This window comes from Paenibacillus puldeungensis (assembly GCF_042678945.1).
GTDB lineage: Bacteria > Bacillota > Bacilli > Paenibacillales > Paenibacillaceae > Fontibacillus > Fontibacillus puldeungensis.
The window spans coordinates 1-115,343 of the sequence record NZ_JBHTLM010000003.1; the positions used below are offsets into that span (position 1 = coordinate 1).

Genomic DNA, 115,343 nt, shown 5'->3' on the forward strand with positions numbered 1-115,343 from the left:
CACGGCGCAAGCTCCGGGGGGCATGAGCCCCCGGAGCGCTGGCGCCCCTGCTCCCGCAGCGACCAGGGCGCTGCGGGAGCAGGGCTCTGCTGGCAGCGCCACTTAGGGCGCTGCCGCGCAGCCCCGGGCGACGGGCGTGGCCCCGTCGCCGTATGCGCCGCCCGGCGGGGCCGGCGGCGCTATGCCGCAGCCGCCTGCCGAGCGGCTGCAGGAGATGCCGGAAGCACTGTACGGCTCGCCAGAGGCGGCGCCGGAGCTTCCGGCATTCCCTGAGCTGTCCTTGATCGGACAGCACCATGGCACGTACCTGATCTGTCAAAACGAACAGGGCCTATATTTAATAGATCAGCACGCTGCTCACGAGCGGGTAAATTATGAATATTTTTACGAGAAATTCGGTCACCCGGCCGATGCTTCTCAGGAGCTGCTCATACCGATTACGCTTGAGTTTACGCCTTCGGATAGCGCCAAGCTGCAGGAGCGGCTGCACTGGTTCGAAAGCGTAGGCGTTATTATGGAGCATTTCGGCGGAGGGACCTTCCGGGTCGTCTCTCATCCCTATTGGTTCCCGAATGGGGAGGAAGCGTCTATCATCGAGGAAATGGCAGAGTGGGTACTCAGCGAACGGGCGATTGATTTGTCCAAGCTTCGGGAGAAATCGTCCACTCTAGTCTCCTGTAAAGCTTCCATCAAGGCCAATCAGAAGCTGACGCCTGAAGAAGCAAATACGTTGATTCAGCGTCTTGCCACGTGCAAGCAGCCTTATACTTGTCCCCATGGCAGACCGATCGTCGTCTCGTTCTCCACGTATGATCTGGAGAAATTGTTTAAGCGGGTCATGTAAGAGAGAACGGAGGAACACATCATGTTGATTACAACGGGAGATCACGGAGCTCCCGCAGCCGTACAAAGAGCGACTCAGCTAGCGTCAGTAGCGGGAGTCAAATATGTGCCACGTAGTCGAACCTCTTTGCAAAATATGGCAGAGCGATATGGCGACAGCGATATTCTTGTCGTTTTGGAGCAAGGAGCGAGGTTATTTCGTGCCGGTCAGGAGCCGCTCACATTTCATCCGAGCATGGCCTTCGTTAGAGCAAAGCGCCTGCTTAGAGGCGAAAACGATACTATGCTGGAGGCGGCACGGGCCATGCCGGGCGATATAGTGGTCGACGGTACGGCTGGACTTGGCTCCGATTCAATGATGTTTTCGCTCGCCGTGGGTACGGAAGGCCGAGTACTGGCTCTGGAGGACTCACTTCCACTTTGGGCATTGCTCTATGAAGGACTGCAGCATTATGTTTCTGGCTTGCTAGCTGTTGACGAAGCACTGCGCCGGATCGAACCGAGGCATGTGAATCATTTGGAGGCGCTGCGGGGGATGCCGGATAAAAGCGTAGACGTCGTGTATTTCGATCCGATGTTTCGCGATCCTATCGTGGAGTCGTCCTCCATTTCGCCACTTCGTCCGTTTGCCAATCGGTCCAGCCTGCATCCTGATGCTGTGAAGGAGGCTTGCCGGGTCGCCAGAAAAACGGTTGTTCTGAAGGAAAAGAAAGGGAGCCCCGAGTTTGAACGGTTAGGCTTTACCGTGAGCGAGCGCTCCCATACTAAAATAGCTTACGGAGTGATTTCGCTTGACTAAGATTGAAAATCCGAAATTGCTCGTCCTCGTCGGTCCGACCGCTGTCGGTAAAACGAAGCTGAGCATTGAAATGGCCAAGGCGTTCTCCTGCGAAATTATTTCCGGTGATTCTATGCAGGTATATCGGGGGATGGATATCGGCACCGCAAAAATAACCCCGGAAGAAATGGATGGGGTTCCGCACCATTTAATCGATGTGCTTGATCCGAACGAGCCATTCTCTGTAGCGCAGTTTCAAGAATGGTGCAGGCAGCTCATTCCTGAAATTCACAGCCGGGGCCATCTGCCATTTATCGTCGGGGGTACCGGTCTATATATCGAATCCGTCTGCTATGAATTCCAATTTACAGAAAGTGGTGCTGACGAGGAATTTCGTGCCCAGCAGCAGGCGTTTGTAGATACAAACGGGCCAGAGGCACTTCATGCCAAATTAGCCGAAATTGACCCGAAATCAGCTGCCAAACTGCATCCGAACGATGTTCGCCGGGTCGTGCGGGCACTGGAAATTTTTCACCTGACCGGAAGGACGTTATCGTCGCAATTGGAGCAGCAAATAAAGCAATCTCCATACGACTTGTGCTTGATCGGTTTGACAATGGACCGTCAAATGCTTTATAACCGTATTGAACAACGTATTGATGAGATGCTGCAGCTTGGTCTGGTTGAAGAAGTCGAAGGACTTATTCGTCAAGGCTATACGCGTGACCTTATTTCTATGCAGGGGCTTGGCTACAAGGAAATTGTCGAACACCTGGTGGACGGAGTACCGCTTGCGGACGCCGTAGAGAAATTGAAGAGGGATACGCGCCGTTTTGCCAAAAGGCAGCTCTCCTGGTTCCGGCATATGAAGGATATATCATGGATCGATGTGGGCGGCGAAGAAAATTTTTCCGGGATTTTGGAAGCAGCCCATGCTATAATAGCAGGAAAGTTTCCCACTGATCTTGAATATAATTCAAAACACTAATTGATTCCTATTGGGGGTACGGCTATGAACAAGACCATTAATATCCAGGATACATTTCTTAATCAATTGCGTAAGGAGAGCATTCCCGTCACCGTCTTTTTGACGAATGGTTTTCAGATCAGAGGGACGATCAAAGCGTTTGACAACTACATCATCGTTATCGATAGCGACGGACGCCAGCAAATGGTGTACAAGCACGCGATTTCTACATTCCAGCCGCAGCGGAACATTTCGCTCATGCAGGAACCGCCATCTGAGGATTAATCCGGTAACTGAAACTTTTTAGAATTCAATACGTTAAAAGTATAGGAAAGAAACGGAGCAACCTGAGCAAGGTTGTTCTTTTCTTTCCGGCCATGTTTTTGGCAAGTCTATTCAATTAGACCGATATATGGATAGACCCATGGTCCAAATCACTTTTTAAGCTGTCTTTTAGGAGACTGGTAAGAAGGGAGTCAGAGAAACCATGTCTAGCAATAATTCATCAAGATTGCAGAGAAGCAGTAAACCTGAAAAAAAAGGAGACCATCCGAAAAAGCATAAAAAGAAAAAGCTAACAGCAAAACGATTGCTTTGGACTTCGTTTTTTACGATTGCTTTGGCGGTTTTTTGCGCGATCGCGGGCTACATGTACATTACGGTCAGCGGTGAAAAGATTCTGCGGGAGAACGAGGATAAGCTGACGGTATACGAAACAACCAAAGTGTACGATCGAACCGGCGTTCAAATGGGTGAATTGTCCATTGATAAGAGTGAACCCGTCAAATCCGAGGAAATTCCTAAGCTGCTGAAGGAGGCTTTTGTCGCGACGGAAGACAGACGTTTCTTTGAGCACAACGGGGTTGATTTATGGTCGATCGGCCGCGCGGCAGCCAAAGATATCGTGGCCCGCTCTTTAGTCGAAGGCGGCAGTACGATAACGCAACAGTTAGCTAAAAATATTTTCCTGAGCGCGGACAAAACCTTTTTCCGTAAAGCTACGGAAATGTCGATCGCCATGGCATTGGAACGTCATAAGACGAAAGATGAAATTTTGACGCTTTATTTAAACCGGATCTTCTTTGGACAAAGAGCTTACGGTATCAAAGCGGCGTCGCAGCGCTACTTCGGTCAAAGCGATTTGAATAATCTGAAGCTGTGGCAAATGGCCACGTTGGCGGCAATCCCTAAGGGACCGTCCCGGTATAATCCGATCTCTAACCCGGATTTTTCCAAGGAACGGCGTGGTGTGGTTCTTGATCTGATGTTTGAAGAAGGTTACATTAACGCCCAGCAGCGTGATGAGGCGAAAGCGGTCGACTATAATTATGATCCTCCAACTAAAAATGAGAGCTACCTGGCCTTCAAGGATTACGTCGTTGATGAAGCCGAGGAGAAATTTGGGTTGACCGAGGACCAGCTTAACCGCGGCGGCTACAAAATTTACACGACGATGGACGCTCAAGCGCAGAAAGCTCTGGAGAAAGCGTTCGCCAATGACGATTACTTTGAAAAAAGTAAGGACGACCAGCAGGTGCAGGCATCCATGGTTATCATGAATCATGAAAATGGAGGTCTGGTAGCCTTGCTCGGCGGTCGTGATTATGAACGAAAGGGCTTTAGCCGTCTGACGAGCCGCAGACAGCCTGGTTCTTCATTTAAGCCGATCGTATCGTATGCACCTGCACTTGAATCCGGGAAGTTTACGCCGGACTCGCAAATCAGCAATGAGAAGCAAAGCTTCGGTAACTATTCTCCGCGAAATTTGCACGGCTACTCCAAAACGATCAATCTAACGGAGGCGCTGACGAAATCGGAAAATATCCCGGCTGTCTGGTTGCTTAACGAAGTTGGTATTGATACTGGTGTTAGGTATGCCAAAGAGATGGGTATTACGATGGATAAAGATGACCGCAATTTAGCGATCGCTCTTGGTGGTTTGACGCATGGTACGAACACGCTGGAGATGGCTGGAGCCTTTAGTGTATTTGCTAATGGGGGGGAATACAATCCGCCGTATTCCATCAAGTCGATTGTGGATCATGATGGGGTAGAGAGATATAAATACAATCCACCGAAACCAAAACGTGTTCTCAGTGAACAAACTGCTTATTATATGACTAAGATGCTGGAAAACGTCGTTAATGACGGGACAGGGAAAAGAGCAAGAATCGACCGTCCGGTAGCCGGTAAAACCGGGACGACGCAGCACGGAATTAAGGGGCTTAGAAGCAGCAAAAACCGTGACGTCTGGTTCGTAGGTTACACGCCGGAGTGGACGGGGGCCGTCTGGATGGGCTACGACAAACCGGATAAGAACCACCTGCTGAACGGTAGTAGTGGTCAGACGGCAGCGTTGTTCGCCGCAGTTATGAAGGATGCGCTGTCTGGGGTTCCGGTTAAAAACTTCCCTGTACCTAAAGAACTAAAGAAGGTTGTGCCGCCGGAAACGAAGGCGGACGCCCCAACAGGTCTAAGCGCTTCTTACAATACTGGGACCGGTACGGTTTCGTTAAGCTGGACTGGGGTCAACCAGAAAGACACGGTTTACCATATTTACCGGCGTGAAGCTTCCGAAAAGAACTTTAACCATTATATGGATTCCGTCAATCCGGCAGCGGAGGACATTAGCGTTGTGGCAGGTACAGGTTACGTTTATTATGTAACAGCGTACGACCCTGTTAACAATGTTGAAAGTAAGCAATCTAACACAGCGCAGGTATTAATTGAGGCTTCCGAGACGCCGCCGGAAGGAACAGAGCCGGGTTCCGGTAACGGAGGGCAAATTGATACCGGCACTCCGGACAATGGCCAAGGGGGCGGGGGCGACAACACCCAGGGAACACCACCTGAACACAGCAACGGTCATCAAGGTGCAGGAAACGGCAATGGCAATGGTAACGGTAATGGATCAGGCGTAAATAATGGGAATGGATCCGGAACCGGCAACAATGGCTGGGTACCTGGCGATTCTGGAGGCAACAATTCCGGTACGGTTAATCCACCAGCTGGAGATACAGGGAGTCAGACCGATACTGGCGGCCAAAATACAGCACCAACAACCGGTGCGGGCGAAGTTCCGCCGAATACGGGAGGATAAGCAAACAGCTTGCTGCTTTTATCATTTGAAGGACCTCAAACCATGGTTTCATGGGTAGAGGTTCTTCTTTTTTACAAAAGTTTGGAGCCAACTGCTGAAAATGACTTTTGTGACTCTCTTTCAAATATGGTAAGCTGATAGTACATTGTGTTGAAAGGGTAAAGTACTATGAAGCGAAAATTCGGAGACCGCGCGAATTGGCGCCGCATCACCCAGCGTCATTTCAAATCCAAGTATGTGGAGAGCGACATTTTTACGGGTTATGTTACGCTGTACAGCATTTTCGCCTTGCGCGATCCCCTGTGGAAAACCTACGGTGGACACACATTCCGGATCGCTGATAAAGGTTATACCTGGCTGCAATATTACCCCAAAGGGGCTCACTTTGTCGTGACAGCCATGTTTGACGATCAAGGAAGCATTGTTGAATGGTACATCGATGTTTGTAAAACGCAAGGGGTTACGGACCAAGGGGTTCCTTGGTTTGATGATCTATATCTGGATATCGTCGTTCTGAAGAACGGGGAGATTTTTCTTCTCGATGAGGACGAGCTGGATGAGGCACTACATAAAGGTTTGATCACCGTCAAAGATTATGATATGGCGACGGAGACCGCACAGCATTTGCTTCATGCCATTAATCAACATCATTTTCCTTACTTCCAATTATCTTTAGAGCATTACCGCAACGGGTTTATGACTTCTGAGACAAAACATCCCGGAGGTTAATCCATGTTCTCTATGAAGAGAAAAGTAAAATATCGGTCATTATTCGGTGTGAGCAATAAGCAGCGAAGAAGAGGCTGGTACAGGCTGATCCGATGGGGAATTGTAATTTGCGTGCTCGGTGTGCTCTGGGCACTATATGTACTGGCGCGAATCGGGAGTATTGATCAGAACCCGGCAGCGGCAGCAAATCAAGCACAAGCTGAAGTTGGGATCGTTTTAGGGGCTTCCCTATGGGGGGATGTGCCAAGTCCAGGTTTGGAGGAACGGCTACAGCTTGGCTTGAAGGATTATCAGGCCGGAAAGTTTGAGATGTTTATTTTGACAGGTGGTCGCGATACCCGCCATTCCACTTACACGGAAGCGGAGGGAATGGCAAATTATCTGGAGAAACACGGGGTTCCACGCAGTAAAATGCTGCTTGAGAATCAAGCTACCAGCACCTATGAGAATTTAAAGTTTAGCCAGCGAATGATGAAGGAGCGAGGGTACACTTCGGCGCTAATCATAACGCATACATTTCATGGAAACCGTGCACTGGAAATCGCCGAGGCCCTTCACTATTCATCCCCTAGGCTGTCCTTAACGAAATCGCAGGTGCTTAAGCCTATTCCTAATACGTTTCGGGAAATCCTTGCTTATACGAAATGGAAGCTGGATCAGATAGGATTGGCTCTTCGTCAGGACTAACAGCAAAACTTCTAATAACGGACAGGGAGAGAGAATACATTTAGGAGTGTACTCTAAATGCTATTTTTTTAGCCCTAACCTATGAAGAGGTGATTGCCAATGTCCGGGCGTGTTGTAGCTAGAAGCGGCTCACATGAAGAAAGACCATCTCGGCAAATCAACGTTATCCTGAGAAGCTCTGAGCCTCCGGTTGTATCACAGAGCGTTCCTGATAGTGAACCGCAGCCTTCGGTCAAAGCTATGCCGCAGCAAGGTTTGTTTGCTGAGATTCAGAAAGAATTGGATCAGCTTGTTGGACTTAATCATATTAAGGAATTGATGTACGAAATATACGCCCTTTTACAAATTACGTCGATGCGCTCCGATGTGGGGTTGTTGTCGGGTTCTCAAGTATATCACATGGTATTCAAGGGCAATCCGGGTACTGGCAAAACGACAGTGGCTCGAATTGTTGCGAAGATGTTCCAAAGGATGGGTGTGCTTAGTAAAGGACACCTTATCGAGGTGGAGCGGGCGGATTTGGTTGGCGAATATATCGGTCATACGGCGCAAAAAACGAGGGATCTCGTCAAGAAGGCACTGGGTGGTATTTTGTTTATTGACGAAGCTTATAGTTTAGCACGCGGCGGAGATAAGGACTTCGGTAAAGAAGCAATCGATACGCTCGTTAAAGCGATGGAGGATCACAAAAATCAATTTATTTTAATTCTCGCTGGCTATTCGGAGGAAATGGACTTTTTCTTGTCCACAAATCCGGGATTACCGTCCCGTTTTCCCATTCAGATGGATTTTCCGGATTATTCGATCGATCAATTAATTCAAATTGCGGAAGGCATGGCAAAGGAACGCGACTATATCTTGATGCCGCAGGCGATACTCAAATTAAAGCAGCATTTGCTGCGTGAGAAATGCGAAAGCGAGCATCTGTTCAGCAATGCTCGGTATGTTCGAAATATGATCGAGCGTTCCGTCAGACATCAGGCGGTGCGTCTACTTAATCAGTATGGCGGCGGATCTCCGGGTAAACTGGAATTGATGACGATACGAACTGAGGATTTAAAGATATAACAAACTTTCAGGAGCCTATTGAAGGAGCAGTGGACATGTCGAGTTCACCCCATGAGACGAACACATCCGTTCCCGACAAAGCGATATTAATTAGCTTGATCACACCCGAAATGAAGCAAAAAGGAATCGATCCGGCCTATTCGCTGAGTGAACTTGTGCAGCTTGCGGATACGGCCGGGGTGATTGTCGCGGAGAGCGTAGTACAAAACCGAGATAAACCGGATCCAAGATGGTATATCGGTAAAGGAAAGGTAATGGAGTTAAGGGATAGTATCCTTGAGTTTGGTGCTAACACGGCTATTTTTGATCAGGAACTGTCAGGGGCTCAGGTACGCAATCTTGAGGAAATCCTAGATGTAAAAATTATTGACCGAACTCAGCTTATTCTGGACATATTCGCGCAGCGGGCCAAAACTCGGGAGGGCATCATTCAGGTAGAGCTGGCCCAGCTTACCTATTTGCTCCCGCGTCTAGCGGGGCACGGAAAAAATTTATCCCGCTTAGGTGGTGGCATAGGAACGCGGGGACCAGGGGAGACCAAGCTGGAGACTGACAGGCGGCATATCCGGCGGCGGATCGGCGAACTTAAAAGACAGCTGGAGGAGATTACTAGGCATAGAAAGCTGCACCGTGCCCGGCGGAAAGAGAACGGTGTAGTTCAGGTCGCTCTGGTAGGCTATACGAATGCCGGCAAATCGACGCTTCTTAGATCACTAACGGCGGCCGATGTTTATGTTGAGAATAAGCTGTTTGCGACGTTGGATCCGACAACGCGTATTTTGATGCTCCCTAGCGGCAAAGAGGTAGTACTGACGGATACGGTCGGATTTATACAAAATCTGCCGCATGATTTAGTGGCAGCATTTCGCGCTACGTTGGAGGAAGCGAATGAAGCTGACCTTATTTTACATGTCGTGGATGCTTCTTCTGAGATGCGTCAGGAGCAGATGAACGTTGTTCAGCAAATTTTAGATGAATTAGGGGCTGGAGGTAAGCCTCAAATCATCCTTTTTAACAAAATCGATGTATGTACGCCTGAAGGGCTGCAAATGCTGCCAGCGGGTGAAGGATACTTAAAGATCAGCGCCTTTTCTGAAAAGGATTTGGAGGCGATTCGCCAAGCTGTACAAAGCAAGCTGTCCGGCGGAGTGCGTTCTTTTCGGATTCCGGCTAAGCGCGGTGATCTGACCCCTGTACTTTATCGCGTTGGGGATGTAGTGGACAAGCAGATGGATGAGGAAGATATGATTTACGAAGTAAACGTAAACCAGGTCGATTTTGCTAAATATGGCTATCGGCTGGCTCCTTTTGCGATTCAGAAGCGCGATGACAGCGGGGAATTTTAAGCACATGAATCATGATGAGGAGAGGTATAGTAAGCTATGGCAGTATTCTCAGAAGAAATTGTAGAGTGGTTGGAACAATCGGAGCAGCAGGTTGAAGGTCGTTTTCGTGAAATTGATCGGATTGTAGATATCAACCAATGGAAAGTGATTGAGGCGTTTCAACGGCATCAGGTAAGTGACTTTCATTTTGCAGGTTCCACGGGTTATGCCTATAATGACCGGGGACGCGAGGTGCTGGACCTGGTTTATGCTGATGTTTTCGGCGCAGAGGCAGCGTTGGTACGCCCTCATTTTGCTTCCGGGACACACACGATTGCTACAGCTTTATTTGGGGTACTCCGTCCTGGTGATGAGCTGATGTATATTACAGGCCGGCCTTATGACACCCTACATAAAGTGATCGGCAAGCCAGGTGACGGTTCCGGTTCGCTGCAAGATTACGGTATTACATACAGCGAATCGGCCCTGCTGGAAGATGGAACGGTGGACTGGGAAACGGTAAAATCCAAGATTAACGATAAGACGAAAGTGATCGGTATCCAACGTTCTCGCGGTTACGACTGGCGGGATTCCTATACCGTGGATCAAATCGGGGAAATGGTGCAAAAGGTCAAAGCTTTGAAACCGGACATCATCGTATTCGTCGACAACTGTTATGGGGAATTTACAGAGGAGCATGAGCCCACAGAGGTTGGAGCCGATCTGATCGCCGGCTCGCTGATCAAGAACCCCGGCGGTGGTTTAGCCGAAACCGGCGGGTATATTTGCGGGAAGGCAGATTTAGTGACGCTGGCTTCTTATCGGCTGACAGCGCCCGGTATTGGTGGAGAGGTGGGCGCCATGCTGGGAACGACGCGAGGTATTTATCAGGGCCTGTTTATGGCGCCGACCATCGTAGGGCAAGCGGTGCGAGGAAGCGTTCTGGCTGCTGCGCTATTTGAACGCGCCGGATTCCAAAGCCGGCCGGGCTGGAAGGCAAAGCGGACGGACCTTATTCAGGCAATCCAATTTAGCGGTCCAGAGCAATTGATTGCATTTGTCCAAGGGATGCAGCGGGCAGCCGCTGTAGATGGGCATGTAGTACCGGAGCCTTGGGATATGCCAGGCTACGAGCATCCGGTTATTATGGCCGCGGGAACCTTCATCCAGGGAGGCAGCCTAGAGCTGTCTGCGGACGCACCAATCCGTGCTCCGTATATCGCTTATATGCAAGGTGGACTTACTTACTCTCACGTTAAGTTTGGTCTATTAACCGCCTTGCAGACGATGAAGGACCGTAACTTGTTGTAAGTTATCCTTACACATCTATTGACATGTTAGGATAGTTCACATATGATAAGGTCATGATAAAATAACTGGAAGGTTGATAGCGATGAGTGACGAAATTCGCAGAAACATGGCCTTATTTCCAATCGGTATTGTCATGAAGCTGACTGATTTAACAGCACGGCAAATTAGATACTATGAACAGCATCAGCTCATTGTGCCTGCACGTACCTCAGGGAATCAACGCCTTTTTTCTTTTAACGACGTAGAACGGTTGCTTGAGATTAAAGGGCTTATTGATAAAGGTGTAAATATTGCGGGAATTAAGCAGGTAATGAACCCAATGTCCCGTGAATCACAAGATGCGACGGTAATTACGAAGGATACAGAAGAAAAACGCAAGGAAATGACGGATTCCCAGCTTTTTAGAATGTTGAAGCAGCAATTAGTTACGGGGAACAAAACGGGACAGGTATCCCTGATACAAGGTGAGTTGTCTCGATTTTTCAAAATATAAAATTTATAGTTAGGAGAGGTTAATGTGAGTTACAAGAAAGAAGACATTTTGCGCATTGCCAAAGAAGAAAATGTGCGTTTTATCCGTTTGCAATTTACCGATCTCCTTGGCACGATTAAAAACGTAGAAATTCCTGTTAGTCAGCTGGAAAAAGCGCTGGATAACAAAATGATGTTTGACGGCTCTTCCATTGAAGGTTATGTTCGTATCGAGGAATCTGACATGTATCTGTATCCGGACCTTAGTACTTGGGTTATTTTCCCATGGGTCACGGAAGATCGTGTAGCTCGTTTGATTTGCGACGTGTATATGCCTGATGGCACACCATTCTCCGGTGATCCGCGTGCCATTTTGAAGCGTGTTCTGAAAGAGGCCGAGGAAATGGGCTATACTTCGATGAATGTTGGTCCTGAACCGGAATTCTTCTTGTTCAAAACCGATGATAAAGGGAACCCAACCACCGAACTGAATGACCAAGGTGGATATTTCGACTTGGCGCCTACCGACCTTGGTGAGAACTGCCGCCGCGAAATCGTGTTAACCCTGGAAGAAATGGGCTTTGAAATTGAAGCATCTCACCACGAAGTGGCTCCTGGCCAACATGAGATCGACTTTAAATATGCAAATGCTGTTAAAGCAGCGGATCAAATTCAAACATTTAAGCTTGTTGTTAAAACGATCGCTCGTCAACACGGCCTTCATGCTACATTTATGCCTAAGCCGCTGTTCGGTGTGAACGGTTCTGGCATGCACTGCCACCAATCGCTGTTCAAAGGCGATACGAACGCATTCTTTGATAATAACGATACGCTTGGTCTTAGTCAGGTCAGGAAGCTCGTTATTATATGGCCGGCATTTTGAAACATGCCCGTTCCTTTGCGGCGATTACCAACCCGACGGTCAATTCCTACAAACGTCTCGTTCCGGGCTATGAAGCTCCATGCTACGTTGCTTGGTCCTCCAGCAACCGCAGCCCAATGATCCGGATTCCGGCTTCCCGCGGACTTAGCACTCGGATCGAAGTTCGTAACCCGGACCCTGCAGCTAACCCATACCTTGCTTTGGCAGTAATGCTCAAAGCCGGTCTTGACGGAATCAAAAATGAGCTGCCTCTGGTTGATCCGGTTGACCGCAACATCTATATAATGTCGGAAGAAGAACGTGTAGAAGAAGGCATTCCAAGCTTGCCATCCGATCTGAAGGAAGCTCTCGGAGAACTGCTTCGCAGCGAAATTATTTCCGAAGCACTCGGCGATCATGCTCTGACTCACTTCTATGAGCTAAAAGAAATCGAATGGGATATCTTCCGCACGCAAGTGCATCCATGGGAACGCGATCAATATATGACGTTGTATTAAGATAGAGAAATCCTCTGGGGCTAAGGCTTCAGAGGTTTTTTTACTTATATTCAAGTCGGGACAGATTGTCCCGACTATTTTTATTTTGAAGAACGGATGTTCGTGCTTCAACCGGGTCATCTAAGCCGGATTGTTTCGACGTCCACCTGCGCATTCTCTTTAATGCCTAACTGAAATTTTTATGGGTATGCGTAATAATCCGTCAATTGGATACCTTATGCGTATAAGGAGGTTGATGGAAATGGTAACCGAATTGAAAAGATATCAGCGCAGACGTTATCGGTTAAAGCATTGGTGGGTTACGGAACGCTTAGGTGTTGGAAGGGCAGAACGCGGAAAGCGTAAGAGGTACGGATTCAATACGTTGAACTACCTTGATATCAAATGGGAATAGATATAAAAAATAGGACAAAGCAGGGAGTTAACTCAGCTTTCGTCCTATTTTTATTGCTTTGCTTAAAGCTTTAAGTCAACGACGTTAGTGAAAGTCTCTGAACAGACCTACCACTTTGCCAAGAATGGTTACATTTTTCAGCCGAATCGGTTGCATCGTTGAATTTTCCGGCTGTAAGCGAATGTGGTCTTTTTCTTTGTAAAAAGTTTTAACCGTTGCTTCGTCTTCTTCTGTCATGGCTACAACGATATCTCCGTTGTCAGCTGTCTGCTGCTGCCGCACAATGACGTAATCCCCACTATGTATCCCGGCTTCGATCATGCTATCTCCGATAACCGATAGCATAAATATTTCGCCATCACCAGCATAATGCTCAGGAAGAGGGAAATAGTCATCAATATTCTCCGTTGCTGTAATCGGCATACCTGCAGTGACTTTACCGACTACAGGAACACGTTTCACACTATGTGCGAACAGGCTCAAATTCTCTGATTCTTCCTGCCCCAAAAGCTCGATTGCACGAGGCTTGGTTGGATCCCGGCGAATAAGTCCTTTCTTCTCCAGTCGGTCCAAATGGCCATGAACGGTAGAACTGGAAGCTAGTCCGACGGCTTCACCGATCTCCCGGACAGAAGGAGGATATCCTTTCGCCCGAACTTCGCTGCGTATAAATTCAAGAATGGCCTGCTGTCGGCTGGATACCTTAGACATACATGCATCAACCCCATTAGTAACGTTTGGAAAAATTATAACACAGAACTGCCGTTCGTACAAACATTAGTTCTAAATGAACCGGGAGGTTCTAAAAAAATAAGGGAACGAATGTTCTGAAAAGGTATTGAAACAAACAAATGTTCGTGTTATATTAAATTTATCAATAAGAACATTTGTTTGGAGTGATGAGCGATGTTGAAATATAGCACTTACCAAAGTATTTATGACAAACCTTCTCGCCAGGTGCGAAATGAAGGAATACATACTTTTTTATTTCATAAAGGGCTTGCTAAACTGGCAGTAGTACTGGTTGTTTTATGTATCACCTGTACAGGCATGGTAACGGCTTTCGCTTCTTCTTCGGAAGATGGAAATCGTACCCTACAGAAGAGTATCGTCGTCATGCCTGGGGATACACTTTGGAAAATAGCATCTGAACATAAACCTCAGGGCAAAGACACCAGAATATATATTGAGAAGATCATGAAGATGAACAACTTGTCATCCAGTGCAATTAAGGCAGGAGATACACTTAATCTCCCATGGAAATAGCGTGCCAACCAGCTTCACCTTTATATGTATATTTTAGACGCTTCTATAAATAATAGGGCTTGTTTAGTGCGATCGATCGTTGTTATGATGTCGCCTTGACAAGCTCTTTTTCTCATGTCAAAGTAAGAATTAATGTCTTACCCAACCTTACCGCCTAACAACCACCTAGTTGGAGACGGTATGATGGGGAATAGAAGATTGATGAACCAGGAGGATACTATGGATATTGATGCTTTAGTTAAGCGGATTAATGAATTGGCTCACAAGCATAAAACAGAAGGATTAACGCAGGACGAGATGCTGGAGAGAGCCCATCTTCGGGAAACCTATTTGCAAAACGTCCGCAGAAACTTTCGTCAGCAGCTCGAATCCATCGAGATTGTAGATAAATAGGGGAGGAACTTGCATGGCTTCGTTTGACCGTAAAGTAGAGCGGAATCAGCTCAGAATGAACAAGAAAGGAAAAGGCCCGACTTTAAACAATGGACAGGGCAGCAAAAACCCGAGAGCTACACAGGGAGCCAATGGAGACGGTGATGTGTTTAAGGGACGCAACATTATTTTGCCGTCTCTTCTTGTTCTCGTCGCTCTCTTGTATGCGGCTGTGGGTCTTATAGGAAACGCAGCAGAAGTAAACTCAGCGATGTACTGGATCACCATTGGACTGTACATGATCCTTGCTTTGGCGTTATTTTTACGAAAGCCTTATCTTCGTATTAATAAAAGCTGGCTGTATACGACAAAGTTTAACCGTGACCGGATGATCGATGCAGGAAACATCAGCAAAATCCAAGTCATGCGCAACAAAATCGTCATTGTGCCTAAAGGCAAAGATGCAAGCTGGGTATTTTACCGTACGCGCAATCGGTTTGATACCGAGGCAATGGCTACTCGGCTTGAGTTGTATGCCAAAACGCATCACGTTACACTAGTTAAGGAATAAAACATTAGAAACAGTGGATCATCGCAGGTGACGGATCGATCTGCCTATATAAAGGGATAACATGGAGAGAGGTTTGAGACAATGACAATCAGAGCGGTTTGTTTTGATCTGGATGACACGCTGCTATGGGACGATCGCAGTGTAAAAGAGGCTTTTGAGGAGACCTGCCGCGAAGCACAGAAAGTGCACGGCGTTGACCCGGGTAAACTCGAGGAGGCTGTTCGTAGGGAAGCCAGAGAGCTTTATCAGTCCTATGAAACGTATCCATTTACTAAGATGATTGGGATTAACCCGTTTGAAGGGTTGTGGGCTAATTTCTCAGCCGGAGAACAGCCGGAATTCCGTCAATTGGAGCAGCTCGCTCCGATATACCGTAAAGAGTCTTGGAGACGTGGGTTGATTGCTCTAAGTGTTGATGATGAGGAATTGGCCGAGAAGCTCGCTGACCGGTTTGTCAATGAACGTCGTAACCGTCCTCATGTGTATGAGGAAACCTTTAATGTATTAAATGAATTGCAAGGGAAGGTTAAGCTTCTGCTGCTCACCAATGGTTGTCCTGCACTCCAACAAGAGAAACTGGATGGGGTACCGGAGCTTGCTCCGTACTTCGACGAAGTTATTATTTCAGGGGACTTTGGAAAAGGTAAACCAGATCCGTCTATTTTTCACCATGCGCTTGAACGCCTAGGCATTCAACCAAACGAAGGAATTATGGTTGGCGATAAACTAACGACAGACATCAAGGGAGCACTTAGTGTCGGTATGACCGCTGTTTGGGTGAATCGCGTAGGTAAAACACACAGCGATGAAATTGTTCCAGACTTTGAAATTAAGCATCTTTCCGAGCTGCATGATATTATAAGACAATTGTCTTAATCCTGCGCATAGGCTCTGTAAGCGATAGTGCTGGTGCACCGTTTAGAAGGAGGAAAATTCATATTGAAGGGAAAAGGCTGGCTTATTTGGACCTTATCACTTTTGATTATCTTACTCAGCGGTTGTGGACGCGCGGAAACGACGGCTATAGAAGATATGCAACTGGAGCCGATCCAGGTTGAGCTTCAGGTGACTCCAGACGGCGCAAAAACTGAAGATAAAGTAACTTTTACAGCGAAAGTCACACAAAGTGGTGAAGACGTGAATGATGCTGCAGAAGTCATGTTTGAGTTTTGGAAAACCGGAGACGATGAGGCCGAGCACAGCAAAGTAACGGTTAAAGGAACGGGTAAAGGCACCTATGTGCTGGAACATACGTTTAACGAGCCGGGAACCTACAAGGTGATTTCCCATGTCACTGCACGGGATCAGCATTCTATGCCATCCAAGCAATTTACAGTGAAATAGTACCGATTTGTGAAATATCTAAAGCTGCTTGCATTCGATAAGATATGCAGGCAGCTTTTTTTACATCTTTCATTTCCGAACTTTATTCTGCAATAATGTATAATTTATTCGTGTTTTAATTCTGATTTATATCATAGGATTACATACAATATAAAAAGCCGGATTATCACGGTTACAGGAGCCTTGTCATCTGAAAAATACTTTTTATAGCGCTGCTGATCCTTAGTCAATCAAGGCTTTTTATTTTAACTGAAAAATGTAAGTGGTCTTTTCATAAGTGCATCATTCTGTTAAACTAAAACTTAACGTTTTACGGGAGGGACATGATCATGAGTAAACCGAGCCTGGATGCAAGAATGAAAGAACGAATATTGATTCTCGATGGAGCGATGGGAACCATGATCCAGCAAGAGGATTTATCTCCTGCTGATTTTGGTGGAGAAGAGCTCGAAGGCTGCAACGAAATGCTCGTACTCACCCGTCCGGATGTGATTCAAGGGATACATGAGAAATATTTAGCGGCTGGAGCCGACTTAATTGAAACGAATACATTTGGTGCGACCTCCGTCGTACTGGCTGAATACGATATTCCGCATAAAGCGCGGGAAATAAACCTGGCGGCTGCAAAGCTGGCCATAGCGGCGGCCATGAAATACAGCACCCCGGATCATCCTCGTTATGTTATCGGGGCGCTCGGACCAACAACCAAGACTTTATCCGTTACCGGTGGTGTCACCTTCGATGTGCTCACGGATAGCTATGAGGAGCAGGCTGTTGCCCTGGTTGAAGCCGGAGTTGATGCTTTGCTGCTGGAAACTTCGCAGGATACTCTTAATGTGAAAGCCGGAAGCATTGGGATAACTCGTGCTTTTGAGAAAACGGGGAAGAAGCTCCCACTTATGATTTCTGGAACGATTGAACCCATGGGCACGACATTGGCTGGGCAAAACATAGAGGCTTTCTATATTTCGCTGGAGCACTTAAAGCCAATCTCAATAGGTTTGAACTGTGCGACGGGTCCGGAGTTTATGCGCGACCACATTCGTACCTTGGCTGGAATCGCCAAATCAGCTGTCAGTTGTTACCCTAATGCCGGGCTGCCGGATGAAAATGGCAACTACCATGAGTCGCCGGACTCACTCGCTATGAAATTGTCCGCCTTTGCCGAGCAGGGCTGGCTCAACATCGCTGGTGGCTGCTGCGGTACAACACCGGCGCATATCGCTGCCCTCGCATCTAAATTGAGCGGGTATTCTCCACGCCCGGTAGCCGGTGAGCATGCTCCCGCATTGTCGGGCATCGAGCCGGTATATATTGAGTCTGCTAACCGTCCGTATTTAGTCGGAGAGAGAACGAATGTTCTGGGATCCCGTAAATTTAAACGACTTATAGTAGAAGGCAAATATGAAGAAGCTTCGGAAATTGCCCGGGCACAGGTGAAAAATGGGGCCCAGGTGATCGACGTGTGCGTGCAGGATCCGGACCGCGATGAGTCGGAAGACATCGAGCAATTTCTTGAGCTTGTCGTTAAGAAAGTAAAGGTTCCGCTCATGATTGATACGACCGATGCCAAGGTGCTCGATTTGGCCCTTAAATACTGCCAAGGCAAATCGATAATTAACTCCATTAACCTTGAAGACGGGGAAGAGAAGTTTGAACGGGTCACCCCTCTGATTCATAAATATGGTGCGGCGGTCGTGGTTGGCACGATCGACGAACGGGGTCAAGCAATTAAGCGCGAGGACAAACTGGAGGTTGCCAAACGCTCCCATGATCTGCTTGTGAATAAGTATGGCTTAAGTCCTGAAGACCTTATTTTTGATCCGCTCGTATTTCCGGTTGGTACGGGGGACGAACAGTATATCGGTTCCGCTAAGGAGACTATAGAAGGAATTCGGCTAATCAAAGAGGCCATGCCTTTTTGTCATACCGTTCTTGGTATCAGCAACGTATCCTTTGGACTTCCTGAAGCTGGCCGAGAAGTGCTGAATTCGGTTTTCCTATATGAATGTACTAAAGCTGGGCTTGACTATGCTATCGTCAATACGGAGAAGTTGGAGCGTTATGCTTCGATCTCGGAGGAGGAGCGTAAGCTAGCCGAGGACCTGATTTATCGTACCAATGATGAGACACTAGCAGCGTTTGTGGCTGCATTTCGGAATAAAAAGATTGAGAAACAAGAAAAATCTATTAATTTGTCCCTGGAAGAACGGCTGGCTTCTTATGTTGTGGAAGGAACAAAAGAAGGGCTAATTCCTGACTTGGACCAAGCTCTTGGACGGTATACCGCGCTTGAGATCATCAACGGTCCGCTGATGGCTGGGATGGAAGAGGTTGGCCGGCTATTCAACAATAACGAGTTGATTGTCGCCGAGGTGCTGCAAAGTGCGGAGGTCATGAAAGCCTCGGTTGCGTATCTTGAGCCGTTTATGGAGAAGAATGAAACAAGCGTTAAAGGTAAAATATTACTTGCGACCGTTAAAGGGGACGTCCATGATATCGGAAAGAACCTAGTGGAGATCATTCTATCCAATAACGGTTACCAAATCGTCAATTTGGGCATAAAAGTACCACCGGAACGCATTATAGAAGCCTATCGTGAAGAAAAAGTTGACATTATCGGTTTATCCGGTCTTTTGGTGAAATCGGCTCAGCAAATGGTAACGACGGCCCAGGATTTGCGAAATGCGGGTATCGATGTTCCGATTATGGTAGGCGGTGCTGCCCTCACGCGGAAATTTACGAAGACACGGATTCGTCCGGAGTATGACGGCATGGTTGTATATGCAAAGGATGCGATGGATGGGCTCGATTTAGCCAATAAACTGATGGATTCCACCAGCCGTGAACAGATACGTTTAGAGATGGAGGCGGAAAAAGAGGCCGATTCCTCTTCTACCACTCTCGAGAAACTGCCGGAGTTAACTCGTGTGCAGCGTTCCAAAATCTCTACGGACGTGCCGATATTTATTCCGCCAGATCTGGAGCGGCACATTTTGCGTGATTACCCGATCAGTCATATCGTTCCTTATATGAATATGCAAATGCTGCTTGGCCATCACCTTGGGCTAAGAGGATCTGTGGAGCAGCTGTTGGCTGCTGGAGATGCTAAAGCCTTGCAACTAAAAGAAACGGTTGATCATATTCTTCATGAGGCTGTAACGGAGGGAATCGTTCGGACACAGGCGATGTATCGCTTCTTCCCGGCCCAGTCTTCGGGCAATGATATCTTGATTTACGACCCGGCCGACCATTCTCGCGTACTTAAGCGGTTCAGCTTTCCTAGACAACAGGTGGAGCCGTATTTGTGCCTAGCTGACTTCCTGAAGTCGGTGGATAGCGGTGAAATGGATTACGTTGGATTTTTAGTTGTTACTGCAGGACAAGGGATACGTCAGTTGTCCGAAGCATGGAAGGAGAAGGGGGATTACCTTCGCTCTCATGCGCTGCAGTCTGTTGCTTTAGAGATGGCTGAAGCGTTGGCTGAGCGGGTTCATCATATGATGCGCGACACTTGGGGCTTCCCGGATCCGCAAGAAATGACGATGAAACAGCGTCACGGCGCGCGGTATCAAGGTATTCGCGTATCGTTCGGATACCCGGCTTGCCCAAACTTGGAGGATCAACAGCTGTTGTTTGAGTTAATGAAGCCGGAAGATATCGGTATTCAGCTTACAGAGGGCTTTATGATGGAGCCGGAGGCATCTGTATCAGCGCTTGTATTTGCGCACCCGGGGGCCCAGTATTTTAATGTTGATAAAGCATAAAATAACATCCATGAACCCTCCGAGATTCGGAGGGTTTTGATGGTCTATATAAAATAGCAATCTATACAACGGAAGGATGATGAGCATGGAACTTTATTTTTTGGGAACGAACGCCGGCGTTCCGTCACTTGAGCGAAACGTAACCTCCGTCGCTTTGCGCCTCTTGGAGGAGAGACGTTCTGTGTGGCTGTTCGACTGCGGCGAAGGGACCCAACATCAAATCCTCCGTTCACCTCTGAAGCTAAGTAAGCTGGAATATATATTTATCACTCATTTGCATGGGGACCATCTTTTTGGACTTCCCGGACTCATCTCCAGCCGTGCCTACCAAGGAGGGGACACCCCTCTTGTCATATTCGGGCCAAGGGGGCTAAAGAGATTTGTTGAGACCTCGCTCGAACTTAGTGAATCACGAATCCAATACAAGCTTGAAATCGTAGAACATGATGGGGGCATTGTGCTGGAGGACGATTTTTTTCGCGTGGAGTCCGCTCTTCTCGAACACCGAATTCCGAGCTACGGATACCGAGTGATTGAAAAAGACTTGCCGGGTAAGCTCGATGCCGAGATACTGGAACGTTACGGCATTCGTCCGGGTCCGCTGTACGGTAAACTGAAGAAGGGTGAAAGTGTCATGACACCAGGCGGTGAAATGCTGCACGCTTCTGAGGTGTTGGGGAAACCCAAGGCAGGGCGCATCGTAACGATTTTAGGGGATACGAGATCTTGCCAGGCGGCAGAGGTGCTTGCTAAAGACGCTGACGTGTTAGTGCACGAGGCCACATTCCTGCATGAACTCGCTGACACCGCGCATGAATATCATCATAGTACTGCGCGGCAGGCGGCAGAAACCGCCAAAACGGCTGGCGTAAACGAGTTGTTTTTGACGCACTTTAGTTCCCGCTATAAATCGGAGGAGCAGCTCGAGCGACTGCAGCAAGAGGCGGAAGCTGTCTTTGTGAATTCGCAGCTTGCCAGGGAGCATGTATTGTATCCCATTCAGCGACGTGGAAAAGACATAAGTTGAAAACTTATTTAGAACAGGCTAGGAAATAATTATTTTCCGGGAAAGCGCAGGAAATGACAGCCCATTTCAAAGTTTGCCATTCCCTCATCGCAGTTCACCTTACATTTCGATGCCGTTCGACGCAGTTGTGGGGGGGAGCTGCATTTTTCAACCAAACGATAAGAAAATTTGCCTGACCCTTGTTTTAATATGTAAAATAATATAGGCACGATAAGAAAGGGTGAACGTATTGTCAGTCTCTTGGAAAGCCTACCTAATCGACTTAGACGGAACCTTATATCATGGCACTCGGATCATCCCGGGAGCGGACCAATTGATCAACGGTTTACTTGAAAAGCATATCCCTTTTCTGTTCGTAACGAATAATTCATCGAGAACACCGGCTGCTGTCGCGGCTCATTTACAGGGTATGGGTATTCCGGCCAAGGAAGATGAGGTATGTACCTCTGCCGTAGCTGCGGCCGAATACATCGCGACAAGAATGCCTGACTCAAGGATTGCGCCTATTGGGGAGGCTGGATTGATTGAGGCCCTTCAGGAGGCCGGGCTTACCATGGATTTTGAACAGCCGGATGTTGTTGTACAGGGCATCGACCGGAACTTTACATACGAGACATTAACGCGGGCTGCCCGCTGGATTGGTGCGGGATCAAGATACGTGCTAACCAATCCCGATTTGCTGCTTCCTTCACAGGAAGGGCTAATGCCGGGAGCCGGAACATTGTCCGCGGCGATCCAAGCTGCTACGGGGGTTAAGCCAGTGGTAATCGGGAAACCATCTGAGCACCTAATGAACTATGCGATCGCAAGGCTTGGTCTAAAGCATGAAGAAGTGGCCGTTATTGGGGACAATATGCAAACAGATATCGCTGCGGGAGTTAATGCTGGGTGCGGGACGATTTTAGCGCTGACTGGGGTTACGACGCAGGACAATTTACCTGATTTTGTTAGAACGTCGGGGGTTAAGCCGGATATCGTATGCAGCAGCCTTCAGGAAGTTCAAAATGTGATTTGCGGCCATAAATAAACTAAAGAGGGACGGATTTACCTCGAATTTCTTTGAAGTAAAATATGAAGGGAAGATGACCCATGCCGGAACTACCGGAGATGGAAAATTATCGAATACAATTATCGCGTCATATATTGGATCTTCCGATGAGCGAAATCGTCGTACACCGGGAGAAATCCATCAATGTAGAGCCAGATCAGTTTGCCAAGGAGCTTAGCGGCCGACAAGTCATTTTTGTGGAACGCCGGGGGAAGCACCTTTTGTTTCATTTAGACAATGGGAAGCGGCTCCTTCTTCACTTAATGCTCGGCGGCTTACTGTATCTTGGTACAAAGGAAGAACGTCCAGAACGGAGCACACAAGTGGAAATTTCGTTTGGCCCTGACCTTGTGCTGTATTTTATCGGCTTGCGCCTTGGGTATTTGCATTTGCATAGCGCCAAAGAAGCAGAGGATCTCCTATCTCATTTAGGCCCGGAACTGCTAGACCGCCGTATGAATGAGGAACGCTTTATCCGCCTGCTAAGTAAACGGCGCGGAAGTTTGAAGTCTGCGCTCGTTAATCAGGATGTTGTAGCCGGAATAGGCAATTGCTATGCGGATGAAATTGCTTTTGCAGCCGAGCTATTGCCATCGGTAAAGCTGCAAAACATGAGCGAAGAGGACTTTTCCCGCCTTTACAAAGCAACGAGAGAGGTTTTGCTTGAGGCGACGGAAGCCGGAGGCTACATGGAAATGCCGTTGACAAAAGACGATACGCTAACCGGCGGCTCTAACGATCTTTGCCGGGTGTATGACCGGGAGGGTGAGGTGTGTCCTCGCTGTGGGGACATCATCGTGAAAACGGAACTGAATGGACGAAAAGTCTTTTACAGCCCGGGATGTCAGCATGACCGCTGATGTAAAAGTTGGCGGACATTTTAGCATTCGGGGCGGGTATTATGGCGCAGCCAAAGCGGCTTACCAGCTCGAAGCAGGGGCTTTTCAGTATTTTCCCAAAAACCCGCGCAGTCTTACGGTGAAGTCGTTTGACGCCAAGGACGCGGCGAGTTGCTGCAGCTTTTGTAAACAGCACGGTTTGGTCTCCATTGCCCATACGCCGTATCCAAGCAACCTCGCGGTCAGTCAGAAAACCAATCTCAATGCTTATCAGAAGGTCGTCGATTCGCTTCGTAACGACCTCTCGATTGCTGAAGCTTGTGGCTCCTTGGGAATTGTGGTTCATTTTGGCACAATTAAGTCAGGAAACCCCTTACAAGGTTATCAAAATATTATACAATGTATAAATGACGTGTTATCCGACTGGCAGGGGGAAGCCAAACTGCTGATCGAGAATTTGGCTGGAGACCATGGAGATATGGGCATGACGATGGAAGAACTTGTACAAATCCGTCGATTAAGCCGGTATCCGGAACGAATTGGTTTTTGTCTAGATACATGTCACGCCTTTGCTGCAGGAATGTGGCGAGGTGAAGTGGATGAAGATTTTGACAAGAAAGCAGAACAGCTTGGATACTTTGAAGGTCTTGCTGCAGTTCATCTTAACGATTCGAAATATCCGTATATTTCGCACAAAGACCGTCATGCTCGTATCGGGCAAGGATATATAGGAGAATCCGGTTTTCGCTGGCTGCTTCAGATTGAAGCGATACGTAAAGTACCGCTTATCTTTGAGAGTGAAACTGGAGAAGATGGGACCTACAGAGATGATTTGGAGCGAGTGAGGCGGTGGCTGGAAGCCTAACGCTGTAATACTGCGGGAAAGGAAGAACAACATTGATTCATGTATATATGGACGATTTTCGTAGGTGTCCGCAGGGGTTCACTTTAGCGCGTACCGTCGACGAATGTCTGGAGTTGCTCAGGCTAACGGAGGTAGACATTTTATCGCTGGATTACGACATGGGTCCTGACGAGAAGACGGGCACGGATATGGCGGCCGCAATGGTACGAGAAGGATTATACCCACGGGAGATTTATTTGCATTCCTCAAGCATTAGCGGAAAAAGAAGCATGTACGAGATTTTGTATCCAAGCAAACCGGAGCATGTCTTGTTGCACAATTGTCCCATTCCGTTTGAACGGCTTGATGACATCGCCAAACATTCGTCGGAGCCGCCGCATTCCAAATGGGTTTGCACCGCGAATCATGGGTTTGCTCCTTATGCACAGGAAGAACTGCGGCGTGAGTTCGGCAGCGTAAAAAGCACTATGTTGATTCCTGGAGAAGTCTTCGTCGCTACGCTGCAGGTCACGGCTGAAGATGTACTGCACCAAATCGAGGCCAAGCCGCCTATCTTTATGCGGCACATGTTTCTTGCCGATTGGGAATGGAGCACTGAGGAGCATGGTGGCGGCGGTAACGAAGGGTGGGAAGAAGCCCTAAGCAAAATGCTGCTAGCTGATTTCAGACTGCCCGGCGCCCGGGTCGCCATCCAGACGCGAAAATCGGAAGACTCGCTTTGGAGTGGTACGGCGGCTGAAATGAAGGATAAGCTGCAGGAAGGCATCTCGAAGCTGGAGGGTACAGAGTTTGTAGTAAGGGATGCAGAATGGATCATATCGGTTTTTGCCGGTAAAGGCAGCGTCTTTGCAGGGGTAGCCCGGCCACAGGATAACCTGTCCGATTGGAACGGTGGAGCAATTCGGTTTCAAAAGGAAGAAGGACAGATTTCACGGGCGAAATTTAAGCTGCTGGAAGCGGAGGCGAACTTTGGCATCCCGTTTGCTTCGTTTCATGAAGCGCTTGATATCGGTGCAGCTCCAGGGGGATGGACTTCCTTTTTGCTGGAAAGAGGTTTAAAAGTAACGGCAATCGATACGGCAAAGCTGCATCCGTCTCTGTTGTCTTCTCCAAAGCTAACTTTCTTACAAAGAAATGCCGATAGCGTCAAATTCAAGGAAAACCAGTTTGACCTGCTCGTATGCGATATGAGTTGGAGTCCTAAACTGACGGCTAGGCTTGTAAGCCAACTGCTATATGCTCTGGTTCCAGGGGGTACGGCAATTGTTACCGTGAAACTGCTCACGAAGAAACCGATGGCTTTGATACACGAGGTTATTGATATCTTTGAAGATGCTAGAATGCAGGTACAACGGGCTAAACAGCTGTTCCATAATCGGGATGAAATAACATTATACATGATTAAATATTAATATCATTAATTAAATTTCAAAAAAAGTGCTTTACTTTTTGTGTGATTTTGCCATATACTAATTCCAAAATTATACAATGACTGCTGAGGGAAAGTATCCCATTCACAGACTTCGGTTTCACAACCGAGGAGGAATGGGGGACTTTCCTTTTTTTTGCTGTCAGGAAAGGAGGACATATTGCCATTCATAGGAAAACTGGCACCGGGAGACATATTAGCAAAACGCTACTATATTGAGCGCGTTATTGGACAAGGCGGAATGAGTAGAGTGTATCTCGGGGCCGACTTAAAGCTTCCGGGCAAGCTTTGGGCGATCAAAGAGAGTATTTCCCCTCGGGGGGAGCAGCAGCAAATGGCAAAGGAAGCTGAGCTGTTGATCTCACTAAATCATCATCGTTTGCCGAGAATTGTTGACTTTGTAGGGTGCGATCAGGACGGATATTTCTATATTGTCATGGACTGCATTGAAGGCGTGCATTTGGATCGCTATGTCAAAGAGCTTGGCGACAGTCTGGATACAGAGGATCTCCTCCATTTCGCTCTGCAAATTACAGAGGGATTGCATTATCTGCACACCCATGATCCTGCGATTATTCATCGGGATTTGAAGCCTTCAAATCTACTGGTCGATCATAAGGGGGAAATTCGGTTTATCGATTTTGGAATCGCCCGTATGTATTCGGCAAATAAGCCCGAGGACACCGTCCTTTTAGGTACTGTCGGCTTTGCCGCACCGGAGCAGTATGGGGGACGGCAAACGGATGGACGCACAGATTTGTATTCACTTGGAGCCGTAATATTGTACCTCGGAACCAGATTGCATTTTAGTGTATGGTCCACAGAAGCAGAGGTCAGCTTTCGAAATCAAGGACATGCCGCACTGGTTCCGATCGTTAGAAGGCTGCTGCAGACGGATCCTTTGGCTCGCTTTGCCTCAGCGGAAGAGACAAGCGCTGCTTTGCGTGACTTAATGTTGCAAAAATCGGCACCCTCTCATAGCAGGGTGAGGCACCCTTCAGATAATAAAACACGTAGAGGTCGCGCCACAGTCATTGCTGTTATGGGGGTGGGGGCAGGGGTGGGGACGACTCACACCGCGATTGCGTTGGCCCATGTGTTGTCCCATAGCTTTAGGAAGGTGGTGATTGCTGAAATGGAGGCCAAATCGACGGCATTCCAGAGACTGGCTCGGATTGTTGAAGGAACAAGAGCCTCAGCTGGGGCACCCGGCTGTACTTTTCGCATTGACCGTGTGCAATATGTAAGGACGCCTTCAAGGTCCGACATGATTGATTTATTGACGGGTAAATACGAAATTATCATTTGTGATCTTGGGACCGGCCGGAGCAAAGAACTGCAGGAGGAATTCAAACGAGCTGATATTTCTATTGCGGTTGGGGCGGCTGCGGAATGGAAAATAGAGGAGCTTGAACGTTTCAAAGCTACTACTATAGCAGATGAACGTTTATCCGCTAGCTTAAAATATTGTGTTCCGCTTGCCTCGACGTCCATATTGCGGCGACTTGGCAAAACGCTTCGGACCCGCAGCATATTTACCGTTCCGGCTGAGCCTGTCCCGTTTGACCCGAGTGAGGAAACTACCACTGCATTACATGCAGTAGTCAGTGACATACTTCCCTCGCCAGTGCGTTCAGTCAGAAGCTTTCGAACATGGCAAAGACCGAAGGAAAGGAAGTGAAAAGGATGCCTAGGCTCAGGCAGAAAACGAAGCAATTACTATTTGCCGGTTTAGCAGGTGTGTTGGTTACAGGATTGATTTTCATGGGATTCGTCATTTATTACGGCAAGCACCAAAGAGAAATGCGGCTCACACAAAAACAAAGCTATGAAACACAAATTGCTCAGCTGCGAGAAGCAGCAGTGAATAAAATAGTACAAGGTTGGGTGCCTGCAAAGGATATTCCAGCGGGGCATCGTATCGGGGCGGATGAACTAATGGAAGTTGAGCTTCCGGCTGATAGCGTTCCAGATGATGTATTCAAGTCCAAGGAGGATATCGCCGGTAAAATTGCAAAAATATCGCTACGCTCGTCTACTTTGTTGACAGAAACGCTGCTATATGACGAGGAGCCGACGCCGAATGATTTAAGGTGGCGAGAAATGAGCTTCGTACAGCTCCCAAGTATGCTGAAAAAGAATCATGTTGTAGACATTCGTATTCAGTTTCCAACGGGTCAGGATTACATCCTCCTTTCTAAGAAAAAAGTAGAGGATTTAGTTTCAGGTACAGTAACGATGACTTTAAATGAGTCGGAAATTTTGTCACTGTCGAGCGCTATCGTTGACGCTTACTTGCATAAAGCTTCAATTTACGCACTTACCTATGTAGAGCCATATTTGCAAAGTAAGGCAATACCTACATACCCAGCCAGCGATGCTGTACTGCAGCTGATCCGGAAGGATCCGAACATCATAAAGCAAGCCGAAATTGCGCTAAACGACGCTGCACGAAAGAGATTGGAAAGCGATTTGCTTACGATGAACCCACAGCAGGTTGCGGAGTTTACCAGTAGCCATACTGCCGAGGTTCCGGTTCAACCTCCGCTTGTAAAGGCGCCAGCAGATCAAGACAGCTTTGAAATGAGCGGGCAAGATGAAGGGAGGAAGTAAGGTGAAGCGGTGGTTGTTTGTCGGAAAAAGTGATAAGCGCGACTTACTGTTATATTTATGCAGCGCGCTAGCTGCCTCAGGTCTGAGGGTTCTGCTGGTAGATGCGACGGAGGATAATAAATACCGTTATTCTGTTAGAGGGATGGAACCACTTCTCCCGGTTACTGAGTTTTGTGGATTCGATGTAGCCCTAGGGCTCTCTGCTACTACACAGGGAGAACCCGGCTGCGCCTCATATGAAAAATACGACTACGAACTATATGATCTGCAGTCACTTCGGTATTTTTCATACGAATCTTTTTCCTCTGCCGATGAAGTGTTATGGGTCACGACCTTTGACCGATATGAGGTGGAGTCTAGTGCCGCTTGGTTTCGAAGCTTGCTGCACACCTGGCCCGAGCTTAAGGGCTTGCGAGTGCGAAGTGTGTACATCAGAACAGTAGACAGTTTTTTAAATACGGAATATATCATGGGTTTTATGGATGGTTTACCGATTGATTGGCACCCCCAAGAAATAAGTATTCCTTGGAATGAACTGAATTTGGCCGTGCAAATCGAGAATGACCACGCCAATCAGCTGCGAATTAAACGGATATCGAGATCATATAAGCGAGCGCTGCGAAGCCTGCTTGAAGAACTTACGGGCTGGGAAGCCGCATCTGCCAAAAAAGCGCTTCGTCGGGCAGAAAGGAGGCAGGCATGACCAGAATCATGTTTTGGGACCCGGGACATGGCGGTGCTGCTCACTTAGCCGTCGGCTGTGCTGTGACGCTTGCACTTCACCACACTGAACGTATGCTGTTGTTTAACGTTGGCAGAGCCTCATACGGTGTGGAGGAAGGTTTGAGAACGGAGATGCGCGATACCGATGGACTTGGTCAGGCTTTACATTTCTCTGAGCATGGACTGGATGCGCTGCTTAGAGTATCAGAGAGCGGGCGATTGACTAAAGCTAACTTTTCCGACTATACCTTGCCGCTGGTAGGAGGAAGGCTTGATCTAGCATGCGGCTGTAGGTCCGAGAGCCTAGATGCCACCGGGACAACGATCAGGGATACGAAGATCAACGATTTGCTCATGGTTGCAGACCAAAGCTATGACCTATTGATGCTCCACATCCATGATAAACGACCAATTGTTGATACTTTCGCTGCACAAAATTGCGATGTGACCTTAGTTGTATTGGAGCAAAAACGTGTTCAACTGGATGCCTTTTTTTCGGAATTATCTCAAATGCCTGAACCGGAGAGACGCAAGCTGAACATTGCAATATATCCTTACGATCCGCAATCAAGCTGGAGTCTTGCCAATATAAAACGCCGATATAGCGTCTCCCTGTCACTCTTCAGTATTCCGTATAATACCGAATTTGCAGATGCATGGAATTCGAGAGAAGCTTTGAGCTTCTTCAGAAAATATAAGCTGGTTCTCAGTAAGGGAGGAGCACGTGAAGCCCTGCTTGGCAGTTATCGGAAACTAAGCCAGTGCTTACTGGATAGGGCGAGCAACATTTCCATCCATTCTACAAGTGGAAAGGGGGCTTAGCGTTGAACCCGTATGGAAATGTGTTGGCAATAGGCTTAATTATACTGCTCGTATTCACTTTTTTGTGGGCTAAGGCTCGCTCGTCTATGAATCGTTTGCCTAAGCAATCTTTTTCCGAGGCTCGTTTCGCTCTTTCGTCCTTGATCGAATACGTAAAGCAGAGCCTGCACGAGCTAAGCCGAGCTCATCCTAATGACTGGGGAGTGGGAGAAGAATCCTGGAACCGAAGAGTCAAAGCCAGAACCGAGCTGCGTCAAGCGCTGCGGGGATGTACTTATGGGGATTTGCAGGATAAACGTTATGTAAAATCGTTTATTCGAGACATTTTGCAATCCGGGTACGGGGTTAGCGAGGAAAACATTGACCGTATTATTCCTTTTCATGACAGGGACAGGCTAACCGCTCAGGAGCGCTTTGACATTGTGCTGTACTTGTACAAGCTGCAATACGATTTGGATGGCTTCACCAGGCTTATTGAAGAGTATGGTTTGGATGAGCAGAAACCTTCTATATCGGAGGATGGGACGTTTACCTATGAGATTAACGAAGATGATATGGATCACTGTTTTTACATGGAATATCGGGTGCTTACGTTTCAGGAAAAGCTGGATATCGTCGTCCAAAGAGTCTACCAGGCTTATAAAGGCTTCTCTGTTGTAGATGAGCTTAGGGAGCAGCGGATCGACGGGGTAAGCGGTGGCGTGAGCGGCATCCCTGACTCTCGGTGGGGAGAGGAGAACATGAGGCAACAAGAGGGCGATACACGATTGTCCCCATTGGATGAGGATGGTCATGCCATATCTCGCTCTTGCGATAGTGTCTGGGTGTTTTATCAGGGGAAAAGTATCCGTCTCTCCTTTCTTTCGTTTGGGAGTGAAGCCGAATTGAAACGGGTTTGTCAAAACATTTATAAGTATAACCTGCCAGGGCAGCTGTCTGAAGCAAATGGTTATAAGGTCAATGAAATGAAGGACGGTTCACGAATCGTTGTCGTCAGGCCACCGTTTGCAGAATCATGGGCGTTCTTTATGCGAAAATTTGATGTTAAAACCGCGGTGCTTGAACAATTAATTCAAGGGGAGAATGCAGAGCTTCCTATTCAGCTTCTCAAATTTTTGATGAAGGGCAGCCGAATAACCTCGATTACCGGTTCGCAAGGTTCAGGGAAGACCACGTTGCTGATGGCATTGGTCAAACATATTTACGCTTCTTATACGCTACGGGTGCAGGAAATGTCATTCGAACTTAACCTGCGTAGTATGTACAGCAGCCGAAATATTATGAGCTTTAAGGAAACGGATTACGTTAGTGGTCAAGCGGGATTGGACCTGCAGAAAAAGACTGATGGTACTGTCAACATTTTAGGTGAAGTAGCGACTGATGAGGTGGCGTCCTGGATGGTGCAGATGGCTCAGGTCGCCAGTTTATTTACATTATTTACGCATCATGCGAAAACATTCCGAGATTTGGTAGAGTCGCTGCGGAACTCACTTCTCAAAACCGGCATGTTTCGCGATGAGCATGCAGCCGAATTGCAGGTAGCGGGCGTCATTGATTTCGATGTTCACCTAAAACGGGATATCACAGGCAAGCGATATATTGAACGCATTACAGAATGCTGCCGTATAGATGATTTGGTTGGCGTATCGGATGAAAATATGCAAAAAACTATGGCAGGCAATTTGCTAGGACGCAGTTATCAAGAACGAGTGATTGTTGAGTATCGGGATGGGGCATATGTCGCCGTTCACCCGATCTCAGAGCGATGCAGGGAGGCGATGAGCTCGCAGATGATTGCTCAGGATGCAGCAGCATTTCATCAATTTATGGGTGCATGTTGGGGTGAAGCGATTGGAGCTTAAATCTGTTCTTCTACTCGTCATCGGCGTTTCTTTATTCTTTTGCATCGTATTAATAGCAGCAGGAAGACTGGTGAGTAAACGCGGGAGGGAAATGCACGGTTATCAGGAGACCCCTAATATAAAAAGAACTGGGACGATCATTGCCGATGTGCGCCGCATCTTATCTATGTTTGCTTTGAAGTCATATGCGATTTGGATGAAGATCCCGCCTCTTCGGTACTATGTTCTAAAAATACGAAGCCGACTTGCATTAATTCACCAATTCCATGAGTTTGAGCTGCGACGGCAAACGATGAAGTTTGCGTATCTGACCGTGGTCACCTTGTTCTTCACGATCATGATATTGATGCTGCTGAATCCTAGCTGGTTTTTCTTCCTAACCCTATTGATCGCTTGTGCAGTGATACAGGGAGTGCTGCTCGATGGATATGTGAATCGTCAGGAGAAGAAGCTTCTTGAGCAGATGCTGGATTTTTTCGCCGCTGTGAGGCATGCGTATCATCGGCACGGAATGGTGGCTGATGCGATCGATGAAGCTGGAGAACAAATAGGCCGTGAGGTAGGCGTACACGCAAACCTTATTTTTGAGGCCATAACTCATGTACAGCCAGATGAAGCGCTTGAGAAATATTATGAGACTGCTCCTAGCCGCTTTCTGAAAGCATTCGCCGGGATATCTCGATTGGTAATGGAATATGGTGACCGAAAACGGGCACAAGGATCGTTATACCTGCGCGGCATCTCTAGTTTGACCGGTGAGATCCAGCTTGAATTGATTCGCAAAAACAAACTGGACTATTTTCTGAAAGGACTACACTTAATCGCCTTAACTCCTGTTTTTTTTACAAAACCGATTGAGTTGTGGGCGAGAAGCAATTTTCCGCTGATGGATCAGTTTTATCTGAGCAAGGCGGGTATGGTCATAAAAATTAGCATCTTTCTTATCATTCTGATCGCTTATTTGTTGCTGCAAAAGCTGAGGAGTGAGGAGGAGACGATGTATAGGGCTGGAAAAACCCGATCACCGTGGGAAGCTTATGTGTATGATCATAAGTTTGCTGGAGCTGCTTGCAAATGGTTTGTCCCCGCTCCTTCCTCTGAAGAACACTACCGGATTTCCCGACTACTCAAAGAGACGAATCATCCTTTGCGCCTTGAATGGTTCCAGGTTAGGAGGATCAGCGTATTCTTGATAGGTTTGCTTTTTACTATAGGTACATGCGTGACGATGCATTATGTAACTCAGCAAAGGATATTGGAGGAACCTCCATCGCAATCTATCTTCTTCGGTAAGCTCCCGGATGATGAAGCGAAAGCTGCACGCCAAGGAGCGATGTCCGATGCAAAGGTGATGCGCCATTTTCACCTCTCATCCGGTGTTAGCTACGATGATATCGTAGAATCGCTCACTTCGGTTTTGTCTGAGGATGGGAAATCCCCTTCAAGCGAGGAAATTAACATGACCGCACACCGTATAGTAGACAAGCTTAATCGCTGGAATAACGAATATTTGAAGTGGTGGGAGGTGCTGCTTGCCTTGAGCATCGGCGGGATAGGATACTATGTTCCGCTTTGGACACTAATGTTTCAAAGGAAAATGCGACTGATGGATATGCGGCATGAGGTATATCAGTTTCTGACAATGATTTCTATACTTAGGGAATTGGAACGGATTTCCGTCGAGGAAATCTTGGACTGGCTCACTACCTATGCTGTCATTTTCAAAATTCCACTTCAGAAGTGTCTCCTTGATTTTGACCATAGCGCTGAAGCTGCATTGCAGCAGCTAAAACAGGAGGCTCCTTTGGACGAATTTCAGAGGATGGCGGACAAGCTGCTCCTGGCGGCGGAGAAGATCTCGATTGCCGATGCTTTTGATGATTTGGATGGCGAGATGTCCTACCATTTTGAAAGACGTCGTCTTGATTACGAGAAATCGATCGATACAAAAGCAGGCTTAGGTCGTTTGATTGGTTTTACACCGATGTATTCGCTTATCTTTGCTTATTTGGTTATTCCACTCATTTGGATGAGCTTTCAGCAAATGGGCTTCTATTTTGAACAAATTCAAAAATTGTAAAAATCGAGGGAGGCATTATCGATGAACAACGCATCATCCGCATTAAAGGTTGCGGCAGGTATTTTCTTAACGATCGCCCTGATTACGATTGTAGTGATTTTATTTGTTTCGGCGCAGGAAGCTACTAAGACGGCACAAAACAATTTCTCTGATATCCAGACGGAACTATCACAAGCCTCGTTTACGGTTTATGATGATACGACGATCAGTGGTTCACAGGTTACTAACGCCTTGCGAAAATTTAAAGACCGGGAGCAGTTTGGGATCCTTGTAAGAACGGGTAAAAACAAATCCGGTGAATGGTATGGGAACATACTGAGCATTAGCGGTCAGGAGTCATCGGAGCAATTCGGCTCAGTTAATGGGACGAGCCAAGCGGATATAAGCAATTCCTGGAATGAAGTTTATGATCAATACGTAAATCCAAGCGGAAAATTTAAGGCTCGCGTAGTTAAGGATAATTCCAACGTGGTACGCGGATTGATTTTTACGCAGACAACCGTACCCCGCTAAATCAAATGATTAATCATGTGAAAAGTATGCTTTGGCTGCTCTGTTCAGTATCGTTTTGCTTAACGGCAGTCATCATTACGCTAGATTCCAATACTAAGCAGGAACGCGCGTTGACAAGTCTAGCATCGTTCGTACAAGTTCAGCAAAAAAGTGTACATACAAACGTTAGCAGTCAGATAGAAAAACAAGGGACTACAGGTGAGTTAAGTCGGGAAAATGAAACGTACAGAGGTGTGGAAATATTGTATAGCCTGACTGAATTCATGAAGCTTGGGGTAATTGTTACAGTAGAAGGTGAAGTTGTTATGGAAGCGTCGAACAGCCTTGATGAGGAGATGGTCGAGATCAAGCGTAATCTGGCATTGTCATTACTTGACCTAAACGGGCTGTATCAGGCAAGCCGAGCTTATGACGCGGTTGGTAACTTATCCGCCATCTCTTTTATCAAGCAGTAGGGGGCATGCCATGAGCAATCCATTATCAAAGGTTACGGCTGCGCTGCTGGCGGTTGTCCTGTTATTTCTTGTTCCTGCGGTTCAGTCAGCGCAGCGAGAAGAAGATATTAGATATCTGTCAGCATATCACTTGATGGTGCAATTTGCCGACGCAGTGAGGAACAAGGGGTATGTGTCCGATACGATGTATGAGGATTTTACTAGAGAATTGGAGACCAAAGGGAGCTTATATGACATAGAGTTTGAGCATCGTCATAAGAAATATCATCCCGAATATGGAGACCCGGCCGACTCTGGAACTTTCCAGGGGAGATTTAGTGTCATTTACGATGCTTATTACACCCAGGATGTAATGAATGTCCTGTTCCCTGATTCTCCGACAACTGCCGATGAAGACGAGCGGAAATATTTGCTGCACGAAGGCGATTTTTTTACCGTCACAGTATTAGACCGTTCAAGAAGTCCACTCAAGATGTTATCGGGATGGTTATATGGAGATGTGGCGCGGGCAGGCGGATCCCTTTTCACCTATGGAGGAATGGTGCTGAATGAAGATTACTGACTGGGCCATCATTTTTGTTTTGATCGTCTCTCCGTTTCTGTGGCTCAGCAGCATTCATGCGGAGGACGTGCGCGAAATTAACCAGCTCGAAATGAAGTATTCGACGGCCTTGAAAACAGCAGCCCAGGACGGTGGAACAGCTATGAACGTCAATGAGCGCCAGCAGTACGAAAGCGGCTATGGTTCGGACAAATTCATGCGCGTGGATAAAGAGCAAGCTCTTGATGCTCTGCTGCATAGCTTGTACTTAAACTTTGGCATCACGGATGATTTCCTGGCCCAGCAGACTTTGCTAGTCTATATCCCGGCCATCGTTGTGATGGATTACGACGGGTATTATGTGTATTCAGTTGATGAGTATAAAGGAGAAGACGGAAATGAACAAGTCTCTCACCGCTGGCGTCCCAAAAAGCCATACGTATACCTGGATCAGCAGGGAAACAGCATCTCGTTTACATTGGATCAATACGTAACAGCCTACGACCAGAGCCGGAACCATTGGCTCAGCGGTCTTAAGAACGAAATCAAATCGGACGCTTCCATCCCTTTGCTGCAAAACGATCAGTTGTTTGAGGAGATACGCCGCTCCGTTATCGTACGAAGCATCGAGGAGGACTTAGCCCAAATCATAAGCCGTCATAATGAAGTAGCTCCGAGACTGGGAGTCAACTATACCTTCACTCTACCGATGATTCCACAGGAAGCCTGGACCAATACAATAAATGATGTTGGAATTCTTCTGTTTCTTCAGGGCATTCCAATAGGGGATCAATATTATAACAATTATGCCTTTGGCGGCGGGCGCCTTGTGAAGAGCAAGCCAGTGTTCGGTGGGGTGGATGTGGCCAGAGGGCGTAAATTATATTACCGCAGCCCCTGTCAGATTGCTGAATCCTCGTCATTTCAAGTTGAAGAGGTATTTGCGAATGAAAAGGAGGCTGCGGCACAAGGTTATTTCCCTTTGAAATGTAACTAGTCTAAAACAAAAAAGCAGCCGCTCTCCGCGAGATAAAGCAGAGAGTAGCTGCCTCTTAAAACAAATGAAATGAATTATTTGAATGATGCATATCCTTCGTCAGCCATAACGACACTACCATTAATTGCACTTGCTTCATCCAGCGTCAGCAGGTAAACAGTATCGGCTACTTGTGATGGTAAAGTAAGCTTGTTGCCCATAACTTTCGATTTCATCGAATCAACAAGCCCCTTATCTTTATAACCTTGAATAATTGGAGTATCAACGGCACCTGGAGCGACAGCAACGACACGGATTCCGTACGGTGCCAATTCTAGTGCGGCCGATTTTGTCATCATAATAACCGCGCCCTTAGATGCATGGTAAGCAAATGTACCAGGAGATGCCAAGAAACCGAATACGGAAGCGGTATTAATGATTACGCCCTTAATGCCAAGCTCTCTCATTTTTTTGCCGGCAGCGATAATGCCGTGAACAACCCCGTGTTGGTTTACATTGATAACACTGTGGTAGTCGGACAGTTTTTGGTCCAGAACAGGAGTAAGACGTCCAATCCCGGCGTTGTTGAACATCACGTCGATGCGGCCATAGGTTTCAACAGCTTTCTCAACCAGAGCTTCTACATCTTCAAATTTGGAAACGTCGGTTTTTACGAAGATAGCTTCGTGACCGTCAGCTTTGATTTTTGCAACAACTTCTTGTCCAGCTGTTTCATTGAAATCGGCTACGACAACGCGATCTCCTTTAGCCGCAAATTTGTAAGCGGTTTCCTTTCCGATACCACTTGCTCCCCCTGTAATAATAGCAACTCTGTTTTGTAACATATTTTATCCAACCCTTCTTTGATATTAGTATGTTTCTGTACTATGATTGTAACAAATGTCATTGTTAAATAAAATTTATATATAATTATTATCACATTAGAATTACTTAATAATTATCTAAAATCGCTTAAGGAGGGGGATTATTGTGAATTTGGAGCAGCTTGAGTACATTGTAGACGTAGCAAGAACGCGATCTCTAACGAAGACTTCGCAAAATGCTCATGTCACCCTGTCCGCCGTAAGTCAATCCATTTCACTTCTTGAGTCTGAATTAGGCCTTATTCTTTTTACTCGTTCTCGTGGAGTAGGTGCTATTCCGACCCCGGAAGGGCAAATCATCATTAGTCGAGCGGCCGAAATATTGACGAAAATCAATGAACTTCGCGTTGAAGCAAAATCGTATAGTGACATCTTGACTGGAGAACTCCTGATTGCCACTATCCCGGGACCTATGCATTTATTAATGGAGATCATCGCGAGTTTCAAGAAGGAGTTTCCCGGAGTAAAAATACGCATGTTTGAGCATGGCCCTAAGGAAATTTTGGACGAGCTCCATAACCACAGCATCGATATCGGCTTTGTGGCCATGTCCGAAAAACTGGCGGATCAAAATAAAGGCTTGCACTTTGAGAAGGTGTTCAAAGGAAAGATGGTTGTCGGCGTGCCGAGAAATTCTGTTTTGGCGCTGGAAAAAACGATTAGGCCTGAACAGCTATCTGGCTATTCACTAGTTCTATACGATGATGAGCATATCCGTGAATATATCAAAAACGGGCTCTCCAAATTCGGAGAACCGGATATTTTGTTTATTTCCAATAACGTCCAGGCCATTCAAAATGCAGTAAAGGAAGGTTTAGCTTTAACGGTCGGTCTGGATTATTCTTTTGAGATCGGTGAACATGCGGATATTGTGCCGATCGAACTAGAGCTGCCCGAATATCAGCCTGTCTATTACGGATGGGTCAGCCCCAAAGGAAAGCTTGCTTCACCCATCACTAAACGATTTATTCACCGGCTGCAGTTTGATCTATGAAGCCACTATTACCAAACCCTTTAAATTAATGATAAAATCGCATGGTAACCATCGGTTTTTGTAAAAATATAAGAAGGCGGTGAGTGCTTGAATAATCATAAGGATGAGCATTTCACTACAGTAACTGGCGCAAAAGAGGAAAATCAGGTTCTAGGTGAAGACCGTTACTCACGGCAAAAGCTGTTTAGACCGATCGGTGAAGAAGGGCAGGCTCTGCTTGGAAAAGCGAAGGTCCTTATTGTTGGCGCTGGCGCTCTCGGAACGAGTATCGCCGAATCTCTTGTGAGAGCCGGGATAGGTCACTTGGTTATCGCAGATCGTGATTATATCGAGTGGAGCAATCTGCAGCGTCAGCAGCTTTATACTGAAGCTGATGCCAAAGCTAGGCTTCCTAAAGCGATCGCTGCTCGGGAGCGGCTGATTGGGATCAATAGCTCCGTTCAAATAGACGCGCATGTGATGGACGTGGATTCGGAGGAGCTGGAGCTGCTCATTTCGGAAGTGAGTTTGATTATGGACGCCACTGACAATTTTGATACCCGTCTTATAATCAACGATATTTCACAAAAACATGGTATTCCGTGGATATATGGCGGGTGTGTCGGCAGTTACGGGTTAACTTATACGATATTGCCGGGGGTAACCCCTTGCCTAAATTGTTTGCTTGGAACGGTTCCGTTGGGTGGAGATACCTGTGATACGGTTGGGGTAATTTCTCCGGCGGTTCAAATAGTCACTGCGTATCAGACTACAGAAGCGTTGAAGTTATTGACAGGGAACCCCGAGGCGCTCCGTGGCACGCTTATTACGTTCGATGTGTGGCGTAACGAGCAGGCCTCTATCCGCGTAGACTCGGCTAAACGAAGCGATTGTTTGTCTTGCGGTTCCAACGCGGCATATCCTTATCTATCTGTTGCGGGACAACGTAAGACGGAAGTGCTGTGTGGCAGAGATACCGTGCAAATTAGGCCGGCAAACAAGCGCAAGCTGAACTTGGATGAGATTGCTGCAGCGCTTCGTCGTCTTCCCGAAGGAAGGGTTGACCTAAACGCGTTTCTGTTGTCTTTTACGATTGGATCCAATCGTATGGTGCTGTTTGAGGATGGGCGAGCACTGATTCATGGCACCCATGATCCAGTGGAAGCCAAAACGATTTACGACCGCTATCTAGGTTAGACAGAAGTTGGCCTTCCGGTATGATTTTAAGCATAATGACCATCTTAATAGATAGCTTAAGCATTTGTACGTAAGGTGGTTTGGGCAATAATGGAAAATAAAGTGATGTTACTTATGAAGGATGAAGATGTCGGTTATCGCATAAAATCAGGCGTTGAGCAATCGGGCTATGCTGTTACGTGGCATCAGGGGGCTGATGCGGCGATGCAAGACCTTAACGTGAGCCCCGTCCACCTGGTTTTGCTAGGGACTGATTTACCGGATGTTGCTTCAACGGAATGGCTGCAGCGCCTCGAAAAACCTGCCTCCTTTCCGGTGATCGTAATGCTTCGTGAATGGAATACCGATGAGGTGGTGGCTGCTTTTACAGCAGGAGCTAATGATGTTGTCAGGATCTCGGTTCCGCTAGCCGAGCTGGTAGCTAGGACGACTCATTTGATCTCTCTGTTTCATCGCATTGAAGACGGAGGTTTGACGGAAGTATCCTATGAGGATTTACGAATTGAATTGAAAAGTCGTAAAGTGTTTCGCGAAGGCGAAACGGTGAAGCTAACGCCGAAAGAGTATGATCTGCTGCTGTTTTTAGCCAAAAGAGCGGGAAAGGTATGTGGCAGAGATATGATTTTGCAGCAGGTATGGGGGTATGACTTCGCAACGGGAACAAATGTAGTGGATGTATATATACGGCATCTGCGCAAAAAAATTGACCGCGGAAGAGCGCATAAGCTTTTGCATACGGTTCGTGGCACTGGCTATATGCTTCAATAAATGTGAATGAACATGCAAAAACCCGGATAGAGAGGCTACCGGGTTAAATGCATTAGGCAATATCGAATGGATGAAGTTAAAATGATCTCTTGATATCTTAAATTAGAGGACACGGCGAGCTTTCAGGTAAGTTCTCTTCCAATTACCGGAATTAAGATCGGAAATTGTAACGCCAGGTCTGCCGTAAGTGTGCAAAATTTTCCCGTTCCCAGCATACACGGCGACATGAGTTACATTTCTGCCGTTAGCGCGGCTGCCGCTGGAGAAGAACACCAGGTCCCCAACCATCAAGTTGGATTTGGAAACGGCATAACCGACATTAGATTGAGCGACAGAAGTTCTTGGCAGTGTTACGCCATATCTTTTAAAGATATATTTCGTAAAGGATGAGCAGTCAAATACGCTAGTTGTCGAAGTCGATGCACCGAATTTATAAGGGGTTCCCAAAAATTGTTTACCAAAGCTTACGATTTGCGAGCCTTTCGAAACCGCTACACTGGTTGCGGACTGGGCTTGTACCGTTTCTGCGCCTCCGGCTAGCAGAGAGCTGAAACCGATGGTGGATACAAGGCCGACCGTCAATACTTTTTGGATTATGTTTTGTATTTTCATGTTGTAGTACCTCCAATGTTTTTGTTTTGTTTACCGGCTCGTATAGAATCATAACAGATTTGTAACCTCCTAATTAGTGGTAAAAATGGGCTAACTCCTTGTCCGACAACGGTTTAGAAGTCTTTATTAAAAAACCATTAAAGTTTACAGAAATTTAAGAAAAAGAAAATAATACTAAAAAATGAAATGAAAAAAACCCTTGAAATATCAAGGGTTTTTCATATATATTAACGACTCCGCCCCAACAACAAAAGGTTACAAAAATGTTTTATTTAATCTTTGCTTTGGATAATTAGCAGTACGCCGCTTCCAATTCGAATCGTGCCGGTAGGGCCAGTTAGTTTATTGCTGATCCCTAAGGATTGCCCCATTTTCAGTGTGGCGTTATCCAAAGGGTACATAAAGCCTTCCAGTGTGATCCCTGTAACCTCTGGTGTGAGGGGGAGCAAAGAGACATATGTATAGCCGCGCTCTTTAATCTGGCATGTCGAATTAGTTAGCGTAACATAATTGTGGTGGTCCCAAATAGCCGTCTTGACTTGACCCTGCATTCCGCGCAGCATCATCTGAACGTTAGCCAGCGTATGGTCAAGCCGTGTACCGATAACTCCGATCATCATAATTTCCGCAGCCTGCTTCTGAAGAGCAAGATCAAACGCGAGCTCCGCATCCGTTAAGTCTTTGTTTACTGGATCACAGGACATCAGTTCAATACTAGCCTGCCTGATTCTATCAAATTCCTCTGGACTCACTGAGTCGAAATCACCGACTGAAAGATGGGGCTTGATGCCATGCTCCACCAAATAGAGGGCTCCGCGATCTGCGCCAATAAGATAGTCATCTTGTCGAATTTCCTTCAATACATCCGGATCAATGTACCCGCCCGCAAAAATAAGAACGCGATTCGCTGTCATTTTTATTCTTCCTTTCTCGCTTAGATCCCCTGTTCATGTAGTATAATTCAGTTTTGAGGGTTGCACAATTTCAGCATAGCGTCCTAAAATGATTAAGGCAGGAATGTATGGGAAAGTGAGGGTAGCTAAAACGAAGAATGCACATATTTGACATTTTTAGCATCATAGGTACGGTTGCTTTTGCGATGTCTGGCGCTTTTGTGGCGATGGAAGAGGAGTACGATATCTTGGGCGTGCTGGTGCTTGGACTGGTAACGGCTTTTGGCGGAGGGATCATCCGTAATGTGTTGATAGGTGTACCGGTGACTACCCTATGGGCTCAGGGCGATTTGATAATGCTGGCGATTCTGTCCGTTATTATAGCTTTCGTGTTGCCTTTACCCTGGATCCATCATTGGAAAAAGACCGAGACGCTGTTCGATGCGATCGGGTTGTCCGCTTTTGCTATACAGGGTGCAATTTATGCCACGGACATGAGACACCCGATGAGCGCCGTTGTAGTTGCCGCAGTATTAACCGGTATCGGCGGGGGGATAATTCGCGATTTGCTGGCCGGTCGCAAGCCGCTCGTGCTTCGTGACGAAATTTATGCTGTATGGGCGATGGTGGCGGGTCTTGCTGTAGGTCTCGGTTTCGCGAAATCAACGTTGGAATTAATTCTTTTATTTGTATTCGTAGTGTTCTTCCGCATGCTTTCCGTTCATTACAATTGGAGACTCCCACGACGTTCCTTGAATACAGGGAGTATCGGCTCGGATATAGAAACCAAAGCGAAAGCAAAAGGGGATAGAGTAATACTGCAAGATCAGGGACGATAGTCGAATTTAAGAAACAAAAATAGAGGCTGCCTTCATAGTAGATAATTCTACTGCTGCAAGGCGGCCTCTTTTTTACGCCATGTACTATTTAAGAAAGTAGACAAGCGCATCAGGTAGTTCGTTTTGCCAAAACCCCCATAGATGCTTCCCATCTTTTTCGAAATACGCGATTTTCGCTCCTCGCTCTTCAAGCAAAGCCTTGGCCTTCCGGTTAAGCTCCACAAAATTGTAGACTCCAGTGTCCGTCGTATAATGGTCCTCCTGCAATCCAACAATCATATAGAGGGAAAGATAGGATAAATCGGCTTGCGAGGCAATGATATCCAGAGAAAGTCCATAGTAGGCGCCGGATAAGCTGATGATTTTGGAAAACAGTTCCGGTTTTTTCATAGCAATGTGGAGGGAGACGCATCCTCCTAAAGAATCTCCCGCCAGAATTCGATTTTCCGTATTCCGACGAACCGGATATTTGCCCTCGATAAAGGGAATAATTTCATCCGTGAAACAGCTCGTATACGCCTCAAAACGGTTTCCGAACGGAGCATATTCCTCAGTCCGCACTGAAGTATTCACCTCAACGCCGACGATGATAAACGGATCGATGTCTTCATCCATAATCAATCGATTGGCGTGTGTTGCGATGCGCCCGAAATTGAAAAACTCCTCTCCGTCCTGACAGTATACGACAGGATAGCTTAATAGCTCATTATACCCGGGAGGTAGATAAATACGTAAAAAGCGCTTTTCCCCTAAGTATTTGCTTTCAATTTCCTCTTTAATGATGGTTCGTTTCAAATAGTGAAAATCTGTCATAGTTCTACACGCTCCCTAGTTCTATGATACTTTGCATTTGTATCTCTGTTAAGCTAAGATTGCCTTGCATGGATCATTTCCATGGTCTACCACAATTGAATATCCTGTTATATAAATAATGATTATCTGTTACATAAACAAAGATAAAATTATTACACAATTTTCTTGAATTCCTTTGACTTTATGGATATAACAGATATATAATAATCATATAACAGAGGAACAAGATAATCAAATTTCTAGTCGAGGTGAAAAAAATGAGCAAGATTCCTTATGAAGTATACACGGAGGAAGTCGAAGCTTTGTCCGTGCTATCGCCGGACGGTGAAATCGTTAACAAAGATAAGGTTCCGGCCCTTTCTGATGATCAATTAAAAGAATTGATGTACCGCATGGTATTTACACGTACTTGGGATGAACGGGCGATCAATCTTGGCCGTCAAGGACGTCTCGGATTTTACGCACCGGTTTCTGGTCAAGAAGCAACAATGGTTGGTAGTGAATTCGCACTGGACAAGAACGACTTTGTTTGCCCGGGCTATCGTGATATGCCGCAGCTCGTATGGCACGGCCTTCCTTTGTACCAAGCTTTCCTATACTCCCGTGGCCATCAACATGGCGGTCAAATTCCTGAAGGCGTGAATGTACTGATGCCGCAAATTATTATCGGCGCACAAGTGCTGCATGCTATGGGGATTGCTATGGGTTATAAATTGAAGAAACAAAAACAAGTCGCAATCACTTACACAGGTGACGGGGGTTCTTCCGAAGGCGACTTCTATGAAGCACTGAACTATGCTGGGGTATTCAAACTGCCGGTTATTTTCTTTGTTCAAAACAATGGGTATGCCATCACGACTCCTTTCGCTAAGCAAACCGCAGCTCTATCCATCGCTCACAAAGCTGTAGCTGCCGGCATCCGCGGCGTGAAGATCGACGGAATGGACGTATTCGCCGTCATCAGCGCAGTGCAGGAAGCTGCAGAACGCGCACGTAATGGGGAAGGGGCTACCTTGATCGAAGCCGTGACTTACCGGTTCCGTCCACATTCCCTCTCCGATGATACGACCAAATATCGGACCAAAGAAGAAGAAGGACAATGGAACGAAAAAGATCCAATTGCCCGTCTGGCCAAATACTTGGAAAAGAAAGGTCTTTGGACCGACGAAGACACAGCTCGCGTAAAAGATGAAGCAAAAGCGAAAGTCAACGAACAAATCAAGAAAGCGGAACAAACTGAAAAAATGACTATCCCAGGCTTGATCGACAGTATGTTCGAACATACGCCGAAGCATTTGGAAGAACAAAAAGCCGATTTTAAATAAAAAGTGTGATAGTTCTAAAGAGGAGGATACGAAGCAATGGCACAAATGAACATGAAAGAAGCAATCCGCGATGCAATCCGCGTGGAATTGAAACGCGACCCGAATGTCATCGTGTTCGGTGAAGACGTAGGTCATGTCGGCGGGGTGTTTCGGGTAACGGAAGGTTTGCAAAAAGAGTTCGGGGAAGAACGTGTACTGGACACGCCGCTGGCTGAATCCGCGATCGGCGGTATGGCAGTAGGGCTTGGAATTCAAGGATTCCGCCCAGTTGCAGAAATCCAATTTGTTGGTTTTATTTTTGAAGCATTGGATCAAATTTTGGTTCAATCGGCACGGTTGCGTTATCGTTCCGGCGGACGCTACCATGCACCAGTAGTATTCCGTACACCTTTCGGTGGCGGCGTTAAAGCAGCTGAGCTGCATACCGACTCCCTGGAAGGTTTGATTGCCCAAACTCCTGGTATTAAATTGGTTATCCCATCGAATCCTTACGATGCAAAAGGCTTGTTGATCTCGGCGATCCGCGACAATGATCCTGTATTCTTTATGGAACATTTGAATCTGTACCATGCTTTCCGTGACGAAGTACCGGAAGACGATTATACGGTTGAGCTTGGTAAAGCGAAAGTCGTTCGTGAAGGTTCCGATGTTACGGTTCTTGCCTACGGCCTAATGGTTCATACGGCAGTGAAAGCAGCTGAAGAACTGGAAAAAACAAAAGGCATTAAAGCCGAAGTCATCGACTTGCGCACGCTTGTGCCACTCGATATCGATACAATTGTTAACTCTATCAAGAAAACCAACCGTGCTATCGTTGTTCAAGAGGCACAAAAATCGGCCGGCATTGCGGCTGAAGTGATTGCGCAAATCAATGAAAAAGCATTGCTACATTTGGAAGCTCCGGTACTTCGCGTTGCTCCACCGGATACGATTTATCCGTTTGCACAAATCGAAGATCAATGGCTGCCATCTCCAGCTAAAGTCATTGAAGGCGTTAATAAAGTTCTTGAATTTTAATATAGTCATACCTTGAGGAGGTCTTTTCATTGGCTAAGTTTGAATATCGGTTCCCTGAACTGGGCGAAGGGCTGCATGAAGGTGAAATCATCAAAATGCACATTAAGCCAGGGGACAAAGTAACAGATGAAGATATCATTATGGAAGTGCAAAACGACAAGGCTGTTGTCGAAGTGCCATGTCCTGTGAACGGGGTTGTACAAGAAGTATTCGGGAAAGACGGCGCTGTATTCCGTGTTGGCGATGTCGTTGCCGTGATCGACGCCGAAGGCGATCTTCCTGAGCAAGCTGGAGCTCCAGCTGAAGAAGCTAGTGCGCCAGCCGCTCCAGCAGCCGCACCTGCTCCACAAGCAGCCGCTTCTTCCACGAAGTTCCAATACCTGTTCCCTGAACTGGGTGAAGGCTTGCATGAAGGCGAAATCATCAAAATGCACATCAAGCCAGGGGACAAGGTAACCGACGAAGACATCATTATGGAAGTACAAAACGACAAAGCTGTCGTGGAAGTTCCTTGCCCGGTTAACGGTACCGTTCTTGAAGTGTTCGGTAAAGACGGCGCAGTATTCCGCGTAGGTGACGTAGTTGCTGTCATCGATGCTGAAGGCGAGGTTCCTGAGCAAGAAGGAGCTCCAGCACCAGCAGAAAGCGCTGCTCAAGGCGCTGCAAGTGTACCGGCGGCTTCTGCAGCACCGGCCGCTCCAAATAAAGAAGTTTTGGCTACGCCTAGCGTACGTAAATATGCCCGTGAACAAGGTGTAGATTTGTCGCTCGTACCAGGGACAGGCAAAGCCGGCAAAATTACTAGAGAAGATGTAGATGCGTTTAAGAAAGGCGGAGCAGCCGCACCGGCATCGACTCCAGCCGCAGCACCAGCTCAAGCAGCTGCGCCAGCCGCCGCTGCCAAAGCACCTGCTGCAGCACCTACAGCTATTCATACTGACGGTGAGGAAGAACGCGTTCCGTTCAAAGGAATCCGCAAAGCGATTTCCAATGCTATGGTTAAGTCGGCATACACTGCTCCACACGTTACCATCATGGATGAAGTGGATGTTACCGAATTGGTTGCCTTCCGCACTCGGATGAAACCAGTCGCTGAGAAGAAAGGCATCAAAGTTACTTATCTTCCATTCATCGTCAAAGCGCTTGTAGCCGCTTCTCGTCAATTCCCTGCGCTTAACGCTTCGATCGATGAAGTCAACAATGAAATCGTCTATAAAAAATTCTATAACATCGGTATTGCTACGGATACAGACAATGGATTGATCGTACCGGTTATCAAAGATGCAGATCGGAAGAGCATCTGGATGATTGCTGAAGCGATTAAAGACCTTGCAGGCCGTGGCCGTGAAGGCAAACTGGCTCCTAATGAAATGAAAGGCAGCACGATTTCAATTACGAACATCGGTTCTGCCGGCGGTATGTTCTTTACTCCAATCATTAACTACCCTGAAGTAGCTATCTTAGGTACCGGCCGCATCAGCCAAAAACCGGTAGTAAGAGACGGCGAAATCGTTGTAGCTCCGGTAATGGCTCTTTCGCTCAGCTTTGACCATCGTCTGATCGACGGTGCAACAGCTCAAAACTTTATGAACTATATCAAACAGTTGCTCGCTAACCCTGAGCTGCTGGTTATGGAGGTGTAATGCAATGGTAGTAGGAGACGCTTCTCTTGACATTGATACATTAGTAGTAGGTGCCGGTCCTGGCGGATATGTGGCGGCCATTCGTGCCGCCCAGCTGGGCCAAAAAGTGGTTATCGTCGACAAATCCGAGCTCGGCGGCGTTTGCTTGAACCGTGGATGTATTCCATCCAAGGCGCTCATTTCCGCAGCTCATCAATATGAATCGGCTTTGCACGGCGATGCTTTTGGGATTACGGCAGAAAACGTCAAAGTGGACTTCAAGAAAACTCAAGAGTTCAAAAGCGGCGTTGTTAAAAAGATGACCCAAGGCGTTACGGGCCTGCTCAAAGGCAACAAAGTTGAAGTGTTCAGCGGTGAAGTGATGTTCATCAACGAAACCGAAGCACGTGCCTTTAACGAACATGAATCACCACGTTACCGTTTCAAACATTGCATTTTGGCAACTGGCTCCCGTCCGATCGAATTGAAACCTTTCCCATTCGGTGGACGTATCCTGTCCTCGACCGAAGCTCTGGAGCTGCAAGAAATTCCTAGCAGCCTGGTCGTTATCGGTGGCGGCTACATCGGTGCCGAGCTTGGGCAAATGTTCTCCAAATTCGGTACAAAAGTGACGATCATCGAAGGTATGGATACCGTGCTTCCTGGCTTTGATAAAGATATGACTCGTCTTGTTGCCAAGAGCATGGAAAAAACCGGTGTCGAGATCGTTACGAACGCTAAAGCGGAAAGCGCAGAACAAACGGATAAAAACGTAACTGTTAAATATTCAGTAAACGGCGAAAGCAAAGAAGTAACTGCAGATTACTTGCTGGTAACTGTTGGCCGTCGTCCAAATACGGATGGTGATCTCGGCCTGGATCTGGCTGGTGTTGAATTGACCGACCGTGGCTTGGTTAAAGTAGACCATCAAGGACGTACGAGCAACCCGAAAATCTTTGCAATTGGCGATATCGTCGCTGGCCTGGCATTAGCCCATAAAGCTTCCTACGAAGGTAAGGTTGCCGCTGAAGTCATTTCCGGTCTTCCTTCCGTCGTAGATTACAAAGCAATCCCAGCCGTGGTATTTACCGATCCTGAATGCTCCAGCGTAGGTTACACGGAAAAAGAAGCGAAGGAAAAAGGCTTTAAAGTAAAAGCCGGCAAATTCCCGTTTGCAGGTAACGGCCGTGCCACTTCCTTGAACCATCCTGACGGCTTCATCAAGCTCGTTGCCAACGAAGAGAACAACGTCGTACTTGGCGCTCAAATCGTTGGTATCGAAGCTTCCAACCTGATCGCTGAACTCGGTCTGGCTATTGAAATGGGTGCAACCCTTGAAGACATTTCCCTGACGATCCATGCGCATCCAACGCTTGGTGAAATCGTAATGGAAACCGCTGAACTGGTTGAAGGTCATCCAATTCACGTCATCTCTCGTTAATTCTTAATTGTTATCTCCCACTCCTCCTAAGGGTGGACAATCTCCTAATTATTGGGGCAAGGCCGTTTGTTAGGTCTTGCCCCTTTTTCTTTTCCCTTCTCATCGTCCTCGTTGTATTATGTAATAGTAAGGATATAAATAACAATATGGTATCATTTTAACAAGTAAGATAAATTGAGGTGATTATCCATGATTGAAGGTCTGTTTGAAACTCATATTAACGTATCCGATTTAGAAAGGGCTTCTGAGTTCTATGAGAATACTTTAGGACTAACATTGGCGTATGAGGACTCAAGGCGGTGTCGTTTCTATTGGCTTGGTGAACGTGGAAAGGCGATGTTAGGGCTGTGGGAAAAAGAACCTGCCCAAATCATTCGTCAACACTATGCTTTTGAAACATCTAATGAAAAAATGAAATGCATTGTTCCCTGGCTCAAAGAGAGAGGTCTTCAAGTCCGTAATTTTTTGGACGATGGTACTGAAGATCCGTTTGTATTCGGTTGGATGCCTGCCGTTTCCATCTATTTTTCTGATCCAGACGGACACTCATTAGAGTTTATTTCCGTATTACCTGATGAACCTCAACCTGAGCTGGGTGTAGTTGCTTGGGAAGAATGGGAGAAGAATCACGGAAGGAGTCTTAAATTACAGAAGTGACAGGTCCCTAATCTGGACGTGTTAATGCAAAAAATGAATCTACATGAGATTATCCAAGGTGTTTAAAGTAATGGAGTAGGAGGGGGCGCTAGCCCCCTCCTACTCCATTAATCTTTTGGTAACAAAGTGGAAACTTGTATATCTCTAGGTATTGATACAATAGATAAAATAGGGTGAAAGGGAGTACATGAATATATATGCGGAAAATGAAGATCGTAAGAGCGGCAGCTATATGTCTTATTTTAATGGTGGGGGGAGGAATAGTCTGGGGCAGTTCTGCCAACGCGGAATATCCGAAGCCCCAAAAGATGAGTTCAAAGGCTAAGTTATCACTGCAGCAAGTGACCAAATTAATCGAAACCCAAGGACGAAAGTCTGAATATTACTTAAAGGAGCTCACCTTTAAGGAGGTTCAGCTGGACACAGACAAAGAGCTTGAAGTAATCGCTTCCAGTACTGGAGGATCGCATTTGGGAAGCTTTTTCATCTTTGATCGGAATGGAAACAATCTGAAAATGATCGCCGAAAAGGAATGGAAGGTGGATTCCCTGGAAATGCGATTACCTGTAACAGTAGGAGGCAAAATGATGTTTGAGACCGTAGAGAATACCGGCGGTAGCGGTCTGGATGTCAAAATCGCACATTTGTGGTACCTGCAGAAGGGGAAGTGGGTTGAGGCCTGGAATGGTAGGCTGCAGGAAATGAATGCCATGGTCTCTGGAGCTTATTCCAAAGTAGCAGGCGGGTACCAGCTGCTTGACTCGGATAATATCCTGTATGCCTGGGAAACGGTAATAAAGCTGGCGGACGATGGTACTACAGAAATCGGGAAACCAGAAACTACACTAACGATGTACTCTTTTGATGGAAGCAAGTTTGTAAAAAAGAAGCAATAATCTAAAAGGCAGGACCGAGAGTTGATCGGCCCTGCCTACATTTTGATTCATACTAGATAAACAAATTAATGCCCGATTGGTCGGCTTTGCCGAGATAATAACCGACACCGCCGATTTTAACGCCATCGATCAGCTCTTCTTTCTTGATGCCCATCACGTCCATGGACATTTGGCAAGCGACGATTTCCACGCCTTGACGAATGGCGGTTTCCATCAATTCCTCAAGCGAGGAGACGTTGTTGCTGCGCATGACACTGCGGATCATTTTAGTACCCATTCCCATCATGTTCATTCTGGAGAGGGACAGCTTGCGGCTGCCACGCGGCATCATCGTCCCGAACATCTTACCTATAAAGCTCTTGGACACCTGAACCTTTTCTGATTTCCGGAGGATATTCAGCCCCCAGAAGGTAAAGAAAAGGGTTACCTTTTTACCGCTTGCTGCTGCTCCATTTGCGATGATAAAGGAAGCAATTGCCTTATCCAAGTCGCCGCTGAACACGACCATCGTTGTTCCCTCCGGCGAAGTCGCTGTTTGCGAAGAAGAATCGGCGGCCGGTACTGCGCCTTCCTTGCACATGTATGCTTCGATCAGACCATTTGCATTTTTGCTCACCTGAATCATGCGGTTTTTGGACATGGTGGCCCAAGCCTGTACGTCTTCATAGAATCCTGGATCAGATGCGGTCACATGTAAAACTTGACCTTCCTTGAGTTGATCCATCTTTTGCTTGACTTGCACCAGTGGACCAGGGCAGCAGAGACCGCAGGCGTCAAGCTCCGCATCCACATGAATCGGCTTACTGGGATCTACCGATACCGCAGAAGCCGCGGCGATTTCCGCCTGAGCTTGTTGAGGTGTCGGTGGGGTAAGGGAATTCATTTTTCCTGGCACATAGGTGGCCATTTGATAGGTTTTGTAACCGCCTGTTAAGTTGCGCACTTTATAGCCTTTTTGCTGCAAAATTCTCGAAGCGGTGTACCCCCGTAAACCAACTTGGCAATAGACCCAAATTTCTTTCGCCGGATCCAATTCGTCAAGACGACTGCGCAGCTCATCGACTGGAATCAGTAAGGACCCTGGAATATGGCCGTTTGCATGCTCCATTTCAGAACGAACGTCTACTAGAATTGTCGTTTGCTCATCTCTATTATCCAATTCCTTCGGTCCAAAAACAGTTGTCCGACCAGTCAAAATATTTTCTGCTGTGTATCCGGCAAAGTTCACAGGATCTTTCGCCGAGGAATAAGGAGGAGCGTAAGCCAGCTCAAGCTCCGTCAAATCCGTTACCGTTCCGCGGAAACGAATGACCGTAGCGATATCGTCGATCCGCTTATCAACGCCATCAAAACCGACGGCTTGAGCCCCGAGAATAACTCCGTCGTCCTGGAACAGCAGTTTGAGCGTAATCGGTGTGGCACCCGGATAGTAGGAAGCGTGTGAATTCGGGTGCACATAAGTTACATGATACGGGAGCCCTAAGCGCTGCAGCGTTTTCTCGTTATTACCGGTGGAAGACCCCGTCAAGCCAAATACTTTAATAATAGAAGTCCCTTGTGAGCCTTTATACGTTGTTCCTAGCCCGCAAACATTATCGGCAGCAATTCTGCCTTGCTTATTTGCCGGACCGGCCAGCGGAATCGCTGTCTTGTTCCCATTGACGAAATCCGTCACTTCCACAGCATCGCCCACCGCGAAAACTTGATCCAGATTCGTTTCCATTTTGTTGTTTACGATGATGTGACCCCGCGGTCCAAACTCCAAACCGGAATCCTTCAGGAAAGCCGTGTCCGGGGCAACGCCAATCGCCAAAATAACCATGTCACTCACAAGTGTGATTCCGGCAGCGGTTTGTACCTCGATTTGCGCGCCTACTTCCCTAAATCCAGTAACTTGTTGAGAGAATAGCAGCTTAACTCCGTGCTCCTCCAGCTCTTTTGCCAGCAGATTAGACATCTCCGGATCAAAAGGAGCAAGAATTTGCGGGCCGCCTTCAATCAATGTCACATCAATTCCGACTTCCTTAAGGTTTTCGGCCATTTCAACACCGATAAAACCGCCGCCAATGACGACCGCGGATGCGATTCTGTCTTCCGCTACACGCTTCTTGATGCGGTCTGTATCCGGAATGTTCCGTACGGTGTGAATCCGCTCACTTTGAATTCCTGGCAAATTCGGACGAATCGGCTTGGCACCTGGCGACAAAATTATCGCATCGTAGCTTTCTTCATAATCGCCGCGCGCTTTGCTGCGAACACGCACCGTTTTTGCTCCCGGATTGATTCCAATAACTTCGCTTTCTGTTCGAACGTCGATATTAAACCGCTGGTGCATCGCTTCAGGGGTTTGTACCAGCAATTTAGAGCGATCCTTGATGGAATCGCCGATATAGTAGGGGAGACCGCAGTTTGCAAAAGAAATATAAGGGTCTCGCTCAAACATAACGATATGCGCGTCTTCATCCAATCGGCGTAGTCTTGCGGCTGCTGAAGCGCCACCTGCAACACCGCCGACAATAAGTACTTTTTTACTCACGAGTTTATTCCTCCTCAAATAGCGTGTTTATAAGCCTTAAAACTCTTTCGTTGGCAATTTTATAATTGACTTCTAGTCCTGTGCGTTCGGCCTCGACAATGCCTAAACTGCGCAGCTTCTGCAAGTGCTGCGAGACTGTCGATTGCGGCAGATCAAGACATTCCTGCATATAGGTGACGTTACATTCTTTCTTTTCGAGCAGCCCTCGTACGATACAGAGCCGGACAGGATGAGCCAGCGCTTTTAAGATATCGGCGGCTTCCTGATAAGCTTTAAAGTTGTTATCCACTCGATCTTCACCTCGCTTCTTGTAATATCATTATATCGTAATATTACAATATAGCAATACAGAAAAAGTGAAGCCAATCTGATTGACTAAAATTTATATAGTCAAGTATGTCGTTTTTGTTGATTTAATGGTTGGCGTTGGGTTTTAATAGCTGGTGTTATTTCACCACTTCTAGCATTTTATATTGGAAAGCACAAAAATTACAGGTGGGAGATCCCACCTGTAATTTTTTAGCTATACTTCAGCCACTAACTAATTCCTATGCCGGAATTTTCGTTGAGGCAGCGGTGATGAGCCGACTGATCTCCTTCTCCCAGTTAAAAATCTTGGTTTGCAAGGCATGAATTTGACCCGTCAAATCATAGACGAGCTTTAAATGAATCATGGCTGAAACGGCATTTCCATCTTTTACGCTTGATCTATATGCTTTATCTGAAGCGGTGAGGGCTTTTCGTACCTGAGCGATTTTTTTGTTTTCGGCGGCGATTTGCTTTTTTACGTTTTGGACCGGAACAAGTGCATCCTTGACAACTTTTATCTTGGCAGAAGCTTGATTCTTGGCTGAGGAATAGGCCGTTTTCTTCGTCTTTATTTCTGAACGGGCTGCAGTAGCTGATACCTTGAGTTGGTTGCGTTTCAAATCCAGTAGATCAGCTGATGTTTTGTTTTTACTCTTCTTTGCGGCCGCTGCCTGTTTACTAATCGATGTATATTGATCCAGGAGTGGGGCGTGTTTCTTCTCCGCACTTTTTGCCTCGGTTTGCAATCGGTTCAGGAGCGCCTGATCGATTGTTTTCACTTTGGTATTCACTGTTTTCAGCGCTTCATTGTTGCGCTTTCGTAGCTCTTTAATAGCGTTGCTTTCTTGTTCAAGGGTCATCTTCAGCAGTGATACTTGATCATGTAAGGCGTTTAATCCTTCCCAGGCAATGTCCCATTGAGTTGTGGCGGCTATGGTCTGAGTAGCACTTGCTAGAAAGATAGAGGCTGCGGTAAGGATAGTCACCATCCATTTAACATTCTTTCCTCGGGTTTGAACCTTCTTAATTGCAGTGAACGTAAACTTCATCTTCTGGTTTTTCACTTTTTTTCAACTCCCATTTAATATTGGTAATGCATCCTAATCTGTTGCAAAAATGGCTTGAATGATGTGCAATATAAGCACTAAAGAACACAAAAAAGCACCCCCAAGAAAGGCATAACAGCCATTCTTGCGAGGTGCTTCGCTCGCACATCCTAACAACAGATTTGGATTTTTTTATACTATACCCTTAAATATGGAAAATGTCAATAATAACAAGAACGAATGTTCTCGGTTATTGGCATTGCCTGCCGTGAATTAACATTGGAATTGATATGGGCGGAATTGGCATACTAATCACGATCTAGGCTCGGTAGTCTTTTCAAAGCGTCAGGCTATCTACATTCTCTTAAAGGTTGGTGAATTATGTTGATGAAGCTTACAGGAACTAAAAGGTTATTACTCATGATATGTCTCTGCCTAGCAATAACCGGTTGTCAGAGCCACAAAAGCGCGCCCAAGGAGCAGGATTTGGTCCGCATCAAGTCTAATGGAGTGCAGAAAATACATAAGAAGGTCATTTATGTGCTGGTGGATTCGTTAATGGCTCAGGCGATCGACCGTGGGCTTAAACAAAACAAACTTCCGGCTTTTCGATTTTTGATCGAGCATGGCCAGTATTACAATAACATGGTCAGCTCTTTTCCTACCATGTCCGTTTCGATTGATAGCTCGCTCCTAACCGGAACTTTCCCTGACGAACACCATCTTCCCGGACTAAGCTGGTATTCTCCAAAAGAGAAAAAAGTGATCAGCTATGGCTCAGGACCTTTGGAGGTGATGAAGCATGGAGTTGTAACGGTTCTTTCACATGCACTTATCGATTTGAACCAAAAACATTTGAATCCTGCGATTCCTACACTTCATGAGGAGTTGCATCGTATGGGTCTAACCTCGGGCTCTATTAACGGTTTGATCTACCGGGGAGCTGCAAATCACCGATTAACTTTACCGTCTCCAATTGGTGAAATCACTACTCTGCCTAAGGAAATATCCGTTAAGGGGCCGGACTTTTTCACCCTAGGGGTCTTGTCGAATCCACTGGTTGGAATTAAGGATTTGCCGGTGGGACCCACTGAGGATTTGGGGATGAATAATAAATATGCTGTTGAGACGGTAAAATATTTGGTTAAGGCAAAAAAATTACCGGATTTCCTATTTGTGTATTTGCCTGATCTCGATGGTACCATTCATAAAAACGGTCCCTCCGAGCTCGAAGGGGTTATCAAAGCAGACCAGAGTATTTATTCCCTCTTACAGTCGTTTGGCTCACCGGAAAAGGCGATCAAGGAAACGATCTTTATTGTAGCAGGTGATAGTGGCATGTCTCAGGTGCTACCGGCCGGAAAAGACGCTGTAGTTCATTTGCCGTCCCTTTTGCGGGATTATAACGTTTTGCAGCCTGGTGAAGACGTATCGGATGCTACGGAAATCGTACTTGGTGTCAATGACACCATGTCCTACGTTTATAATCTGAAGAAGAGCATTCCCTTGCGCAAAATCACTGAGACATTAAGAGCGGACAAACGAATTGATACAATCTCATGGGTGGAGAAGGATTGGATCTATAGCATGCAGGGTGGTTCGACCAAGGAACTCAAGTTTAAAAAGGGTGGAGCATGGGTGGATACCTACAATCAGCGGTGGACTGTTGAGCAGGATATAGATGTACTGGACCTTCATTTGAAGACGGGCAAACATAAATTGTCCTATGGCAAGTATCCCGATGCTTTGCAAAGAATTTACAGCTCACTACATTCTCACGCAGACAATTTGTTGGTAATTACGGCGAAACCGGGATATGAATTGGCCGAGACCAGTTCTCCGACCCACCGGAGTGGGGGGGCTCATGGAGGATTGGATGAATCCGCCTCATTTGTTCCTTTAATCATCAATGGGACGGATCAAAAACCAGAACATTTACGTATCGTAGATTTAAAACGATTTCTGATTAAGCTGTTAAGCGAACAAAAGAAATAAGTTAATTACGATTCGTTAATCTACTGTGCTGTAAATCATATTAAATCCTGAAACGAAAATGAACTGGCCGTTCAATCCATAGAAGCAGTCTGTTATAATAGATTAGATTACACAAATGTGACGGGGTGTTAATAGATGAGAAACTATTTGGATTTATTGCAGGACGTCCTGGAGAACGGTACAGCCAAGGATGATAGAACCGGCGTAGGAACGCGTTCGGTATTCGGCAGACAGCTTCGCTTTGATTTAAGCCAGGGCTTTCCACTCATGACTACTAAACGTATTCATATTAAATCCGTCGTTCATGAGCTGCTCTGGTTCTTGAAGGGCGAAACGAATATTGCGTATTTAAAAGAAAACGGTGTTAGAATTTGGGATGAGTGGGCTGACGAGAACGGCGACCTTGGACCGGTGTATGGCTCGCAGTGGCGTTCTTGGGAAGCCCCGGACGGTCGCAAAATTGATCAAATCGCCGCTGTTGTAGAGTCCATTAAAAATAATCCGGATTCACGCCGTCATTTAGTAAGCGCCTGGAATGTAGCAGAAGTTGATAATATGAAGCTCCCTCCGTGTCACTTTGTGTTCCAATTTTATGTGGCGGATGGCAAGCTATCGTGCATGCTTACCATGCGCTCTGTAGATACGTTCCTCGGACTTCCGTTTAATATTGCAAGCTACTCTCTCTTAACGCATATGGTCGCTCAACAGTGCGATCTGGAGGTGGGGGAGTTTATCTGGTCCGGGGGCGATGTTCACATCTACAACAACCATGTAGAGCAAGTCAAAACCCAACTTGAAAGAGAGCCTTATCCGCTTCCGAAGCTCGTCATCAAACGTAAGCCGGAATCGATTTTTGACTATGTATATGAGGACTTCGAATTCGTAGATTATCAATATCACCCTACGATTAAGGCCACGGTGGCTGTCTAGTAAAAATATAATGTAAATAGGAAAAGGGACGGTGACATTGTGGGAATTACGCTCATTTGGGCGATGGCCCAAAACGGGACCATCGGACGGAATAACCAACTGCCTTGGAGGCTTCCGGCAGATTTGAAGTTCTTTAAGGAACAGACAACCGGAAAGTCGATCCTCATGGGCCGAAAAACTTGGGAGTCCATGGGGAGCAAGCCGCTTCCTAATCGTCATAGTGTTGTATTGACAGGGGATGCCGGTTATGAAGTAAAAGGAGCCGATGTTGTGCATTCCGTCGAGGAAGCTTTAAAATACGCCGAGAACGGTGAACTTATGGTCATCGGGGGTGCGGGAGTGTTCCAGCATTTCCTGCCGCTGGCTGATCGGCTTCTTATGACCCGCATCGATGAAAATATCGAAGGGGACGTATTTTTCCCGCATTTTGATCTGGAGCAATTTGAATTAGTCCATGAGCAAAAAGGAATCCGTGATGAGAAAAACCCATATGACTATCGCTTTTTGACATACAACCGATGTAAATAAAGTGATGAATAGTGCAAATTATCATATCAATAATCCATTAATAACGTTATGCCCGGGTGCTAACATCAATATAAACTGATTGCGGATTAGAGATACATGTCCGTTAATCGATTTGGACGAGAAACTCATATTATTTTTTTATTAGAAGCTTACGGATGGGGGTACTTATAGATGTCAACACCAACTGGTTTTATGGAGTTCAAGCGAGAGCTCCCGGGTGACCGGAGCCCGTCCGAACGGGTACATGATTGGGAAGAATTTCATAAACATATGGCTGAGGAAGAGCTGCGAACACAAGGTGCCCGCTGTATGGACTGCGGAACCCCGTACTGCCACACAGGCATCGATATGACGGGTGGTACCTCCGGCTGTCCAGTGCACAACCTGATCCCGGAATGGAATAACCTCGTTTATAGAGGCTTGTGGAAGGATGCGCTCGAGCGCCTTCATAAAACGAACAATTTCCCAGAATTCACCGGACGGGTCTGCCCAGCGCCTTGCGAAGGATCTTGTACAGTCGGTTTAATCGGACAGCCTGTTACGATCAAAACGATCGAGCAGGCCATTATCGATAAAGGATTTGAAGAAGGCTGGGTCGTGCCCGAGCCTCCGGAGAAGCGGACAGGCCGCAGAGTAGCTATCGTCGGCTCCGGTCCTGCCGGACTCGCTTGCGCGGCTCAGCTTAATAAAGCGGGCCATGAAGTGACCGTTTATGAGCGCTCCGATCGGATCGGCGGCTTGCTCATGTACGGGATTCCGACGATGAAGCTGGATAAGCATGTCGTCCAGCGCCGCGTAGACCTGCTCGCGGCCGAAGGCGTCAAGTTCGTGACGAATACGGAAATCGGTAAGGATATTAAAGCTCAGCAGCTCGTTGACGAATTCGACGCCGTAGTATTGTGCGGCGGAGCGACGAAGCCGCGTGAATTTAACATTGAAGGCAGCGATTTGAACGGTGTTCGATACGCGATGCCTTTCTTAAACGGAACGATTAAGAGCTACCTTGAGACCGGGCTGCAGGACGGTGAGTTTTTGTCTGCGAAAGATAAAGATGTTATCGTGATCGGCGGCGGCGATACGGGCTCCGACTGTGTAGCAACAGCGCTGCGCCATGGCTGCCGCAGCATTACGCAATTCGGCACGCATGCTAAGGCGCCGCTTGAACGCGATCCCATTCATAACCCTTGGCCGCAGTTTCCAAACATATATACGCTGGATTATGCTCAGGAGGAGGCCAAGGCGTTGTTCGGCCACGATCCGCAAGAATTCTCCATCATGACGACGCGGTTCGTCGGGGACGAGAATGGGAACTTGAAGGAGCTGCACACGATCGAAATTCAGCGGATTGTCGATGAAACCGGGCGTAAAATTTATAAACCGATTCCGGGTACTGAGCGTGTTTTCCCTGCTCAGCTGGCACTCATTGCCATCGGCTTTGACGGACCGGAATCGCTTATTTCCGATGAGCTTGGACTTGCGAAAGACCGCCGTACGAACGTAAAAGCTAAATACGGACAATTCAAGACGAATGTAGATAAGGTGTTTGCCGCCGGGGACATGCGTCGGGGACAAAGCCTTGTTGTTTGGGCGATTAACGAGGGCCGGGAAGCTGCGCGTGAAGTCGATAAGTTTTTAATGGGCTCGACCGTGCTTGCCTAACATTTTTTCATGAATATCATTTCTATGAATTTATGAATTGACGACGATAATTTACGATATGGTATAATAGAGTATAGCTTACAGGGCTGCGCGGAGCGCGGCTCTTTTTTTCGGGGAAAACGAAATACTTGTACTAGAGAGAAAGAAAGTGGGACGCCTAAGTATGAAAACGCTCGTGATTGCCGAAAAACCGGATATGGGAAGGACGATTGCTGCGGTCATTGAACCTAAAGCGAAGAACAACCGATCCTTTATCGAGGGGGAACGATACATCATTACGTGGGCGATCGGTCATTTATTGGGATTGGCTGAACCGGACGCTTACGATGATAGATATAAACGATGGAACTTTGGTGATCTGCCAATCATGCCTGACGTTTTCCGAATCGTTCCGAACCCAAACACGAAGGATCAGTTGAAGACGATTGGGGAACTATCGAGACGCTGCGATGCAATTATCAATGCCTGTGACGCCGCGCGGGAAGGCCAGTATATTTTCGCCTTGATTCAGCAGCAGTTGAATCTGACCCAGCCAGTCAAACGGCTGTGGATTTCGGATTTGACCAGCGAGAGTATTGCAAAAGGATTTGCGGAATTGTACGAAGCGTCAGAGTTCGAGAATTTGACCCTGGCTGCCAGAGCTCGCAGTGAGGCGGATTGGCTCATCGGGATGAATGCGACCCGGGCGTTCACGACAAAACACCGTACGCTGCTGTCGGTAGGACGAGTGCAAACTCCGGTGTTGGCGCTTATTTATGATCGTCAGAAGGAAATCGAGAATTTCGATTCGTTGACCTACTATGAGATCAAAGCCGAGTTTGATCAAGAGGGTCGCAAATATGCCGGAACGTGGCAGGGCGATCGTTTGACGGATGGGGAGAAAGCAGTAGGTATTGCGGATAAAGTCCGGGGACAGTCCGGAAGGATCACCGAGTACGAGGTTAAAGAAACGAAGGAGTATCCTTACAAGCTCTATGACCTGACCTTATTGCAGCGGGAAGCTAATGCCAAGTACGGGTATTCTGCCAAAAAAACACTGGATCTGGCACAGGCGCTGTATGAACGTCACAAGGTCATATCCTACCCGCGGACAAGCTCTAACTATGTGACGGAGCAAAACATCGACGGCATGCACAAGGTGCTGCACATGCTGAAATCGACGCCTTATCAGGCACTTGCCGAAGGAGGGAACCCGAGGCTTGTTCATGTGGGGAATAAATCAGTCTGTAATCCCACTAAGGTAGAGGATCACCATGCGATTCTGCCTACGCTCAAGAGAGCGGGGGGATTAAGTAAAGAAGAGCAGAATATATATGACCTCGTCATCCGCAGATTTCTGTCGCATTTTTATCCGCCTGCCGAATACAAGCAGCATACGGTGCTGACCGAAGTGGAAGGGGAAACGTTTAAAACGAATGTAAAGGAACTCCTCTCCCTGGGCTGGAAAGTATGCCTGCCTGGTGATGAAGGAAGTAAATCATCGGGGCGCGGCAAGAAGAAAGAGGATGAAGAGGATACCGAGGAGCTCGTTAGCGAGCCGTTTCAAATAGACCGTGATAAGCCTGTAAAATGTGTGGACGCTCAGGCGAAAGAGAAAGCAACCCAGCCGCCGAAGCACTATACGGAAGGCACGCTGCTGAAGGCGATGGAGAGCGCGGGCAAGCATTTAGAGAATGAGGAGCTGCGCGATGCGATGAAGGATGCCGGGCTCGGGACACCAGCCACTCGGGCAGCAACGATTGAACGGCTCAAAAATGTCGGATACATTACGATGCAGGGTAAAAAAATAACCGTTACCCAAAAAGGAAAAACAGCGATCGAGCTGATCCGCCGCGCCGGCGTCGAGCTGCTGACCTCGCCGGAGATGACCGGACAATGGGAGCGAAGACTGTACCAAATTTCCAAGGGCGAAGCCGCCCGGGAAAAGTTTATGGACAATGTTCGCCGGTTTACCGTTTCGATCATCGACAAGGTCCGTTCGCAGCAAAAGGTGGACGCCTCCTTGTTTGGTACCGAGGACAATGATAAACCAAAAGGGAAGAGCAGCGGTAGAGCCAGCTCTGCCGGGTCAGGGCAGCGGGCGAAAACGGCGAATTCGTCAAGCGCAGCGGTGAAAGATAAAGCCGGAGCCTCCGCTAAAACAGCCCCATCAGGCGGACTGCAGCCGCTTGCGGCCTGTCCCCGTGAAGGCTGCGGCGGTCAGATCATCGAGGGCCGCAAAGGGTTTGGCTGCACGCACTACAAGCAAGGCTGCGGGTTTGTCATCTGGAAAGAGTTCGCCGGTAAGAAGATCTCGCCCACGATGCTGAACGCCCTGCTTGACAAGGGTCAAACCCAGGTTTTAACCTTCAAACAAGCGGACGGTGACGTGAAAGGACGTATTTTGCTGACCGACCGAAACACCGGAAAGCTTGAACTTCAGCCAACCGAATAACAAGAAAAGTGCGAGCTTACTGGAGATATTTCTCTCTAGCAGCTCGCACTTTTTAGTTCAAAACGAGTTTTTCTCATGGGGACTAACTGGCATTTTGTACATTTACAATTGTATCTTTCCGCTTGGCCTTCCAGTTGGCTTACAAGCTTCCCATTTGTCGATTGACTAGCGCGGCTTTGTCATAGATAACTCGCGGCACCTCTTCCAGGGAGGAGACCGTATGGGTTAACGTTTCTTTGCCATGCTTCATGTCGACCAAATTGTAAGACCATTCATTCGGTCGTTTAATGTAAATGGAATGGATTCCTGCAGAGATGGCCGGCATAATGTCGGTCCGGAGGCTGTTTCCGATCATCCAGGTCCGAGAGCGGTCAAACCATCTGGATTGCAGAATTTCTTCCAGCGCTTCGGTATTTTTATGCTGACGAATGTAAATGCGATCGTGAAAATAGTTAGCGAGCTTCATCTGTTCGATTTTACGCTGCTGAATAACCGTTTCTCCGCCGGTATATAAACAAAGCTCATGACCTTGACTTTGCAGCAGGTTGAGCGTCTCCACCATCCCGGGGTACGGCTCAATAGGCAGCTCATACACACTAAGACCTAGCTTCATTAGAAGCTCTTCCTCCTGGTTAATTGGCTTGCGGTCTAACGTGCGGGAGAAGTAGAGGTACGTATCAATCAAGGATTGGGGAAAGTGGGTACTGGTAAATCCGATTTGATGGACTCCAGCTACGTCAATTTCAATTTGCTTCTCGCGAATTTCCGAGATGGATATTCGGTCCGCGCCGAACCAATCGACCAATTGATCGGCAAACTGCGCCAAAATAAGATCGAAATACTTGTTGCAATGCACTAACGTATCATCAAGGTCAAATATGATTTGCTGCCGAAGTTTCGTGCTCATAACGGGTCACTCCTTTATCCAAGAAACGCTTGTTTATCTTTTATAATCCTAACACATGCAGAAGCGTCTCGCCAAAAGCAACATACCCAAGCTCATTTAGGTTCTACAATCGAATATATGACTCGAGGAACATTTGCAGCTCGGCGGCCCCGTCAGGACGAATACTGAACTTCTCTGTATCCGTGTCAATTAAATGAATACGCAGCAAGCCAGCAACTCTTAATCGCATTAAATCGTGCATGAGCTGCTCCCTGGTTTCGGGAAGATGCGCCATCATATCCTGCAGCGATTTCGGCTCATTTGCAACGTACCGAAGCAACTGCAGACGCCCAGGTTTGGCGAGCGCCCGTGTCAATCTCTTCAAGCAAACCGGGGGCTCATTTTCATCGGTTTCCGGTAAATCCAAGGGATACTGAATAAATAAAACGTCGTGATAGAAGCAATAAGTATTGATCGGCCGAAAATGGATCGACGGCGTCAAAACAACTCTCGTGATCGGCAACTGGGGACCAAGCACCAAACCGCCGGAAGCAAACTCGATAAGGGCATCCGGACCCATTTTTTGGAGTAGGGTGTTTTTTTCGTAGGCATCCTCCTCGATTAAAGGTAGGACCTGAGACAGTGCTTCCTCAAAGTAAAGGTTGTTCCAAGTTTTAAGGAGGGGGATGTAATTGTCGCGAATGCGTTTCATATTATCACTACTCGCACCGGGAATGTAGGATTTAGTTCTATGCAGAAGTGACTCTTCCGTAGTTGATTCCAATTCGTCCAGGAACTGTATGATGTTCGCCTCCGGCTGGCGTTCCATAGCCCATGCATACAGCACGTCATAATCCGCAAAAGGAAAGCCGCTTGCTACCGAAAACTGCTGCGTGATTGCCGGAGTGATGCGGCTCTCTATATCCTCAATCCATTCCGGTCCGATGTCGAGACTGTTTACCCATTTTCGCGTGGTATATATCATAAAACTGCCTAGTAATTCGTACACTGGTGAATAATCAACCTTCACACCGTAGGACATGGCAAGAAACCTCCTAAATAACATTGCATACAACTCATTATGGCTTGTTTGGCGGGGGATTGTCTACTATAATGTTTAGGGATTGAATTACAAATTTACGTTTATCGATGTTAAGTCGTCAAAGCCTGTTTGACGATTTTCTTTGTTTTACTGGAGGAGCTATTTTGAATATGATGTCGTCAACACCAAAGCGCTTTTTAACACCAACGTTCATTCTGATTTCCGTTATTATCATTTCCGGTCTTAGTCAGGGACTGCTGCTGCCGGTATTATCTATCTTTATGGAGGAACGGGGGATTTCCTCATCGGTAAATGGCTTGCATGCGGCTGCTTTATATGTCGGATCGTTTGCCATGTCACTTGTGGCAGAAAGGCTGCTGAATCGCGCAGGCTTTAAAAAGCTGATGCTTAGCGGCGTAATACTTGTGCTGTTGGCACTTCCGATTTTCCCTCTCGTCGCAGATTTGCGGCTTTGGTTTGTTCTACGCTTATTGGTCGGAATAGGAGATAGCGCGATTCACTTCACGTCGCAGTTATGGATCATTCTTCTTTCCCCACCGGAGAAACGGGGAAGAAATATTTCGCTGTATGGTATGTCTTATGGAATTGGTTTTAGTATTGGCCCGCTAGGGATACAGCTTCTTCCTTACGGAAAGGTTGTTCCATTTCTGATTTTGGCTGTTTTGTTCCTGATTGTTGCGATTATAGTGATGGTTGAGCTGCCAGACATGAAGCCGGAGAAGACGAAATCCGCAGAAGAGGAAGCCCAGGCTCCTCGAAAAATGCCGCATATTTACCGCTTGGCCTGGTTTGCTCTGCTGCCCTCACTCCTTTACGGGTATATGGAATCTTCCATGAACAGCAATTTTCCAATTTACGGGCTTCGCACCGGCTTAAGCGCGGCCGATATTTCGGCGCTGCTGCCGTTCTTCGGCATTGGTGGTTTGATATTACAGCTTCCGCTTGGTACGCTTAGTGACCGCTTCGGACGTAAAAAGGTGCTGATGGCTGCCGGTCTAGGCGGAGGACTATTCTTCCTTGCGATCCCGCTTGCAGGAAATCATTTCTATCCTTTGGTCTTGCTGTTTATGGGTGCGGGTGGTTTGGTCGGCTCCTTCTTTTCGCTGGGGCTTGCTTATGCGGCCGATTTGCTGCCGCGGCATTTACTGCCTGTTGCCAACGTCATCGCCTCGTTTCATTTTAATTTTGGAAGCATTGTCGGGCCGAATCTTGGCGGTGCAGCCATGCAACTGGGAGCAGCACCTTTGTTATTTGTCTTCCTTGGGTCATCCTATCTTCTATTTACGGCTTCAGGATTGGCGTTCCGTTCCGGTGTTTCTAAAAAAACTTCAAATATTAAGACGCTGTAATGGATTTTCATCGTTATTTCCAATACACTAAAAGATAGGAAAAGCTTAAAGGGAGAAGCACAAAAGGAGAATCGGACATGATTAGAGTAAACCACTTGCAAAAAACGGTGGATGGAAATAAGAAAAAGGTCATTCGTGACATCAGCGTTCAATTTAGCGCCGGTGAAATGATCGGTGTTGTGGGAGCGAGCGGCAGTGGGAAGAGCATCTTACTTCGCTGTCTTGCGTTACGGGAGCGTTGGACCCGTGGCGATTATACTTGGAACGGAGAGAACGTCATTCAAGGCGGTGGAAGCGGCTCGCAAAAGTACCGTTTCAAGTGCGCTTACCTGGAGCAAAATCCTTCTCTCTATCCCGATAAAACGGCTCTTAAAAACGTTTTGATCGGACAAGCAGGCCAAACCCCTCTGTTGCGGCGGTTAACAGGTATGGTCCGTTCAGACGATTACATGGGAGCGATGGATGAGTTGGAAAAGTACGGCCTGCTCGATAAGGCGCATGTCAAAGCCGGAAATCTTAGCGGTGGTGAACGTCAGCGTGTGGCCATTTGCCGGGCGCTTGTTCACGGGGCAAGTTTTTTAGCAGTGGACGAGCCTGTCGTTGGCCTCGATCCCAAATCCGCAGAGCGAGTGTTGGATACCCTGAAAGGGCTATGTAAAGAGCAGAATAAAATCGTCATTGCCGCACTGCCGCTGGAGCTGGCTGAGCGGTTCTGTACCCGCATTTGGGGAATTCATGAAGGGCAGCTCAAAATCGACATATCTGCAAGAAGACTGACGGCTGAAGAAAGACGATTAATCGATATGGCATGAAAAGAGTGATGTTATGTTCAAAAACCGCTGGGTTTCCGCGATAGCCGGAGGCTTCTTGCTGCTCCTGCTTAGCGGTTGCAGCTTTCTTAGCGATCCGAAATCGCTGATGCAAACGCCTCAGCTGTCGTCGGACAAGGAGTCGTTGATTAGCGTTATCAAAACGGAGCTGAAGGGGGGGCAAATTATTGCCCCTCGAGATGTTGACAATACCAGCTCTATCCGTACACCTGATTTGAACAACGATGGCGTGAAGGAAGCCGTTGTTTTCTATGAGACACCTGAGGAAGCCGTTCGGATTCATGGCATGATCCTGGAACGAAAGGGAGACACTTGGGCGCTTAAGGCTCGCTTCGACGGAGAGGGGCAGGTATTGGAGACCTTCAGCATCCAAGATATGACGGGCGATGGCAACCTGGATATTGTAGCAGGCTTTTCGAGCGGGGATGTAGAACTCCAGAAGGGCTTAACTGTGTATACCTATAACGGCAGCTCTGTCGAAAAGGTTCTTTCCCTGCCGTATAACCACTTTATGATCGATGATCTGAATCAAGATGGGAAACCGGACATTACGGTAGTCAACCTGAAGAGAGATCAGTTCGCGACGGTCACAACGTATCAGTACGACAAGTCCTCCTTCAAAGAGCTAAGCCATTTACAGCTGGATGATCCGGTCAGCGAGTACTACAATGCGGTTAGCGGAAACATTACCCCCAATTTAAAAGGGGTCATTCTAGATGCTTCCGTCGGTACTCATTCCGCCTTTTCATCCATCATTGTGATGAAGGACGGCAAGCTCGTAAACCTACTTCCATCGCAGGATATGACGCTCAAAGACTATCCAATCATGAGCGGCGACGTTGACAATGATGGGATTTTGGAAGTTGGTATGCTGGAGAAGCCTAAGGGTTGGGAGTATATCACTTTCGAGGATATACCTTGGTTGTTCTCCTATTATCAGTGGGATGAAAATAAAGGCCTAAAATTCGTGATGCAGCAGTATATGGATATGGCGGGGCGTTTTTACTTTAATTTCCCGAAGGAATGGCGGGGTAATGTTACCATCGATACAAAGTCGGATAAAAATGAACACCTTTGGTTCGTAAAGATGGATACGAATGAGGTTGTTGCGGAAATCAAATTTTTCTCATTATCCGATTGGGAGCACAACAAAGACGACTGGCAGCTTCTGGCCAGGGATAACGATAAGATCATTGGCTTCCTAAGCCATACGGATTTGAAAGTGAATAAAGGTGAGACGGAGATCAAGCGTTAACCCGCTTTTTTGTGAATGAGGGAGGTTTATAGAGTTGAGTAAAGTGCTGATTTTGGAGGATGAAGAATCAATACGCAGTTTTATCGTCATTAACTTAAAACGGAATGGTTTCGAGGTTCTGGAGGCAGCTGATGGAAATGAAGCGCTCAATACGCTGCTGAGCGTTCCGGATATCGATATCGCCCTGCTGGATGTTATGGTTCCTGGAATAGATGGTTTCGAAGTGTGCCGCCGCATCCGGGAGCGTAACGAACGGATTGGAATTATCTTTTTGACCGCGAAGGTTCAAGAGCAGGATAAGGTTTATGCTTTGTCCGTAGGAGCGGATGACCATGTGAGCAAGCCGTTTAGTCCGACCGAGCTGATCGCCCGGATTCAGTCCTTGCTGCGCCGCGTGAATGTATATCGGGAAAGCAGTGCGAAGGTGACGTTTACCTCCGGTCCTTTCACCTTGGATCTGATCTCTAAGCAGTTTAAGAAAAACGGTCATCTTATCGAGCTGACGCCGACGGAATTCTCGCTTGTTCAATACTTCCTTGAGAAGGAAAATACCCCGCTAAGCCGCGATTCGCTGCTTGACCATGTTTGGGGCAAGGAATATATGGGCGACCCGAAAATTGTCGATGTCAACATCCGTAGATTGCGTCAAAAAATTGAAGACAATCCGTCTGAACCGGCTTTCCTGCAGACCGTGTGGGGGCACGGTTATAAGTGGAAAGGCGAGGGACAATGATCAAGAAAGGGATTGGACGTCAGATCGTTCTGCACTATTTCATCGTCGTATTCGTAACTTTATTCATGGTGGAGATCATCTTTACTCTAGCGATCCGCATGTATTATTACGATACGATCTATAATCATATGTCGAATCACTCGATCTGGGCGTCGGACTATTTTCAGAAGTTCGTCCGGCTTAACGCTGAACGTGATCCTGACTACTTCACTGAAATGCTTCGCACCTTTGAGCTGGATAATACCGAGCTCATGATTTTGGATCGTAAAGGAGAGGTCAAGGCCAGCAGCAATGCATTTCAGGCGGATAAAGCGATTCAGACGAGCGATGTTCCGCAGGCGATTGCTGGTAATGTCGGCAAATGGATCGGCCGGCAGCCCTCGACGGGCGAGCCGGTCATGGCGGTATCCAGGCCGCTGCAAATCCAAGGGGAGACAAGGTACATCGTTCGTTATGTCACATCCTTAGAGTCGATTAACGCTAAACTGCTCAATTTAACGTTCCTTTCCATAGCGGTCTCTGGTGCTGTTCTAGCGCTGGTAACCCTGTTCAGCATCGGGCTTGCAAATTCGATCGTGAAGCCGATAAACAATATTCGAGATGTGTCCGCACAGATGGCACGCGGCAAATTTGATGCGAGAATTAAAGGAAACTACAAATATGAGCTGGGCGAGCTGGCGGCTACACTGAACTACATGGCTCAGGAAATTGTTCGGAGCAATCAGATCAAGGATGACTTTATTTCCTCCATATCTCATGAACTTAGAACTCCGCTCACCGGCATTAAAGGCTGGAGCGAAACGCTGACCATAGGCGGCTTTGACCCGGAAGAGACGAAGATCGGCATGGGAATTATCGCTAAGGAAACGGATCGTCTTATCGGCCTGGTTGAAGAAATTCTTGACTTTTCCAAGCTGCAGCAAAATGAAATGAAGTTGGTTATCGGGCCTGTTAATATGAAAGAGCTGCTACAGGAGACCATGCTTAACGTCTGGGCGAAAGCCGAGCAGAAGCATATTCAGTTGAAGCTGGACGACAACACGGAAGAACCAGTGATTGTTAGCGGGGATGCCAACCGTTTGAAGCAAGTATTTCTGAACGTAGTGGACAATGCCATAAAGTTTTCCCATGAGCAAAGCTGGATCCGTATCGTAATCAGCCGGAAGAATCAGTATCAGGCTATTGTACAGGTTGCGGATACAGGAATTGGCATCAGCGAAGAATCTTTAAGCAAGGTGAAGGACCGTTTTTACCAGGTAAATCATCAAGGCGGAGGTACCGGACTTGGTCTTGCAATCACGCAGCAATTGGTTGAACTGCATCACGGGGAAATAGATATAGCGAGTGAACTGGGTGTTGGTACCACAGTTTCAGTGACGCTACCGATCATGGAGCCGGAGGAGTTGGAACAATCGGAAGGTGAAACCGGGAAGCTGTAACAGGAATAAGAGGGGGGAGAAGTCATGAGTGATGTATTAGATACGCTAGAAACGTCCACAGGACAGTTCAGCATCTCTCTTGCGAGGCAGGAGGACCTGGAGCAGGTCCGTAACATGCTGGTGGAAGCAGCTATGTGGATGCAAACGAACGGTGTAAAACAATGGAATCCAGCCCAGTTCACACCGGAGCTCATTCAGTCTTATTTCGATGAAAGAGACATTTATTTGCTTAACACAAAATGTGAGCTTACAGCTATGTTTACACTCCAAGACTCGGACCCTGATTACTGGGGACCGCTAAATGCCCCAGGTTACAGCTATTTGCACCGTCTTACAGTGCGTGTTCCATTCCGACGAGCCGGACTTGGAGGCGACATTATCCGCTGGGCTGCGAAACGGTCGAGAGTTCTACAGCGAAGCGGCATTCGTCTGGATTGCTGGAACCAAAACCTAAAGCTGAACAAAATGTATCAAGAGCTTGGCTTTCAGAAGCAAGGCGTCGGTCAAAAGGATGGTCGCGAATATAATTTGTATGAGTTGGAGCGAAATTTGTTTCTGCAGGCTTGAGCTCGTCAAAAAATGGGGGTGCCACAAAAGATTCAACGGAATCTTAAGGTGGCAGCCCCTTTTTAGCTAGCCGATAGACGTGTTTAGGAAATGATATGATGTGCACATTTATCGGCTAATACGGAAGGATTGCAGAAACTAAAGCCCAATAGCTGCACTTTAAGACAGCAGACCTTCGGCCCGCAGCCCGGCGGTGCTGTCGTAAACCTCTTGAAGTAAGCGTGACGGCTGCTGGCGAGCGGGTCGTTTTGCTACTACGGTCTCATATGGTCCAATCACAGTAATTTCTCCAGGTATTCCTTTGACAACAGCCCCGTCCTTGATCACCGCACCTTCGCCAATGATAGCCCGTTCAATTAAAACATTTCTGCCAATTTTAGCATCAGGCATGATCACGCTCTCCTTGATTCTGGCAAATCGGCCTATTTCAGTTCCTCCAAATATCACCGATCGCTCCGCATACCCTTCAATCGAGCAGCAGTCATGAACGAGAGAGCAATTCAATTGTACTCCGCGCTCCATAACTAAGCCGAAGCTGCTTGATTTGTGCTCCCGGGTATACATTGGCCAATCCTCTTTAAGGAGTCTCCAACCGGATTCTGTTTCCAGTAAATCCATATGGGCTTCCCATAGACTGTGAACTGTACCTACATCCCGCCAGTACCCCTTGAATTCAAAGGCGTGCAGCGGCTCAGAACCGGCAAGCATTTTCGGGATGACATCTTTGCCAAAATCATGGCTGGAGCTCGTATCCTCAGCGTCTTCAAGCAAGTGTCGTTTTAAAAATTCCCAGTTAAACAAGTAAATTCCCATCGATGCGAGATTACTTCTTGGCTGCTGCGGCTTTTCGGCAAACTCGGTAACTCGGCAGCGATCATCCGTTGACATCACGCCAAACCGGTGAGCCTCTTCCCAAGGCACCGGCATCACGGAAATCGTTGCGTTCGCTTCGTGGCGTAGATGAAAATCGAGCATCTCCCTGTAGTCCATGTGGTAAATATGGTCCCCAGACAGAATTAGCACGTGTTTAGGCGCATGGCTGTCGATGTAATGCATGTTTTTATAAATCGCATCCGCTGTTCCTACGTATCCTTCAGTCCCTACATGAGATGAGGGAAGCAGCGAAATTCCTCCTCTCTCCGTCCTTGGAAGCATCCAAGGTTCGCCTTCTCCGATATGCTCATGGAGCGAGGCAGCCTCATACTGAGTTAGCACGCCGATCGTGTCGATACCGGAATTAACGCAGTTGCTGAGAGGAAAATCGATAATCCGGTATTGTCCGCCATATGGAACTGCAGGTTTTGCCAGTCTGGATGTCAGGGGAGATAATCTTCGTCCTTCTCCACCTGCCAATAGCATAGCAATACAGTCCTTTTTCCTCATTTTTGTTTCCCTCCCGTATGTTTTTGTCTGAGTAGTACATACATTTAAAGAGATATAATCTAGATGAACTAAAATTATGGAAAAGAAAAGAAAATATTACTGTAATTTTTTGAAATCAATCATAATTTTTCTTTATCAGAAGCTTAACGCCTTATTTTTGTTATGAAAATTGCTTAAGGTGGTGAAATAATGTCCGAACCATCGTGGTTTAGCAAGGTGTCAGAAACCGATATTTATTTGTTCCATGAAGGAACACTGTATCAAAGCTACCGCACTTTTGGCGCTCATCTGACGGAGGAAGACGGACAAAAAGGCGTTCGTTTTACAGTCTGGGCTCCGCATGCACGTCAAGTTTCCATCGCCGCCGATTGGAACGGATGGAAAGGAGACAACGATATACTATTTAACATTCCCGATTCGGGAATTTGGACTCGTTTTTTCCCAGACGTACGAGATGGAACATTTTACAAATATGTCATTACGGGTCCAGACGGCAGCGTTAGATTAAAAGCTGATCCCTATGCGTTCCATGCCGAGATGAGACCTAAAACAGCCTCCGTCGTTACTTCGCTTTTGAAATATAAATGGGGAGACAGCGAATGGATTCATAGAAGAAAGGCCCATTACAGCGACCCAATTAGCATTTATGAGCTTCATTTTGGTACTTGGCGACAGCCGGGTAATGGACTTTTTTATACATACCGAGAAATGGCGGACCTCGTCATTCCCTATATCCTTGAAATGGGCTACACCCATATAGAGATTATGCCGCTTGCGGAGCATCCATACGATTTATCGTGGGGATATCAAGCTACAGGATATTTTGCACCGTCCAGCCGGTATGGGACACCACAGGATTTGATGTATTTCGTTGATCGCTGCCACCAGGCAGGAATCGGGGTGCTGCTTGACTGGGTACCGGGTCATTTTACGAAAGATGATCATGGACTACGGCAATTCGATGGCCTCCCGCTCTATGAATACGCTGATCCGGCAAAGGCGGAGAAACCGGGGTGGGGAACACTTAGCTTCGATTTCGGTAGGCCTGAGGTCAGGGCATTTCTCATCTCAAATGCGTTATATTGGCTTGAAATATTTCATTTTGACGGGCTTCGCATTGATGCGGTAACGAGCATGATACGTCTTGATTTTGAAAAGCCGGAGGGGGAGTATGCACGAAATGAACACGGTGGTATTGAAAATCTGGAGGCTATTTCCTTTTTACGGCAGTTAAATACGGCGGTATTTCATCATTTTCCTCACGCCTTAATGATGGCGGAGGAATCAAGCGCATGGCCACTTGTGAGTGCACCGGTCGATCAGGGTGGGCTCGGCTTCAACTACAAATGGAATATGGGCTGGATGAACGATACTCTGGATTACATGGAGACCTTCTTCGAAGGGCGTCCGGAGCATCACCATCTGCTGACTTTTCCGATCTGGTATGCCTATTCCGAAAATTTCGTATTGCCCTTATCGCATGATGAGGTGGTTCACGGGAAAAAATCGCTGCTGGATAAAATGCCGGGCACCTATGAACAGAAGTTTGCTGGACTTAGGCTGCTGCTCGGGTATCAGTTCACTTTTCCAGGGAAAAAACTGATATTTATGGGCGGTGAATTTGGCCAATTTATTGAATGGCGCGACCAGCATGAACTGGATTGGTGCTTGCTCGATTACGACCTTCATCGCAAAATGCAAGGGTATAGCGCGGCACTGAACCGTTTTTATTTACGGGAGCCGGCACTTTGGGAACTCGATCATGATCCGAAGGGGTATGAATGGATTAACCCGCATGATGGGGCTCAGAGTGTTATTTGCTATTTGCGAAAAGGCAAGCTAAAGCGGGATACACTGCTGATCGTAATCAATTTTCAACCCGTGGAAAGAAGATCCTATCGCGTAGGAGCACCTCTGCCAGGATGGTATGAAAAAGTATTCGACAGTGACGACCCGGCATATGGTGGATCAGGACATTCTTCACAAACCGAAGCATTCAGCGTAAGGAAGCCCTGGCATGATCGGCCATGGAGTGTTGAACTGACGCTTTCGCCGCTTAGCATAACGATTTGGAAACGCAAATATTCAAGAAGGAGGGGAAACGATGAAAATATGGTTTGTCGCTGCGGAAGTAGCTCCCTTTATTAAGACAGGCGGTTTGGCCGATGTGATCGGAGCGTTGCCGAAGGCGCTTCTTCATAACGGTCATGACGTTCGGGTATTACTGCCGAAGTACCGAGACATTCCAGCTACATACAAGGATCAGATGGAGTATTTAGGCTCTGTTGAGGTTCCGGTAGGATGGAGGAAACAGTATTGCGGCGTGGAGTTTCTCAAATGGGATGGGGTTCCGGTTTATTTTATCGATAACGAGTACTATTTCGGCCGGGAAGGGGTATACGGTCACTGGGATGACGGCGAGCGATTTGCATTTCTGAATCGGGCAGCACTGGAGGTGCTACCGCTAATCGATTTCTCACCGGATATTATCCATTGTCATGACTGGCATACGGCGATGATTCCGCTGCTGCTGCGGGAACACTACCGCCATGAAGCTTTCTATAACAGAACGCGCACTGTTTTCACGATTCACAATCTCCTGTATCAAGGGATATTCCCCGCTGAGGTGTTAGGCGATTTGCTCGGGTTGCCGTATTCTTATTTCACGCCTGAAGGCGTTGAATACCACGGAAATGTTAGTTTTATGAAGGCGGGGCTGGTGTTTGCGGATCATGTTACTACCGTCAGTCCCACCTATGCGGAGGAAATCAAGACAGAGTATTATGGCTATGGGCTGGATCCCTTGCTTCGTTCCTTGGGCCAACGGTTAACCGGTATAGTGAATGGTGTTGATACACAGTTATATGATCCCGAAACCGACCAGGAAATCGCAAGCCGTTACCGAGCCGATTTGCAGGCCAAGCGAGCGAACAAACCACTTCTGCAAAAAGAGCTCGGCCTTCCCGAGGCACCGGATGTACCGCTCATCTCTATGGTAACTCGTCTTGTTGAGCCAAAGGGTCTTGACCTCGTAACGCGAGTTTTGGACGAATGGCTGCATTTTGATGAGGTTCAGTTTGTCCTATTAGGCACTGGGGATTATGCCTATGAGGATTGGTTCCGGCAAGCCGCGGAACGTCATCCTGATAAGCTGGCGGTGGAGATTAGATTCAGCGATGCTTTGTCCCGCCGCATCTATGCGGGAAGCGATATCTTTCTTATGCCGTCGCATTTCGAGCCCTGCGGAATTAGCCAGCTGCTCGCTTTGCGATACGGAACGATCCCCGTCGTCAGAGAGACCGGCGGATTAAATGACACCGTGCGGGCCTATAACGAATTCATCGGGGAGGGGAACGGATTTACGTTCCACAATTTTAATGCGCACGACATGCTATTTACCCTGCGAAGAGCGTTAGATTTCTACAAAAAACCGGAGCACTGGGAGAAGATTGTGAACAATGCTTGGAACGGGGATTATAGCTGGAATACTTCAGCCAGGCAATACGCCGATATTTACCGGCAGCTAAGCACTTAACTCGTTGACGAAGTTCTTGGTTAAGTAACGACCGGCATCAGGGTCGGCCGTTACTTGACCTCCATGAGACGGTACAAAATGCGAAAACCGTATGCGTCTAACGATATATTCATCACCCCGTTCGAGGGCATTACCCTTTCATCAGTCAAGGCGTCCCGCCAATCGTTCGTTTGCATCGGGTGGGATAGCGTTTGCGGCTTAAGTGTATTGTTCATCCATACCGTAAAATGCATCCGGCCATCCATGCGCTCATAAATGATACAGGGGTCCCCAGGCTCTGCATGCAGAAACCGGAAATGGCCCTGCTTGAGTGCGTCATGTTTTTTTCGCAGACCGATCATTAGCTTGTAAAAGTCGTATAGTTCATGGTCCTGCTTCTGTTTATCCCACTCCATACATTTTCGGCAATCCGGATCGCCATCACCGACTAGACCTATTTCGTCGCCGTAAAATACGCAGGGCGTACCTATGTACGTGAATAAAAACACAACACATAACTTGAGCTTCCGTTTATCGTTGCCAACACGTGTTAACAGACGAGGCGTATCGTGGCTGCACAGCATATTGAATATCACTTCATTGATCTGCTGCGGGTAGCGCATAATCAGAGCGCCCATCTCATCCGCAAAAATGCTTCCCTCATAGCCCTCATTAAAAAACTTCAATACCTTATCCGCAAATGGGTAATTCATGACCGAATCGAACTGATCCCCGAGCAGCCAGCTCAGAGAATCGCTCCATACCTCTCCAATGATGTAAGCCTCCGGATTTGCGCTTTTTACAATCTGCCGGAACTCCCGCCAAAAATGGTGATCAATTTCATTTGCAACATCAAGCCGCCAGCCATCGAGCTTAATTTCCTTAATCCAATATTCCGCAACGCCAAGCAAATATTTCTTTAGCTCAGGGTTGGCCGTATTGAATTTAGGCATATTGGAAAAGAAACCGAACGTATCATAAGTCGGAATGCCATTTTTTACACTGACCGGATATTCGTTGATATGGAACCAGTCTGCATAAGGGGACGCTGCCCCATTTTTGACCACATCCTGAAAAGGGGGGAACGCTTCGCCGCAATGATTAAATACAGCGTCTAAAATTACACGAATACCGCGCTCATGGCACTTCTCAACGACCTGTTTCAGCAGCTCGTTATCTCCAAAATGAGGATCGACGTTTTTATAATCCAAGGTGTCATATTTGTGATTGGATGGGGCCGTAAAAATCGGCGTAAAATAGATCGCCGTAATACCCAAATCGGAAAGATCATCCAAGTGATCCAAAACTCCTTTTAGATCGCCACCAAAGAAATTTTGGCGTGTCGGTTTGCCGCCCCAGTTCTCCGTAGGTTTTGGATCGTTCGAGGGATCGCCGTTTGCAAACCGTTCGGGCATGATTTGATAAAATACGGCCTGTTTGGCCCATTCCGGAACTTTGATTACATCGATCTCATGAATATAAGAAAATTCAAACAATTCACCGGGAGGAGATGGCTCCTCGGATTGGATACCCGTATCGAGGAGGTATATCGTTTCTGTACCCGAGGTCAGCTTGAATGCATACGATAACCGCTTGAACTTCGGCCTAACTGAAACCTCCCAGTAGTCAAACATTCGGTCACGCGCCGCTTTTTCCATCGGTAATTCCAGATAGGTTCCTTTCCAATCGTATTTGTCTCCGGTCATCGCGAAGACATGCTCAACATCATCTCGTTTGGTACGGACACGGAGATGGATGGTAGACGAATCATAAGCGTAGGCCCATTTATCTCTTGGCACATGATACACCGCTTCCAGCAGCACGGATGTTCACTCCTCTTCGCAGGAAATAGCTGAAAACCAAATCATGCTACTGTTATTCCCACTTAACGCACGTGCCATCAAAAAAATAATACACATAATTATGCATATTATTGACCACAGTAATATAAAAGATGGCAAACCCTCCAATAACTTTGATAGAAAGTATGAAAATATAATGAATGCTATGAAAAACCTTTGCATATATATGCAATCTGATTTATAATTAGCCCAGTAATGATGATACCAATGCATAATTGAAACAAGAACAGGAGAGAGAATAATGAAAAAATGGGGCATATTACTAGTAGCAATGATGATGGTAACGATGGTGCTTGCCGCATGCGGACAAGAAAAAAATGGCAGCGGTAACCAGGCTAACGATAAAACGACCAGTCAAGCGGGAAGTCAAAATAAGGCTGACGAGTCTGGAAATAAAACGGAAGGCGGCAAAAAGCTGATTGTTGGGATGAGCGCTGACTTCCCTCCTTATGAGTTCCACATCAAGGACGCAAACGGAGAAGATCAAATTGTCGGTTTTGACGTAGAGATCGCCAAAGAAATTGCCAAGGATTTAGGTGCTGAGCTCGAAGTCAAAGATATGCAGTTCGATTCCTTGTTAAACGAGCTGGCGAGCAGCCGTGTAGATCTGGTTATCTCTGGACTCAGCCCGAAGCCGGAGCGTAAAAAACAAATCGACATGTCGAAAATTTATTACAAAGCAGAGCAGGCGATCGTAACCCGCTCTGAGGATAAAGCAAAGTATGCAACGATGGACTCGTTGAAAGGTGCTAAGATCGGCGTACAAAAAAGCTCCATCCAAGAGGATATGGCCAAACAAGTTCCGGAAGCTAAGCTGACTTCGCTCGCAAAAATTAACGACATTATTATGCAACTGAAATCAGGTCGTGTAGATGTAGCCATTATTGAAGGACCAGTTGCTAAGTCTTTTGTTAAAAACGTAGAGGGCATCGACATTACCGACGCAAAACCGGTAACGGAAGATGAAGGTTATGTGATCGGCGTTAAGAAAGGCAATCAAGAAATGCTGGATCAAGTCAACAAGACGCTGGATCGCCTGATTTCAAGCGGAAGCATCGATAAATTTGTGGCCGATGCGAGCGCACTTGCCGAAAAATAAGTAACGGATCGATCTGCAGAAAATAGCGGAGCTCATTCGCTATTTTCTATTTTTTTGTTTTAGGTTTTTAGGTAAAATAGGAGGAATGATCGCTTTATGAATCTCATTGATATGTTTATCGAATATCGGAGCTATTTTCTAACCGGTTTGCAATATACCCTTTTGCTCGCAGCCATCGGGGTATTTTGTGGCTTTATTCTAGGGATGATTGTTGCGTTGATCCGTATGTCTTCCTGGGGGATTGTCCGTTTTATAGGTCACGCGTGGGTAGAATTTCTGCGTGGTACTCCAATGCTTGTGCAGTTATTTATTATTCACTACGGTTTTCCTACAATCGGAATTAGTTTTTCCCCGATTGAATCCGGTGCGATTACGTTATCGATTAACAGTTCCGCTTATTTGGCAGAAATTTTCAGGGCAGGAATTCAAGGCGTTGACCGCGGACAAGGAGAGGCGGCGCGTTCTTTGGGGATGACGCGTGGAATGGCTTTACGGTTTATAATTATTCCACAAGCGGTTAAGACAGTGCTTCCAGCGATCGGCAATGAGTTCGTAACGATTATCAAGGAATCGTCTATCGTTTCGATCATCGGGATCACCGAGCTCATTTTCCAATCCGGTGCGATTGTCGGTATTACGTATAACGGGATGACACCATACTTAATCGTAGCGGTTATGTACTTTATCCTGACATTTACCTTATCCCGTATATTAGGTATATTCGAAAGGAAGTTGAAGACCAGTGATCATCGTTAATGATTTGCATAAAAAATTCGGTTCGCTGCATATTTTGAAGGGCATTGACTTGGAAATCTCTAAAGGGGAAGTCGTCGTAGTCATTGGCCCTAGTGGTTCGGGGAAAAGTACTTTTCTGCGCTGCTTGAACCTGCTAGAAGAGCCGACCCAAGGTGAAATTAAGTTTGAGGGCGAGTCCATTACAGGAAAGGGGCACAACATTAATAAGACCCGTGAAAAGATGGGGATGGTGTTCCAGCAATTTAATTTGTTCCCGCACAAAACGGTAATCGATAACATCACCTTAGCGCCGATTCGCGTGAAGAAGATGGATAAGAGCAAAGCGGAAGCAATAGCTATGGATTTGCTGCGCACAGTCGGTCTTGAAGACAAGCGGGACGCATATCCATCCCAGCTGTCCGGCGGTCAGAAGCAGCGGATTGCCATTGCCCGGGCGTTAGCCATGGAACCGCATGTGATGCTGTTTGATGAACCTACGTCTGCACTTGACCCCGAGATGGTCGGTGAGGTGCTTGACGTTATGAAAAAGCTGGCTGAGCGCGGTATGACGATGGTAATCGTAACCCATGAGATGGGCTTTGCCCGCGAGGTAGGAGATCGAATCTTGTTCATGGACCAAGGCGTTATCGTCGAGCAAGGAACACCACAGCAAGTATTTGGTTCGCCACAGCATCAGCGGACACAGGATTTTTTAGGAAAAGTGCTATAATATCTCGCTATTTAAGGACCGTCCGGTTGATCTGGGCGGTTTTTAATTTTGATGACAGGATCAACTAAATAGATAACAATATGTTTACTTCTAGGCTTGAGAAAGGCGCGTTGCGTCGGCCTTATTTTTAGTTGGGAATATTTTCACGTTCAATTGGTAACAAAATTGTGATATATTCAAAAGGCCGAAACCTGCTCCAAGCAGGTGCGGGGGACGATTTATGAAGACAGATGGCTATTGATGGCTATCGATGTTTTCTTGGGGTGAAGCGCTTACTTAAGCGCCGGGGACAATCCTTTTTCCCGAATCCGACAACTAACTCCGCAGGCGATCGCAAAGGAGGGCATCATGTTGAAACAACGTATTTGGTCTAAGGTTTTAAAATCAGCGGTCGCAGCCGCAAGTATTGCAATGGTTCTTCAGACGGCACCCGTATATGCGGACACAGTACATAAGGCTAAGGAGGGAGACACCTTCTACGAATTGGCCCAGAAGTACGGAGTGAATCTTGTGCAGTTGATGAATGCGAATAAGGATGTTAATCCAACGAATATTTACGAAGGGATGGACATCACTATCCCTGGGAAGGAACTTCGTGCCTTATCCACAGCCGGGCCTGCTAAGATTGAAACCATAGAGGCTGCAAAAGCAGCTGTATCGCCACTTAGCGTAATATCTGCCGAAAATATGGTTGAGGCGTGGGGCAAGACGTTTAATTACAGTAGCACACTGCAGGTAAAAGCGAGCGCTTATTCCGCAGCCGAAAGTGAGAACGGAAAATGGGGAGCTGTCGACTATTTCGGTAAGCCTCTAAAGCTGGGTACGATCGCGGTCGATCCGAAAGTGATTCCTATGGGCACCAAGGTGCTCGTTACTGGTCACAGCCATTCAGGACTTCCGAAGCAGGCATTTGTGGCGACAGCTAGCGACCAGGGCGGAGCAATAAAAGGCCGGCGTATCGATATTTTTATCCCCGGTAGCCAAAAAGCGGTAGCTCATTTCGGCTATCAGGACGTAACACTTTATATTTTAAACTAGTTTAAAAATAAAAGGGCTTTCCTTAAAGGGAGAGCCCTTTATTTTTATAGTTATCGGTATTTGACGGTATGCAGTAGCTCGGTCAAATCGACAAAGCTGTAGCCGCTGGCTTTGAGAAAACGGATAATTTCCGGCAATGCCTTGACCGTTCCTGTCAAGTCAGAGCCTACCCCTCCGCCGCCATGGTGGAGAACGATGGAGCCGGGGCCAACGGAAGATAAGACATTTCGCTTAACCTTTTCTTTGCTAAGACCTTTCCAATCCAAAGAATCCACGTCCCAATTGACGATCATATATCCGTTTTTCTTAAGCCATTTGACCTGTTCTTCCTTTATCTCACCGTAAGGTGGACGGATCAGCTTTGGCCTATAGCCAACGGTGCGCTGTATAACTTTTTCCGTGCGCAAGATTTCATTTTGAAACTGTTTCAACGAACGTTTCTTGAAAGCAGGGTGGCTAAAGGAGTGATTCCCTATAAGATGTCCTTCGGAGTGGATTCGTTTTACAAGTGTGGGAAACTTCTTAGCTCGACTACCAACGATGAAAAAGGTCGCCTTCACCCCTTCCTTTCGCAGAGCTTCTAAAATTTGAGGTGTGAATCTGGGATCAGGCACATCGTCAAAAGTTAGGGCCACCTGCTTAATCTCAGAATCCCCTCGGAATTTAAACGTTTCAGAGTACTTCTTCCGCAGTTCTGCCAAGTTTTTCGGCTTGCTAAGGGAAAGCATGGTTTCAGCCGGAGCGACGGTTTGTACCGAAATAATTTCGGGAGAATTGTAAGTCGGCTGGGGAAAGCTCATCTCAGGCGCTTTATTGGTTAATGATATCGCTATAGCCACAGCGAAGGTTGCGAGCAGGCTGTTACGGACGTAAGGCATTTAGGTTACCTCCTCGTTTTTCGGTACGCGAGATATATTAACTGGTATACCCTTATGCGCAGGAAATTATAAGAAACCTAGAAATAAAGCCGACTTTGCTAGGGTTCAATTGTGATGTGTGACAAACGTCACAGAAATCTTTTCAGAAAAATTGCATCTTTGATGAAGCAGATAAAGGGAAGAGGTGGATTCATGGCAGAAGTAGTAGCTAATCAGCAAGTAGCGCAAGGAGTATATAAACTTACAGTGGCTGGTCACTTTTTAGGGAAAATGGGTCAGTTCTACATGCTTCGCGCCGGGGATCGCTATCCTTTGTTATCAAGACCGATTAGCATATTTGATCTCACAGAGGACCGGATTGAATTCCTGTATTTAGTCGTCGGGGAAGGGACAAAAATCTTTTCCGGCTTAAAACCGGGGGATACGATCCATTTGGATGGGCCGTTTGGTAACGGATTCTTCAAACCGGAGGGAAAAACGGCTTTTGTTGGAGGCGGTATCGGTATCGCTCCGTTCTTTTATGCGCTGCGAGAAGTGCCTGATGCTGATGTGTATTTGGGCTTCAGCCGGGAGGCTTATATGGAGGAGGCATTCCGGAAGGCAGCCAAGGGGAACGTGATAGTGGATGTAGGCGGGGTCATTCTAGATCAGGTTGATTTTAATGCCTACGATACGATCATTGCCTGCGGTCCTCACCCGATGCTGCATGCAGTTCAGCGCAAGCAGCTCAGCTCGGGAACTCGCGCTAAAGTGTATGTTTCGCTAGAGAACCGCATGGCGTGCGGAATTGGGGCGTGTCTGGTCTGCAGCGTCAAGTACCGGGACGGTCGGAAAAAAGCATGTGCGGACGGCCCTGTATTTCCGGCAGAGGAGGTCATATTCGAATGATCGACTTAACTTGCAACGTAGCAGGGGTGCATTTTAAAAACCCTATCGTCATGGCCTCCGGGACGTTTGGCTTCGGCAAAGAATACGGAGCTTTGTATGATATTAACCGGCTGGGAGGCATCTCCGGCAAAGGACTGACGCTGCACCCTAAAGCGGGGAACGATGGCGTACGGGTTGCGGAAACTGCATCAGGAATGCTAAACAGCGTCGGCTTGGAGAACCCGGGTGTAGAGGCGTTTCTCCGCGAGGAATGCACGCGTTGGGAAAAGCTCGACCTGGCAAGAATCGTCAACTTGGGCGGTAACACGATCCAGGAGTATGTCGAGGGCGCCCGTTTGATCGATGAGGATGCAGCGCGCCGTAATCGAGCAGGCAGCAAGGCCGTTGATATGATCGAGCTGAACATTTCCTGCCCGAATGTGAAAGCCGGGGGAATGGCCTACGGGATTAAGACGGAGGTTGCTCGCGACGTCGTGCGTCAAGTGAGAGAAGCTACTACATTGCCGCTCGTTGTGAAGTTATCCCCGAATGCGGAGGATATTACCGGCATGGCAGTCATGTGCCAGGAAGAGGGAGCGGACGGTGTCTCATTGATCAATACGTTCTCTGCCATGAAAATTGATATTCACAAGCGCCGGAGTGTATTTAACAATCTTTATGCCGGGTTGTCAGGCCCTGCAATCAAGCCAATTGCTCTGCGAATGGTTCATCAGGTATGCAAAGCCGTGACAATCCCGGTAATGGGTATGGGTGGAATTAGCAGTGCCGAGGACATCATTGAATTTATTATGGCCGGGGCATCGGTTGTTCAGGTAGGGACATACAATTTTGTGAATTTACGCGCTGGCGAACAGCTCGTAGCTGATCTAGAAGACTTTATGCGTAAGGAAAGCATTGCTTCTTTGGACGAAATTCGCGGCATCCTATAAAATAAGAGCATATCTTATGAAGGAGGCTGCGGCATTCTCATGTTTGATGATATTAAACTCGAAGCAATTCCCATGGGCCGTGATCTGCTGCTCACGATTACCGGCGGAGAAGCCCATATCGGTTCGGCGTCTACAGCTTATCCGGTATCTGGGGGCTTTGATGTACAGACTACGGCTGTTCCGGGACACAAGGAGCATACGCTGAGCGCGGATTTTGCCCGCCGAGCCGCTGCCGCGTTGAACAGAACGGTAACCGTGGTCATGGGAATTCATTATGATAACCTCACCAAAGAAGAGATTATGGCCATCTCGCAGCATACGTCAGACCTGTTAGAGAAGTATTTGCTTTCGGAAACGAATACCTTATAATATTGCGAAACTCAACACAAACAAGCAGAGAGCCTGTCTCTTTGCTTGTTTTGTTTGCATTTCATGTTTGTTCAGCAGCCTGAAATAAGTTATAAATGTATAGAAAGATCAAAAACTGACGATTCCTATTTTCGTTCTCAAATGATGGAGGTTCATGATGATGGATAAGCATTCCCCTAAAGATAAATTTCGGCGTAAAGCGATCTCAGTAGCTGAGGCGCAAGCAAAAATACTGCCACTAGTGGGACGGACCGAAGCGGAGTATGTTCCCTTATACGAAGCACAAGGACGGATTCTTGCCGAGCAAATCACGGCACCGCACCCTTATCCGCATTTTCGCCGCTCCGGCATGGACGGGTTTGCGATACTTAGTAGCGATACGGCGGACTGTTCGGCGGACCATCCGGTTTTGCTAGAGGTCGTAGATGAAATTGCATGTGGCGCATTACCTCGGGTTCCGCTTGCTCCCGGCAAAGTTGCACGAATCATGACTGGGGCCAAAGTGCCGGATGAAGCCGATGCTGTGGTTATGTTTGAAATGACCGAAACCGTTACCCAGCACGGGAAGGTATTTATTCGGCTAATCAGAGAGATTGAAAAAGGGAAAAATATAACGAATGTCGGACTGGAACTGGCAGCAGGAGATCCGATCCTTGCGCCAGGTCGAAACATAGGACCTGGTGAAATATCGGTGCTTGCGACGTTTGGCGTACATAGAGTTCCGGTTATGAAGCGGCCGCGTATCGCAATCTTCTCGACAGGCTCAGAGCTGCTTAGCATTGAGGAGCCGCTGCAGGATGGGAGAATCCGTAACAGCAACACTTACATGTTGGCAAGTCAAATCAAGGAGGCTGGGGGAGAGCCGTATATCCTTGAGGCGATTAAAGACGACCTGGTAACCGCGCAGCGGCGGGTGCAGGAGGCTTTTGACGAGTATGATATGCTGGTTACAACGGGTGGGGTATCTGTCGGGGATTTCGACATTATGGCCGACCTGGTGTCCGATGGAGATTTGGAGATGCTTTTTAACAAAGTGATGATGCGTCCCGGGAGTGTGACGACGGCAGCGGTTATGGATGGAAAACTCTTATTTGCCCTTTCAGGCAATCCGGGAGCATGTTTTGTCGGCTTTGAGCTGTTTGTACGTCCGGCGATTGGCGGTATGCTGGGAGTACCACAGCCCTTTCTGACGGAAATAACTGCTGAGCTTGGTCGACCTTACCGTAAAATCAACAGCTTTACCCGTTATGTTCGTGGACGGCTTGAGGTAAGGGAAGGTAAGCTATTTGCCTATCCCGCTGAGCTGGATGAATCTAACGTTATGATTACGATCAAGGACAGCGATGGATTAATCGTCATTCCACCATCAACCGAAGGTCGGGAGCCCGGTGAACTGGTTACGGTCCTGCGGCTGCCGGGCTGTTTGCTATGATGCTCATCAATAGAAGGAAGCTTGTTATTGGAGGTGTATGTGGTGCCGCCCGTTGTCCAAATCGTTGGGTTCAAAAATAGTGGAAAAACAACGCTAATTACCCGACTTTTGCACTTATTTAATGGCATGAACTTAAAGGTGGCTGTTATTAAGCACGATGTTCACGGCTTTGAAGTGGATCGTGAGGGGACGGATACGTATCTTTTTCGTGAGACAGGAGCGGCTGCAGCCGCTATTGTATCCCCTTGGAGAACGGCCATAGTGGAAGAGCAGGAGACACCGTTAAGCGAATTAATCGAGCATTTTGCAGCATATGACCTAATCCTCGTCGAAGGGTTTAAACAGGCGCATTATCCAAAGCTGGTGCTGCTCCGAGGGCCAGAGGATGTTGCCCTTCTGGAGCAGTCAAACCATATTTGCGCCATAGTCCAATCGGAGTTGGCCGAGAAGAGACTGTCGGATGAACAAGCATACTTCAATCTGCCTTGCTTCCAGCGTAATGAAATGGAGCGAATAGCTCAGTTCATTACTCAAACGCTTCTGTAAGGCACAACAAAAAAACGCCGTCAGGCGTTTTCTTGTTTTTGGTCCCACCATATTAGGTCCTTTTCTCGCTCATCATACACAACTAAATGTATTTAGTGCAGCTATTTCCAGGCCAATTCTGAATTTTTGGATTTTAACTGCAATATGTACATCAAAAATTGGGCAATTTGGACTGACAGGCTATTTTGCTCCCTTTAATTGCACTTTTTACTTTTAAATGCTCGGGGTTTCCAGTAAGACGATGTTTAACTGTATAGAATACAACTAGTGAGTCCTACGGCCGTCGGATACTGTTAGAAAAAACGTCGATCGACGTTTTCCGCCGACTTAACATCACGAACCCGTCTCGATCCGACGCTCGATCGCCTCGGACATCGTTTTGTCGGTAAGATGGGCATATACCTCGGTTGTTTCTGTTGAAGCGTGACCAAGCTGCTCTTTGGTTTTATAAATATCGTTCTGCAAATAATAATCCGTTGCGAAGGAATGGCGAAGCTTGTGGACGGTCAAATACGGTTTGCCAAAGCGTTTGGCATATTTGATAATCATCGCTTGAATCGCCCGCTTCGTCATACGTTTGCCTTCCTTTTGCCCGTTGGGCACAGCGACGAATAGTGCTTTTTCACGTTTAGGCGTCCGGTATCGGGTTTGCCGCAAGGATAAATAGTGGATCAGATCGTCCTTGGATTGTTCGCGAAAATAGACCGGCGTTTTAAACGTCTCGTCATTATGACCTTTGCGGAAGACGTATACCAGCTTGTTATTCAGGTCCAAATCATTCACATTCAGATTGACGACCTCGGACACCCGTAGGCCTGAGTTGAGAATAAGACTGACGATGCAGGCGTCTCGCTCTTTATTATGCTCATAGGCGTACAAAGCCTGCTTATTATCCGCAATATCATGTCCATACCCTTCAGCAATGTATCCTATAAACTCGATCAGCTCGTCTTCCTCCAGTATTTTTCCCTTAAGTTTAGCTGCAGTGTCCTTTGGCTTATGTATCCGCTTAATCTCCACTTTCGCCATAATGTTGCGCTTAAGCAGCGGATAGAAATTTTCGTCTTCGGCAATTTGGCTTAAATAATGGAATAAGGAGCGGAGGGAGGACATTTTTCGCGAAACCGTAACCTTGGAATTGGTTCCTTCCGTGCGCGTGGTCAGATACAATCGGTAACCGACGATGCTCTCCATATGAAGAATCTCAAGATCGTTTAGCGTAATTTGAGCGTCTGTCTCCGCAGCTGATAGTCCTTCCGCCCGTAACCAACCAAAAAATTGCTCATAGTCCCGAACGTATTCGAGCAGGGTGGAAGGGGAAAGGTCCGGCAGCTTGTAATCGATAAATTGTTGTACGAACCAAGGCATAAGCACAACCTTTTCATCGAGTTTTTTACGGTCGATGCTTTTCTGAATATTCATCTAGTTAACAGTACCTCCTTCCGAAAAACTGTAATTTAAACACGCACCAGGAAAATAAAATCCGGATCACCATGGGCTTGCGGAATTTCCTGAATTTCCACGTTTCCAAAGTGGGTCTTCAGCAAACCAGCAAAGTCAGGTGAAGGCGTCGCACTCCAGAATGTAATGCAGCCGTTTGGATTAAGCCGGGACTTCAGGACATGAAGTCCTTTGTCATCATACAGAGAGGCATTGCCGTCGTATACCTTCCAGTCTGGGCCGTTATCAATATCAAGACAGATCAAGTCAAAAGACTGCTTCGTTTCCCGAATCCAAGCCACAAGGTCAGCCTGAACCAGCTTTGTTCTGGGATTTGCCAAGGCATAATCGGAAACGGAAGCTAGAACAGTACGATTCCACTCGACTACCTTCGGTTCGATTTCAACAACAGTCACTTCTTTTACTCGTGGGTCTCGCAGCGCTTCCTGCAGCGAAAACCCAACGCCGAGACCGCCTACTAGCACCTGGCTTGGTTTATCAACATGCTGAAGCGCGCTTCGCACCAAAAGACGCTCCGATTCACCGTTATAAGTAGCCATTAGAAACGTACCGTTGCTAATGATTTCGTAGTACTGACCGCGTTGCTGAAGCTGAATTTCACCCCGTGGAGATTGTGCCCGTTCGATGACTTCAACTGGGGATTGTGAATCATTCAAAATAGACCCTCCTATAAAGTTAACATAATATTTATTATGTAAATAAGCGGTGGATATTCAAATTTCATATTTTGTATTAGATAAAAGACTGATTGAATTTTTGCAGAAGCTGCCCAAACTGCTGAGATTCGTCTTCCGACCAATTTTCTAACAGTTGTCGAATATGTGCTAGCCTCGCTTGCCTGTAATTAAGATACTCTTCTTCGCCGAGTTTTGTCAGTCGCAAAAAATAGGCTCTGCCATCTGCAGGATCAGGCTGACGGGTAACATATCCTTTATGCTCAAGAGCAGCGGTCTGCCGGCTCACCGTGGAAACATCCAGTTGGATTTCCTCAGCCAACGCTTTAACACCGATGGAACCACTTAGTCTGATATGATGCAGCAACAAATATGCGGAGCGCTCAAGCTTTCCGGCCTTCGCCGAAGTGGTCATCGAGGTAATCCGGCGGTATAGAATGGCGATTTCAAGTTCTATCGTTTCAAGTAATTGTTCATCCATCACATTAGTACCTCACACCAATTTAATATATTTATCGTACCATATGGACTAGGGATTTCAAATGAAGCGGGTTTACGTGTATGCAGTTTATAAATCCGTGGAACCCAGCCATGAGATTGACAATTTTGTAACTAGTTGTACAATACAATTATATAGGGATTAGGGGGATTAACATGCAGGCTCATGAAATCATGATCAAGCAAGTCTATAAAGTCAAGGAAACCGATACCGTCCGTTCAGTCATCGAGAAATTTATCGAGAATCGGATCAGCGGACTTCCTGTTGTCAATGAACGGAATGAAATCGTATCCTACATCAGTGATGGGGATATTATGCGGTATATTGGGAAACACCGCGATGTGGTCGTTGACTCGATCTACTATATTGCCGTATTCCAAGGCGATCAGGAAGCTTATGAGGAACGTGCGAAACGGCTGCTTAATTTGAATGTTAAGGATATCGGTAAGAAGAAAGTGTTTAAAGTTTCCTGGGATACCGACATTGAAGATGTAGCCGCCATTCTAGGTAAAAAGCAAATCAAGAAACTGCCTGTAGAACGAAATGGGGTCCTGGTCGGCATCATCAGTCGCGGAGATGTGATCAGACACTCTTTTAAAACTCTATTATAACCAGCAATCACCCGGGCATTTAAGGCTTGGGTGATTTTTATCAAGAACCTAGCGATGAAATTTCGCTAGGTTTTGCTATTTTTACTGCTTATTCGACTCGCCGCCCCCATGTTATAATAGATTGTTATGTTTTCCTCAATGCTTATCTATCGAAGGAGCTACAATGAATGAAATTTACGGTAAAGTACTTATCCTTTTTTGTAATTCAGGTCGAGGGGAAGGACGGGCAGACCAACAAAAGCTATAAACACTACCAAACATTGGATGGTTACGAGTATTTGGATAGTGAAATCAAGGTGTTTTTGGATGGGGAATTTACCCGGGTCGCCAAGCGGAAAGTGGACAAAAACCCGGCCGTAGAGCAGGCCCCTACTAAAATCGGGCGGTTCATAGTGGAGCCCGGCTACGAGTTGGACAGCAATCCGAACTTTAATATGTTTGCCCGTCTAAGGGCGGCTGACGACAAGGAAGACTATAAAAATGCATGCGATGATCTTGTTCGCGGGTATCTGGACACAAGCTCTGTCCGCGGTGGTGCGTTGATCGTCGTTCAAGCGGAACTTGATAAATATTCGGAAGATCCGTTCATATTCGTACTAAAATGCGACTTTGAGCCAAAGATTGCCCGAATCTCTGACGAACGCAGCCTAATCCGTCAAGTTGACATGGCGATTAGTGCGCGAAATATGAAGTCCATTCAATATCCTTACATGCTGGAAGAAGGTATGGTTGATGAATGGGAGCTCAAGATCCATCAATCGTCGCACGCAAAGTATTTTGAGGACTTTTTGCGATTTGTCACCTATGAGCAGTCGATTCCAGAAATCGTTAACGAACACGTCATGGAATACGTTCAAACGTATGTAGAAACCAAGTGGCCTGATGAGAACGAGGAGGAGCGCCAGCAGGTTGAAAAGGAGCTGGAGCTGTGGGCGGCTAGCGAGAAGAGAGATATTCAGGATAAATGGGAGCCGGAGCAGGTTTTTGAAGCTGCTGAAAAAATCGTTGAAATTAAACCGGAGATTGAGCTTAAGTTTCGGATAGGGGACACCTTGGTGAAGGGAAGGCTTGCCGACTTCGGCGACCACATTCACATTGCTAAATTAGACGGTCGCTATGCGGTCATCCTAGAAGGGGATTCCTTTACGTTCGACAAGGCGTTCTCTCCGGTAGAGCTTCTGCAGCCGGAGCCTTTTGCCGTTGTAGCCCAGCGCATTTTGGAGAAAAAGGTAGAAGAAGAGGACGACGATGTCCCTTTTTAATTGATAATTAATGAGATGAAATATAATAATTAATGCGTTTAATAAATCGACACTTTTCAACAAAAAAAGCGCCCAGCTGCATTTGCACATCTGCTGAGCGCTTTTTTGTATTTATTTTTTTAAAACCGCGAATATTACAAATCCAGCTTCGCAATTTCCGATTTTAGTTTGTTAGCTGACTCATGAAATTTCTTCAATTCCTCATCGTCAAGCTGCAGGTCGAGAATTTCGCGTACACCGGTACGGTCTACTACGCAAGGTACGCCGAGATATACATCCGAAACCCCGTTAAAATTATTGAGTAGAGTAGAGACATTCAGCACGGAAGCTTCATTTTGCAAAATCGATACGATAATCCGGTCTAGGGCCAGAGCAATTGCGTAAGATGTAGCTCCCTTGGCGTTGATGATCTCATAAGCTGCGTTCTTGGTGCTGTTGTAAATTTCCTCACGGTCTTCATCAGAGAACTCCAGGCCAATCCCTGCGACATTAGCCAAACTCCAAAGTGGCAGCTCCGAATCACCATGTTCGCCGATAATATGGGCATGGATACTGCGGGGGTTAATTTTCTTGTTTTGACCGATCAAATAACGGAAGCGGGCGCTGTCGAGCAGGGTACCTGAGCCGATAACGCGGTTTGATGGAAATCCGCTTTTCTTAAACGAAACGTAGGAAAGGATGTCTACAGGGTTGGTAGCTACCAAAATAATCGCATGATCGTTGTATTTTACGATGTTTTGAATAATGCTGTCGAAAATGACGGCATTTCTTTTTAGTAGGTCGATTCTGGTCTCACCAGGTTTTTGAGAAGCTCCTGCAGCGATGACGACGACATCTGCATCGGCACAATCACTGTAATCGCCAGCCCAAATCTTCACACCTCCGGTAAAAGGAAGGCCGTGGTTCATATCAAGCGCTTCTCCCAGCGCCTTCTCTTTATTGGCATCAATGAGAACAAGCTCCGAAACCCGCTCTCTCAGCATTAAAGTGTAGGCAGTTGTAGATCCCACTGCACCGGTTCCAATAATTACAACACGGCTGGAACGCAATTGAGTTTTCATTAATTCATCTCCTTGGTCAATTGTTTCTAACTTTAGATTACGCTAAAGAAAAGGTTCTTAACCCAAATACCCGCAATCTAAGGAAAGGAAACGTAAAGTTATGTTAGTTTGGTAAAGCCTGGACAATACCTTATTCATTTTTACACGAAATCATCAAAATTTAAAGTAAAATGTAGGAATTTTAGTTTTAATATTTAGTGAAAGAGAAGAAAGGCGTCAATTTTCTAGTTAACATAATAATAATTATGTTATTATATTAAAAATAAAATAAGTTTGTAACCACTAGTGTAACCATTCTGTAAGGACGAATCTCTCAATTTGTATTATTCTAGTAATATGAAATGAGAGAGGAAACCGGTGATAGCAAACTATGTCGTATATTAGTAGAAGTGAAAAGCGAAACTCCCCTCGAGTTAAAAGCGCTCGAGCCCATCGTAAGATGAGATATCTCATCCTTACAGCAGTATTTCTATCGGCTGTTTCATTAGTATTAACGGTGATAGTTGTTGGCGATTTTTTAGGTGGGCGCACTCACACCTATACTTCCGGAGAGGTTATCTCATCAAAATTATCTAGCATGAACAAACAATCCTCACCCGTAAAGAAAGTAGTTAAGGGAGATGGATCAACGCCTCAAACGGAAGATAATGCGTCGAAGGATACTGCTGACTCTACAACGGCCGAACCGAAGACAGAGGAGACTCAAGTTCAGCAAGAACAGTCGTCGGCGAACAAACCGTTACATAATACGGGTGAGGAGAGTAAGAAGATTCCGGCTAAATCTACTCAAATACCGGTCGTTGCCCCAAATCAGCCTAAGAAAGAGCAAGGGCAAAAAATTGTGTATTTAACGTTTGATGACGGGCCGGGAAAACATACAGAAAAAATTTTAGAGATATTGAACCGGTATCAAGTCCATGCCACCTTTTTCATGGTTGGTCGTCAGCTCTCTGGCTATGAGCAGGCTGTGAGGGACAGTCACGAAGCCGGAAATTACGTAGGTCTGCACAGCATGAGCCACAGTAAGAAGAAACTGTATGACGGCGATGGCTCCGGTGCTTTTATAAAAGAATTCACTCAGGAGCAAAAGTTGATGAAGCAGATCCTTGGCTATTCTCCTACGCTCATCCGGGCGCCGTACGGTAGTAAGCCGGAGATCGGCTATAATTTTCGTGGTGATATTGCGAAAGCTGGCTTTAAAATGTGGGATTGGACCGTGGATTCGAAGGACTGGAAATACCCGAATAGTCCAGATCGTATCGTGAAGGAGGTAAAGCGGCAAACCCACCGGGATGTCGAGGTCATTCTCATGCATGAGAAAGCTCAAACCATTAAGGTACTTCCGCAAATTATCGAATATTTGCAAAAGAAAGGGTATACATTTGCCGTCTATAAGCCTGATCAGCATTTTTCGGTAAATTTCGGCAAAGATCCACGTTTGTAATAGCGATTGAGAGGTTTGATATTCTTTACGCAACTATACTTTGAAAGCGAGGTTAACGCGTTTTGAGATTGTCGCGCAAGGTCACAGGAATCGTTCTTGCCATCAGCTTGCTGCTGACAGCCTGCTCGTCCGCACCGCCTCCGGCTGCGCCTTCAAAGGTGGCGAAGGAACCGCCTGAGGGAGGCCAGACCATCACGGTGATTAACCAGGGAGAGTCTTCCGAGAATAAGCACGAAGCACCTGCCTCTGCTGCACAAAACGGAAGCAACAAGTACCAAATTCAAACGAGACTCACCGATTTTCAGCTGCTTAGTGCAACGACGGGGCTAGCATGGGGATGCACTCGGAGTGAACTCCGGCTGTATATTACGCAAGATAACGGCAAAACGTGGACAAATATTTCACCTGCAGCGTCTGTGCAGTTTCCTAGAACCCCAGAGTATGGCAAAGATATTTTCTTTATTGATCCTTATAATGGCTGGATCGTTCGCAACGCTGCTGGATCCGGAGATGCCATTGTGCTGCGCACGTCGGATGGGGGAACGACCTGGAAGATCGCATCTTTTCCAGGGACGGATCAGGTAACGGCAATGTATTTTTCCGATGCTGAGAACGGGTGGATTCTTTCTGAAGATAACAGCGATTCGGGTCATTCGGTGAGAACGTTATTCAAGACTGAAGATGGTGGCGCTACGTGGGGGCCGGCAATAACCAGTAATACGGCTTCATCGAATAGAGTAGCTTCTCCTAAAAGCAGCATGCTTCCCGATAATGGAGTAGCTGTGTCTCTTTCGTTCATCAATAAGAATGAGGGATTCTTTAATGTCGTTAAAGATGGACAGCCAGCGCTGTATGTAACTAAAGACGGTGGAGCGGATTGGCAGCGAAAAGATAATTTTTTTCAACCTAGCAAATATAAGAAATGTACTTTGTTTGACGTGAAAAATGTTACTTTTTTCCAAGGTAATCATCAAGAAGGCTGGATTCCTGTGGGCTGTAGTAGAGGAAATGCATCTAAATTCAACGGTTATTTTACGAAGGACTCTGGGAACAATTGGCAATTTGCTGCTTTTCAATTATCTTGGCAAACCGGAATCAATGAGGGACTAGCTCCTACCTTTTTGAACAGCCAGGAGGGGTGGACGATTCTGGATTCCATCGTATATCACACTGTTGATCAAGGAAAGACTTGGGGGCCTCTGCCAGAGAGCAGCAAACTGAAGGGTACATTGCGCAATTATCCCGAAATCGTGAAGCTACAGTTTTTTACCTCGCAAGTTGGCTGGTTGCTGGTTGCCAAGGAAGATCAGAAGCGCTCTCTCTTGCTGCAAACTAAGGACGGCGGAGTGACTTGGCAAGTTCTTTAATAATTGTGGCTTTCTTGTTTAGGTGATTAACTTAGAAAATGCGGCGGTCTAAGACATGAAACATGCCTCAGACTGCCGTTTCTGCTTCGAGGTTATGATTGGGGGTACTCCGAAGCATGCTATTTGGTGAGATCATAATTTGATAAAATTTTAGTAATGTTCATAAGTTTGTGAAATTTATCACGTGCGCTCATCAGACTTTGTGATATATTTAACTTGTAAGGAACAACAGCAACAAACACAGTACAGTAGATTTCAAAACCAATGATGAGATCGGAGTGGATGAAAGATGAAAACAACAACTCAAGAAACGGTAACCCGTAACTATTTGCAATTTTGCTACACTTGTGAAGACGCTCATCTTTGTACGACAGAAGAAATGTGCAAGGCTTGCTGGGCTGAAAAAGGATTAGACGAAATGGAAGCAGACGGCGCAGATGAAACTCGTCAAATGCTCCTTGAGTATTATGCCTAGCTCAAATTATACAACTACAGCGTCTACGTAACCTCCGGTCCGCATCCACGGGCTGGAGGTTTTTATTTGTCCACTACCTTTGTATTATTCAATATTTTGGGACAAGAGTGACATATTTTATCGATATAGTGAATATCAAGTTTCCTTTTGGACGGCATATACTTAATTGCAAAGGCAGGAGAGTGGCAGCAATTACCACCTCTTTGAAGGAGGGATACATATGCAGTCCTGGTTGGAAATGTTCGGAGTTATGAATACGGCCTTACCGATTCTTTTCGTCGTCTTGTTAGGGATTGTTCTTATATCGGCAGGGAAGGGGATCGTGCGGAGCATGATCAACAACAAGCAACCTGTTCTTACCGTCTCCTCGATCATTGTTGCCAAGCGAACAGAAGTATCTCACCGGCATGACATTGATACATCGGTCAATCGATCAGATACCAAATATTATGTTACCTTTGAGGTGGAAAGCGGAGACCGCCTGGAATTTATGGTAAGCGGTCAGGAGTATGGACAATGCGCAGAGGGGGACGAGGGAAAACTAACGTTCCAAGGGCAACGCTATCATAGCTTCGATCGAATCCGAAGAACCTATAGAACCGAGATGGAAGAGTACCGGGAGTTTTCAGGTTCGCTGTAACCCTAGCTGCTGCTCATACAAAGAAGCGCCGGAGAGGTCGATAACTTCATCCTCTCGGCGCTTCTGTTCATATAGGGGGTTGGAGTTACGTCAACCTACGAATGAGCTTTCACGTTAACCTTCTTCGCCAAAATCGATTGTGCAACAGTTCGGGCGCTTGAAAAGGCACGTTCGGCCAATTCGCCCTTTCCTACACAGCCATCGCCGCAGAAATAAAACGGTACGCCCTGTAAATGGGTTGGCAGCAGTTTATTTCCATGGATGTTTTTAACGCTGGAGACCATGGCTTTTTTGGATACGCGTTTCACTTCAACATGATCTCGCCATCCCGGATAATAGGTGTCGAACAGTGCTTCCATGCGCTGCGTCTTCTGCTCCAAATATTGTTTTTTCTGTTCCTCGTCTGAAAAATCATCGTTCAAGTAGGCGATTCCCTGCAGGAGTTGACCATGCACCGGGGCTACTGTATAATCCGTCGCTGATACATCACTGATAAACATTTTATTATCCATATCACTGATGTAGTGGAATGGACGAGCTACGACTTTAGAGAAACCAATGTCATACACAAGCACCTCGGTAGACGTACTCTCCTTATAGGGTTCTAATGAAGTCATCCAAGGCGTGGATTCAAGCATTTTTACGGCTTGCTGAACCGGCATGGCAAAAATGACTTGATCATAAACGAGCTGCTGTCGAGCCTTTGTGTTAAGTATAAATTTACCGTCCTCCATCGTAATGGATTCCACCGGCTCTTTCAGAGCAATTTCCCAATGTTCGTTCTCGTTAATCTTCTCGATGAGTTGATCGGTTATCGTGGCCCAACTGCCCAGAATATAATTGACTGGCTTCTGAGAAAGAAACAGGTTGTGATAGTAGTCAGCGATCACCGCACCGGACACTTTACGCGCGTCCTCCGGCGCTATGAAGAAATTGGAGCAAACGAGATGCGCCCAAAGCTCCTTGATGTCCGCTGAGGCGTGAGAGTGGTCCAGATAATCGCCTAATGTCTGGTGATGCTTTAGTTGATGTATGTTCCCGATGATTTTAGCAATTTCCCCGACGAATTTCATTTTCTCTGTAGCCGTCAGTACGTCCGTTTTTACAATGTTAACGAAATCCAGCGGAGCTGGCGTTAACTGCCCGTGCTTGGCGTACATCACTTTGCGCTTATCTACTTGCTTACTTTGAAATTTCAGATTTAACTCTTGTTCCATGTGCAAAAGCGTATGCCTATCTATTCCATACACGGCATGGGCGCCATAGTTCAAAGTAAAACCCGACTTCTCATAAGTGAAAGCCCGACCGCCTAGCTGTGGGCTTCGTTCGAACACCGTTCCTTCGGTGTCACTTTCGCTGGACAGGTAAGCAGCAGCCGTCAACCCGGCAAGGCCACCGCCGATGATTGCGATTTTCATGTGGGGAACCTCCTAAAAGGGTTTTAAATCAGAAGCGCTTTTATTAGGTTGAATCTCAATTGCTATAAAAAAATTTGATTCATTTACAGTATATGCTATTCGTGTAAGCGCGTCCATAGAAATAGTCACTAAATGTTCAATATTGTAATCGGATTCACAAAGCTTGAGTTAAAAAGTTATTGACACTGAATTTTTACCAAGAAATAGACACTAGGATAGGCTATCGCACATATATTGTAGCGTTAAGTTGGGAGGGAGGAGGAACGCAGATTGGCTGTCATCAAGACGAACTCTGAGGATGTAAAATTGCTTGCACGTCTCATGCGCGCTGAAGCGGAAGGAGAAGGGGTTCAAGGCATGCTGATGGTAGGCAACGTTGGAGTCAACCGAATTCTCGGCAATTGCCTCGATTTCAGGGATATTCGGGATATGAAGCGAATGGTGTTTCAGTCTCCGGGTGGATTTGAGGCGACTCAAAAAGGTTACTTTTACCAGAGAGCACGCGAATCGGAAATCCGGTTAGCACGCCGTGTTATCAACGGAGAGCGAGTACGCCCCGCGACCAATGCACTGTGGTTTTTCGAGCCAACAGGCGGTTGTCCTGGCACTTGGTACAATCAAACCAATACCGGTCGTTTTAAATCTCATTGCTTTTTTGCTCCTACCCCTGCAGATTGCCCATCCGTTTATTAGTCCTAGGCAAATTAAAGAAATCAGAGATCACGAACAAGGAGGAATTTCTTTATGTTTAACCAGCCTTACCGGACGGTTTCTTATCCACCCGGACAAAGTACTTATCCAGTTCAAATCGGAGGAACGGCAGCTACGCCGCCGCTGGTTCCTAGCGGGAGTCCGATGACACCGGGCGGAATGGTCGTGCCTACAGCAATTCCAACATACGAGCAGTCCTATATTGAGAACATATTGCGTCTTAACTTAGGAAAAGTCGGGACGTTTTATATGACCTATGAAAACAATCGGGAATGGAATGCCAAGGTTTTTAGAGGTGTACTTGAGGCCGCCGGTCGAGACCATATTATTATTAGCGATCCGACTACCGGACAACGCACCATTCTGCTAATGGTCAATCTTGATTACGCAACCTTCAACGAACCGCTTGCTTATCAATATCCTGGAACGATTGGTTCACCACCCACTCCCAGATAATATACAGAAGCTGCCCCCTTTGTTAACTCAAAGGGGTTTATTATTTTTAAGCTTGGTATGCTAGTACGCCAGTCATACCGAAGCGTTTGACTGTGTAGTGTATAATAATATAATTAATAGTATCATGAAGATTCTTATTATAAAGGAAAAGGAGATGGATCCATTGGGGAGTTGACGCTGCATTATATCGAGACAGTTCAGGAATACCTTTATAATTTCAAACCACGAAGGAGGTGTACCTATTCTCGGCATGTTCAGCGAGGATAGGAACAAGATTGAGTGACCCTTTACCGAGTCTTTTTCAAGTAGGACTAATGGTGATTTTGGTTTTAATGAATGGTTTATTTGTATCCGCAGAATTTGCGATCGTTAAGGTGAAAAGCGGACGAATCGATGCTATGGCTGAAGAAGGGCGTAAGAGCGCCGTTATTGTCAAAAATATGCTTAACCATTTGGAGGGCTATTTATCGGCCTGCCAGCTGGGAATTACACTCAGTTCGCTTGCACTTGGTTGGCTTGGCGAACCCATCGTTGCTCGGCTGCTCCATCCCTTGTTTGCATGGATTGGATTTGGAGAGAAGGCCGTATATTTTACTTCATTAACTGTTGCATTCATATTGATTGCAATTATGCATATTGTGCTAGGGGAGTTAGCTCCAAAAACCGTTGCCGTTCGTAAGGCGGAGAAGATTACGTTATGGCTGGCCTGGCCGATGAAAGTATTTTATCGTCTTATGTATCCGTTTATTTGGGTACTGAATGGTCTGTCATCCGCTTTACTTCGTCTGTTTGGCATTTCTCGGGTTTCCGAGCAGGATTCGGTTCACACTGAGGAAGAAATACGGGTGATGATGAAGGAAAGCAGTGAGAACGGTCTGATTGACAGCACTGAAATGTCGCTGGTGGACAATATTTTTGAATTCGGCGATACGACCGCCAGGGAAATCATGATTCCCCGTACTGAAATGATTTGTCTATATACCCAGCACTCACTGGATGAGAACCTGGAAATCGCCTTAGAAGGCACACGTACGCGTTATCCTGTTTGTAATCAGGATAAGGACCATATTATCGGATTTATTCATATTAAAGATTTAATTCGCTCAAATACTCGAAATTTACGTGATTTGCTTCGTCCGATAATGGCCGTCCCCGAATCGATTCAGATCAGTGAACTGATGAAGCGTATGCAAAGGGGAAAGACGCAGATTGCCATACTGATCGACGAGTATGGTGGAACGTCCGGCATGGTAACGCTGGAGGATATTGTCGAGGAGATCGTTGGCGAGATCCAGGATGAATTTGACGAGGAGCGTCCAGGCATAGAACAGGTAGACCCTGATGAATACTCGATCGATGGATTAATGCTGATCGAATCGATTAACGACAGGTTTGACCTGGAGCTGGATTCCGATGATTACGATACGATCGGAGGATGGCTGTACTCCCGTATCGATGTGATGCCACCCTATGTAGGGCAAACTGTTGAATATGATGGTTGCACTTATGTGGTGGAAGAAACCGACAACAAGCGGATTTCTCGCGTCAAATTAATCATACAGCAGCTTATACCGCTCGAGGAAGCAGGCGCATAATATATAGCAGTGGAAATGTGATCACATAATGGCGGGGGGCCGGTAACGGCTCCCCGCCATTATTAATTTCTAACTAGTAAGGAGATAACTAAGGAGTGTTTTGCAACCATTCTCGTTTCAGCATTTGGCGAAGCCCCTGCCTTGTTCGAAAGAGCCGCTGCCTTACGACGTTTTCACAAATATTTAGCCTTTGTCCTATCTCCTTATAGCTTAATCCTTGCTTCCAGCGGTATTCGAGCAGCATACGATCTTGTGGTTTTACATTTTTAAGATAAGCATTAATGGACTCTTCAATGATTTTCTGTTCAACGGCGTCTTCAACAGAGCCATCTCTCCAAGCTATTATGGAAATGTCTTCTGTGAGGCTATATGGGTCAAGATGTGAGCGGTGTCGTTGATTTTTACGTATATAGTTAATGGCTTCATTTCGGGAGACCGTTCTTAGCCAGGCTCGCATACTGCTCTCCACTTCAAAAACAGGCTTTTTCCATACTACTTGAAGGAAGGCATCTTGAATGATATCTTCGGTTGCTTGATGATCCTTAACGATCATGTAAATGGTTCCGTAGACTAATTCATAATAAGCGTAATAAACTTCTTCTTGAATATGATTAGCGAGTTCTAAATAATTGGCGTTAAGCAGCCAGTTTATCGGCTTTGGCATATTGATTCCCTCTCGTTAACTTCAGCAGCTTCATTCTATCAAACGATATGATACTACTAATTTTACTACAAAATTGAGATTTAAGGAACAAATTACCAGTATATAACGATAAAATTTTCCAGAACCCGCCAATATACAATAAAAAAAGCCAAACCGATGGAAGACGCTGTTCAGCAATCATTCCATCGGTTTGGCTTGTATATAATATAGCGGATTAAAACGCCCAGTTGCCTTTAGCGAAGATCGGTTCTTCTTTTCCATCTGCAGTAACGCCAAATATGTCCATTTCAGCAGAACCTACCATGAAATCCTCGTGGGTCAAGCTGGAATTGAGACCATGCTCGCTGAGCTCTTCTTTTGTCATCGATTTTCCGCCTTCCAGATTGAATGCGTAGGCGTTGCCAATAGCCAGGTGGTTGGACGCATTTTCATCAAACAAAGTATTGTAGAACAGAATTCCGGACTGGGAAATAGGAGAGTTATGCGGCACCAGAGCGACTTCACCCAAGTAATGAGCACCTTCATCGAGCTCAATCAATTGCTTGAGTACGTCGGCTCCGACTTCAGCCTTATAATCAACGATTCGGCCGTTCTCAAATGTGAGAGAGAAATGGTCAATAATCGTACCGCGGTAACTTAGCGGCTTCGTACTGGACACTGTGCCGTTTACGCCAGTCTTATGCGGTGCGGTAAACACTTCTTCGGTTGGAAGGTTCGCCAGGAATGTATTTCCTTGAGCGTTGTGGCTTTCGGCTGCTACCCAAAGATGACCTTCCGGCAATTCAATGGTAAGGTCCGTACCAGGAGCTTTGTAGTGAAGCTTTTTATATTTTTTGTCGTTTAAGTATTCTGATTTTTGGGTTAAATTAACGATATGCTCTCTCCATGCTGCGATTGGATCAGGTTGATCTAAACGAACGGTGCGGAAGATGGCTTCCCAAAGTGCATCAACTTGCTTATCCTCTGGAAGATCAGGGAATACTTTAGCTGCCCACGTTTTGGAAGGAACAGCAACGATCGACCAACTGAATTTATCGGACATTTGCATATCCCGGTATTTACTCATCGCTTTACCGTACGTCTTTTGATGATTAGTTAACCGCTGTGTCGACACGCCCTTCAGAAGGTCGGGATCAGAGGAAATGACGTGCAGGACGGCTGCTCCGTTCTCTACATATTCAGTCATTTCACCGGCATACCATTTTGGCTCGTCAAGGAAAGATTCTTCCGCGGCCATATCGTAACGAAGACGTGTTACAGTATCGTCGCTCCAGTTAACCTTGACAAAACGGGCTCCCGCTTCGTAAGCCTGTTTCACAATCAGTCGTACCAGCTCAGCGGTATCAATTGTTGCGTTGATGATGAGGGTCTGGCCTTTTTGCACATTGACGCCAATTTTGACGGCCAGTTCAGCGTATTTCTCCAGTTTCGTTTGAAAATCGGACATTTCTTAATCCTCCACCTATTCTGAAATGGTTTATTTTTCTATCATACAACATTATGAAATGTTTTTGTAATACCTTCACTTCGTTCTTGATATTAGGATAAAACATGTTACGATATTGCAGTAAGGTTGGGATACACTAAGAAGTAGTCTGCAAATTAGGTAAAGGAGTCAGATGAACATGAAAGAACTTAGTATTGTTGAGGCCGAAATGCACAAACAGGAGGATGGCTCCTATATCGGAAAAACCGTCTTTCAAGTAGAATCACATAAGGCGGGTTACGAAATTACGTTTTACAGCAAGAAAGGGCATGACTGGGATTACAGTCTGCATTACGCTGGGGAATCCGGGATGGAGGAACAGTTTATCGCGGTCGATGCGCGGCTTGAGGAAGATGACGAATGGTTTGATGCACTGCTTAACGCTGCTCTCGGCACGCTCCCAGAGGAATAAGCTATTAACTTATATAACTACATAATTGCTGAATGAAAGGAGGGGAGAGACGAGTGCTGCGTCATCCTTTCTACCGGACATCGCTCGGCATCATCATGCTGCTGACCATCATTTACTTGTTAAACAAGGTGCATTTTATTTTCAACCCCTTGGTTACACTTGTACAGATTCTGATTGTTCCGCTGACGATTTCCGGTTTTCTTTATTACTTATTAAGACCAATTGTGCACTTTTTGGAAGAGAAAAGATTGAACCGGATGTTATCTATTCTGCTCATCTATCTCCTGTTCGCCGGGGTGATTGCGGTATTCTTAATCATCGTATGGCCGCCGCTGCAGAAGCAGATATTCGAGTTCATCAACAACGTGCCGAAGTTGGTCAACAGCCTTCAGGCTCAAATGAACGATATTCGCAGTAATCGATATTTCTCTATGATTTCCAGCAAGGGTAGCCCCGAACTGATGGACAAATTGACGCAATATATGAATTCCGCCATTGAGACATTTACGGGGTACTTGTCGCATGTCTTCACTTTTATTAACGGGTTCGTAATCGTAGTAGGAACAGTTCCGATTCTCCTCTACTATATGCTGAAAGAAGACGACCGGGTAACTCCATCGCTGGTTCGTATGGTTCCAGCTCGATACCGCCACGATGGAGAGCAAGTTATTCATGATATCGACAGTATGCTAAAAGGATTTATCGCTGGCCGGATGATAAGTGCGATGATGTTGGCGGTGATGTGCTTTATCGGATTTTGGCTAATCGGGCTTCCTTACCCGCTAATGTTAGCCATCGTGGGCGCTTTGTTTAATTTCATACCTTACTTCGGGTCGTTTTTAGGTGCGATCCCTTGCGTCATTGTTGCATTCACGGTTTCACCGTCAATGGTGTTCTGGGTTATTGTCATTGTTGTGATCGCTCAACAAATTGAAGGCAACCTGATTTCTCCGTACATATACGGAAAGACGATAAGCATTCATCCGTTGACGACGATCATTCTACTACTCATTGCAGGCGATTTCGGCGGCATTTTAGGCATGATTCTCGCTATTCCGGTCTACATGTCGTTAAAAATTATTGTCATAAAACTTTATAAGCTGTTTTTTGCTGATAAAGTGGAAGAATTGCCGCAATAGCCAATTTCAATTTTATTCCATTTTCCGTGAAAGCGTGATTAAAATCATATCTCCAGCCCCTCTCCATGCGCGATGATAAATCTAATAAATAAGATAATCATTAGCTCGGGGGATGATAAACATGGCAGTCAATGCCAAAGGCGGGAAGTATTTTTATGCTTGGAGTAAAATACTTCCTGATGGATCGTTTTACCTGCCGGAGCAAGCCCTGCAGGAGTACCATATCAGCCCTGATTCCAACATAATTTTGATGACGGGACGCAATACGAACCGTGGATTTAGCGTTGTATGCAAAGAATTGGTCGCGAACTCGCCACTTGCTACCGTATTCGCCAGCCTTCCACAGCTTCAGCAGTTCTCCATACCCGAAGGAGAAACGATAACCTTTAAAGGACGGACGTTTTGCTGGGTCTACCTGAACCAAAATCGCTGCTTTACGTTGCCGCTGTCGACATGGAAGGAATTCGGCCTGAAGTCAGGGGATCAACTGCTTAGTTTGAGAGCGACGCATTTAGCATTCAACAATCTATCAGAAGGTCCGTATATTGAGCAAGCCAAGCAAATCCGCGACATATTAGTATGCAGTTAATATCAAACATCAGGATGAGAAACAGAGAGTAGAAAGATACCGCTTTGTGCACAGGGCAGTCAACGCACAAACGGTATCTTTTTTACTGTTCTTTCATAAATTGTTCGCCCTCTACAAACAATGAACCTAACGTATCGATTCTAAAAAGGGGGCGCCTGAATTGAAAGCAGTAACCTATCAAGGAAAACGAAGTATACGCGTCAAAGAGGTTCCCGATGCCGTACTGCAGAAGAAAGACGACGTACTTGTTCGGATAACCACCACCGCCATTTGCGGCTCTGACCTGCACATCTATAATGGGGAAGTTCCCGGGATGTATGATGATTATGTTATAGGGCACGAACCGATGGGCATTGTTGAGGAGGTTGGCCCGGAGGTGACGAGCGTAAAGAAAGGCGATCGGGTCATAATACCTTTTACAGTGGCCTGCGGCGAATGCTTCTTCTGCAAGCATCATCTGGAGAGTCAATGTGATAATGCCAACCAAACCCGCGATACCGGCGGTTACTTCGGCTATTCGACTCGGTACGGAGATTATGCGGGAGGTCAAGCAGAGCTACTGCGAGTTCCTTTCGGCAATTTTGTTCCGTTTGTGGTCCCTAAGGAGGCGGAAATTGAGGACGAGAAGCTGCTATTTCTGTCGGATATCGTCCCGACCGCTTACTGGAGCGTAGAAAGCGGGGGAGTACGCCCGGGTGACACGGTTATTGTGCTTGGCTGCGGTCCCGTCGGTTTGCTGACGCAGAAGTTTGCCTGGCAAAAGGGGGCAAAGCGGGTGATTGCTGTCGATTACGTAGAGTATCGGCTGGAGCATGCCAAGCGAACGAATAAGGTAGAGACATTCAACTTTGAAAAGCATGCGCAGTTGGAGAAGCATTTGAAGGAGATTACTCAGGGCGGGGCCGATGTAGTCATTGACTGCGTCGGTTTGGATGCCAAGAAATCGATAGCTGACCGGGTTGAGACGGCTTTGATGCTGCAGGGCGGCTCCCTAGGCGCCTTTCAGTTTGCTGTAGATGTCGTACGTAAAGGCGGGATTATACAGGTCACAGGGGTATATGGACTAACGTATAATCTGTTTCCTTTCGGTCGCCTGTTTGAGCGAAATATAACTCTAAAGATGGGACAGGCTCCGGTCATTCATTTCATGCCTGAGCTTTTCAAGCAAATTCAGGATGGGCGCTTTGACCCTACCGACATCATCACTCACCGACTATCGTTAAGTGAAGGCGAGTATGGCTACAAAATATTTAATAATAAAGAGGAAGATTGCATTAAAGTGATCCTAAAGCCATAAAATCAAAGGCAGCTCTCGCGAGCGTAACAGCAGCGAAAGTTGCCTTTTCTCGTATAGATGTCACAAAGCAGATTCCTTTCGAACCTTAGCGAAGTGTATAATGGGAAAAACGTACATATTTAGTGTTCTAAAATTAAGGAGGAACTTATGAAACCAGCTTTATTAATTATTGACATGCAGCAGGGACTACTCACTAGCCCTCATGCTCAAGCAAAAATACCTGGTGCTTGTGAAGTAATCAATTACGTGGCCGATCTGTTTCGGAAGGCGGGGCGGCCTGTAGTTATCGTTCAGGATTTAGAATCTGGCGGGAGCGAGGACTCCCCTGATTTTGCGGTAATTCCTGAGATTCGGATCGATGAGACGGATTTACGTATTACGAAGGAGTGGAGCAACGCTTTCTGGAAGACAAACCTAGAGCAAATTTTGCGAGAGCAAGACACCGATTTTGTAATTGCCTGCGGTTTTGCTGCAGAATACTGCGTAACCTTCTCCTTCAACGGAGCACGAGAAAGAGGATTTAAGGCGGCTATTTTGCAGCATGGCATAATCGGCGAGCACCCCGATGCGGTTGCTGGTGTAATTCGTGATCGGAATATTATATCTTATCCGGTAATTGAAGCTGTTCTGAAAAATTAGTCAAGTCAATGGCCCGTTTGCTATTCGTTTCACAACATTAAAAATTAAAAATGCGGAGGTTAAGCCGATGAATGCACATGAAATCGACTTTAAAATCATTGGAAACGAAATGCAATGTGTTGAAGTACAGCTGGATCAAGGGGAAAGCGTCATTGCTGAAGCGGGCAGCTTTATGATGATGGATCAGGACATCCGAATGGAGACCATTTTTGGCGACGGGACCAACCAAGGCGGGGGACTCATGGGAAAACTGATGGGGGCCGGCAAAAGACTGCTCACCGGTGAGGGCCTCTTCATGACGGTATTCACAAATTCCGGCTACAACCGGCAAAGTGTTACTTTTGCTTCCCCTTATCCCGGTAAGATCGTACCGCTGGACCTGCAAATGCTAGGCGGCAAGATCATCTGTCAAAAGGACGCCTTCCTCTGCGCGGCCAAAGGGGTATCTGTCGGAATAGAATTCCAGCGTAAGCTGGGGACAGGTTTTTTTGGCGGTGAAGGCTTCATCATGCAAAAAATCGAAGGTGACGGCTTAGCCTTTGTCCACTCCGGCGGGTTGGTGCTTGAGAAGGAATTGGCGCCTGGCGAGGTGCTACGACTAGATACCGGCTGCTTAGTTGCAATGACAGCTTCGGTTAACTATGACATCGAATTTGTGAAAGGCGTAAAGTCGGCTTTGTTCGGTGGTGAAGGCTTGTTCTTCGCTACACTGCGCGGTCCGGGCAAGGTTTGGGTGCAATCGCTGCCGTTCAGCCGGATGGCGGATCGAGTAATCTCGGCTTCGCGATATTCCGGACGGAAGGATGAAGGCAGCATCTTAGGCGGCCTGGGGAATTTACTGGACGGAAGATAGGATAAGAGGCAACCCTTTAATTTACATTCTATTCATCTATGGTTGATGTGGAGATAATATAGCATTGGTAAAGTAAATGTGAGCTAACAACTGAATATAGGGTACGAGACGTGGAGAATACCCTTCGATGCATCAATGGACAGCGGCCGATTTAATTTGGCATGCAGACCTATGTGATGGATGGAGGGTATTTTTTGTGTCCCCGGAAAGGAGCTGCCGCCTTAGGGAAAGCTGATAGATTCCTATTTTCACCTGGGATCGCAATGAATTTTCATGGAAAAGGAGAATGATTCGTGAAAAGGTTAAAAAAGCTCATTTCAACCACGCTAGTTATGTCCATGTTAGCTGGGTCCTTGATTGTAGGTTTACCGCTTCCTAAGGCTTCTGCAGCGGAGGTGAGGCCGGAACTTAATGCAAACAGGACGTTATCGGCCCCGGTCATCGATGGCCGACTGGAAGATTCGGTCTGGAGCATCGAGCACTCACTTCCGGTTCAAACGGAGGAAGGGGCCTCTAAAGAATCGAAATTCGGGATGCTTTGGGATTACAAATATTTATATTTCGGTGTGAAGGCTGAAGACGCTATCCCTGTTAGTTCCGGAAGCGGATATTGGTTTGATTTAGACAACATCAACTTTTTTATTGATCCTACGATGCATCAATCCGCTCCCTTTGCCCCCGATGATATGCAGGCAGGGTTTGTGTTTCAGCCTGGAACAACAACACCAGAGTTTCATTTTGGCGCAGCCCTGAACGGGCATAACGGCAAGGACGAGAGACGGATTCTAAGGTCTATCCAGAAAACGACTTCAGGTTGGTCGCTGGAAGTAGCGATCCCCTGGGATATGCTGAATTTTGACCCGGCTGCCGTCAAGCAGTTTGGCTTGAACCTAACAGTGACAGACCGCTTTGATGCCGCCGATGCTAGCAAACAAGCGACTCATGTATGGAGTGCTTATCAATCCACCTCCTTCTGGAACGACACCACCGGTTACGGAACGGTTCACTTAACGGATGACCAACCGTTCATGGGGGAGACAAATCCGGTTTTACTGCAGGATGACTTCGAAGCATACAAAACGGGGGACATCCCGCCGGGATGGTTCATCGACCCCGAGTCCGGGACAACTCCAATAACGGTCGTTCAAGATACTTATGGTGGTCATCTAACAATAGATGGAATAAGTACAAGCCAAGAAGGTCGTATCGCCGCGCCTGTTCAATGGGACAACTATGAAATCGAAACGGATGTGCGGTTTGAGGAAGCCAAAGATCCCAGCAGCTCAGCAGCAATTGTTTTTCGGGCTTCTGCCGATGGCAAGATTCCTTATCATCAATTCACAATTCGTCAAAACGGCGCCTATGAACTATTCTTAAGGGATTCCAACGGTGGTACGCAGTCATTGCATCAAGGCTTACTACCCGCTCCGCTTGATGTTGGCAAGGATTATTCGGTGAAGCTGAGAGCCTACGGCAACAATGTTAAAGCCTATGTAAAGGCTGAGCAGGATGCTGCCTACACATTGGTGATGGACCAGACATTTCGAGAGAGCGGTGTTTTGCAGAAACAGGGGAAAATCGGCTTTCAGGCAGACCATAGTAAAGTATCATTAGATAACGTGAAGGTGACGAGAATATCGGCGGATCGGCTTGATCTTGGTATTCCTGATACAGCCGAAGCGTTGACGGGACCATTAAGCGTAACCGGCAGCGTTTATTACTCCGACGGCATAACGGAACCGCTTGAGCTGAATCAAATTCGGTTTTATAGCTCGGACGACAGCATCATTAAAGTGACAGACAACCAGTTGTTCCCGCTGAAAGAAGGCAAGACCACGATAAAAGCGGTATTCGATAACCTGGAGGTTTCGCGGGAAATGAACGTGACGGCCTCAGCTTCAGGCGTCAAAACGACGGCAATCCGTCTTAAGGATGGATATCTCTTGACTGTTACGGACAAGCTGCTTGATCTCAGCACAATTAAGCTGAAGGCGGATTACAACAACTTTACCTCGGGTGAGATTCCGGGGAGTGATGCAAGCTGGTTGTCCGATCACGGAAACGTCACCTTCAAGGACGGGGTGATGAATGTATCGGCAAAAGGCGTATATCCGGTTAAGGTGAGCAAAGACGGAGTGTCTACCAACGTATGGGTCGTTGCCAAGGATGCGGCGGATCAAGACTATGTGCTGTATCAGGAAAACTTTGACGGTGCCCAAGATGGGGCAATGCCGGAGGGCTGGAGCAGAAAAGAAGGAGCAACGCCAGGAAAAGCGGCTGTACAATCGGGAGCTTTCATCCTGGATGCGTCAGCTTCCCCAGACAATCCGTCGAGAGTGCTGCTGCCAGACTATTTAGCTTTTTTCGGTAACTACAAAATCGAAGCAGATATAACCCATTTGTCGGCCAATGAACCGACGCGTTGGCATTCGATCATGTACCGGGTTCAAAAAGGAGACTACCCATACTATCAAATGGCAGTACGCCAAAAAGCTACAGCATCCAACGGTATTGAATTTGCCGAAAGAACGCCTGCTAGCGCCTGGAACGTCATGGAAAAAGGGGCTTTTACCGAGTCTATTAGCCAAGACAAACTTTATCATTACACCGTAAAAGCTTATGGTAACCGTGTGCAGCAGTTTATCGACAACAAGCTGATCGTGGATACCGATCGTGCTGACGCTTATGCCAAAGGCGGGATCGGTCTGCAGGCGAACGGCAGCAAAATGAAAGTGGACAATATCAAAATCGTTTTACAGCAAAATCCGCTGCCACCTATGGCTGCCGACAAGTTCGTGAGAGTAGCAGCTCCGGACACTGGCATTGCTATGGCCCCTTCGGTGATTACGGAATTGGAAAGCAGGGAACAATTAACTACATTAAATAAATCCAATATGCCCGCAACGATGATCCTTCATTTGAAAAACGGTTTAAAGGTCACGGATCCGACAGAGAAACAGGCGTTCGGGGACTTAGCCAAAGTCATGGAAGCCATCCAGTACAGGATGATTCCGGCTTTTTATGTCACTGATAAACAAACGGCGGATCAACTGATCAGCTACCTGAAGGAACAAGCGATTGAAGATGCTTTTGTTGTGTCTGATTCACCGGATCTGGTTAAACGGGTAAGACAGGCTTATCCATTTATACAGGGAATCGTCGATTACCGTACCGTGAACAGTCTTTCACAGGAAAAACTGTTGGATATCCGCAAGCAAACAACGCTGGGCAAAGCCAAAATTGTTCTGCTCCCACAGAATGCCATCACCCGCGATCAGGTAGCTTATTTACAAAAGCGTTTAATCGTCGTGTGGGCGGCAGCCAACTCGCAGGCTAAACAGGCCAATGATAGCTTAACCCTGCACCAAATGATTACTTCTGGAGTAAACGGAATTGTGACTTCTGCACCAAAGAGTGCCTATGACGCCTATAAACTGTACTCTCATGGCACTACCTTGATTCGCAAGCCATATATCATCGGTCACCGGGGAATCCCGGCCTTATCTCCGGAAAATACGATTGAGGGAAATCAGCTGGCCCTCGATTATGGAGCCGATTTTATCGAAAATGATATCTATTTGACAAAAGACGGTCATCTGATCATTCTCCATGACGGGACTTTGGAACGTACTACGAATGGTAAGGGACATGTGCGAGATTACACACTTGAGGAGCTTAAAAAACTAAATGCAAACAAGACACATCCAAACGGATTTCCTGATGTAAAAATTCCAACGCTGCTGGAACAAATCAATTTGGTCCGTGAGCGGAATTCTATGCTGATGGCGGAGCTCAAGCAAACCGATCAGCCTGTTGTCGATGCGTATGTGAAGTTGATTAAAGAGACCAACTCCGAGCCGTTCTTCGACTCTATGTCCTTTAGCGCGGATGCGGTAGCTTATCTGGGACAAGTTATGCCGGAAATGCCGGCAGGTCTCTTGGTTAGCAGCATTAGCGGGAACGAGTCCAATCCGAATAAGTCGCTTCGGGATGCGTTAAGGCAGGTTCAGGGGCTGAATGCCACTTTCAATGTCGGATACTACGGATTGGGAAAAAACTTCTTGGAAGCCGCGCACCATCGTGGACTCATCGTTTCGCCTTGGACGATTAATTCCAAAGCTGACTTCATCTCTCTGTATAAGTTTGGCGTCTTTGCCATTACGACGGACAATACACATTGGGCAGCCGATTGGGCCGATTCAATCCGTGCGGAGAAGAACATATATGAAACAAAGAGCGGCGGTAGCGTCGACTTATCGGCTATCGTCACGACCTACAAAGGGACGGAGACGAAGATCAGCCCGGATTTGGTCTGGCTGGACGGGCAGGATCGCTTGAAAGTGAACGGAACGAAAGTAACAGGCGTTACCCCCGGAACGGCCCATCTCTTAATGAGGTATACCGCTTCTATGGATGATAACAACAACTACGATATCTACTCTGAACCAGTGACCATTAAGGTGGCGGGAGGGCAGACAGGCCCTAGTCAACCGCCTAGTACACCGGGAGACCAAACCGGCGGTTCGGGTACACCCAATCCACAAACTCCAGCTAAACCAACCGACCCGAACGCTAACAATACAACGATAACGGGAAATACGATTCAAGCGGTTCAAGGCCAAGTGGATGCGGCTACCCTGCAAAAAGCATTCGCAGAATATCACCAGCTTGATGTCAAATTTACCGGTGACAAGCTGGAACTGGCTGCGGCGGGATTGGCAGATGCTACGCGGAATAAAGACAATATGCTCGTTGCTGCAAATGAGAATGGGCTATACCGCTTACCTCTCTCTTTACTTAAGCTTGAAGCGCTTGCTAGAGAGCTGGGAGGCAGCGTAAGCGACATGACGATCGCCATCACAATTCAGAAGGCGAACGATCAAGAGGTGGCAGCCGCTAAAGGCAGCTTGTCCGGAGTAGGTGGCAGTCAAGTCGCTGCACCACTGCTTTTTGAGATCCACGCCAAGAGCAAGACGGGTAAAGCGCTGCCCGTAGCTTTTGATCAAGCTTATGTTATCCGTGAAATGGTGCTTGATCAAGCGCTCGATTCACGCAAAGCAACTGCAGTATGGTATTCACCGGAAACGAAGCAGCTTCGGTTTGTTCCAGCTGTTTTCACCACGGAAGGAAACAAGACAAAGGTACAAATGAAGCATAATGGTAATGGGCTTTATATGATCATTCAGAAGTACCAGCATTTCACGGATATGGCGAATCACTGGGCCCAGGTGGACGTGGAGCTGCTGGCTAACAAGCTGATCGTCAGCGGTCTAGGTGAAGGAAGGTTTGATGGTGATCGTTCGATTACTCGGGCGGAATTTGCCGCTCTGCTTGTTCGGGCTTTAGGTCTGAGCTCAGTGGACGTACAAACGAAAACGTTGGCTTCTTACACGGATGTACCGGCTTCATCATGGTTTGCGACAGATGTAGCTTCAGCGTCGGCAGCCGGTATCATTAACGGCTATAAGGATGGAAGTTTCCGGCCGTCGCAGTCAATTAAGCGCGAGGAGCTCGCCGCAATGACCATCCGGGCATTGACTTATGCAGGCGCCTATACATCCGCAGGAGACACGGGACAAGATAAAGAACTGCTGAGTCACTACAAAGATAGCGACCGCTTAACCTGGTCAAGCGTGGAAGTGGCCGCAGCCATTCGCTTAGGCCTAATGGAAGGTGTTTCTGCAGAAAGAATCGGTTCAAGCAGTTATGCTACCCGAGCTCAATCCGCTGTGATGATTAAGCGGTTGCTCAGCAAAGCTCTATTCATCAACTAATCTACTTATGAAGTGAAGTTTGCTTGGGATGAATACTCAAGCAAACTTTTTTTACAATTCAAGTTAACACTCCGTCAATGATTGTCTGGTAAGGTGAAGTAAATATGTTTCTAACATATATGGAAGGGAAAGGGAGGCGGTCGAGAGACAATGAAATTGCACGATTGCTGGGGAGAGCGAAAAATTATTCCCGCCGTACGTAAGGCGGAGGATCTTGAAGCGGCCTGCCGAAGCGAATCACCGACGATCTTTTTACTTATCGGTGATTTATTAACCGCCGAGGATTATGTAGGACAAGCACTGCGTGCGGGGAAAAAGGTATTCCTGCATGTTGACTTTATTATGGGCCTGGGCGGCGATCCGATCGTCATGAAATACATTGCCCGGAAGGTGGGACCGACCGGCATCATCTCAACGAAGAGCCATTTTGTGAAACATGCCAAAAAGAATGGTCTGCTAGCCATTCAGAGGATATTTCTGATCGATACTTCAGCACTGGAGCATGGAATTCAAAATATTGAGCAGAGCGAACCGGATGCGGTCGAAATTATGCCCGGACTGATCCCCCGTGTGATCAGGGAACTGCGGACAAACATCTCGCTGCCTATCATCGCGGGCGGTTTGATTCAGGATTTCAAAGAAATAGATGTTGCTCTTGAAGCCGGGGCGAGTGCGGTATCGATGGGGAATAAACGGCTTTGGAACACGCCGATGATTCATGCCGGCAGTCGATTAACAGATATTTCATCTACCGTTAATTTAGGGATAACAAAGTAAGGCTAGTATAGAAGCAGTACTTAAGGCTTGGACAAATGAATACGCAAGGGTACGAGACGAGGAGAAAACCCTTTATGCAGCGAGGAAGAGCGCTTTTTTAGCACGCGCTATTTCTTTTATCTGGATAAGGGGTTTTTTGCTTTGCTTAGAAAGGGGCTGCAGGAAGATTGCCGGATGTTTGGAGCTATGAAGGTTATTTTTTCGATCTGGATGGAACGATTTTGCTAGGTGATCAGCTGCTGCCAGGTGTTTCGGATAGTCTGCAGTTTTTGCGCGAATCCGGTAAGAAGGTTTTGTTTCTAAGCAATACAACGGTACGAACACGGCGGGACTGCCAGGTTCGCCTGCAGGAGCTTGGACTCCAGGCGAGCTTGGATGAAATTGTGACGGCGGGATTTGCTTCGGCGATCTATTTAAGAGAAAGCAAGACATCCCCGGTCGTACTTGTTATCGGAGAATCGGCGCTAACCCGCGAACTCGAGGAGCAAGGGGTTCGCTATACGATGGATCCTCACAAGGCGACGCATGTTCTTGTCGGAATGGATACGCATTTTGATTATACGAAGCTGCATCATGCGATGACTGCGGTTCGAAATGGAGCCATCCTGATTGCGGCAAACCCGGATCCAAACTGCCCGGTGTCCGGTGATCTTCTTCCAGATACCTGGTCACTCGTCAAAGCGATCGAAACAGCCAGCAGTGTTGAGCCGCATGTCGTGATTGGAAAACCCTCGGAGTTTTACAGTGCTAAGGTCTTGGAATGGTGTGGGCTTCCCGGAGACCGTTGTCTCATGATCGGGGACAGGCTGGAGACAGACATTCTGCTTGGCATCATGAGCGGCTTTCGAACCGCCCTTGTACTTACAGGGGTCGCGTCAAGAGAAGATATCGAACGCTTAAAGCTCCGCCCGGATTATGTATGGAACACGATGGAGGATTTTTTGGCCTTCGTCCGGGCGTAACTATACAAATGCAATAGACCAATTTATTAAAAGGAGAGAATCTAATGCGTTTTAAAGGCCATGTTTTAAAGATGCTTTGCTTTACTTTATGTTTTTCTGTGTTATTCGGGTGTGCCAAAGCGAACAACAATCCTGCTGAAACGGCATCCGCTTCTGCAACCGACAACGGCTCCAACAAAAAACAATCGGAGGAGAAGATCGAACTCACGTTCTACTATCCCATTGCAGTTGGCGGGCCGCTCTCCAGCGTGATCGAAGAGATGACTAAAGAATTTACAAAGCAAAATCCGAACATTACGGTCAAGCCGATTTATACAGGCAGCTATGCCGATACAGCGGTCAAAACCCAAGCTGGGGTGCAGAGCAAAAATCCGCCGGACATTGCTGTACTCCAATCGACCGAGCTGTACAGTCTACTTGATATGGATGCCATTATTCCGCTAGACGATTATATTGCTGGGGAAGGCGGCGACGCTTACCTGAACGATTTTTACCCCGCCTTTATGGCCAATTCGCAAACCGGAGGCAAGACGTACAGCATTCCGTTCCAACGCAGCACCATCGTGCTTTATTACAATAAGGATATGTTCAAAGAAGCTGGTCTAAATCCGGAGCAGCCACCGAAAACTTGGGATGAAATGCGGGAATACGCGAAGAAGCTGACCAAGGAAGGCCGCTGGGGATTGGAGATTCCAGTGACAGGTTACGGCTACTGGATGCTGCAAACCTTTGCTCTTCAAAACGGCAAAAATCTGATGACGGAAGACGGCAAGAAAGTCATGTTCAACACGCCTGAAAATGTGGAAGGGCTTAAGTTCTGGGCAGACCTGTCCCAGAAGGACAAGGTGATGCCGCAGGGCGTAACTGAATGGGGGACCGTACCATCCGATTTCCTGGAAGGGAAAACGGCGATGATGTACCACACGACCGGTAACCTGACGAATGTGAAGAACAACGCGAAGTTTGACTTTGGCGTCACCTTCCTACCACAGCGCAAAACCTATGGCAGCCCAACAGGCGGTGGCAACTTTTATATTTTCAAAGGCATTGACAAGCAAAAACAGGACGCTGCGTGGAAGTTCATCACGTTTATGACGGAGAGCGAGCGGGCCGCTCAGTGGAGTATCGATACCGGCTACGTTGCGGTGAAAAAATCAGCTTACGAAACAGAGCTTATGAAGAAGTACGTAGAAGACTTCCCACAGGCATTGGTAGCCCGTGATCAACTGGAGCATGCGGCAGCCGAGCTGTCCACTCATAACAACGGTAAGGTTATGAAGATCTTGAGCGATCAGGTGCAGGCTGTTCTGACCGGCAGCACGACTCCGGATGAGGCGCTGAAGAAAGCACAGGAAGAAGCGGATCAAGTTCTGGCGCCATTCAACAAGTAATGTAGATAATTTAGTAGAAGCTTGAGCTGCGGCCGAGTGATTCCAGAGTCGCAGCCAGCTTCTTTTTCAAATCTGGGTGTGCAGGGAGGTTCTGTTTTGAACGGCCGGAAATTGTTTATTCATTGGAAAACAAACGTATTTGCCTGGCTTCTGCTGTTGCCATCGCTCGCTTTTTTATTCTTATTCACCTTTTATCCGATAGCCAAAACGCTCAGGCTCAGCCTGTTTCAAGCAGACTTGGCCACGCCGCAACCATCATATATTGGGGCAGATAATTACGTACATATCATGCAAGATCCGGTCTTCCATAAGGTTATGGCCAATAACCTATGGTTTGCGTTAGGCACGGTACCTATATCCATCGCGTTAGCGATCGTAATGGCGGTTTTTGCCAATAAGGTGCTGCGAGGAACGGCTTTCCTTCGGGTGGCCTTTTTTTACCCAACCCTGATTCCGATGATCGCAGCCGCGAATGTTTGGCTGTTCATATATACACCGCAGTATGGCTTGCTGAGCAGGGTTACAAGCTGGATAGGCATGTCCGCCGATATCAATTGGCTCGGTTCACCCCAGTACGTGATGTGGTCACTCATTGTGATGGTGATCTGGAAGGAGGCCGGC

104 protein-coding genes, 3 pseudogenes and 1 riboswitch (1 of these 108 running past the window's edge) are annotated in these 115,343 nt (G+C 46.9%); of the genes and pseudogenes, 87 read left to right on the forward strand and 20 right to left on the reverse strand.

The window, feature by feature from the left end; all coding sequences use genetic code 11:
- Positions 1–241 precede the first annotated feature (241 nt).
- The 13 genes and pseudogenes from ACFQ3W_RS04915 to ACFQ3W_RS04975 form a co-directional block, all read left to right on the forward strand.
- Positions 242–844: pseudogene (locus ACFQ3W_RS04915) on the forward strand (DNA mismatch repair endonuclease MutL); the annotation flags it as partial.
- Between the two features lie 21 nt (positions 845–865).
- Positions 866–1,642 (forward strand): class I SAM-dependent methyltransferase, encoded by a 777-nt coding sequence (locus ACFQ3W_RS04920; protein ID WP_379317243.1) that lies wholly within the window; start codon positions 866–868, stop codon positions 1,640–1,642.
- The gene (gene miaA / locus ACFQ3W_RS04925; protein ID WP_379317245.1) at positions 1,635–2,609 is read left to right on the forward strand and encodes a tRNA (adenosine(37)-N6)-dimethylallyltransferase MiaA; all 975 of its coding nucleotides are present in this window, start codon (positions 1,635–1,637) and stop codon (positions 2,607–2,609) included. The genes ACFQ3W_RS04920 and miaA overlap by 8 nt, the downstream gene beginning before the upstream one ends.
- A 24-nt stretch (positions 2,610–2,633) precedes the next feature.
- Complete coding sequence (gene hfq / locus ACFQ3W_RS04930; protein WP_379317247.1) at positions 2,634–2,873, forward strand: RNA chaperone Hfq; 240 nt, start codon at positions 2,634–2,636, stop codon at positions 2,871–2,873.
- Between the two features lie 202 nt (positions 2,874–3,075).
- Complete coding sequence (locus tag ACFQ3W_RS04935; RefSeq protein ID WP_379317249.1) at positions 3,076–5,688, forward strand: PBP1A family penicillin-binding protein; 2,613 nt, start codon at positions 3,076–3,078, stop codon at positions 5,686–5,688.
- 168 nt (positions 5,689–5,856) lie between these two features.
- Entirely contained in the window at positions 5,857–6,417 is a 561-nt protein-coding gene (locus tag ACFQ3W_RS04940; RefSeq protein WP_379317251.1) for a DUF402 domain-containing protein, read from the forward strand.
- Positions 6,418–6,429: 12 nt separating this feature from the next.
- The gene (locus tag ACFQ3W_RS04945) at positions 6,430–7,104 is read left to right on the forward strand and encodes a YdcF family protein (RefSeq protein ID WP_379317253.1); all 675 of its coding nucleotides are present in this window, start codon (positions 6,430–6,432) and stop codon (positions 7,102–7,104) included.
- 99 nt (positions 7,105–7,203) lie between these two features.
- Positions 7,204–8,172, forward strand: a complete 969-nt coding sequence (locus tag ACFQ3W_RS04950) for an AAA family ATPase (protein ID WP_379317255.1) — start codon at positions 7,204–7,206, stop codon at positions 8,170–8,172.
- A gap of 35 nt (positions 8,173–8,207) precedes the next feature.
- A complete protein-coding gene (gene hflX, locus ACFQ3W_RS04955) occupies positions 8,208–9,518 on the forward strand; it encodes a GTPase HflX (RefSeq protein ID WP_379317257.1) in 1,311 nt (436 codons plus the stop codon).
- 36 nt (positions 9,519–9,554) lie between these two features.
- Positions 9,555–10,808: a methionine gamma-lyase family protein gene (locus ACFQ3W_RS04960; RefSeq protein ID WP_379317259.1), complete on the forward strand. Its 1,254-nt coding sequence runs from the start codon at positions 9,555–9,557 to the stop codon at positions 10,806–10,808.
- Between the two features lie 82 nt (positions 10,809–10,890).
- Positions 10,891–11,301, forward strand: a complete 411-nt coding sequence (locus ACFQ3W_RS04965) for a MerR family transcriptional regulator (RefSeq protein WP_379317261.1) — start codon at positions 10,891–10,893, stop codon at positions 11,299–11,301.
- A gap of 24 nt (positions 11,302–11,325) precedes the next feature.
- Positions 11,326–12,659, forward strand: a pseudogene (gene glnA / locus ACFQ3W_RS04970) (type I glutamate--ammonia ligase).
- Between the two features lie 241 nt (positions 12,660–12,900).
- Positions 12,901–13,053 carry a hypothetical protein gene (locus tag ACFQ3W_RS04975; protein ID WP_379317263.1) on the forward strand — a complete coding sequence of 51 codons (153 nt, stop codon included), beginning with the start codon at positions 12,901–12,903 and terminating at the stop codon, positions 13,051–13,053.
- 84 nt (positions 13,054–13,137) lie between these two features.
- Here ACFQ3W_RS04975 and lexA read toward each other — a convergent pair whose 3' ends face one another.
- The gene (gene lexA / locus ACFQ3W_RS04980; protein WP_379317265.1) at positions 13,138–13,764 is read right to left on the reverse strand and encodes a transcriptional repressor LexA; all 627 of its coding nucleotides are present in this window, start codon (positions 13,762–13,764) and stop codon (positions 13,138–13,140) included.
- Between the two features lie 195 nt (positions 13,765–13,959).
- On the opposite strand from lexA, the gene ACFQ3W_RS04985 reads away from it, so the two are divergent.
- The 22 genes and pseudogenes from ACFQ3W_RS04985 (at position 13,960) to ACFQ3W_RS05090 (ending at position 36,187) form a co-directional block, all read left to right on the forward strand.
- Positions 13,960–14,319 carry a LysM peptidoglycan-binding domain-containing protein gene (locus ACFQ3W_RS04985; RefSeq protein ID WP_379317267.1) on the forward strand — a complete coding sequence of 120 codons (360 nt, stop codon included), beginning with the start codon at positions 13,960–13,962 and terminating at the stop codon, positions 14,317–14,319.
- Positions 14,320–14,538: 219 nt separating this feature from the next.
- Positions 14,539–14,712, forward strand: a complete 174-nt coding sequence (locus ACFQ3W_RS04990; RefSeq protein ID WP_379317269.1) for a DUF896 domain-containing protein — start codon at positions 14,539–14,541, stop codon at positions 14,710–14,712.
- A gap of 13 nt (positions 14,713–14,725) precedes the next feature.
- Positions 14,726–15,262 (forward strand): hypothetical protein, encoded by a 537-nt coding sequence (locus tag ACFQ3W_RS04995; RefSeq protein WP_379317271.1) that lies wholly within the window; start codon positions 14,726–14,728, stop codon positions 15,260–15,262.
- 81 nt (positions 15,263–15,343) lie between these two features.
- Positions 15,344–16,138: an HAD family hydrolase gene (locus ACFQ3W_RS05000; RefSeq protein ID WP_379317273.1), complete on the forward strand. Its 795-nt coding sequence runs from the start codon at positions 15,344–15,346 to the stop codon at positions 16,136–16,138.
- A 63-nt stretch (positions 16,139–16,201) separates the two neighbouring features.
- Complete coding sequence (locus ACFQ3W_RS05005; RefSeq protein ID WP_379317275.1) at positions 16,202–16,606, forward strand: FixH family protein; 405 nt, start codon at positions 16,202–16,204, stop codon at positions 16,604–16,606.
- 329 nt (positions 16,607–16,935) lie between these two features.
- Positions 16,936–20,373: a methionine synthase gene (gene metH, locus ACFQ3W_RS05010; RefSeq protein WP_379317277.1), complete on the forward strand. Its 3,438-nt coding sequence runs from the start codon at positions 16,936–16,938 to the stop codon at positions 20,371–20,373.
- Positions 20,374–20,458: 85 nt separating this feature from the next.
- Positions 20,459–21,400, forward strand: a complete 942-nt coding sequence (rnz, locus tag ACFQ3W_RS05015; RefSeq protein WP_379317279.1) for a ribonuclease Z — start codon at positions 20,459–20,461, stop codon at positions 21,398–21,400.
- Between the two features lie 229 nt (positions 21,401–21,629).
- Positions 21,630–22,427, forward strand: a complete 798-nt coding sequence (locus tag ACFQ3W_RS05020; RefSeq protein WP_379317281.1) for a TIGR01457 family HAD-type hydrolase — start codon at positions 21,630–21,632, stop codon at positions 22,425–22,427.
- Between the two features lie 62 nt (positions 22,428–22,489).
- Entirely contained in the window at positions 22,490–23,308 is an 819-nt protein-coding gene (locus tag ACFQ3W_RS05025; RefSeq protein ID WP_379317283.1) for an Fpg/Nei family DNA glycosylase, read from the forward strand.
- Positions 23,298–24,152: a deoxyribonuclease IV gene (locus ACFQ3W_RS05030; protein ID WP_379317933.1), complete on the forward strand. Its 855-nt coding sequence runs from the start codon at positions 23,298–23,300 to the stop codon at positions 24,150–24,152. Before ACFQ3W_RS05025 ends, ACFQ3W_RS05030 begins: the two co-directional genes overlap by 11 nt.
- 47 nt (positions 24,153–24,199) lie before the next feature.
- Positions 24,200–24,427, forward strand: a pseudogene (locus tag ACFQ3W_RS05035) (cyclic-phosphate processing receiver domain-containing protein); the annotation flags it as partial.
- Between the two features lie 75 nt (positions 24,428–24,502).
- Entirely contained in the window at positions 24,503–25,564 is a 1,062-nt protein-coding gene (locus ACFQ3W_RS05040) for an SAM-dependent methyltransferase (RefSeq protein ID WP_379317935.1), read from the forward strand.
- Positions 25,565–25,741: 177 nt separating this feature from the next.
- Positions 25,742–27,262: a serine/threonine protein kinase gene (locus tag ACFQ3W_RS05045; RefSeq protein ID WP_379317285.1), complete on the forward strand. Its 1,521-nt coding sequence runs from the start codon at positions 25,742–25,744 to the stop codon at positions 27,260–27,262.
- A gap of 5 nt (positions 27,263–27,267) precedes the next feature.
- Positions 27,268–28,194: an SAF domain-containing protein gene (locus ACFQ3W_RS05050; protein WP_379317288.1), complete on the forward strand. Its 927-nt coding sequence runs from the start codon at positions 27,268–27,270 to the stop codon at positions 28,192–28,194.
- Position 28,195: 1 nt separating this feature from the next.
- A complete protein-coding gene (locus ACFQ3W_RS05055; RefSeq protein ID WP_379317290.1) occupies positions 28,196–28,897 on the forward strand; it encodes a hypothetical protein in 702 nt (233 codons plus the stop codon).
- The gene (locus tag ACFQ3W_RS05060) at positions 28,894–29,739 is read left to right on the forward strand and encodes a hypothetical protein (RefSeq protein WP_379317292.1); all 846 of its coding nucleotides are present in this window, start codon (positions 28,894–28,896) and stop codon (positions 29,737–29,739) included. The genes ACFQ3W_RS05055 and ACFQ3W_RS05060 overlap by 4 nt, the downstream gene beginning before the upstream one ends.
- 2 nt (positions 29,740–29,741) lie before the next feature.
- On the forward strand, positions 29,742–31,601 hold the full coding sequence (locus ACFQ3W_RS05065) for an ATPase, T2SS/T4P/T4SS family (RefSeq protein ID WP_379317294.1): 1,860 nt from the start codon (positions 29,742–29,744) through the stop codon (positions 31,599–31,601).
- Positions 31,543–33,681 (forward strand): hypothetical protein, encoded by a 2,139-nt coding sequence (locus ACFQ3W_RS05070; RefSeq protein WP_379317296.1) that lies wholly within the window; start codon positions 31,543–31,545, stop codon positions 33,679–33,681. Before ACFQ3W_RS05065 ends, ACFQ3W_RS05070 begins: the two co-directional genes overlap by 59 nt.
- A 21-nt stretch (positions 33,682–33,702) precedes the next feature.
- Complete coding sequence (locus ACFQ3W_RS05075; RefSeq protein WP_379317298.1) at positions 33,703–34,194, forward strand: ABC transporter permease; 492 nt, start codon at positions 33,703–33,705, stop codon at positions 34,192–34,194.
- A 263-nt stretch (positions 34,195–34,457) separates the two neighbouring features.
- Positions 34,458–34,649 carry a hypothetical protein gene (locus ACFQ3W_RS05080; RefSeq protein ID WP_379317300.1) on the forward strand — a complete coding sequence of 64 codons (192 nt, stop codon included), beginning with the start codon at positions 34,458–34,460 and terminating at the stop codon, positions 34,647–34,649.
- Between the two features lie 10 nt (positions 34,650–34,659).
- Positions 34,660–35,211, forward strand: a complete 552-nt coding sequence (locus ACFQ3W_RS05085) for a hypothetical protein (protein ID WP_379317302.1) — start codon at positions 34,660–34,662, stop codon at positions 35,209–35,211.
- Positions 35,198–36,187, forward strand: a complete 990-nt coding sequence (locus ACFQ3W_RS05090; protein WP_379317304.1) for a hypothetical protein — start codon at positions 35,198–35,200, stop codon at positions 36,185–36,187. Before ACFQ3W_RS05085 ends, ACFQ3W_RS05090 begins: the two co-directional genes overlap by 14 nt.
- A gap of 74 nt (positions 36,188–36,261) precedes the next feature.
- On the opposite strand, the gene ACFQ3W_RS05095 is transcribed toward ACFQ3W_RS05090, so the two are convergent.
- The gene (locus tag ACFQ3W_RS05095; protein WP_379317306.1) at positions 36,262–37,011 is read right to left on the reverse strand and encodes an SDR family NAD(P)-dependent oxidoreductase; all 750 of its coding nucleotides are present in this window, start codon (positions 37,009–37,011) and stop codon (positions 36,262–36,264) included.
- A gap of 145 nt (positions 37,012–37,156) precedes the next feature.
- On the opposite strand from ACFQ3W_RS05095, the gene ACFQ3W_RS05100 reads away from it, so the two are divergent.
- From ACFQ3W_RS05100 to ACFQ3W_RS05110, 3 genes are all read left to right on the forward strand, one after another.
- Positions 37,157–38,044, forward strand: a complete 888-nt coding sequence (locus ACFQ3W_RS05100) for a LysR family transcriptional regulator (protein WP_379317308.1) — start codon at positions 37,157–37,159, stop codon at positions 38,042–38,044.
- 180 nt (positions 38,045–38,224) lie between these two features.
- Positions 38,225–39,220, forward strand: a complete 996-nt coding sequence (locus ACFQ3W_RS05105) for a ThiF family adenylyltransferase (protein WP_379317938.1) — start codon at positions 38,225–38,227, stop codon at positions 39,218–39,220.
- Positions 39,221–39,310: 90 nt separating this feature from the next.
- The gene (locus ACFQ3W_RS05110) at positions 39,311–39,988 is read left to right on the forward strand and encodes a winged helix-turn-helix transcriptional regulator (RefSeq protein WP_379317310.1); all 678 of its coding nucleotides are present in this window, start codon (positions 39,311–39,313) and stop codon (positions 39,986–39,988) included.
- Between the two features lie 102 nt (positions 39,989–40,090).
- On the opposite strand, the gene ACFQ3W_RS05115 is transcribed toward ACFQ3W_RS05110, so the two are convergent.
- Both ACFQ3W_RS05115 and ACFQ3W_RS05120 read right to left on the reverse strand, forming a co-directional pair.
- Complete coding sequence (locus tag ACFQ3W_RS05115; RefSeq protein WP_379317312.1) at positions 40,091–40,600, reverse strand: C40 family peptidase; 510 nt, start codon at positions 40,598–40,600, stop codon at positions 40,091–40,093.
- Positions 40,601–40,872: 272 nt separating this feature from the next.
- Positions 40,873–41,514: a thiamine diphosphokinase gene (locus ACFQ3W_RS05120; protein WP_379317314.1), complete on the reverse strand. Its 642-nt coding sequence runs from the start codon at positions 41,512–41,514 to the stop codon at positions 40,873–40,875.
- A 137-nt stretch (positions 41,515–41,651) separates the two neighbouring features.
- Between ACFQ3W_RS05120 and ACFQ3W_RS05125 the strand changes: the two genes are divergently transcribed.
- Positions 41,652–42,332: a trimeric intracellular cation channel family protein gene (locus ACFQ3W_RS05125; RefSeq protein ID WP_379317316.1), complete on the forward strand. Its 681-nt coding sequence runs from the start codon at positions 41,652–41,654 to the stop codon at positions 42,330–42,332.
- A gap of 84 nt (positions 42,333–42,416) precedes the next feature.
- On the opposite strand, the gene ACFQ3W_RS05130 is transcribed toward ACFQ3W_RS05125, so the two are convergent.
- Positions 42,417–43,145: an alpha/beta hydrolase gene (locus ACFQ3W_RS05130; RefSeq protein ID WP_379317318.1), complete on the reverse strand. Its 729-nt coding sequence runs from the start codon at positions 43,143–43,145 to the stop codon at positions 42,417–42,419.
- A gap of 257 nt (positions 43,146–43,402) precedes the next feature.
- Here ACFQ3W_RS05130 and pdhA point away from each other — a divergent pair, with 257 nt between their 5' ends.
- The 6 genes from pdhA (at position 43,403) to ACFQ3W_RS05160 (ending at position 50,103) form a co-directional block, all read left to right on the forward strand.
- Positions 43,403–44,470, forward strand: a complete 1,068-nt coding sequence (gene pdhA, locus ACFQ3W_RS05135) for a pyruvate dehydrogenase (acetyl-transferring) E1 component subunit alpha (RefSeq protein ID WP_379317940.1) — start codon at positions 43,403–43,405, stop codon at positions 44,468–44,470.
- A gap of 36 nt (positions 44,471–44,506) precedes the next feature.
- Positions 44,507–45,487 (forward strand): alpha-ketoacid dehydrogenase subunit beta, encoded by a 981-nt coding sequence (locus ACFQ3W_RS05140; RefSeq protein WP_379317320.1) that lies wholly within the window; start codon positions 44,507–44,509, stop codon positions 45,485–45,487.
- Positions 45,488–45,516: 29 nt separating this feature from the next.
- Positions 45,517–47,130 carry a 2-oxo acid dehydrogenase subunit E2 gene (locus ACFQ3W_RS05145; RefSeq protein WP_379317322.1) on the forward strand — a complete coding sequence of 538 codons (1,614 nt, stop codon included), beginning with the start codon at positions 45,517–45,519 and terminating at the stop codon, positions 47,128–47,130.
- A 4-nt stretch (positions 47,131–47,134) separates the two neighbouring features.
- The gene (gene lpdA / locus ACFQ3W_RS05150; protein WP_379317324.1) at positions 47,135–48,550 is read left to right on the forward strand and encodes a dihydrolipoyl dehydrogenase; all 1,416 of its coding nucleotides are present in this window, start codon (positions 47,135–47,137) and stop codon (positions 48,548–48,550) included.
- 189 nt (positions 48,551–48,739) lie between these two features.
- Positions 48,740–49,207 carry a VOC family protein gene (locus ACFQ3W_RS05155; protein WP_379317326.1) on the forward strand — a complete coding sequence of 156 codons (468 nt, stop codon included), beginning with the start codon at positions 48,740–48,742 and terminating at the stop codon, positions 49,205–49,207.
- Positions 49,208–49,413: 206 nt separating this feature from the next.
- Entirely contained in the window at positions 49,414–50,103 is a 690-nt protein-coding gene (locus tag ACFQ3W_RS05160; protein WP_379317328.1) for a hypothetical protein, read from the forward strand.
- Between the two features lie 52 nt (positions 50,104–50,155).
- On the opposite strand, the gene ACFQ3W_RS05165 is transcribed toward ACFQ3W_RS05160, so the two are convergent.
- The 3 genes from ACFQ3W_RS05165 to ACFQ3W_RS05175 form a co-directional block, all read right to left on the reverse strand.
- Positions 50,156–52,639 (reverse strand): DsrE/DsrF/DrsH-like family protein, encoded by a 2,484-nt coding sequence (locus tag ACFQ3W_RS05165; RefSeq protein ID WP_379317330.1) that lies wholly within the window; start codon positions 52,637–52,639, stop codon positions 50,156–50,158.
- A gap of 4 nt (positions 52,640–52,643) precedes the next feature.
- Positions 52,644–52,928, reverse strand: coding sequence for an ArsR/SmtB family transcription factor (locus tag ACFQ3W_RS05170; RefSeq protein ID WP_379317332.1), 285 nt, complete (start codon positions 52,926–52,928; stop codon positions 52,644–52,646).
- Positions 52,929–53,187: 259 nt separating this feature from the next.
- Entirely contained in the window at positions 53,188–54,012 is an 825-nt protein-coding gene (locus ACFQ3W_RS05175; RefSeq protein WP_379317334.1) for a hypothetical protein, read from the reverse strand.
- Positions 54,013–54,504: 492 nt separating this feature from the next.
- Between ACFQ3W_RS05175 and ACFQ3W_RS05180 the strand changes: the two genes are divergently transcribed.
- The 5 genes from ACFQ3W_RS05180 to ACFQ3W_RS05200 all read left to right on the forward strand — a co-directional run bounded on the left by ACFQ3W_RS05180 (position 54,505) and on the right by ACFQ3W_RS05200 (position 61,540).
- Complete coding sequence (locus tag ACFQ3W_RS05180) at positions 54,505–55,989, forward strand: alkaline phosphatase family protein (protein ID WP_379317336.1); 1,485 nt, start codon at positions 54,505–54,507, stop codon at positions 55,987–55,989.
- A gap of 135 nt (positions 55,990–56,124) precedes the next feature.
- A complete protein-coding gene (gene thyA / locus ACFQ3W_RS05185; protein ID WP_379317338.1) occupies positions 56,125–56,919 on the forward strand; it encodes a thymidylate synthase in 795 nt (264 codons plus the stop codon).
- 39 nt (positions 56,920–56,958) lie between these two features.
- A complete protein-coding gene (locus tag ACFQ3W_RS05190; RefSeq protein ID WP_379317340.1) occupies positions 56,959–57,447 on the forward strand; it encodes a dihydrofolate reductase in 489 nt (162 codons plus the stop codon).
- A gap of 171 nt (positions 57,448–57,618) precedes the next feature.
- The gene (locus ACFQ3W_RS05195) at positions 57,619–59,106 is read left to right on the forward strand and encodes a glutamate synthase subunit beta (RefSeq protein WP_379317342.1); all 1,488 of its coding nucleotides are present in this window, start codon (positions 57,619–57,621) and stop codon (positions 59,104–59,106) included.
- Positions 59,107–59,269: 163 nt separating this feature from the next.
- Positions 59,270–61,540 carry a type IA DNA topoisomerase gene (locus ACFQ3W_RS05200; protein ID WP_379317344.1) on the forward strand — a complete coding sequence of 757 codons (2,271 nt, stop codon included), beginning with the start codon at positions 59,270–59,272 and terminating at the stop codon, positions 61,538–61,540.
- Positions 61,541–61,679: 139 nt separating this feature from the next.
- Here the strand turns inward: ACFQ3W_RS05200 and ACFQ3W_RS05205 are convergent, their stop codons facing one another.
- Entirely contained in the window at positions 61,680–62,447 is a 768-nt protein-coding gene (locus tag ACFQ3W_RS05205; protein ID WP_379317346.1) for an HAD family hydrolase, read from the reverse strand.
- Positions 62,448–62,550: 103 nt separating this feature from the next.
- Positions 62,551–63,468 (reverse strand): ArsR family transcriptional regulator, encoded by a 918-nt coding sequence (locus ACFQ3W_RS05210; RefSeq protein ID WP_379317348.1) that lies wholly within the window; start codon positions 63,466–63,468, stop codon positions 62,551–62,553.
- 170 nt (positions 63,469–63,638) lie between these two features.
- Here ACFQ3W_RS05210 and ACFQ3W_RS05215 point away from each other — a divergent pair, with 170 nt between their 5' ends.
- The 6 genes from ACFQ3W_RS05215 (at position 63,639) to ACFQ3W_RS05240 (ending at position 69,662) form a co-directional block, all read left to right on the forward strand.
- Positions 63,639–64,838, forward strand: coding sequence for an MFS transporter (locus ACFQ3W_RS05215; protein WP_379317942.1), 1,200 nt, complete (start codon positions 63,639–63,641; stop codon positions 64,836–64,838).
- Between the two features lie 77 nt (positions 64,839–64,915).
- Positions 64,916–65,650: a phosphonate ABC transporter ATP-binding protein gene (locus tag ACFQ3W_RS05220; protein WP_379317350.1), complete on the forward strand. Its 735-nt coding sequence runs from the start codon at positions 64,916–64,918 to the stop codon at positions 65,648–65,650.
- A 13-nt stretch (positions 65,651–65,663) separates the two neighbouring features.
- Positions 65,664–66,923 (forward strand): hypothetical protein, encoded by a 1,260-nt coding sequence (locus tag ACFQ3W_RS05225; RefSeq protein ID WP_379317352.1) that lies wholly within the window; start codon positions 65,664–65,666, stop codon positions 66,921–66,923.
- 34 nt (positions 66,924–66,957) lie between these two features.
- A complete protein-coding gene (locus ACFQ3W_RS05230) occupies positions 66,958–67,656 on the forward strand; it encodes a response regulator transcription factor (protein ID WP_379317354.1) in 699 nt (232 codons plus the stop codon).
- Positions 67,653–69,095: a sensor histidine kinase gene (locus ACFQ3W_RS05235; protein ID WP_379317356.1), complete on the forward strand. Its 1,443-nt coding sequence runs from the start codon at positions 67,653–67,655 to the stop codon at positions 69,093–69,095. Before ACFQ3W_RS05230 ends, ACFQ3W_RS05235 begins: the two co-directional genes overlap by 4 nt.
- 24 nt (positions 69,096–69,119) lie before the next feature.
- Positions 69,120–69,662 (forward strand): GNAT family N-acetyltransferase, encoded by a 543-nt coding sequence (locus ACFQ3W_RS05240; RefSeq protein WP_379317358.1) that lies wholly within the window; start codon positions 69,120–69,122, stop codon positions 69,660–69,662.
- Positions 69,663–69,821: 159 nt separating this feature from the next.
- Here ACFQ3W_RS05240 and ACFQ3W_RS05245 read toward each other — a convergent pair whose 3' ends face one another.
- Positions 69,822–71,045 (reverse strand): glucose-1-phosphate adenylyltransferase, encoded by a 1,224-nt coding sequence (locus tag ACFQ3W_RS05245; RefSeq protein WP_379317360.1) that lies wholly within the window; start codon positions 71,043–71,045, stop codon positions 69,822–69,824.
- A 189-nt stretch (positions 71,046–71,234) separates the two neighbouring features.
- Here ACFQ3W_RS05245 and glgB point away from each other — a divergent pair, with 189 nt between their 5' ends.
- Both glgB and glgA read left to right on the forward strand, forming a co-directional pair.
- Entirely contained in the window at positions 71,235–73,193 is a 1,959-nt protein-coding gene (gene glgB / locus ACFQ3W_RS05250; protein ID WP_379317362.1) for a 1,4-alpha-glucan branching protein GlgB, read from the forward strand.
- Positions 73,150–74,580, forward strand: a complete 1,431-nt coding sequence (gene glgA / locus ACFQ3W_RS05255; protein ID WP_379317364.1) for a glycogen synthase GlgA — start codon at positions 73,150–73,152, stop codon at positions 74,578–74,580. Before glgB ends, glgA begins: the two co-directional genes overlap by 44 nt.
- Before the next feature lie 50 nt (positions 74,581–74,630).
- On the opposite strand, the gene ACFQ3W_RS05260 is transcribed toward glgA, so the two are convergent.
- Positions 74,631–76,382, reverse strand: a complete 1,752-nt coding sequence (locus ACFQ3W_RS05260; RefSeq protein ID WP_379317366.1) for an alpha-glycosidase — start codon at positions 76,380–76,382, stop codon at positions 74,631–74,633.
- Positions 76,383–76,662: 280 nt separating this feature from the next.
- Here ACFQ3W_RS05260 and ACFQ3W_RS05265 point away from each other — a divergent pair, with 280 nt between their 5' ends.
- The 4 genes from ACFQ3W_RS05265 (at position 76,663) to ACFQ3W_RS05280 (ending at position 80,023) form a co-directional block, all read left to right on the forward strand.
- Positions 76,663–77,520 (forward strand): transporter substrate-binding domain-containing protein, encoded by an 858-nt coding sequence (locus ACFQ3W_RS05265; protein ID WP_379317368.1) that lies wholly within the window; start codon positions 76,663–76,665, stop codon positions 77,518–77,520.
- A gap of 96 nt (positions 77,521–77,616) precedes the next feature.
- On the forward strand, positions 77,617–78,276 hold the full coding sequence (locus ACFQ3W_RS05270) for an amino acid ABC transporter permease (RefSeq protein ID WP_379317370.1): 660 nt from the start codon (positions 77,617–77,619) through the stop codon (positions 78,274–78,276).
- Complete coding sequence (locus ACFQ3W_RS05275; RefSeq protein WP_379317374.1) at positions 78,263–78,985, forward strand: amino acid ABC transporter ATP-binding protein; 723 nt, start codon at positions 78,263–78,265, stop codon at positions 78,983–78,985. The genes ACFQ3W_RS05270 and ACFQ3W_RS05275 overlap by 14 nt, the downstream gene beginning before the upstream one ends.
- 172 nt (positions 78,986–79,157) lie before the next feature.
- Positions 79,158–79,330: riboswitch (cyclic di-AMP (ydaO/yuaA leader) on the forward strand.
- Between the two features lie 3 nt (positions 79,331–79,333).
- On the forward strand, positions 79,334–80,023 hold the full coding sequence (locus ACFQ3W_RS05280) for a 3D domain-containing protein (protein WP_379317377.1): 690 nt from the start codon (positions 79,334–79,336) through the stop codon (positions 80,021–80,023).
- A gap of 50 nt (positions 80,024–80,073) precedes the next feature.
- On the opposite strand, the gene ACFQ3W_RS05285 is transcribed toward ACFQ3W_RS05280, so the two are convergent.
- Positions 80,074–80,901 carry a polysaccharide deacetylase family protein gene (locus tag ACFQ3W_RS05285; protein ID WP_379317379.1) on the reverse strand — a complete coding sequence of 276 codons (828 nt, stop codon included), beginning with the start codon at positions 80,899–80,901 and terminating at the stop codon, positions 80,074–80,076.
- A 192-nt stretch (positions 80,902–81,093) separates the two neighbouring features.
- On the opposite strand from ACFQ3W_RS05285, the gene ACFQ3W_RS05290 reads away from it, so the two are divergent.
- The 5 genes from ACFQ3W_RS05290 to mobB all read left to right on the forward strand — a co-directional run bounded on the left by ACFQ3W_RS05290 (position 81,094) and on the right by mobB (position 85,065).
- Entirely contained in the window at positions 81,094–81,789 is a 696-nt protein-coding gene (locus tag ACFQ3W_RS05290; RefSeq protein ID WP_379317381.1) for a dihydroorotate dehydrogenase electron transfer subunit, read from the forward strand.
- Positions 81,786–82,718, forward strand: a complete 933-nt coding sequence (locus ACFQ3W_RS05295) for a dihydroorotate dehydrogenase (protein ID WP_379317383.1) — start codon at positions 81,786–81,788, stop codon at positions 82,716–82,718. Before ACFQ3W_RS05290 ends, ACFQ3W_RS05295 begins: the two co-directional genes overlap by 4 nt.
- 39 nt (positions 82,719–82,757) lie before the next feature.
- A complete protein-coding gene (gene lpdD, locus ACFQ3W_RS05300; RefSeq protein ID WP_379317385.1) occupies positions 82,758–83,087 on the forward strand; it encodes a prenylated flavin chaperone LpdD in 330 nt (109 codons plus the stop codon).
- A gap of 157 nt (positions 83,088–83,244) precedes the next feature.
- On the forward strand, positions 83,245–84,519 hold the full coding sequence (locus ACFQ3W_RS05305) for a molybdopterin molybdotransferase MoeA (RefSeq protein WP_379317944.1): 1,275 nt from the start codon (positions 83,245–83,247) through the stop codon (positions 84,517–84,519).
- 42 nt (positions 84,520–84,561) lie between these two features.
- Complete coding sequence (gene mobB / locus ACFQ3W_RS05310) at positions 84,562–85,065, forward strand: molybdopterin-guanine dinucleotide biosynthesis protein B (RefSeq protein ID WP_379317387.1); 504 nt, start codon at positions 84,562–84,564, stop codon at positions 85,063–85,065.
- A 333-nt stretch (positions 85,066–85,398) separates the two neighbouring features.
- Here mobB and xerS read toward each other — a convergent pair whose 3' ends face one another.
- The 3 genes from xerS to ACFQ3W_RS05325 all read right to left on the reverse strand — a co-directional run bounded on the left by xerS (position 85,399) and on the right by ACFQ3W_RS05325 (position 87,681).
- Positions 85,399–86,487 carry a tyrosine recombinase XerS gene (gene xerS / locus ACFQ3W_RS05315; protein ID WP_379317389.1) on the reverse strand — a complete coding sequence of 363 codons (1,089 nt, stop codon included), beginning with the start codon at positions 86,485–86,487 and terminating at the stop codon, positions 85,399–85,401.
- Between the two features lie 35 nt (positions 86,488–86,522).
- The gene (locus ACFQ3W_RS05320; protein ID WP_379317391.1) at positions 86,523–87,182 is read right to left on the reverse strand and encodes a spermine/spermidine synthase domain-containing protein; all 660 of its coding nucleotides are present in this window, start codon (positions 87,180–87,182) and stop codon (positions 86,523–86,525) included.
- A 76-nt stretch (positions 87,183–87,258) separates the two neighbouring features.
- Positions 87,259–87,681: a MarR family winged helix-turn-helix transcriptional regulator gene (locus ACFQ3W_RS05325; protein ID WP_379317393.1), complete on the reverse strand. Its 423-nt coding sequence runs from the start codon at positions 87,679–87,681 to the stop codon at positions 87,259–87,261.
- A gap of 173 nt (positions 87,682–87,854) precedes the next feature.
- Between ACFQ3W_RS05325 and ACFQ3W_RS05330 the strand changes: the two genes are divergently transcribed.
- A complete protein-coding gene (locus tag ACFQ3W_RS05330) occupies positions 87,855–88,310 on the forward strand; it encodes a CBS domain-containing protein (RefSeq protein WP_379317395.1) in 456 nt (151 codons plus the stop codon).
- Between the two features lie 167 nt (positions 88,311–88,477).
- Complete coding sequence (locus ACFQ3W_RS05335; RefSeq protein ID WP_379317397.1) at positions 88,478–89,572, forward strand: DUF3900 domain-containing protein; 1,095 nt, start codon at positions 88,478–88,480, stop codon at positions 89,570–89,572.
- A gap of 134 nt (positions 89,573–89,706) precedes the next feature.
- Here ACFQ3W_RS05335 and ACFQ3W_RS05340 read toward each other — a convergent pair whose 3' ends face one another.
- Positions 89,707–90,633 (reverse strand): L-lactate dehydrogenase, encoded by a 927-nt coding sequence (locus ACFQ3W_RS05340; RefSeq protein ID WP_379317399.1) that lies wholly within the window; start codon positions 90,631–90,633, stop codon positions 89,707–89,709.
- A 577-nt stretch (positions 90,634–91,210) separates the two neighbouring features.
- Here ACFQ3W_RS05340 and ACFQ3W_RS05345 point away from each other — a divergent pair.
- From ACFQ3W_RS05345 to ACFQ3W_RS05360, 4 genes are all read left to right on the forward strand, one after another.
- Positions 91,211–92,077 carry a polysaccharide deacetylase family protein gene (locus tag ACFQ3W_RS05345; protein WP_379317401.1) on the forward strand — a complete coding sequence of 289 codons (867 nt, stop codon included), beginning with the start codon at positions 91,211–91,213 and terminating at the stop codon, positions 92,075–92,077.
- A gap of 62 nt (positions 92,078–92,139) precedes the next feature.
- Positions 92,140–93,444: a WD40/YVTN/BNR-like repeat-containing protein gene (locus ACFQ3W_RS05350; protein ID WP_379317403.1), complete on the forward strand. Its 1,305-nt coding sequence runs from the start codon at positions 92,140–92,142 to the stop codon at positions 93,442–93,444.
- Positions 93,445–93,733: 289 nt separating this feature from the next.
- Positions 93,734–93,919: a hypothetical protein gene (locus ACFQ3W_RS05355; protein ID WP_379317405.1), complete on the forward strand. Its 186-nt coding sequence runs from the start codon at positions 93,734–93,736 to the stop codon at positions 93,917–93,919.
- A 220-nt stretch (positions 93,920–94,139) separates the two neighbouring features.
- A complete protein-coding gene (locus ACFQ3W_RS05360) occupies positions 94,140–94,559 on the forward strand; it encodes a DUF2500 domain-containing protein (protein ID WP_379317407.1) in 420 nt (139 codons plus the stop codon).
- A 95-nt stretch (positions 94,560–94,654) separates the two neighbouring features.
- Here ACFQ3W_RS05360 and ACFQ3W_RS05365 read toward each other — a convergent pair whose 3' ends face one another.
- Complete coding sequence (locus ACFQ3W_RS05365) at positions 94,655–95,977, reverse strand: phytoene desaturase family protein (RefSeq protein WP_379317409.1); 1,323 nt, start codon at positions 95,975–95,977, stop codon at positions 94,655–94,657.
- 270 nt (positions 95,978–96,247) lie between these two features.
- Between ACFQ3W_RS05365 and ACFQ3W_RS05370 the strand changes: the two genes are divergently transcribed.
- The 3 genes from ACFQ3W_RS05370 to ACFQ3W_RS05380 all read left to right on the forward strand — a co-directional run bounded on the left by ACFQ3W_RS05370 (position 96,248) and on the right by ACFQ3W_RS05380 (position 98,739).
- Positions 96,248–96,670, forward strand: a complete 423-nt coding sequence (locus ACFQ3W_RS05370) for a cell wall hydrolase (protein ID WP_379317411.1) — start codon at positions 96,248–96,250, stop codon at positions 96,668–96,670.
- 51 nt (positions 96,671–96,721) lie between these two features.
- The gene (gene gerQ / locus ACFQ3W_RS05375) at positions 96,722–97,144 is read left to right on the forward strand and encodes a spore coat protein GerQ (protein WP_379317413.1); all 423 of its coding nucleotides are present in this window, start codon (positions 96,722–96,724) and stop codon (positions 97,142–97,144) included.
- 314 nt (positions 97,145–97,458) lie between these two features.
- Entirely contained in the window at positions 97,459–98,739 is a 1,281-nt protein-coding gene (locus ACFQ3W_RS05380) for a hemolysin family protein (RefSeq protein ID WP_379317946.1), read from the forward strand.
- Positions 98,740–98,827: 88 nt separating this feature from the next.
- On the opposite strand, the gene ACFQ3W_RS05385 is transcribed toward ACFQ3W_RS05380, so the two are convergent.
- Both ACFQ3W_RS05385 and ACFQ3W_RS05390 read right to left on the reverse strand, forming a co-directional pair.
- On the reverse strand, positions 98,828–99,403 hold the full coding sequence (locus ACFQ3W_RS05385; protein ID WP_379317415.1) for an RNA polymerase sigma factor: 576 nt from the start codon (positions 99,401–99,403) through the stop codon (positions 98,828–98,830).
- 214 nt (positions 99,404–99,617) lie between these two features.
- The gene (locus tag ACFQ3W_RS05390) at positions 99,618–100,850 is read right to left on the reverse strand and encodes an aminopeptidase (RefSeq protein WP_379317417.1); all 1,233 of its coding nucleotides are present in this window, start codon (positions 100,848–100,850) and stop codon (positions 99,618–99,620) included.
- Between the two features lie 178 nt (positions 100,851–101,028).
- Between ACFQ3W_RS05390 and ACFQ3W_RS05395 the strand changes: the two genes are divergently transcribed.
- From ACFQ3W_RS05395 to ACFQ3W_RS05445, 11 genes are all read left to right on the forward strand, one after another.
- On the forward strand, positions 101,029–101,301 hold the full coding sequence (locus ACFQ3W_RS05395; protein ID WP_379317419.1) for a hypothetical protein: 273 nt from the start codon (positions 101,029–101,031) through the stop codon (positions 101,299–101,301).
- A 53-nt stretch (positions 101,302–101,354) separates the two neighbouring features.
- Positions 101,355–102,440: an AI-2E family transporter gene (locus ACFQ3W_RS05400; RefSeq protein WP_379317421.1), complete on the forward strand. Its 1,086-nt coding sequence runs from the start codon at positions 101,355–101,357 to the stop codon at positions 102,438–102,440.
- 121 nt (positions 102,441–102,561) lie between these two features.
- A complete protein-coding gene (locus ACFQ3W_RS05405) occupies positions 102,562–103,029 on the forward strand; it encodes a hypothetical protein (protein WP_379317423.1) in 468 nt (155 codons plus the stop codon).
- Positions 103,030–103,189: 160 nt separating this feature from the next.
- On the forward strand, positions 103,190–104,326 hold the full coding sequence (locus tag ACFQ3W_RS05410; RefSeq protein WP_379317425.1) for a zinc-dependent alcohol dehydrogenase: 1,137 nt from the start codon (positions 103,190–103,192) through the stop codon (positions 104,324–104,326).
- 147 nt (positions 104,327–104,473) lie between these two features.
- Entirely contained in the window at positions 104,474–104,965 is a 492-nt protein-coding gene (locus ACFQ3W_RS05415) for a cysteine hydrolase family protein (protein ID WP_379317427.1), read from the forward strand.
- 67 nt (positions 104,966–105,032) lie between these two features.
- Positions 105,033–105,818 carry a TIGR00266 family protein gene (locus ACFQ3W_RS05420; protein WP_379317429.1) on the forward strand — a complete coding sequence of 262 codons (786 nt, stop codon included), beginning with the start codon at positions 105,033–105,035 and terminating at the stop codon, positions 105,816–105,818.
- 293 nt (positions 105,819–106,111) lie between these two features.
- The gene (locus ACFQ3W_RS05425; RefSeq protein ID WP_379317431.1) at positions 106,112–111,592 is read left to right on the forward strand and encodes a glycerophosphodiester phosphodiesterase family protein; all 5,481 of its coding nucleotides are present in this window, start codon (positions 106,112–106,114) and stop codon (positions 111,590–111,592) included.
- Positions 111,593–111,742: 150 nt separating this feature from the next.
- Positions 111,743–112,369, forward strand: a complete 627-nt coding sequence (locus ACFQ3W_RS05430; RefSeq protein WP_379317433.1) for a glycerol-3-phosphate responsive antiterminator — start codon at positions 111,743–111,745, stop codon at positions 112,367–112,369.
- A 167-nt stretch (positions 112,370–112,536) separates the two neighbouring features.
- On the forward strand, positions 112,537–113,331 hold the full coding sequence (locus ACFQ3W_RS05435; RefSeq protein ID WP_379317435.1) for an HAD-IIA family hydrolase: 795 nt from the start codon (positions 112,537–112,539) through the stop codon (positions 113,329–113,331).
- Between the two features lie 44 nt (positions 113,332–113,375).
- Positions 113,376–114,722 (forward strand): ABC transporter substrate-binding protein, encoded by a 1,347-nt coding sequence (locus ACFQ3W_RS05440; RefSeq protein WP_379317437.1) that lies wholly within the window; start codon positions 113,376–113,378, stop codon positions 114,720–114,722.
- A gap of 96 nt (positions 114,723–114,818) precedes the next feature.
- Positions 114,819–115,343: the 5' portion of a carbohydrate ABC transporter permease gene (locus ACFQ3W_RS05445; protein ID WP_379317439.1), read on the forward strand. It continues 372 nt past the right edge of the window; the window shows 525 of its 897 coding nt (coding positions 1–525); its start codon is at positions 114,819–114,821; its stop codon lies off the right edge, out of view.

What these genes read in the sequence shown, in the direction of transcription:
- ACFQ3W_RS04920 (WP_379317243.1), top strand. Translation starts at nt 866, where the DNA reads ATGTTGATTACAACGGGAGATCACGGAGCTCCCGCAGCCGTACAAAGA.
- hfq (WP_379317247.1), top strand. Translation starts at nt 2,634, where the DNA reads ATGAACAAGACCATTAATATCCAGGATACATTTCTTAATCAATTGCGT.
- ACFQ3W_RS04935 (WP_379317249.1), top strand. Translation starts at nt 3,076, where the DNA reads ATGTCTAGCAATAATTCATCAAGATTGCAGAGAAGCAGTAAACCTGAA.
- ACFQ3W_RS04940 (WP_379317251.1), top strand. Translation starts at nt 5,857, where the DNA reads ATGAAGCGAAAATTCGGAGACCGCGCGAATTGGCGCCGCATCACCCAG.
- ACFQ3W_RS04945 (WP_379317253.1), top strand. Translation starts at nt 6,430, where the DNA reads ATGAAGAGAAAAGTAAAATATCGGTCATTATTCGGTGTGAGCAATAAG.
- ACFQ3W_RS04950 (WP_379317255.1), top strand. Translation starts at nt 7,204, where the DNA reads ATGTCCGGGCGTGTTGTAGCTAGAAGCGGCTCACATGAAGAAAGACCA.
- hflX (WP_379317257.1), top strand. Translation starts at nt 8,208, where the DNA reads ATGTCGAGTTCACCCCATGAGACGAACACATCCGTTCCCGACAAAGCG.
- ACFQ3W_RS04960 (WP_379317259.1), top strand. Translation starts at nt 9,555, where the DNA reads ATGGCAGTATTCTCAGAAGAAATTGTAGAGTGGTTGGAACAATCGGAG.
- ACFQ3W_RS04965 (WP_379317261.1), top strand. Translation starts at nt 10,891, where the DNA reads ATGAGTGACGAAATTCGCAGAAACATGGCCTTATTTCCAATCGGTATT.
- ACFQ3W_RS04975 (WP_379317263.1), top strand. Translation starts at nt 12,901, where the DNA reads ATGGTAACCGAATTGAAAAGATATCAGCGCAGACGTTATCGGTTAAAG.
- lexA (WP_379317265.1), bottom strand. Translation starts at nt 13,764, where the DNA reads ATGTCTAAGGTATCCAGCCGACAGCAGGCCATTCTTGAATTTATACGC.
- ACFQ3W_RS04985 (WP_379317267.1), top strand. Translation starts at nt 13,960, where the DNA reads ATGTTGAAATATAGCACTTACCAAAGTATTTATGACAAACCTTCTCGC.
- ACFQ3W_RS04990 (WP_379317269.1), top strand. Translation starts at nt 14,539, where the DNA reads ATGGATATTGATGCTTTAGTTAAGCGGATTAATGAATTGGCTCACAAG.
- ACFQ3W_RS04995 (WP_379317271.1), top strand. Translation starts at nt 14,726, where the DNA reads ATGGCTTCGTTTGACCGTAAAGTAGAGCGGAATCAGCTCAGAATGAAC.
- ACFQ3W_RS05000 (WP_379317273.1), top strand. Translation starts at nt 15,344, where the DNA reads ATGACAATCAGAGCGGTTTGTTTTGATCTGGATGACACGCTGCTATGG.
- metH (WP_379317277.1), top strand. Translation starts at nt 16,936, where the DNA reads ATGAGTAAACCGAGCCTGGATGCAAGAATGAAAGAACGAATATTGATT.
- rnz (WP_379317279.1), top strand. Translation starts at nt 20,459, where the DNA reads ATGGAACTTTATTTTTTGGGAACGAACGCCGGCGTTCCGTCACTTGAG.
- ACFQ3W_RS05025 (WP_379317283.1), top strand. Translation starts at nt 22,490, where the DNA reads ATGCCGGAACTACCGGAGATGGAAAATTATCGAATACAATTATCGCGT.
- ACFQ3W_RS05030 (WP_379317933.1), top strand. Translation starts at nt 23,298, where the DNA reads ATGACCGCTGATGTAAAAGTTGGCGGACATTTTAGCATTCGGGGCGGG.
- ACFQ3W_RS05050 (WP_379317288.1), top strand. Translation starts at nt 27,268, where the DNA reads ATGCCTAGGCTCAGGCAGAAAACGAAGCAATTACTATTTGCCGGTTTA.
- ACFQ3W_RS05060 (WP_379317292.1), top strand. Translation starts at nt 28,894, where the DNA reads ATGACCAGAATCATGTTTTGGGACCCGGGACATGGCGGTGCTGCTCAC.
- ACFQ3W_RS05070 (WP_379317296.1), top strand. Translation starts at nt 31,543, where the DNA reads ATGCAGCAGCATTTCATCAATTTATGGGTGCATGTTGGGGTGAAGCGA.
- ACFQ3W_RS05075 (WP_379317298.1), top strand. Translation starts at nt 33,703, where the DNA reads ATGAACAACGCATCATCCGCATTAAAGGTTGCGGCAGGTATTTTCTTA.
- ACFQ3W_RS05080 (WP_379317300.1), top strand. Translation starts at nt 34,458, where the DNA reads ATGAAGCTTGGGGTAATTGTTACAGTAGAAGGTGAAGTTGTTATGGAA.
- ACFQ3W_RS05085 (WP_379317302.1), top strand. Translation starts at nt 34,660, where the DNA reads ATGAGCAATCCATTATCAAAGGTTACGGCTGCGCTGCTGGCGGTTGTC.
- ACFQ3W_RS05090 (WP_379317304.1), top strand. Translation starts at nt 35,198, where the DNA reads ATGAAGATTACTGACTGGGCCATCATTTTTGTTTTGATCGTCTCTCCG.
- ACFQ3W_RS05095 (WP_379317306.1), bottom strand. Translation starts at nt 37,011, where the DNA reads ATGTTACAAAACAGAGTTGCTATTATTACAGGGGGAGCAAGTGGTATC.
- ACFQ3W_RS05110 (WP_379317310.1), top strand. Translation starts at nt 39,311, where the DNA reads ATGGAAAATAAAGTGATGTTACTTATGAAGGATGAAGATGTCGGTTAT.
- ACFQ3W_RS05115 (WP_379317312.1), bottom strand. Translation starts at nt 40,600, where the DNA reads ATGAAAATACAAAACATAATCCAAAAAGTATTGACGGTCGGCCTTGTA.
- ACFQ3W_RS05120 (WP_379317314.1), bottom strand. Translation starts at nt 41,514, where the DNA reads ATGACAGCGAATCGCGTTCTTATTTTTGCGGGCGGGTACATTGATCCG.
- ACFQ3W_RS05125 (WP_379317316.1), top strand. Translation starts at nt 41,652, where the DNA reads ATGCACATATTTGACATTTTTAGCATCATAGGTACGGTTGCTTTTGCG.
- ACFQ3W_RS05130 (WP_379317318.1), bottom strand. Translation starts at nt 43,145, where the DNA reads ATGACAGATTTTCACTATTTGAAACGAACCATCATTAAAGAGGAAATT.
- pdhA (WP_379317940.1), top strand. Translation starts at nt 43,403, where the DNA reads ATGAGCAAGATTCCTTATGAAGTATACACGGAGGAAGTCGAAGCTTTG.
- ACFQ3W_RS05140 (WP_379317320.1), top strand. Translation starts at nt 44,507, where the DNA reads ATGGCACAAATGAACATGAAAGAAGCAATCCGCGATGCAATCCGCGTG.
- lpdA (WP_379317324.1), top strand. Translation starts at nt 47,135, where the DNA reads ATGGTAGTAGGAGACGCTTCTCTTGACATTGATACATTAGTAGTAGGT.
- ACFQ3W_RS05155 (WP_379317326.1), top strand. Translation starts at nt 48,740, where the DNA reads ATGATTGAAGGTCTGTTTGAAACTCATATTAACGTATCCGATTTAGAA.
- ACFQ3W_RS05160 (WP_379317328.1), top strand. Translation starts at nt 49,414, where the DNA reads ATGAAGATCGTAAGAGCGGCAGCTATATGTCTTATTTTAATGGTGGGG.
- thyA (WP_379317338.1), top strand. Translation starts at nt 56,125, where the DNA reads ATGAGAAACTATTTGGATTTATTGCAGGACGTCCTGGAGAACGGTACA.
- ACFQ3W_RS05195 (WP_379317342.1), top strand. Translation starts at nt 57,619, where the DNA reads ATGTCAACACCAACTGGTTTTATGGAGTTCAAGCGAGAGCTCCCGGGT.
- ACFQ3W_RS05200 (WP_379317344.1), top strand. Translation starts at nt 59,270, where the DNA reads ATGAAAACGCTCGTGATTGCCGAAAAACCGGATATGGGAAGGACGATT.
- ACFQ3W_RS05205 (WP_379317346.1), bottom strand. Translation starts at nt 62,447, where the DNA reads ATGAGCACGAAACTTCGGCAGCAAATCATATTTGACCTTGATGATACG.
- ACFQ3W_RS05210 (WP_379317348.1), bottom strand. Translation starts at nt 63,468, where the DNA reads ATGTCCTACGGTGTGAAGGTTGATTATTCACCAGTGTACGAATTACTA.
- ACFQ3W_RS05215 (WP_379317942.1), top strand. Translation starts at nt 63,639, where the DNA reads ATGATGTCGTCAACACCAAAGCGCTTTTTAACACCAACGTTCATTCTG.
- ACFQ3W_RS05220 (WP_379317350.1), top strand. Translation starts at nt 64,916, where the DNA reads ATGATTAGAGTAAACCACTTGCAAAAAACGGTGGATGGAAATAAGAAA.
- ACFQ3W_RS05225 (WP_379317352.1), top strand. Translation starts at nt 65,664, where the DNA reads ATGTTCAAAAACCGCTGGGTTTCCGCGATAGCCGGAGGCTTCTTGCTG.
- ACFQ3W_RS05235 (WP_379317356.1), top strand. Translation starts at nt 67,653, where the DNA reads ATGATCAAGAAAGGGATTGGACGTCAGATCGTTCTGCACTATTTCATC.
- ACFQ3W_RS05240 (WP_379317358.1), top strand. Translation starts at nt 69,120, where the DNA reads ATGAGTGATGTATTAGATACGCTAGAAACGTCCACAGGACAGTTCAGC.
- ACFQ3W_RS05245 (WP_379317360.1), bottom strand. Translation starts at nt 71,045, where the DNA reads ATGAGGAAAAAGGACTGTATTGCTATGCTATTGGCAGGTGGAGAAGGA.
- glgB (WP_379317362.1), top strand. Translation starts at nt 71,235, where the DNA reads ATGTCCGAACCATCGTGGTTTAGCAAGGTGTCAGAAACCGATATTTAT.
- glgA (WP_379317364.1), top strand. Translation starts at nt 73,150, where the DNA reads ATGAAAATATGGTTTGTCGCTGCGGAAGTAGCTCCCTTTATTAAGACA.
- ACFQ3W_RS05265 (WP_379317368.1), top strand. Translation starts at nt 76,663, where the DNA reads ATGAAAAAATGGGGCATATTACTAGTAGCAATGATGATGGTAACGATG.
- ACFQ3W_RS05270 (WP_379317370.1), top strand. Translation starts at nt 77,617, where the DNA reads ATGAATCTCATTGATATGTTTATCGAATATCGGAGCTATTTTCTAACC.
- ACFQ3W_RS05280 (WP_379317377.1), top strand. Translation starts at nt 79,334, where the DNA reads ATGTTGAAACAACGTATTTGGTCTAAGGTTTTAAAATCAGCGGTCGCA.
- ACFQ3W_RS05285 (WP_379317379.1), bottom strand. Translation starts at nt 80,901, where the DNA reads ATGCCTTACGTCCGTAACAGCCTGCTCGCAACCTTCGCTGTGGCTATA.
- ACFQ3W_RS05290 (WP_379317381.1), top strand. Translation starts at nt 81,094, where the DNA reads ATGGCAGAAGTAGTAGCTAATCAGCAAGTAGCGCAAGGAGTATATAAA.
- ACFQ3W_RS05295 (WP_379317383.1), top strand. Translation starts at nt 81,786, where the DNA reads ATGATCGACTTAACTTGCAACGTAGCAGGGGTGCATTTTAAAAACCCT.
- lpdD (WP_379317385.1), top strand. Translation starts at nt 82,758, where the DNA reads ATGTTTGATGATATTAAACTCGAAGCAATTCCCATGGGCCGTGATCTG.
- ACFQ3W_RS05305 (WP_379317944.1), top strand. Translation starts at nt 83,245, where the DNA reads ATGATGGATAAGCATTCCCCTAAAGATAAATTTCGGCGTAAAGCGATC.
- xerS (WP_379317389.1), bottom strand. Translation starts at nt 86,487, where the DNA reads ATGAATATTCAGAAAAGCATCGACCGTAAAAAACTCGATGAAAAGGTT.
- ACFQ3W_RS05325 (WP_379317393.1), bottom strand. Translation starts at nt 87,681, where the DNA reads ATGGATGAACAATTACTTGAAACGATAGAACTTGAAATCGCCATTCTA.
- ACFQ3W_RS05330 (WP_379317395.1), top strand. Translation starts at nt 87,855, where the DNA reads ATGCAGGCTCATGAAATCATGATCAAGCAAGTCTATAAAGTCAAGGAA.
- ACFQ3W_RS05335 (WP_379317397.1), top strand. Translation starts at nt 88,478, where the DNA reads ATGAAATTTACGGTAAAGTACTTATCCTTTTTTGTAATTCAGGTCGAG.
- ACFQ3W_RS05340 (WP_379317399.1), bottom strand. Translation starts at nt 90,633, where the DNA reads ATGAAAACTCAATTGCGTTCCAGCCGTGTTGTAATTATTGGAACCGGT.
- ACFQ3W_RS05345 (WP_379317401.1), top strand. Translation starts at nt 91,211, where the DNA reads ATGAACAAACAATCCTCACCCGTAAAGAAAGTAGTTAAGGGAGATGGA.
- ACFQ3W_RS05355 (WP_379317405.1), top strand. Translation starts at nt 93,734, where the DNA reads ATGAAAACAACAACTCAAGAAACGGTAACCCGTAACTATTTGCAATTT.
- ACFQ3W_RS05360 (WP_379317407.1), top strand. Translation starts at nt 94,140, where the DNA reads ATGCAGTCCTGGTTGGAAATGTTCGGAGTTATGAATACGGCCTTACCG.
- ACFQ3W_RS05365 (WP_379317409.1), bottom strand. Translation starts at nt 95,977, where the DNA reads ATGAAAATCGCAATCATCGGCGGTGGCCTTGCCGGGTTGACGGCTGCT.
- gerQ (WP_379317413.1), top strand. Translation starts at nt 96,722, where the DNA reads ATGTTTAACCAGCCTTACCGGACGGTTTCTTATCCACCCGGACAAAGT.
- ACFQ3W_RS05380 (WP_379317946.1), top strand. Translation starts at nt 97,459, where the DNA reads ATGGTGATTTTGGTTTTAATGAATGGTTTATTTGTATCCGCAGAATTT.
- ACFQ3W_RS05385 (WP_379317415.1), bottom strand. Translation starts at nt 99,403, where the DNA reads ATGCCAAAGCCGATAAACTGGCTGCTTAACGCCAATTATTTAGAACTC.
- ACFQ3W_RS05390 (WP_379317417.1), bottom strand. Translation starts at nt 100,850, where the DNA reads ATGTCCGATTTTCAAACGAAACTGGAGAAATACGCTGAACTGGCCGTC.
- ACFQ3W_RS05395 (WP_379317419.1), top strand. Translation starts at nt 101,029, where the DNA reads ATGAAAGAACTTAGTATTGTTGAGGCCGAAATGCACAAACAGGAGGAT.
- ACFQ3W_RS05405 (WP_379317423.1), top strand. Translation starts at nt 102,562, where the DNA reads ATGGCAGTCAATGCCAAAGGCGGGAAGTATTTTTATGCTTGGAGTAAA.
- ACFQ3W_RS05415 (WP_379317427.1), top strand. Translation starts at nt 104,474, where the DNA reads ATGAAACCAGCTTTATTAATTATTGACATGCAGCAGGGACTACTCACT.
- ACFQ3W_RS05420 (WP_379317429.1), top strand. Translation starts at nt 105,033, where the DNA reads ATGAATGCACATGAAATCGACTTTAAAATCATTGGAAACGAAATGCAA.
- ACFQ3W_RS05430 (WP_379317433.1), top strand. Translation starts at nt 111,743, where the DNA reads ATGAAATTGCACGATTGCTGGGGAGAGCGAAAAATTATTCCCGCCGTA.
- ACFQ3W_RS05440 (WP_379317437.1), top strand. Translation starts at nt 113,376, where the DNA reads ATGCGTTTTAAAGGCCATGTTTTAAAGATGCTTTGCTTTACTTTATGT.